This is a genomic window from Porphyromonas crevioricanis (assembly GCF_900476255.1).
Classification (GTDB): Bacteria; Bacteroidota; Bacteroidia; order Bacteroidales; family Porphyromonadaceae; genus Porphyromonas; species Porphyromonas crevioricanis.
Window position 1 is genome coordinate 834044 of record NZ_LS483447.1, and the last position, 115343, is coordinate 949386.

Genomic DNA, 115343 nt, shown 5'->3' on the forward strand with positions numbered 1-115343 from the left:
ACTATGCACACCGCTACGGAGTGATGCCGGAGATTGTCAATGGAGAGATTGTCACCAAACCCGAATACCTGATCATGCCCTCTTCTTTTGGGTTTTGGGTAATGTTTATGCTCCTGTATATTTTCAGTGCTAAGAGTGCTTGTAACTTTTTCAACTGGATACAACGGGCTGTTTTCCGAAATCGAAAGAATATGATCGTAGCCCGGCCGATGACTCGACATACGGCTATCATTACTTTCATGGAGTTGAATATGATGTTATGGTCGAGCTATCTGCTCCTGATGTTCTGCTATGACACTAATTTCTTGGGAGAACGTCACCCTGTGACACTGCTAATAGGCTTGATTTGTCTGGTCGGCTCTGTTTTTATCTTCCGCAAACAGCTTCGGCTGTCTTCCTGGGGAGCCAATATACGCATGGCTATTGCCACTGTAATTGTCTTTTGGACCCCGATAGAGATTATGGGCAGACTCAATCTTTTCAATGAGATATGGACCGATCCTTTGGGACACAAGACGGAAGTGATCGTAATTCTTGTGACTTTCCTTTTGCTGGTCGTTTATCTCTCTTATGCGGCATATAAGGGCAAAAGACATCACTAAAACTTTTTCTCCCCCCCCCCATAAGGTTAGAGGGAGAGACTTCTTGAAAAACAAAGAGGCTGTGTCAAAATCCGATTTTGACACAGCCTCTTTGTTTTGCTACAATAGCCCGAATGTCGAAAGTAATGCGATGAGAGCCATGTTGTGTGACAGTCTCTCAGTGAACATCGAGCCGAATGAACTTATTGCAATGAGCAACTAAAAGCTGCCGAGGGAAAACCTAATCCGACTAAAGTTTTGTAGTCTTTGAGGCCCGTTTCTTGAGGGATGATTTGATAAGCAAAAAGAGAAAATCAATTAAGAACAACCAGCCTGCGAGGATAAGTCCATAAATAAAGTTTATTTCAACGTCATACAAAGAACTCATGATAAACATCCCTACCATAGCCGTTACGAGTGCATATATAAATGCGGCTAATGTGTTCTTGCGCATGCCTTTTTTAAGAAAGAGAACAGATTGTTTCTCCTTCAGTTTGTCTGTTTTTTTATCGGATTTCATTGTTAACTCTTTTTACGCTAAGCATGGATGGTAAGTCTCTCAGCTATTGACAACTCAAAGGTACAATCTTCTTTTCTTTTACTGTGCCGATTATTGACCTCTTTTGTCAGTCTCAATACTATCATGATGACTGCATATCGAAGAGTCCGACAAAAAGTCTGTTCAAACAATCTTGCTACACAACGTTTCTCCGACAAGGGATGAGAAAACAGAGAGGGAGCTACCAAATGGTAACCCCCTCTCTATTTCTATTCTGCTCTGACATCTCTTGTGATTATGGAACGATCAGTTTTCCGCTCCATGATTTTTGCATTTCTCCGGAGATTTGCCAGAAATATACCCCACTTTCGAGCGAAGAGGCGATGGATACTTGTTGCTCATTGTTGTCGAGATCATAGCTCCGCAGTATTTCTCCGGCTGCGTTGTAGAGGGTGATCCTTTGTTTGCTAAAGCCCGCAAGCGATGAGGTTTGTGCATAAAGGGTCGATCCGTTGTGCCAGATGCTGTATGGAGCGACATCTCTATCGGGTGATGCCGGATTGTCAATGCCCGTATTGATAAACTTCTTCTCTCCGTAAGTCCGCCCCTCCTGATCCTCTGCATAGATCAGCAGGTCGGGACCGCCACCGCTAAGGCCGATAGCATACGGCCAGAAGCCTTGGTCCCAGCCGACACCTTCGATCCAGGAAAAAGAGGACTCATATTTAGAATGGGTATACTTGTACACACGTCTGCCCTTACTGTCTTTTCCAGACTCGTTTTGGAAAGGAAGAGATGTTCCACTCAGAGGTAGACCCCCTTTCCGTTGGGATTTTAGAAAAGACCATCCAGCTATCTTTTTGTAGTCGTAGAGAGGCCTTTCTCCGTAACCCGGTTTGCCATCCGTGCTTCTTCCAGAAAAATATTCTATACCCTGCTCTGCATCATAACGGAGGTAGAAAAAGTTTTTGTGTGGAGTGTCGGGGCCATCGAGGGAGAAGTATCTCTCTATTACATGGTATTGTTTACCTTCCTGCTCTATGACTTGCCCAGTGAGGTGATAGATATCTGTCCGAAATTGCGCATTACTGCCACATCCCCCTATCTCGTGTCTTATATACCATAGCCGTCCCTTTGTCAAAGGATGATCCGTAAAGGCTGTCGATTCATCCACGATAGCATCGCGAGGGGCAGCTCCGCTGGGAGCATGGGATATTCCTCCTCCTTGGTAGTAGCGCAGGCCTCCGCCTTGCATTGCAACAAAGATCTCATGCTCAACAGAACCCAGAGCCTCCAGACGGGACATCCCTATATGCTGAGTGACGGTATAAGAGCGTATTGTATCCGTCCCATACACCAGGAGGGAGAGAGGCTGGTACTCTTGAGTGACATACGATTTTCCGGAAATCTCTATTTCCTGCCGTGATAGCACCTTTGTTTTGATGGGTGACGCTTCTTCTGCACTCTTAGAGAAGGCGCATAACTCCAGCTCATCACCACTTGTGGCAGAGAGGTCGTATAGCAAATGCAGGGAGCCGTCTTTCCTTTGCAGGTAGGCCTTAGGTCCCTCGTAGTAGATATAGAAAGGAGGCTCCGTTGCGCTGCCGAATTTAGTGACATGGGTTGCCTGGTACTCCACAACGTTTTTCCCCTGACGCTCACTCTTGCCTATGGTTTTGATCTTTGTGTAGCCATATGTTTGTGGCAGGCTCTCGTCTCCTGTGGATCCGTATTTATAGTCGTAGTACCACTCGCTGTCTATGGGTGGCTCTGCCATAACTGTTTGGGCAGCCATGCGACTACTAACTATTGAGCACAACGCCAATAAGGCGAATACGATTGTTAGTCTGTAATGTTTCATGGTTTATTTATTTTGGATTTATTATTTGTTGTTGAGCCCTTATAAAGCCTCCGGATTTGATAATCAACTCAGCTCCTCGGTCAATTTTTACCTTACCTTTTTGGCTCGTAGCCTCTCGTTTAAGTTAAGCATCAAGAAGGGGCGAGAGAGCCTCTTTGTATTATATTAAGAATTGGGTAACTCTAATCTTCAACAGCGAAGTTATAAAAAAGAATAAGTAAAAACAAATAAAATAGAATTGTATGCCCTAATTGCAAATGTGTTCTTTGAGAGAGGAATACCTAATTGAGACTACCGCATGATATGCTACCCACTTTGTTCTTTTTGACATTTAGTTTGGCTTACATACTTGAGTGTATAACTCAAGCCCCAGCCTCAGAGCCTTGTGGATTCTTTGTTTTTAACAATAATGTGGTATAATTAGGGCGAGAATACCCCTTTATTGGCCTTGTCATGCTTCTCTCTTTTGATGCCGACAATTGCTGTTTGGGTTCGAGATAAAATTTTCTGGGGAGAGAGCGAAAATTCTCTCCTGAGAGAATTTTTGCTAACACAGGAGAAAACAAAATTTCTCTGAGGAGAGAATTTTGACCCTCTCAGAACGCCCTATTCATCGGAGTTTTGATAGAGGTCGAAAAGCCCTCAAAAAGAGCTTTTTCCCCAATCTACCACCACGACCTGCTATTGTGTTTGATAGGACGTATTTGTGCTAATTTGGAAAAATGAGCTTTGTGCCGTTTTGCCATATCGTGAGATCAAGCAGCGATCTCTTTGGGAGGGCTCTTTGATTTTGTCGCTCGAGTCTGCTTAGGTCTGCTATGCAACACTGTTTTTACCTAATCGCAATAGGCTCTGGATACTATTGCATAGCACAGTATTCGCTGTGTTATTTTCGACATTTGGGTTTACTGTGTATTCCCTTTTCTCCCTCTGTCTCAATGCCTTCAAGATTACCATATTCTGCAAAGTCTCCAAAATGCCAAGTTCTAATTGCTACTTTGGAGCTCGTGCAAAGGTCTCCTCTAATTACCAGGGAATAGTCTATCTTTGTATAACGGAAAGTCAAATACAATGAAAAGGGTTTATTTCATCGGGATAGGGGGGATAGGCATGAGTGCCATTGCTCGTTATTTTTCCTTCAAAGGTATGGAGGTGGCAGGCTATGATCTCACTTCTACTCCCTTGACAGACAAGCTCAAAGGGGAGGGTATTGCCGTTCACTTCGAGGATAAACCCGAGCTGATCCCCCCCTCTTTCAGAGATGTGGAGGAGACGCTCGTTGTGTATACGCCGGCAGTGCCACCTTCGCATCAGGAATTGACTTATTTCCGGGAGGGCGGTTACAAAGTGCTCAAACGTGCCGAAGTATTGGGGGAAATTACCCGAATGGGGAAGGCTCTCTGTGTGGCCGGCACCCATGGCAAGACCACGACTTCCACCTTGTTGGCTCACCTGCTGCGCAGCTCGGAGCCGGATTGCAGTGCCTTTTTGGGAGGAATATCCGTTAATTACGGGAGTAATTACCTGCTCTCACCCAAAAGTGATCTTATCGTTGTCGAGGCTGACGAATACGATCGTTCGTTTCATCGATTGAGCCCGTATATGGCTATCGTTACCAGCACCGATCCGGATCATTTGGATATTTATGGTACTCCTGAGAATTACATAGAGAGTTTCAAGCATTTTGTATCGCTCATTGAGTCGGGCGGTGCTCTTGTGATGAAGAAAGGTTTGGACTTGGCTTCTTCTGTCGGCTCCGATGTGCAGGTTTACACGTACTCGGCTCAGGAAGAGGCGGATTATTATGCATCGAACATTCGCTTTCAGGATGGACATCTGCTTTTCGACTGGTATGCCCCCAATGGGTTGGAGCTCCGAAATTTGGATTTGGGAGTACCTCTGCGGATCAATGTTGAGAATGCTGTGGCGGCCTTGGCTGTAGCTTCGCTCAACGGAGCTTCCATGGAAAGACTGAGAGCCGGTATAGCTTCTTTCCGAGGGGCACAAAGACGCTTTGAACGCATCGTAGACAGTTCGCGAGTTGTCTTTATTTCGGATTATGCGCATCATCCAGCCGAGTTGGAAGCCTCTTTGCAGTCTGTAAGGGAATTGTACCGAGGGAAGAGAATTTTGGGTATTTTCCAGCCACACCTCTATTCACGCACTGCCGACTTTTATCGGGAGTTTGCCAAGAGCCTTTCTGCTTTGGACGAAGTTGTCCTTGTCGATATTTATCCGGCACGAGAGGAGCCTTTGCCAGGTGTTAGCTCGCATATGATAGCTGATTTGTTGCCGGGAGAGGTTCCTGTATTGGCTCTCGATGAATTGCTGCCACATGTCCGGCAACGCAATATCCCGGATGTGGTGATTGTCTTAGGGGCCGGAGATATAGATCGGGAAGTACCACATTTGGCCGAATACTTACGCTCTCTGTAAATTCAGATGATGGAAAAGATACTCAAACGCATATTTGCTTTGGCTCTGCTCATCTATATCGGATGGGCAGTGGTGTACTTTTCCTCGAAAGACAACCTGTATCGTAGCGATAGGGATGTTTGTCGGGATCTGAAAATCAAGTTGATCGACGAGGAAGGGGATGTGCGCATGACCGAGCAAGACGTGCTGCGAGAACTCAAACGGCTGAAATGCTATCCGGTGGGGCAGGCTGTGGATTCCATATCGCTACCTGAGATAGAGAGCCGTCTGAAAGGGACGGGGCTGTTCAAGGAAGCGCAGGCATACCTAAGCCCGAGCTTTAGGTTGCATCTGAAACTGGTCTGCAATGAGCCCTATTTCTTTGTTCAACTGTCGGACAATAGGTCTTTTCATGTCACTAAGGAGCGGCAAATTGTGCCTGTATCTATCGACTACTCTTTACCCTTGTTGGTCGTATCGGGTCAGGTGGATAGTTTGGCTGCCGTTACCGGCTTATTCGATTTGGTGAATGAGATCGAACAAAACCAGACATGGAAAAATCTTTTTTCCCAAGTCTATGTCAGGCCGGATGGAGATGTGTGCTTGCTCTCAAGGATTGCAGATATGGAAATAATCCTCGGCAAGACCCCTAATTGGAGAGATAAGCTGGACAAGTTGGAGGTATTTATCAATCAGGTTATCCCCCGCACAGGCTGGGATGCTTATAGCACGATAAACCTTAAGTTTGCCGGACAAATAGTGGCCAAACAACGCCCGGCAGAGTCGCATGTGCAAACGTCGGCCACACCTTCTGTGTAAAAACAGGTATGAGTCAATAGTCCGGGGGGTTGCCTGTGGCTGGTCTTGGTCTATGACATCAATGAAAAGCAACAATATAGCACAATGAATATGCATGATATAATGGCCGTGATAGACCTTGGGTCTGCCTCCTCTGTTGGGATGCTCGGATACAAGGATGCCGACAATGTCGTTCATCCCACAGCTTTCGTAGAGGAGCCGTCATTGGGTAATATCCGGCATGGATATGTCTACAATGTAGACGGTACCGCAGCCCTCATCAAGCGAATTGTAACGGCTTTGGATAAGAATCTGGAGGAGAATTTGACGATCTCACAGGTCTATGTAGGGGTCGGTGCGCAGTCTCTCTCCACTACCGAATATATCGTTTCTCGCTCCTTCCCCGAAGAAATCATCATCTCGGAGGAGTTGATACAGGAGTTTACGGAAGAAGTCGAGCGTGTATACACCGAGGGTCGTGAAACGCTTATGATTACGGCTCCCTTTTTCATCGTTAATGGTATGCAGGCTCTACGGCCACAGGGAATGCCGTGTAGAGAGATTGAGGCTGTCTTTCAGATTGTTTCGGCACGCTCTTCTATCAAGCGCAACGTACAGCTGGCAGTAGAGAAGGCCGGCTTGGGCTTTGCAGGTTTGCTGGTCTCCCCTATTGCTTTGGCTGAGGTTACTCTGTCGGCGGAGGAGCGCATCCTCGGTTGCAGTCAGATAGACTTGGGAGCCGGGTGCACGTCGGTCTGTATTTACAAGAGTGGTACTTTGGCTATGCTTCAGGTTTTACCCATGGGAGGGGCCAACGTTACGATGGACCTCACTTCGCTTCGCTTGGTGGAAGCCGATGCCGAGGCCCTCAAGCTGGATTCTGCCTCGATGAACATAGAGAACGACAAGGAAAAAACCTTGAGCATCAAAGTCCCGGATCGGCAGACCGAACGTGTGATCAAATATTACGACATAGGGAAACTCACTGCTGCCAGAATGAAAGAGATCCTGGCAAACATTGTGAACATCATTAAGATATCGAACTTGCAGAACACGCTGGATGCCGGGATGCAGGTAGGCGGTGGGGGTGCTCAGTTGGACGGCTTCATCGATTACTTGACCAAGGAGTTGCAAGCAGTCAATCCTATACAGCTGCGTCATGATCTCATCAGTTGGGATCTGGACGAAGCATTAAGACCTAAGCTCTACACGGCTATCGGCTTGCTGCGTATGGCCAATATGGCTTGTACCACGAACAAAAGACCTTGGTCTGAATATGTAGACGAAACCCTGCAGAAAAGCGAACGCACAGAGACTGATGAACTCGCTACTGATCCTTGGAGCAGAAAGGGCGAGAATGCCGATGTCATATCATCCGGTATCACTATCGAGCATAACAGCAACGAAAAGAACGAGGAGAAGAAAGGTAGTCTCAAAAAGAAAAAAAGCGAAGAAAAGAAGACAAGCAAGATCGGAGCTATCTTCGGCGATAAGATCAACAGGCTGTTTGATTTTCTTGGAGATGGAGACGAGACAGACAACAACACAAAAAACTAATCCGTAGCAATGCAAGACGAACTTCTCAATTATCAACACGAACAGACCGGCAACCCTATACTGATCAAGGTGATTGGTGTAGGTGGCGGTGGCGGTAATGCGGTAGAGAATATGTTCATGAGCGGCATCAAAGATGTCAGCTTTGTCCTCTGCAATACGGACAAGCAGGTCTTGAACAGTAGTCGTATCCCCAACAAACTGGTACTCGGAGAATCCATCACAAGAGGTTTGGGAGCCGGCAACCGCCCCGAGATAGGGAGGAAAGCAGCAGAGAACAGTGAGCAGGAGATCCGCAAGATGCTCGATGACGGTCAGACTCGTATGGTTTTTGTTACAGCCGGGATGGGAGGAGGAACAGGTACGGGAGCTGCACCCGTAGTAAGCCGGATCGCCCGTGATATGGGCTTGCTCACGGTAGGTATTGTGACGATTCCTTTTATCTTCGAGGGCAAGGTGAAGATTTTGCAAGCTTTGGAAGGAGTAGAAGAGATCCGCAAGAATGTGGATGCTCTGCTGGTGGTGAATAATGAAAGGCTATGTACCATATATCAGGACTACTCCATAGCCAATGCTTTTAAGAAAGCAGATGAGACACTCACCAACGCTGCAAGCGGAATTTCCAACATGATCAATATCAAGGGGCAGATCAATGTGGACTTTGCCGATGTGGAGACTACACTCAAGGATGGAGGAGTTGCGATTATCAGTTCCGGCTATGGAGAAGGAGACAACCGGATGCAGAAGGCCATAGACGATGCCTTGAATTCGCCTTTGCTGAACAACAATGATATTTTCAAGGCACAGAAGGTCCTTATCAATATCTACTACTCCCCGGAGTCGGAGGTTCAGATGGAGGAATTCACTGCTATACACGAATTGACCGCTAAGATCGAAACACGCTATCAGGCCATTTGGGGCTATGCCATAGATGAGTCTCTGGGACAAAAGGTCAAGGTTACGATTTTGGCGTCCGGATTTGACTTCAGCACAACTCGGGCCAGTATCAGTCAGGGGATCCAGGAAAAGCCTGGTTTCCCAACCCTGACGGCAAGTAACAGTCAGGAAATACGCCAGCGCGAGAAAGAATTGATAGACCAGTATTACGGAGCTAAACGCCTGGAGCAGATAACCTTTAAGCCCGTCATATTGAGCTTGGCAGAGTTAGATAACGATGAACTAATCATCGAATTGGATCGAATGCCTACCCTAAGCCGAAACCTCCACAACATAATGGAGATACGTAAGCGATACCAAGCCAAGATAGAGCAGACGCAGAAAGCCGAGGACAATGAGGAGGCAGAAGATTTGCAGCAAAACGAAGAAGCAGCTCCGACTCAGCAGGATACCATCCTTTTTTGATTTGTATTTTTACGAATAATACGTTTCCCTTCTCTTCCGGTCATTTTCGATGAGAATAGTTGCAAATTGGGGCTTTATTACCCGTCGGTTCTCTCTTTGGTTTTGTTGTGCGCTACTCTGTTGTGGTTTCTCTTTGTCGGCCCAGCAAGAAAAGACCGACTCTGTTGTCACGCTTGAAACACTCCATCTCTACTTAGACAGAGAGCCGGCAGAAGCCGAAAGTGCTGCGTTAGAGCTTTTGCGAATGGAGTACAACCCCGACGGACACCCTCTCTTGCGCTACTACTTCTCGGGTGGGGCTATCCCTGCGTCTTTCCACACGGCAGCATCCGTGGTATTTACCAGACTGCTTGTTATCCCTTGGGTGCGGAGCTATCCCAGCTCTCACATAGACCATTTGCCGGTGGAGGCCGGTCTGAATACCCCGAACATAAGGAAGGGAGGTTTGTCTTACTCTCTGCCGGAGGAGATGAGGGCCGAACAGCAAATACGCAAGATTTGGGAGAGACTGTCGTATCGTCGTCCCGAGCTATTCGCTTATAGTCAAGAGGAGTTGAACAAATATCGAATCAATCTCTCCGACATAAAGCCTGAAACGATATATTTGGCCGACTCGATCGCAGCGATGCAGGAGGACAATATACGTTGGTTGGCTGGTCTAAATACCGTCTTGAAGAAGCGAAAGTACTGGAGCCCCAGTTTTGAAAGTACATTGCAGTTTTCGCAAAACTATGTTTCCTCCAACTGGCACAAAGGCGGAGCAAGCAATATCAATCTTTTTTCTCGTGATTTCCTCGCAATAGAATACAAAAGAGGAAAGGTAAAGTGGAATAATGAGTTGGAAGCTAAGCTAAGCGTTTATAATGCACAGGGAGATACATTGCGCAAATATCGTGTTGCCGATGACTTATTGCGTTTGCGCAGCAATTTTGGCTATCAGGCTTATCGTCGTTGGTATTACTCTGCCGACATGGAAACCCGTACCCAGCTTTTTACGGCTCACAAAGAGAATTCCAGAGAGATACAAGCAGCTTTCTTGGCTCCACTTTCTTTGGATTTTGGCTTGGGTATGCAGTATGCACTGGAGAAAAAGAGCCATAAGGTCTATGGTCGGAAATTCAAACTCAAGCTCAATCTTGCTCCTTTTTCCTACAACATGAAATGGAGTCCCCGGAGTGACATCGATTTGCCGAGACATGGCTTTGAGAAAGGAGAGCAATTCTTGCAACGGGTCGGTTCCAGTGTGAAAGCGGAGTTTGCTGTAGACTTTAATCTAAACCTCAGTTGGCAATCCCGACTATACTATATCACTTCGTATCAATCCATTACTGCAGAGTGGGAGAATACTATCAATTTGGCACTTACCAAACACTTCTCCACTCGCCTCTATCTCTATCTCAGATACGACGACTCGGCTCCTATTGCAAATGTTTTGGGGCGTTATTTACAGACAAACGAACTGACCAGCTTTGGCTTCAATTATCGCTTCTAACGGAGCATGAGACGGCCGTGTTGGCTCTGTCCTATCAGTCTACGTACAGGGCCAAGCCTTTGAGGTATTCGCCTTCGGGGTGATAAATGTTGATCGGGTGGTCGGAAGGCTGTGTCATTTGGTGCAGGATGCGCACTTCTCGCTTGGCTGCGGCTGCTGCGGAGAAAACGGCTTGCCTAAATTCTTCTCTACTGACAGCCTGCGAGCAGCTAAAAGTAAACACAACTCCTCCTGAAGCAATTTTCTCGAATGCTATTGTATTGAGACGACGATAGCCTTTCAGTGCGTTGTGCAGTACTTTACGGTGTTTGGCAAAAGCCGGAGGATCCAAGACGATGAGATCATAGGCCCCCTTCTCTATTTGCTCCAAATAGCGGAATGCATCTTCAGCCACAGCTTGATGTCTGGTAGAGTTTGCAAAGTTGAGAGCTACGTTTCGCACAGCCAGATCTATCGCTTTGGATGAGCTATCGACAGAAACGACTTTTTCGGCATTCCCCGCCAATGCAAAGAGAGAAAACCCACCTGTGTAGCAAAACATATTCAGAACCCTGCGCCCATCGGCATAAGCCTTGAGCAAAGCTCTATTGTCTCTTTGATCGAGGAAAAAGCCTGTTTTTTGCCCACGTTTCCAGTCGGGGTAGAACTGTAGACCGTTTTCCCTGGCTACATTCACATTAGAGTTATTGCCGAAGATAAAGCCGTCTTCTACCTCCACATCAGCCATATGGGGTAGAGTGTTGGCACTCTTGTAGTACACAGCCTGCACAGCTCCACCTGTTATTTCGGGAAGCAATTCTGCAATGAGGCCGGCAACATTGTGCATCCCCAGGGTATGTGCTTGCATTACAGCTGTATCGCCATACACATCTATAATCAAACCAGGCAAATTGTCTCCCTCTCCATGTACCAAACGGTAGGAGTTGTTTTCGTTGGAGATAAGCCCGAGGCTTTCCCTCAACTTATAGGCTGCAGAGAGTCTTTTGAGCCAGAAGTCACGATTTATGGTTTCTCCTGTATCGAAAGAGAGCATTCTCACAGCTATGGTAGAGGGGGCAAAATGTCCTATTCCAAGAGGATCTCCGTTAGCGGAATAAACGGCTACAAGATCTCCCTCGTCGATCTCTCTGTCTATTCCGGCAATGGCTCCGGAGAAAATCCACGGATGAAAACGTTTGAGGCTCTCCTCTTTGTGGGCCTTTAGAGTAAGTTTTGCTATATCGTTCATAGAAGTGCAAATTGAGTAGGGGAGGGGACTGGTAGCGACATCAAGTACTCGTATATCTTCAAGCAAGCCCAGGCATCCAAAGCGGCATATCGTTGCTGTGCCGGGCTGAGGGTTGGAGCTTCCCAGTTGCTTAGCTGCTGTGCCTTGCTGATCGCTTTGCCAAAAATGATTGCATAGATTTTTCGTAGACCGCTCTCTTTGATCCCATAGGCAGGGCAAAGGCGTTGGAGCTCTACAAAGCCTTCAGCCTGGAACTCCATTCGTCTGCGTAAGGAAATATAGTCGTCGTGTATACTCAATCCTACCTTGAGTATCTCGGGATTCTCCAGCAATGATTTGATCTCCTCGGTCATATCTGTCTTGTTGAGTCTGATCAAGAAGCAGTCGGTAGGTGTGGAGAGTTGCAATAGAGAGACCAAAGTGCGGCATCCTTTGGTGAAGCAGGGTTTTGTTTCCGTATCGAAGCCGAGCACTCGCTGACGAGAGAGGTACCCGATTGTATCCGGCAAGGCTTCCGGAGTGTCTATCACGTGTATCTGCCCGGGAAAGCTTTCTTGCTCGAAGGTCGATACTATTTCTTTGTCTATGGTAGCCGATAGCATTGAGTGTATAGTTAGGTTTTTGTGTAGAGGGATGTGCAGAGGTAGTTCTTCTTATTGTTCTGGCTCTTCCCGATAGGGCTCTTCGTCTGTTGTGTCATCTCCCAAGAGAGAGCAGTGCAAACGGTGCAAACGGTGCAGAGGTCCCAATGTGGCCAGGAGACGCTCACCCCAATAGTCTATGAAATAGAATTTGGCTCGTCCGATAGCTACAATAGAGGTGTATTCTTCGGCCTCTCTGATATTACCCAAGAGATCAACTACTTGCTGGTACACATCGGCCAAACACTCACCTAAACTTGCACCAATGGGTGTGTCACTATACTGCATATCTTGGTGAAGGGTTGTCAGGAAGCTATTATCTTCCCCCAACAATTGTTCTACACTGTTGCGCACATCGTCATACATCGTCTCTCCCACGAAGACCGGAGCATAGTCAGTCTCTTGATCGTAGTCATAGGCCGGGAGCAGTTGAGTATGCAGATAGAGCAAAGGCAGTATTTTCACTGCACGGTCTACGAAATCTCGCTTGTTGCCGTGCAAACAATTCTCTAAAAGCGACGCAAACTCCACACCTACTCGCGCAAAGTCAATGACTTCTTTACCAAAAATAGATTGATCTGAAGTATCCATGCCCCAAAGATAGTGATTTCGAGCCCTCTCTATTAGGTAGGAAAGCTCTATTTGGCCTTTTTGCATACAGAAGCTGTTGATTCTATGTAATAGCCTATGTGATGGTCTTCCAATTGTGTTGTAAGAGCTCGGTAATAGCTTCAAAATAAGTTCTCCCCTGTTTTTCGGCAGGTGCATATTCTCTCCTTTAGTGAGAGCCGAACTAATACGACATAGGACTATGATGCTTTGTTTTTTTACACTCCATGATCCCTCTTTTTGCTTGCTTCCCTCCTGCCAAGTCAGGCCTAATTTATGAGTTAAAATAACTCTTCTTTTCTCCAATGCTTTTTCTCCTTTTTCTGTAAAAAAGAGAAATCCTCTTTCCTTTCTTTATATCTCCTCTTTTCTCTTGGTATCAGTATTTAATATGCTGTTTTATAAATATTTATGTCATATGTCAAAGGTGTATTAGGATTATTTGATCCTACATTTTGCGTAATTTGTACTAAAAGATGCGCATATACTTCAAGTTAATTGACACAAGAGATAATACATTTGCTCTCAGAGAATGAACCCAATTTTCAGATAGAGAGCTGAGCGAAGTTTTCGAGAAGGTCTGAAGGGTACGAAGCAGTTCTTTATTTTGTAGAGGAAAAGTGCTTTTGTTTAATTCTTAACAGATGGGAGAATATCGAATTAAGAAAGAAACTGTAATATGGACAAGGAGAGAGGCGGCGAGGTCTGACTAAAGTGTTTTTAAAAAAAGCCAAATTACCAAAATTGGAGGAAACGAGGGAAGACTATGAATGAAGAAAAGGAGAGGTACTGAAGACTTCGCAAAAAGCAGCCGGGAGAAACGTGCAACGAAGAGAAAGCGAGTGGCGCAGGACAACCAGTCTTGTGCCACTTTTTTGTTACATTTGCGTTGTTTTTGTCTTCTGAGATTCGTTTCGAAAGAAAGAAAAGATAAAATCCTCTGAATACAGCATACTGTTTCTAAAATCTAAGAGATTTGCAAGTGACAGGAAGATTCTCGAACTGTACTATAAAAAAGGCAATAGCTTTGGGGTTGTTGCTGTTGCTTGCTCTTTTAGGCTGTAAAAAAGAGGAGCAAAGAACACTTACAGCCGAATACCGCTCCAAAAAGAGGCAAACAGAGCAGGAACTCAATGCCTCAAAACTTACAGCGGATTCGTTGCTTGTCCTGCTTGCAGAAAGTAAGGCAGAGGGAGACTTGCTCAAGCAGATGATCCTCTATCGGACATTAGGCAAGGCCATGAGAAATGCTTCTCGCTATACTGAGGCTCTTAATTATCATCAAACAGGTTTGGATGTAGCCATAGAATTGGGTGACTCGGCCGAAATGGCGCGTATACTCAATGATCTGGGGACTGACTTCCGACGCATCGGAGCCTTGGGAGAGGCCTCGGAGTATCACTATAAGGCATTAGAACTTGCCGATATGCACGTGGCAGAGGGCGATCCGGATTGGACGAAGAATCAGGTTGCGGCATTCAACGGAATTGGCAATGTCAATTTGGAGCTAAAGTACTACGATGAGGCCGAAGCCTACTTTGTCAAGGCTTTAGAAGGAGAACAAAGGTTAGGCAGTCATCTGGGAATTGCCATTAACTACGCCAACCTGGGAACAATCAGCCAGAGACGCAAGCATTACGACATGGCTCGCTCCTACTTTTTGCTCTCTCTGGAGCAAAATCGCTTAGCCAATAGCCCTCTGGGAATGGGCTTGTGTTATATCTTTTTGGGATCTATTTTGGAAGAGCAGGAGCAAAATGCCTTAGCTGAACATTATTACCAACAAGCTTACCAGCAAATGTTCGACATCGGGGATAAATGGCATTGGTTGGGAGCTTGTATTCCATTGGCTCGTGTCAGCCTAAAGCAGAAGAATTACTCCGGGTATCAGAAGTACATAGAATCAGCGGAGAAAGAGGCGAAAAACATCAATTCACTGTCTCATCTGGTAGACATCTACAAGCTCCGACAAGATTATGCCAAAGAGACGAAGGACTATCAACAGGCTCTCGACTATTTTGTACAAAGCTCACGCATAAGCGATACAATCAACGCAACCCGAAACATCAACCGTATGTTGGATGTGCGTGTCAATTACGAACGCAATAAGAGTGAGCAAAAAATAGAGGAACTCGAGGAACTTAATATGCAGCAGCAAAAGGAGAATGAGGCTTATATGTATTCTTCCTGGGCTGCCATTGCCGTATTGGCGGTGTTTCTTCTGCTTGTTGGCTATGCCTATCGCGAGGGGGTGAAAAACAATAAGCTCCTCAAGAAGATCGATACGATGCGTTCCGATTTCTTTGCCGGAATAACCCACGAGTTCCGTACCCCTATTACGGTGATGCTGGGTTTGAATGATCAAATGAGTCGATCGAGAGATTTGTCTCCTGAAGATGCGGATAAGTTTCGAGCCTCTATCCGCAGGCAGGGACAGCAGTTGTTGAGCCTGATTAACCAACTGTTGGATATATCCAAACTTCAAAAGGGTGTCACAGTGCCGGATTGGAGACATGGAGATATTGTCATGTTTGTCAACCTATTGATGGAGCCATTTGGCGTAATTGCTTCCGGCAAGGAGATAAGCTTCCGCTTTGAGCATGATGTCCCAAGTTGGGAAATCGATTTTGTACCGTCCTATGTACAGAAGATACTTTCCAATCTGGTTTCCAATGCGATCAAATACAGCCGATCGGGCGACAGTGTCCGTCTGTCTCTATCACATGGGCGAGGTAATAAACTTGTAATCCGAGTGGTCGATACCGGTGTTGGCATTATTTCGGAAGATTTGGATCGGATATTCGAGCCTTTCTACCGAAGTGCGTCTGCCGAATCCGGAGGAGGGAGTGGTATCGGCCTGTCCTTTACTCGGACTTTGGTCGAAAATCTTCGAGGGACAATAGAAGTCCAGAGTCAGTTGGGAAAAGGGAGCACTTTCACGGTAACACTTCCCATCACAAACACCAGTCCTCGCCCTATCAAGCCATGGATTGCCAATCCTTCCGATATGCCTAAGCTCGATGGAGAGGAGTTCTGTACAGATGAGACCGAAGTAGAGGATTCCCCTATGCAGGACGATAGACCAACTATTTTGCTGGTGGAGGACAACAAGGATGTCGGTTTTGTGGTGAAGCTGCTCGTCGAAGATGCATACAATGTAGTACTTGCCGGGAATGGAAAAGAGGGATTGGTTAAGGCACAGGAGTTAGTTCCTGATTTGATAATTACCGATATTCTCATGCCTCAGATGAAAGGTACCGATATGTGCCGAGCGATCAAGGAAAGCAAGTTGCTAAACCATATACCGGTGATTATGATTTCGGCTCTTACATCCGAAGTAGAGCGACTCGAGGGGCTCAAAAGCGGAGCAGATGCCTATTTGGTCAAGCCTTTTTCTACTGATGAATTGAGGCTCCGGATAGATAATATATTGGCAGACCGTAAGCTTCTGAAGAAGCATTATATGAATCTCCTGCAAGAAGACAAAGGTGAAGGAGAGATGCCTCTTCCGGATTGCAATATGATTGGGCAAGCTTTCCTGAAAGAAGTCTCGGATATTGTATATGAAGAGATGACTAACCCTCTTTTCAGTTCTCCGATGTTGGCCGATCGTATGCATGTGAGTCTCTCTCAGCTCAACCGTAAGCTGACAGCTGTATGTGGGATGTCTTCGAGCATCTATGTTTTGCATATCAAGATACGGCATGCCTGCAAGCTCTTGAGAGATACGGACAAGACAATCCTCGAAATCAGCGAATTGACCGGTTTTAGTGAGCAATCCTACTTCTCTCGCGCTTTCAAAAAGCAAATGAATTGTACTCCTTCTCAGTACCGGCAAACCAATCCTCCCACTTCGTCTTAATTAGCTACCAGTTGCATTTTCGTCTATGAGATCTGTTCTTAGTTCTTTCTTCTACTGCTTTATCCTTTTCGTTTTTTCTGTCTTGTCATCTGTTTTTGTCGGTTATGCCCAGCAGGAGAAGACCTTTTTGCCAGAGATAAGAGGGACGGTGCGGGGAAAGTTTGAATATCAGCCTGATATAAATAAAGGGCGATTTGGTGTTCGGAATGCTCGTTTTGGAATTTCCGGGTATGTCACCGAGCATCTGCAATACAAGAGTGAAGTAGATCTGTCTGATGAGGGGCGGATACGGATGCTCGATGCTTATGTGCGACTAAATCCGATACAAAACGGACGTTTCACCATCGGGCAAATGAGAGTGCCTTTTACGATTGATGCTCACCGCTCGCCACACGAACAGTATTTCGCCAACCGATCTTTCATAGCTAAGCAGGTCGGCAATGTCCGAGATGTGGGGGCTGCGGCGTACTACAAGATCCAGACTCGATTGCCCATCATCCTGGAAGCCGGTATTTTTAACGGATCGGGCTTGTATGAGAACAAGAACTTCTGGACAGACAATTTCAATTTTTCCACCAAGCTACAGCTACTCTCTCCCTCCGGATTTAATCTGACACTCAGTATGCAAAAGAGTAAGACTGGCGATGTCTTTACTTACATGTACAACGGAGGAATGTATTACCACGCCGGACCTTGGCACTTGGAAGCGGAGTATATGCTCAAGAAGTATGAGAAGGGTGCTTTCCCCGATGTGAGTGCGGTTGATGCTTTTATTTGTTATGACTTACCTGTCCGTAGGCTTTTCAAGAAGATCTCTTTCCTTTGCCGATATGATTATATGGGAGATCATAGCAATGGCATCTATGGACCAGATCGGAAGTTGCAACTCTCCGATGCAGAGCGACATCGGGCAACTGCTGGGCTCACATTCAGTCTGGCCAAACCTTTTGTGTCGGATATACGGATCAATTATGAGAAGTATTTCTATAGCAAAGAAGCCCCGATCAAGATTTCTGAGCAGGATAAGATTGTTGTAGAGCTGATGACACGCTTTTAATCAAGATCAAGACAATAGCCCCCCCCTTTTTTAAGTTGGGAAAGAAACCTCTCACGAAAGGAAGGCTTGGGAGCTTTTTTAGATTAAGCTGAGGAACGAGCATAGGCTTTCTTCCAGAAGATTCATATCCTTCTTTCTTTTCGTCTCACATTTCTTTGATTTTCTCGCAGAGACCTGCTTGACATCTGATTTTGCTGTACATTTGGGTGTAATCCTGATAAGGCTTGGAAATACCTACTGCCAAGTTGTTTCGAGTGATATTATTTAGACAGACATAGGGCGTGCAGACCTATATGTTTGCGATTAAAAAAAGAAGAACATGATGAAACGATTGACCATCTATTTGTTGCTCCTATTGAGCGTTATTTGTGCCCGACAGTCGGCTGCCCAAAATCCATACGAAGGGCAAGTCCTTTATGAGAATTATCACGTAAATCGTCTGTTGCAGAATGGAGAAATCTCAAAGATCGAAATGAGATACACGGTCGATCTGAGCAAAGTAAAGCTCAAATCTACCCAGCAAATCCGTATCACTCCTATTTTGCGTTCGTCCGACAAACGAGACTCTCTGCTTCTTGACTCCTATTGGGTGGTGGGAGCTAACCGTTACAGAGCCATCCGCAGGGCTGTGGAGCTTGGCAGTGATACAACTTACTGTATGGATCGAGTGCTGAAAAGGAAAAACAAGGAACCTCAAACGATAGAGATAAAGGGAATAATAGACTATCGACCATGGATGCATTCGGCTAATTTCTCTGTTGTGGAAGAAGTGACTGGCTGTGCTGGTTGTAATGACGGAACTTACATATCTCAATTGGTCTCGAAACTTTTCCCCGATCCTTATCAACCTCGTCTCGTGGCCGAATATGTTAAGCCAAAAGTAGAAGCGGTCAAGCATCGGGCTGAGAGCCTTGAGGCTTTCTTCAATTACAAACAAGGCAAGCATGATTTGCTTGTAGACTACAAGGGTAATGCCGGAGAAATAGCTCGAGTGGATAAGTTCGTCAAGAGCATTTTGGGAGATTCTAATTTGCAGGTTTCCGACTTCAAGATAGACGGCTATGCCTCACCGGAAGGACGTTTCGAAAGCAATATCACACTCTCCAAAAATAGAGCCTATACGTTCGCTTCTTTCCTCAAAAACACCTACGGAATTTCGGACAGCAAAATGAAAATAGACTGGCATGGAGAGGATTGGGATGGACTGAAGAATTTGGTTGAGACTTCCTCTCTCGAATACAAAGAGGAGATCCTCAATATCATAGATACCAAAGAGACTGATTTGCAGCGAGAAGCGGCTATCAACAAACTTGACAAGGGGAAGACTTTGAACCATCTGCTTGAGGACTATTACCCCAGATTGCGCCGAAACGTAGCCAGTGTCTCCTACGTGGTAAAGGCTTTCGATCTGCAAGAGGCTAAGGAAGTGTACCATCGCAAGCCGAGTCAGTTGAGTTTGGATGAATTGTTTCAGGTAGCTAATTCTTTTGAGAAAGGGAGTGAGGATTTTGCGCAAGTATTCAGAGTTGCGCACAATCTGTTTCCTGCCGATCCCATTGCTAATCTCAACTGTGGAGCAGCAGAGATCGAAGCAGGAAGGCCAGCCGAAGCACTCAACTATCTGATGAAAGCACAAGACTTGCCCGAAGCTCTCAACAATATCGGTTGTGCTTTGGCGATGCAGAGAAAGTATGATCAGGCGGAGGTCTACTTCGATCGTGCTATCGCTGCCGGCAACAGACAAGCGGTTCTCAACAAAGAGGAAAATAGAAAAGCTGCTGAAACGGCTGTTCGCTGAACAATCCAACAAAGGATCTTACTGGTCCTGATACAGCAAGGCAATCCCCGACCGTATTTATTTCGGCCGGGGATTGTTGTATCCAGACCTATACCTTGGTCACAATAGCCTCATTGGAGTAATACTCGTCACTCTCACATATATAGCGTATTTTTGTGACCACAAACGTTATATAGCTAAGTATGAAGACTGCGAAAGAAATTCGTCAATCATTTTTAGATTTTTTCGCCTCTAAGGGGCACAAGATAGTACCCTCGGCACCCATGGTTATTAAGGGGGACCCGACATTGATGTTTACCAATGCTGGGATGAACCAGTTCAAGGACATTATCCTTGGTAACAGCGAACCGAAATACAAACGAGTGGCCGATTCGCAGAAATGTCTGCGAGTCAGTGGCAAACACAATGATTTGGAAGAAGTCGGTCGCGATACCTATCATCACACTATGTTCGAGATGCTCGGCAACTGGAGCTTTGGTGACTATTTCAAGGCTGAGGCCATCGATTGGGCTTGGGAGTTTCTGGTAGGAACATTGCAAATCGATCCCAATAGGCTCTACGCAACCGTTTTCGAGGGGTGTGCCGAAGAACAGTTAGAGCGTGACGACGAAGCTGCGAGCTACTGGGCTAAACATTTGCCAAAGAATAGGATCATCAACGGAAATCGCAAAGACAATTTCTGGGAAATGGGCGATACCGGGCCTTGTGGGCCTTGTTCGGAGATACATATAGACATACGTAGCGATGCCGAACGTTCTCAAGTTGATGGGCGAGAGTTGGTAAATAAGGATCATCCCCAAGTGATAGAGATATGGAACCTTGTTTTCATGCAATACAACCGCCATTCTGATGGTCATCTCTCTCCTCTTCCTCACAAAGTGATCGATACGGGGATGGGTTTTGAACGACTCTGTATGGCGATGCAGGGTAAGAGCTCGAACTATGATACCGATATTTTCCAGCCACTGATACAAGCAATTGGCAATCTATCTGGCAAAAGCTATGGAGATAATCCGCAGGTTGATATAGCCATGCGTGTAATTGCCGATCATATACGTACTATCGCTTTCGCTATTACGGATGGACAATTGCCTTCCAATGCCAAGGCTGGTTATGTGATACGCCGCATCTTGCGTCGAGCTGTCCGTTACGGTTATACCTTCCTTGATAGACGCTCGGCTTTCATGTACACCCTTCTGCCCACTCTCATCGATGTGATGGGAGAGGCTTACCCCGAACTGCAAGCCCAGCAGCAATTGATAGAGAAAGTGATTAAAGAGGAAGAAGAGAGTTTCTTGCGTACTCTCGAGACCGGTATCAAGATGCTTGATAGACAGATAGCCGAGGCCAAAGCAGCCGGTTCTACCGAGCTGAATGGTCTACATGCTTTCACCCTCTATGATACCTACGGCTTCCCATTGGATCTTACCGAGCTGATCTTGCGTGAAAATAATATGAGCGCAGATATCAAAGGCTTTGAAGCGGAGATGCAAAAGCAGAAAGACCGTGCTCGCAACGCAGCTGCAACAGAAACAGAAGACTGGGTGGAGATCGCAGCAGGGGAGACGACTTTTGTCGGCTATGATCACACCGAAGTGGAGTGTCGCATCCTTCGCTACCGTCTGATCAAGCAGAAAAACAAACAATACTACCAGGTCGTACTCTCGGCTTCTCCTTTCTACGCAGAGATGGGTGGACAAGTAGGAGACAGTGGTTGGCTTATCGATGAGGGCGAAAAAGAATACCCCATATTCGATACGAAGCGGGAAAATAACCTGCCGGTGCACCTGATGGAGAAGTTACCCGGAGATCCCTCTACCGATTTTGTAGCTCGTATCAATGTGGAACGTCGCTTGGCTGCCGAATGCAACCACACGGCCACCCACTTGCTGCACGAAGCCTTGCGAGAAATTCTCGGCACACACGTTGAGCAAAAAGGTTCTTTTGTAAGTCCTGAAGTTCTGCGCTTCGACTTTTCTCACTTCTCTAAATTGAGTGAAGAAGAAATCAGGAAGGTAGAACAGCTGGTCACTCTCCGCATCAGACGAGATTATCCACGCGAAGAGAAACGAAATATCCCGATCAAAGAAGCGATGGATATGGGAGCTATGGCTCTCTTTGGAGAAAAGTATGGCGAGGAAGTGCGTGTGCTTAAGTATGGCTCTTCCATAGAGCTTTGTGGAGGTACTCATGTGCCATCCACCGGGGTGATCGGTACTTTCCGTATCGTGAGTGAAAGCTCTATTGCAGCAGGTATTCGACGTATCGAAGCTGTTACCGCTGCCAACGCTGAGCAGTATTTATACGAACAGGCCGATTTACTTACCCAACTGAAAGATTTGTTGGGCAATAACCCTCAGCCCTTGAAAGCTCTAAGCAAACTTATTGATGAGACAAATAGCCTGAAAAAGCAACGTGCCGAAATGCTCAAGCAGCAAGCTGCAAATATACGTGATCGGCTTTTGCAGTCCACACAAAGCGTTAATGGGCTGCGTCTCTTCCGTCTGGAAGAAGAACTCCCTGCTGACGTTGTGCGTGATATTGCCTTGAGAATAGACAGTGCCATGAAGGAGCCTTACTTCTTTGTTGCCGGCACTGTATTCGAGGACAAACCGACCCTGACTGTTGCTCTGTCTCGCTCCTTGGTCGAGCAAGGCCATGATGCCGGCAAGATCGTTCGTGAGGCTGCCAAGGCTATACGCGGTGGTGGTGGTGGTCAGCCCCACTTTGCTACAGCGGGGGGAAAAGATGCAGCCGGACTGAAAGACGCTGTCCGTTCGATCCTCAAATTGGCCAATTTGGAAGCTTAAATTGCTCTTAGAACACAAATATCTGAGCAGTCGTATCATAGCCGGTCGAGCTTGTCTCGGCCGGCCTATTGCGGATCTGTTGGAGCAAATGCAGCCTGATAAGCTTTTTGCTCTGATAGATGAAGCCGTAATGAGTGCGCATGAGGATTTGTTGCGCCCTTTGTTGGCAAAAATCCCAACCATCAGGCAAAAGATCTGGGTGATAGACGAAAGTCGCAAGAATTTGCAGAGCTGTTTGGAGATTTGGCAATGGTTAGAGGGAGAGAGAGCCTCCCGGCATTCGCTGCTCATCAATATAGGAGGAGGAGTGCTGACCGACCTGGGAGGCTTTGCCGCCTCCGTTTTCAAGAGAGGAATGCGCACGATCAATGTCCCCACCTCTCTAATGGGGATGGTGGATGCGGCAATAGGTGGAAAGACCGGTATCGACTGGTTGGGACTGAAGAATATAATCGGAAGTTTTCATCAAGCAGAAGTTGTGGCTGTCGATCCCGGTTTTCTCTCTTCTTTGCCGCCTCGGGAGGTTCTATCCGGATATGTTGAGCTTGTCAAGCACAGCCTGTTACAAACGAAAGCGGAGTGGGATAATTGCCGAGGCCGTGATCCCTTGTTATTAAACGACTCCCTATACGATCTTATTGAACAATCGGCTCGTTTCAAAGCCAATTTAATAGCGCAGGACCCACAGGAAGGAGGCCTACGCAAAGTATTGAACTTAGGACACACTATCGGACATGCAGTAGAGAGTCTGGCGTTGGAATCCGATTCTCTTCCTTCTCTTACCCATGGGGAAGCGGTACTGATAGGTTTGATTGCCGAGACATATATCAGTCATCGTCGCTATGGTTTTCCCTCTGATGAGTTGCAGTCCCTTGTTTATTTTGCTCGGGAATATTACTCGCCTTTCCCTCTCAGATGCAATATGTACAAGCGAATTGTAGACTTTGCAATGAATGATAAAAAGAATAGAGGCAACGGAATCTCCTTTGTCGCCCTCCGAGCTATCGGAGAGTATGTCATTGATGCTCCGCTTAGCGAATCGGATATACGAGAAGGATTGGACTTCTATCGCGAATCTTCCGGCTTCTAAGTCCTTTTGTCATTTCTTTTCGATAGAGCCCTTTTTTAGCACATAAAAAAAGAAACTTTCTCGTGATGAGGCTTCATCCGGAGCGATGTAGTAAGAGGAGAAACTTACTCCAAGCGGAGTAGATGCAGAGAGAATGGCCCAGAAAGAGTGCTTATGAGCTGTCGCATTTCTTTCAGTTCGATGCAACGGGTAAGTGCTGAAATACCGATACTTGCGTCCGGATCGGCTTGTACAGAAAAGGAGGTGAGAAACGTTCCCTCTTTGCTCTTTTCCTCATTCAGAGGACGAAGCTCGAGTACTCCCGGATAAAAAGCTACACTATGTGTCTCCCGTTCGAACAAATCCAGACTCACATTGCCATTAGGAGAGAGTCCCACCAACGGCCATCGCAGACAATATCCTTTGCAAAGTAAATAGTGAGCAGCGTAACGCATTCCTCTATTGAAGTGATGGGTCCGGAGCAGAGGTCGAGGCAGCAGAATCGAGTCGGGCATGCTGACAGCGAATCAGACTCACACTGTCTATCAGTACGGGTATCGGATGTGTGTACAAGGAATCCGCAGCCGCTTGAGCTAAGAGGTAGGCTCGGACATTAGGAGACGAACTGAGTTGCTTGGGCACAGCTAACCTAAGTCTATGCATACCAGCCCGATAAATGGGTTTTGTCTTATATGCCTTTACCGTGTCCGAATCGATGATCGCGAGACCTATCTGTAAATCAGAATTGAGCTTAGTCGGGATCTCACCCAACAGACGAATATTAAACTCAAAGAAATGAGAGTCATTGCTTCCATAAATGTATTTCCGCTCATACTTCTGATAGTAGAGCTGTTGACCCAAAAATATTGTAGTGGAAGTATCGGGATAGGATAGTAGATTGACCGAATCTTTCACTTCCTCTCTTCGTGCAAGGATATTCAAGCGCATGGCATCATAATGCCTGCTCAAGGAGTCTGCAAGGGCTAAGCGATCCGACAAGGAATCCTGTATAGCCTGCCAAAGCTCCTGCAAAGCCTTCGGCTGATGCAACGAATACCAAAGCATGGAACTATCGTAGTCAATGCGATCCACGCCATGTTTGCGAAAGATGTGAGCATAGGCTCGTGCCAAAATAGAATCCGGAGCATAGCTGCCATATTGTGTCTCCAAAAAACCTTCTGTTTGATACAGATCAATCGTTACTTTCAGCAGTTTTCTCTTGTCTATGCGATCCCAGGAGCTTCTTGTACGGAACAGGCTCTGACCGATCAGGATGAGTAGCAATATGCCCAACAGTACCGCCAAAAAGATTTTGTGTCTGCGGATAAAATTGCCCAGCTTGGAGGCAATCAGTTTGAGAGCAGCCCCGAAAGTCATACTTTATTCTATTGTCTGCGAGTGAGCCAATGAGGCTTCTTCACCATGCCCATTGCTTTGAACAGAGTGCGTGGGTAGCAAACAATGAGGAAGAATCCGCCTACGCAAATACAAGCATCTGCAAAGTTGAATATGGCACTGAAGAAAGTAAACTCTTCACCACCCACTATCGGGAACCATTCAGGGTAAGTGGTTGTGAAAAGAGGGAAATAAAACATGTCCACCACCTTGCCATAGAACCACGATGTATACCCACCTTCGGGAGGGAATAGCGAAGCCACCTGTCCATGGCTATCACCGAAGATAACCCCATAGAATATAGAATCTAAGATATTACCCAGCCCACCTGCTAGCACTGCGGCCAATGAGGCCATAAAGCCCATGGACCAGCGTTGAGCTTTGGATATCTGTACAACAGCATAAGCGGCAATGCTTATAGCTATGATCCTCAGAAGTGTGAGCAGCAGCTTGCTACCTATGGTGATCCCATAGGCCATGCCCGGGTTTTCAATAAAGTAGATGCGAAACCAGTCAGTAATATAAATTTCCTCCTGTAGCATCATATGAGTCTTCACTGCGACCTTGATCACCTGATCAATAAGCAACAGCAACAAGACAAGCAACGCCGTATACCGGCCTTGCCAATGCCTTTTATTTCTCATTTCTTTTCGTTGAGCTTAGCTTCGATACTCAAAGTAGCATGAGGCACAGCTCTGAGCCTTTCCTTGGGAATTAGTTTGCCGGTCTCTCGGCAAATGCCATAAGTGCCATTTTCTATGCGCACCAACGCCGCTTGCAAGTTCTGGATAAACTTCATCAGGCGTTGAGCCAAACGGCCAGCCTCTTCTTTGGATAGGGTGGTGGCTCCTTCTTCCAGTACTTTGAAAGTGGGGGAAGTGTCCGCCACATCATTGCCATCCGCATTGCTCACCCCGGAGCGCAATTGATCAAAGTCCTTTGTTGCCTGAGCAATCTTCTCCAGAATAAGCTCCTTAAACTCGGCCAGTTCCTCTTCTGTGTATTTAGTCTTTTCTGCCATATTGTGAGATTAACATTTTTCGATTTGTACATGTAACCCAAAGTCATCGAAATCCAGTTCTACTCCATCGCTAACCACATCGGTTATTTCTATGCGGTTGGCTTGCACTTCTCGTGCTATATAGTCGTGGTAGAGATCGATTACCTCATCCATTACATCCGAAGAGAGAACCAGCAAATCGATTCGGTCGCTCAAATCGTATCCACTCTGTTTGCGTAGATTTTGGATGCGATTGACAAACTCTCTGGCCAAGCCTTCGGTGCGAAGTTCGTCCGTTACGGTAATATCCAAAGCTACCGTGATAGCCCCTTCATTAGTCACCAGCCAGCCGGGAATATCTTCAGAAATAATTTCTACATCAGCAGTCGTGATGACAGCCGAGGGTTCGTTTGCCGAAAAACTCAGCTCAAAGCTCCCATCACGCTCCAGCGTGCGGATGTCCTCCTGACTCATTTGCTGTACGGCAGCAGCCAAGGCCTTCATCACCTTGCCATAGCGAGGACCGAGTTTCTTAAAGTCGGGTTTGATACGCTTGACCAGAACTCCACTGTTGTCATCCACATAGCGAAGCTCCTTGACATTCACCTCGCTCAAAATTAGTTCTTCAACAGACTCTATCGCACGCTTCTCGCGCCCCTCTGCAATCGGGATCATGAGTGTTTGCAATGGTTGACGAACCTTGATATTCACTCTGCGACGCAGAGACAACACCATGGAGGTGATAAGCTGAGCCAAACTCATACTTCTCTCCAGACGCTTGTCGAAGAAACATTCGTTCACTTTCGGGAATTTGCACAGATGCACCGAGTCTTGGCTCTTTGGGAGGTGGTCTGTGAGATCTCGGTAAAGCCTGTCCGCATAGAACGGAGCTATCGGAGCCATGAGCTTAGAAACGGAGATCAGACAGTAGTAGAGCGTTTGATAGGCTGAGAGTTTATCTCTGGTCATATCTCCAGCCCAGAAGCGGCGACGGGAGAGGCGCACATACCAGTTACTTAGCTGTTCAGTCACAAATTCGCCTATGGCTCTGGCTGCCCGGGTTGGTTCATATTGCTCAAGCTGGGTGTCTACTTCCTCGATCAATGTATTCAGAGAAGAAAGGATCCAGCGGTCTATCTCCGGGCGTTCGGAGACTTCCACCAAAGGCTCCGTCCTATCGAACCCATCGAGATTGGCGTACAGTGCAAAGAATTGGTATGTGTTGTAGAGTGTCCCGAAAAATTTGCGGCGCACTTCCTCTATTCCTTCTATGTCGAATTTGATATTATCCCAGGGGGAAGCATTGGTAATCATGTACCAGCGCAGAGGGTCGGAACCGTATTCTTCTATTGTCTCAAAAGGATCTATTGCATTGCCAAGACGTTTGCTCATCTTGTTGCCGTTCTTGTCCAGCACCAAACCATTGGAAACGACTGTGCGGAAGGCCGTCTTGTCACTGATCATCGTGGCAATAGCGTGCAAGGTGAAGAACCATCCCCGAGTTTGGTCTACACCCTCAGCAATAAAGTCGGCCGGCAACAGTTTGCCGTTCTCCACGTCCTCTTTGTGTTCAAATGGGTAATGGAGCTGTGCGTAGGGCATTGCGCCCGAGTCGAACCACACGTCTATGAGATCCGCCTCTCTGTGCATTGGTTGTCCTTTAGGGGATAGCAGTATAATGTCATCCACATATGGGCGGTGCAGGTCTATCTTGTCGTAGTTGGCACGGCTGTAGTCCCCTACTACGAAACCTTGATAGGGATTCTTAGACATCAGTCCAGCTGCGACAGCCTTGTCTATCTCACGCATCAATTCTTCTGCCGATCCTATGCAGAGTTCTTCGCTACCGTCTTCGCTGCGCCAGATAGGTAGGGGAGTGCCCCAAAAACGACTGCGAGAGAGGTTCCAGTCCTGTAAGTTTTCCAGCCACTTCCCGAAGCGTCCCGTACCGGTGGATTCCGGTTTCCAGTTGATTGTTTTGTTAAGCTCTATCATCCGGTCTTTCACAGCAGTTGTGCGGATAAACCAGCTGTCCAACGGATAATAAAGCACAGGCTTGTCGGTGCGCCAGCAGTGTGGATAGTTGTGTGTGTGACGTTCGATGCGGAAAACTTTCCCTTGCATCTTGAGCATTACGCAGATCGACACGTCCAATGTCTCATCCTCTTCGGTCAGGCGACTGTCATAGGCGTTTTTTACATATCGTCCGGCATATACATCGTAGAGGGGTAAGTCTATATATCTCTCTACAAAATCAGGATCTAAATCCCTCACCTTGTAGAAACGGCCACGCAGATCGACCATGGGGCGGCGGTTGCCGTCTTTGTCAAGCAGCATGAGCGGTGGCACTCCGGCAGCTTTGGCTACACGATCGTCATCGGCACCGAAAGTCGGTGCAATATGTACAATACCGGTACCGTCTTCGGTTGTTACGAAATCCCCACTGATAACTCTGAAGGCCCCTTCTCCGGGATTTACCCAAGGGATCAGCTGTTCGTAGTGCATCCCTACTAATTCTTTTCCTTTGCAGCTGCCTACTACACGATAGGGAACTGCCTTGTCTCCCGGCTTGAAAGTAGACATGGCTTCCTCCCCCTCATGCTTGGGGCTAAAGAGCGTCCCAACAAGGGCTTCGGCCATGACAACCGTAATGGGAACAGAAGAGTAGGGGTTGTATGTTTGGATAATCGAGTAGGTAATTTCAGGGCCCACACAGAGAGCCGTGTTGGAGGGAAGCGTCCAAGGCGTTGTTGTCCAAGCCAAAAAGAAGGGCTCTCCATGCTGTGTCATCTCCGGCTTGGGATCCAGTATCTTGAACTGGGCAACGCAAGTGGTGTCTTTCACATCTCTGTAGCAACCCGGCTGGTTCAGCTCATGCGTGCTGAGTCCGGTGCCGGCAGCCGGTGAGTAAGGCTGTATAGTATAGCCTTTGTAGAGCAAACCCTTGTTATATATCTCTTTGAGCAGATACCACAGGGTCTCAATATAGCGATTGTCGTAAGTGATGTAGGGATGCTCCATATCGACCCAATAGCCCATACGGTCGGTTAGGTTCATCCATTCGGAGGTGTATTTCATCACCTCTTTGCGGCATGCTGCATTATAGTCTGCCACACTGATCGTCTTGCCAATGCTCTCCTTGGTAATGCCGAGTTTCTTCTCCACTCCCAGTTCTACGGGTAACCCGTGAGTGTCCCAGCCGGCTTTGCGGTTGACCAGAAAACCCTTCATTGTCTTATAGCGACAGAATATATCCTTGATAGACCGTGCTATCACGTGATGGATACCCGGCATACCATTGGCCGAAGGAGGACCCTCGTAGAAGACAAAACTCGGTGCTTCGGCTCTCTCTTTCAGGCTACGAGCAAAAATGTCATTCTCTTGCCAGCTCTCCAATACCTCTTTGTTGATCTTCGAGAGGTTGAGCTGATTATATTCTCTAAACTTTCGATCCATAAAAATATGATTGTCGAATTTGCTTATTTGTGCGCAAATGTACTTAAAATCTGCCTATCCGACAGCACCTTGTCCGTGTGTCCTCTCTCTCACAAAGGAGCTTGTCGAAAAGCGATTTGTGAGAGGCTTCTCTGCCATCTTTCAATCTTTTTGCCATAAAAAAAAGGAGTGCCGATTTGTTTACGACACTCCTTGTTCTTTTCAATTATAATTGATCCATCGCCACATCTCCTTGAACGAGGGCTTTTTGCCATACATCAGCACACCTACGCGGTAGATCTTCGAGGCCAGCCAAGTGACACCTACGAAGGTGAGGAATAGCAGACCGATACTCAAAATCTCCTGCCACAGCGGGACTTCATAAGGGAGGCGAACCATCATAACAACCGGAGAGGTAAACGGAAAGAGGGAGCTCCAAAAGGCCAATGGACCGTCGGGGTTGTCACGAGAGCCAAAGGCTGCATAGAAAGAGAAAAGCATCAGTATCGACACTGGTATGACAAACTGATTGGTGTCTTCGTCACTGGATACTGCAGAGCCAATGGCTGCAAAAAGAGCTGCGTAGAGCAAATACCCTCCTATGAAGTAGAGTACGAAAAGAGTAAGGATCTCCGTAAAGTTGATCCCGGCAATAATACTCATCACATCTTGTACCTGACTGAAGTTTTCCATCCCCATTTGAGAGGAGATCCCCAACTGTTCGGGATTTTGTACCGCAGTTAGGGTATTGGCACTGTATATCCCGCCCAACAATGCGAATTGAAGAACGAAGAAGAGTATTCCGGTGAGGACAAACCAAAGGAAGATCTGAGAGAGCCCGACTAACCCCACTCCAAGTATTTTCCCCATCATCATGTCAAATGGTTTTACAGAGCTGACCATTACCTCCATAATACGGCTTTTCTTTTCCTCCAGTACTCCCTGAAGGACCATTCCCCCATACATCATGATGAACATATAGCTTATCCCGGTGAGAACCATCCCTATAATGCCGGCCACATCGCCTGAAGTACGCTCGGTATTACCGGCCTCACCCCATTTGTAGGTGGGAATGGAGAGGTCTACTTTGGATTGCTCAATCATTTCTTTTAGCCCCTCTATTTGGTACGAATCCAGGCGTTTGTTCGTGAGGTAGGTTTCCAGTGTTCGCTCTACTTCTCCTGCCAGTTTACTGGGTAGCTGTTTGTAGGAATAAATTTTGAGCTTGTCGCCTGCCAGATAGAGAGAATCCCCCTCAAGCAAGGGACCAGAAATATCCACTATTGCCGTGACGTGCTCTTCGTCGCTTTTAGAGGAAGCCAAATCTCTGTATTCTTCCAAAGTCCTATCGGCAGGTACATAGCGGAAGTCCTCGTTGTCATGAAAAAGAGGCAGGTATTCTCCCGTAGGATCGATGATTGCGATGGTCTTTTGCTCGTCTTTGGCCCATTGGGCAATGAAGATCGGCAAGACTGTAATGGCTGCAAACAGTATAGGCATGAGGAAGGTCATAATCCAGAAGCTTTTCTTCCTCACCCGTATGGCATACTCACGGCCAATGATTACGCTGATCTTATTGTTGCTCATGTGTATTGTTCTTTACTGTTTTGACGAAAATATCATGCATCGAGGGAAGCTCTTCCTCGAAGAGAAGCAAATTGCAGGAGGAGGGGATGCCGGCTATTACCTCCTGATTGTGCACGCCTGTCGGGCGACGGAAGCGGATCGTATGGCGTCCTCCCCTTGTCTTGTATTCCAAAACACTGAGGCTATCGAGGTAGCTCTGTGGCAGGGTGTCGGAAGACTCCAGAACTATCTTGAGAAGCCCCTCGCTGTGCTGTCTCTTGATTTCCTCCACGGAGCCATTGAGCACGATATGCGCACTGTTTACCAGAGCAATATCATCGCAAACCTCCTCCACAGACTGCATATTGTGTGTCGAAAAGATGACCGTGCGTCCTTTATCTCTCAGGTTCAGGATCTCGGCTTTGAGTAAATCGGCATTCACCGGGTCAAAACCGCTGAATGGCTCATCGAATATCAATAACTCCGGCTCATGTATCACGGTGGAGACGAATTGTATCTTTTGTTGCATCCCTTTGGATAGCTCTTCGACTTTTTTGTTCCACCAGGGCATGATGTCGAACTTATCGAACCATTCCCTCAAACGAGCGGTGGCCGTAGCGGTATCTATCCCTTTGAGACGGGCTAAATAGATGGCCTGCTCGCCGACTTTCATTTTGCGATACAAGCCTCGCTCCTCCGGCAAATATCCTATGCGAGAAACATCCTTGGCTGCCAAGGGCTTTCCCTCTATCAGTACCTCTCCTTTGTCCGGAGCTGTAATGCGGTTGATAATACGGATAAGAGATGTCTTGCCGGCTCCATTCGGGCCCAACAGACCGAACACTTTGCCCTGCTCTACAGAGATGCTTACATCATCGAGAGCAACGTGGTTGGCATAGCGTTTGTGCACATGACGTGCTTCTAAAAACGGCATAAATAATCTGTCTTATTATTGAATAAATTTATTCCGAAAGCTTTGTACTGGAGCCTGAGCTGTCATCTCTCCTCTCCCTCTGCAGCTCGGTGTAGGAGGGAATATGATCCAGCGGCTTTACGCTGTTGGTTGCATAGTCTATGGCAAAAGCAACATGGGCAAGGCCGTTGCTCAATACGATATATGGCACGCGACAGCTGTAGTTATACTGCACTGCCTGACGTACCACTGCTTCTCCTATAGATACTCGAGGAGCTTTGTATTCGACAATCAGCAATGGTTTTAGGCTGGAGTCGAATACGACCGTATCACAGCGTTTCTTTACTCGCCCTACTTCTATCTCAAATTCATTGGCCAACAGCCCGGGAGGATAGCCCATGTCGGTTATCAAGTGCTGCACAAAACGCTGCCGAACCTCTTCCTCCGGGGTGAAGCGTACATATTTGCCACGGAGAGGATCGAATACATAGAGCCGCCCTCCGTCCTCCTCTCGAAGACGAAGATCACAAGGGGGTAGGTTCAGAGTATTCATCTATCTTTGCTCTTGCTCTTTTCGTAGAGGTTCCTTTCCGGTAAAAAAGGCCTCCAAACAGCAGAGACAAAGGTAACAATATGCTCACAAAGCAAGCAATAGTAGAGAATTGGCTCCCCCGCTACACAGGGCGCAAACTGTCCGATTTCGATCCTTATATTTTGATCACCAACTTCGCTCATTATTTGGAGCTATTTGCAGCCAAGTTCGGTGTGGAAGTGGAGGGCTTAGGCTTGCCTATGAGCACGGTATCTGCCGAAGGTATCACCCTTATCAACTTTGGCATGGGGAGCCCCAATGCCGCAACGATAATGGATTTGCTATCTGCCGTATCGCCCAAGGCGGTTGTCTTTCTGGGTAAATGCGGCGGACTCAAACAGGCCAACAAAGTGGGAGACTATGTGCTTCCCATTGCCGGCATACGAGGAGAGGGAACAAGCGATGACTACTTGCTGCATGATGTCCCCTCCTTGCCTTCTTTTTCCGTGTTGCGAGCTATTTCTTCGGCTTTGGCGGACAGGAAAGAAGACTATTGGACAGGCACTATCTATACAACGAATCGTCGAGTTTGGGAGCATGACGGACAATTCAGAGACTTTTTGAAAAAGACACACGCCACAGGTATCGATATGGAGACTGCCACGCTCTTTACCGCCGGCTTTGCCAACAAGATTCCTACCGGAGCATTGCTACTGATCTCCGATATGCCTGTGCAGGCCGATGGGATAAAGACAGAGGCTTCGGATAGGGCTGTTACTCGCAGCTATGCTGCCGATCACTTAGATTTGGGTATCGAAGCCATAAGGGTGCTACAGAGTGACAGAGATACAATCAGGCATATCAAATTCAGTTGGTAGAAAAAAGTTTCTGTGCGCAGACTGATTAGACCATGACTTCCTATTCCTCCATTGTACAGTCGATACGAAAGAAAAAAACGGGCCGAGTCTACCTGCTGTGCGGTGATGAACCGTATTATATAGACAGCCTGACCGCTCTCTTTGAAAGAGAGCTTGTTGCAGAAGAGGACAAAGACTTCGATCAGACGACTTTGTATGGCTCCAAAGAGATCAAAGCCCGGGACATTATCTCAGAATCCATGCGTCTGCCCATGATTGGGCAGAAACTCCTAATCGTGATCAGAGAGGCCCAGTTGGTCTCCGACCTCGAAAAGTTGGAGCCTTACCTCAAAGAGTTGCCCGAGACAACGACATTGGTACTTGCACAAAAGAAGAAAGCAGACAAACGAAAATCACTGTTCAAAACAATAGAACAAGTCGGTGTTGTTTTTGAATCCTTGCGTGTGCCTGATTATCGACTGACGGATGCCATCGCTTCTATGGCATCGGAGCACAACTGCCTTATTGACCCTCGATCTACGGAAATGTTGGCTGACTTTCTCGGCAATGACCTTGCCAAGATCAAACAGGAAATAGACAAGCTCATCCTGATCCTGCAGGCCGAAGGGAAACGAATGCAAATCACGGCAGACCTGATAGAGCGGCATATAGGCATAAGCCGAGAGTTCAACAGTTTTGAGCTCCTCAGGGCGATCATAAAGAGAGACACGGCCAAGGCCTATCGCATAGCTGTTACTTTTGGGCAAAACGAAAAGGCTAATCCTATCCAACCAACATTGGCTGTACTCTTCAATTATTTTTCTCTCCTTATGGCAGCTCACTACCTCCCCGATAAGAGCGAAAACGGACTTATGGAGGGATTGGGTTTCAAACAGAGATTTCAAGCCCGAGACTATATGGTAGGGCTAAGACTTTACTCTCCGATGCAGGTGTATGAGATCATACACCAAATACGTCTGACTGACGCTGCCTCCAAAGGAGTCGAAGCACAGGCCGGTATCTCCAACAAAGAACTTCTGGTAGAGCTTCTCAGCAAGATATTTCAACCCTCAATAAGATCGTGAGCTTCTCCTCTTTCATCGCCCGTCGCCTTTTCAGAAGTAAGCACGGCCGACATCGGCCCGGGCTTAATCCTATCATACGCATATCTATCATAGGGGTGGCTCTTTGTTCTTCTATTATGTTGCTCTCGGTAGCTGTTACCCTGGGCTTCAAGCAGCAAACAGCCGAATATATACGATCTACTACTGGAGATTTGGCTATCAGTCCGCTCGATCGCTCCATTCTTTTTTGGGGAACAGGAGAAAAGTTGCTTGACGAACTCCGGTTCATCCCCGGTATCGTGGAGGCAAACCCTATCATTATCAGCACTGCTATACTCAAAACAGACTCCGCATTTGCCGGACTTCCCGTCATGGGAATTGATTCTTCGTACAGCATGGGAAACTTAAACAGTCTGATTTTGAGTGGCACTCCACCTCCCTGGGATAAGCAACGACTGTCGCAAAATCCGGTTATGCTTACTCGAGAGATAGCAGAGCAACTCGACCTGCAAGTAGGAGATCCGGTGAAGATATACAGCACCAATGAGGGAAATATACGGTTGCGTAAGCTGTCTGTGGCGGCTATCTATGAGGGAACCGGCAAAACCTCCCCGGCTGTTGTGCCGATAGAACTTCTCCGGCGAATGCTCTCTCGGCAAACCGATGAGGTGACGAATATCCGGATTATGACGGAGCGTATCCCTTCTGAACAAATGCAGGAGCGGGTCTTGGAAAGGCTGAGTAAAAGCGATGCCATACCACAGGGACCAGCCTTGGGAGTAAGCCGTGCCGAAGACCTCAACCCGCAAATGTTCGCTTGGCTCGAAATGATTGATTCCAACGTCTATATCTTACTCATTCTGATTGCTCTAGTTGCGGGTTTCACCATGATTGCCGGTCTTACAATACTAGTGCTGGACAAGACCTCTCTGATCGGTATTTTGAAAGCGTTGGGGGCAACCGACAGAGGACTGAGAGCTGTCTTTATTCGCTTGAGCCTTTTCCTTATCCTTAAAGGTCTGTTTTGGGGTAATGCCATTGCACTACTCGTCTGTCTATTGCAGAAACATTTCCAGATTGTCAAGTTAGACAGGGAAATGTACTATATGAGTCATGTGCCGATAGAGATAGATCCTCTGCTGTGGTTGGCAGTCAATCTGGGTGCAACGACCCTTATCATGCTCATGCTACTTGGTCCGTCTCGCATTGTCGGGCGGATCAGTCCGGGACGTGTGATGCACTTCGACTAAGCCTCCCTCCTCCCACAAAACAACGGAGAACCCTCGCCCTGCGGTAGCTTCAGAAGCCCTCTTCTTGTATTGTTAAATGCGACATGTTTTGTAAATTTTTGACTGTGATGAAAATCGGAAAAATAGAGGAGAAAAAGGCCCTAAAGCCAGGAGAAGGTACCCCCTCTTTATGCCTTTTATGACCACCCTTCAGAATGCCGATGAATAGGGCGTTCTGGAGGGGTCGATTTTTTCTCCTGAGAGAATTTTTGCTAACACAGGAGAGAATAAAATTTTTCACAGGAGAGAATTTTGTTTCCTCCCGTGTCAGCAAAAAACGTCTCCTATGGGCATCAAAAAAGAGAGGAAAAACACGATCAAAATAGCTCCAATTTGAGTAGGAAAAGCATGGTAAAAGAAAACATAATAACAAGGAAATGAATAAATATATACGGTCTTGCGCGCCCCTAAGAAAGAACCCCGAGGATTTATATTGAGGAACCATTTGCATAACACGGTGCTTGCTGCATTATTTTCACTATTCTGGATCAAGTCTTATGCGACAAGTATATTACCTGCTGAAACTCGAAGGAATTGGAGAGGGCCACACAAGGTTCGGTCATATGCAACAAGTATGTTGCCTGCTGAAACTCGAAGGAATTGGAGGGGGCCACACAAGGCTCGGTTGTATGCAACAAGTATACTCCCTATGCCCTCAACCTCAATGCTTTCTGGATTACTGCATTCTGCAAAATCAACAAAACGGCAAATAAAATTTGCTATTTGGGAACCCATGCAAAGGGTCTTATCGAGGACTGTGCAATGGTCTCTATTTGTAACTTTGAGGCGATGAAAACAAAACGATCAAATAAAAGTCGCAGATATAGACGCAAACGGACCAAGTCCAAGTCTCGCTTGCTACTTTTTCTCATCCCAGGTATTTTGCTACTGGTCTTTCTGGGTACTTTTTCCTACGCATACCGACAAGTTGCTTTTTTGCCGGCTGTGCAAGGAGCTGATACAACTCATCTTTTCCTTAAACCTGGGCTTACGCTTAGTCGGGCTATTGATTTGCTGGAGCAAAAAACTCCTTTGCGAAAGCCTCGCTTGAGTCACGCATATATTTCTTGGCGAGGAGCCTCGACCAAAGTAGGGCAAGGACGCTATATCTTGTTGCCCGATATGAGTATGCAGGAGATCTGCAATTTACTTTTGTCGGGAGGAGAAACGCCGGTTTCCCTCACATTAAGAGGGCTAAGAACACAGGGGGAACTGGTCTCTTTCTTTTCTTCCTACTTGGCTATGTCTTCTCAAGAGCTATCCGCAGCTCTGTCCGATTCGTCTCTTTGTGACAGTTTGGGTGGATTTGATACCGAGACGATCCGTTGCCTTTTTTTGCCGGGAGACTATAGTTTCCCATGGAATGTAAGCGTGGAAGAATTGCTTGCAAGTATGCAGCTTCGCTATCGTGAATACTGGACGGACAAACGCCGGGCACAAGCTGACAGTTTGAGACTCAGTCCCATAGAGGTATCTATTATCGCCTCTATTGTGGAAGAAGAGTCTGCCAAACGAGATGAACATGGGCGAATAGCTCGGCTTTATCTCAATCGATATCGTCGGGGGATGAGACTACAGGCTGATCCCACGGTAAAGTTTGCAGCCGGGAGATTTGATCTTAGGCGTATCACATTGCCCTATTTGGGAGTAAGATCACCGTACAACACTTATCAGGTAGAGGGTTTGCCTCCCGGACCGATTCGTTTGGCTCGCCCATCTACTATGGACAGTCTACTCTACTCTAAGCCGAGTAATGACCTCTATATGTGTGCGAAGGAGGATTTTTCGGGTTATCACAATTTTGCGTCTACCTATGCTGAGCATTTGAGTAACGCCAGAAGGTATCAGGCGGAATTGAATAAACGTGGTATTAAATGAGTTCGGCTACAATACCTGAGTGGCAATCTCGCACCGCTCTCTTGTTGGGCGAAAAAGGACAACGAGCCCTTTCTGCAGCTCACGTCTTGGTAGTAGGTCTTGGTGGTGTAGGAGGCTGGGCAGCTGAGATGCTGGCCAGAGCCGGAGTAGGACGCATGACAATTGTAGACGCTGACGAAGTGTCTCCCTCTAATATCAACCGCCAGTTGGTAGCTACGCACAGCAGCATAGGCAGGCCTAAGACTGAGGTCTTGGCAGAGCGTTTGCGAGATATCAATCCGGATATTGAGTTGTATGTGCATCATATGTTTGTCAAGGACGAAGCGATGGAGTCTCTACTCGACGAAGCTCCGTACGACTATGTGTTGGATGCGATCGATTCACTCAGTCCCAAGGTATATCTCATTGCTCTATCTCTGCAGCGGGGCTTGCGGATCATCAGCTCCATGGGAGCCGGAGCCAAGCTCGATCCGTCTTGCATACAAGTAGACGATATTAGCCACAGTCACAACTGCACGCTTGCACGCTCTGTGCGCAAAAGACTCCGTCCTTTGGGTATTCGCAAAGGGGTGCCTGTGGTATATTCTACCGAGTTGCCGGATAGCAATGCCGTAATTTCCGTTTCCGATGAATGTTGCAAACGCTCTACAGCGGGGACTTTGAGCTATATGCCAGCTCTTTTTGGTATACGTATGGCAGCAGAGGTTATTCGCACGCTGTCCGGCTGTTAGTATTTCGCAACAAGCGACATCATTCATTCTCATCACAATAGTGTCGTATCTTCGTAGGGTCATGGAGATTCTCAAAGCAGAACAAATACACAAGACTTTCGATAGTCTGGAGGTCCTCAAAGGGATTGATTTGAGTGTACACAAAGCCGAGATTGTGGCTATTGTAGGGCCTTCGGGTGCTGGGAAAACTACTTTGTTGCAGATTTTGGGTTTGCTGGATAAGGCCGATCCGGGTGGGCGAGTATTGATAGAAGGGCGAGATACTTCGGGTCTGAGCGACAATAAGTTGGCCGAGATACGCAATCGTTATTTGGGATTTGTGTTTCAGCAACACCAGTTGTTGCCGGAGTTTACGGCTTTGGAGAATGTAATGATCCCCGGGCTTATTATGAGACGCAAACGGGAGGAGCTGCGAAGAGCGGCTGCCGAATTGCTCGATACGTTGGGTCTATCAGCCAGAAAGGAGCACAAGCCCAGCGAACTGTCTGGTGGAGAGCGGCAGCGTGTGGCTGTGGCCCGAGCTATGATCAATCATCCTGCAATTATTCTGGCAGACGAACCCTCTGGTAGCCTCGACAGCAGACATAAGGAAGAATTGCACTCTTTGTTCTTTGAGTTAAGGCACAATACGGGTCAATCATTCCTGATTGTGACACATGATGAAGGGTTAGCCATGCAGTGCGATAGGCGTATCTGTTTGTCGGATGGGAAAATAGAAGGTATCATAACTCAAAATAGAGTTCGATGAGAAACTGGCTGCATATAGGGAAGTCTGAGCTGATCGTGCTATGTGTCGTTTCGGTTTCGATCTTGCTTCTGGTTTTGCTCATCGAAGTTTTTCCGGCAGGCAGGGCCGATAATCCCTCCCCCACGGAGACAGCTCTACCGCTGGCAGACAGCACAGAAAATACGCAGGCAAAAAGACTCCCTCAGACCACTCGCGATACTTCGATAGAGAGATCAGCTGACTATGCAGGCCCTCCGGAGCATATTCTCTACAAGCCGAAGAAAAAACTAACAGCCGGTAGCCGGGTGGATCTCAATACGGCCGATTCGGCAACTCTCACAACTGTGCCCGGCATAGGCCCAGCTTTTGCCAGACGGATCGTTGCCTATCGAAAGCGTTTGGGTGGGTTCTATACAGTGCTGCAATTACAAGAGGTTTATGGGATGGATCATGAGCGATACTCGCAAATCAAGCCTTACTTCAGCATAGGGCGACTTCCCGAAAAGATCGCCTTGCAGCAACCCTCGGGAGACAGCCTGCCTCGACATCCCTATCTCAATTACAAACAAAAAAATCGGCTGGAGCAGTTGATCCGTCGTAATGGCTGTGTGCAATCCTGGCAGCAGCTCTACGACTGTGGTTTGTTCAATCGAGATGATAGCATCCGGCTGAGTCATTATTTCACCCTATCAATAAGTAGCAAAGACAGTGTCACTCCTTAGAATCTATACCGATGCGCCCGATGAGAGCAGTATTCGGGACTTAGTCTCTCTGATAGAGAGAGGTGAGGTGGTTGTCCTTCCCACATCCACGGGCTATAGCTATGCCTGTCATGCTCTCCAGCCCAAGGCCATAGACAAGCTCTACCGTATCAAGGGCTATACCAATACCAAACGCCCCTTGGCCATTCTCTGTGCCGATCTGGCTGAGGCGGCCAAATATTGCCGTATAAACGATGGGGCTTTCCGTTATATTCGTGAACATGGAGGAAGGTACACTTTTATTCTGCCGGCTGTCGGCATGCTCCCTAAGAGTATCCGACAGCGCAAGGAATTAGGGCTTCGGCTGGCCGAGCATCCCATTGCATTGGCTGTGTTGAGAGAATTGCAGGCTCCTCTGATGTTGGCTTCTATTCCCTGTCCGGAGGATGAGGATCCGCAAGACTTGTGCAACCCTGATTTGATAGCGGAGCTAAATGATGCCCGGCATAAATCCGAGCAGGCAGCCCTTGTCGTAGACGCTGGCATCGTAGAGCGCAGACCCTCTACTATAGTAGACTGTTGTAGTGAAGAATACAATGTGATACGCCAAGGCTGACCCAATCCCGAGACGAATGCTTCCGTATGAGATTCGATGATGTAGCAGCCCACGAAGGCTTGAAAAGAAGTTTGAGGAAGTTGGCAGATGAAGGTCATTTGCCCCACGCATTATTATTTAGTGGAGCGGATGGTAGCGGAGCTTTGGCTCTGGCTTTGGCTCTTGCGCAGTATATCAACTGTTGGGAGCCAACAGGAGGAGAGCCCTGCGGACATTGTCCCTCTTGTGCCAAGTATAATGTTTTGGCACACCCCGACCTGTTCTATCTTTTTCCTATAGTTGGGGGAGATAAATCTTGCACAGAAGACTTTTTGCCTCTATGGCGAGAGTATGCCCCTCGTCCATACCTTAGTGCGACAGACTGGTTGCAGGCAATCAAGGCTGGTAACAGTCGTCCTCTGATTTATAGTCGTGAAAGTGATCTGTTGGATGAGCAATTGAGCTACCGCATAGCTGAAGCTAAATACCGAGTGCTGATCATTTGGCAACCCGAACGAATGCACGAGACGCTCAGCAATAAGCTGTTGAAATTTATAGAGGAGCCTCCGGAGCGAACACTCATATTCATGGCCTCTATCGAGCCGGAACTATTGCTGCCTACGATTTTGAGCCGTACTCAGCGGATCGAATTGCCACTGCTTGGCGAGATGGAGATATACAAGGCCTTGTCAGCTAAGAGCCTTGAAGGTGTTTCGGATGCTGATTGTCGAGAGGCTGCTCATCTTTCCGGAGGGTTGATGCGCAAGGCATTGGATCATTTACAGGGAGATAAGACAAGAGAGGCCCGGTTTGTGGTGTTCTTGAGGTTGTTGGCGTTACTCAATCCTGCACGTCCCTTCGATATGCGTCGTTTGGCCGACGAGTTGGCCGAAAGAAGCCGGGAAGAGCAATTGGAACTCCTTGAAGCTTTCGCCTCCTACTTTCGGGAGTTGTATGTCTATCCTTTGCGATTGGAGCAAATTTCTTATCTCAACGCATCGGAAAAGCGATTGGCCGAACGCATGGCCGGAGCTGTATCGAGTAAAAATGTACGAGGTATTAGTGCCGAATTGGATTTGGCAAGCCTGCATATCAGACGCAACGTGAATAGCCGAATGGTATTCTTTGATCTCTTTCTCCGTTTGGCGGCACAGCTCTCTTCCGGAATGAAACAAACTGGTGTCACAGCTTCGGCCATAGAGAACTTGTGCTGAGGTTTTAGTCCTGTATTAAAAAATGAGAGTAACCTAGTTGTTTAGTTTCTTTTCCGTCTTTTACATCCAGCACCAGCAGGTAATTGCCCGGCTGTAGGCGCATGGCTTTGCCAGGATTGAAAAGGGGATGCTCCAGCAGAGTCGTAAGGCGCATACATTGCTCATGCCCAAATCTGCGTATACTGCGCCCGTCAAGGGTATATACTCGTATTTCCGCGGTAAGGCTCTTATCATCTTTGAGCATCTGCACAAATCTTTTCATCAGGGTTTGAAGTGAGACGGAGCCTTCGGCCCTCTCTTTCTCCCCTTCCTTTTCTCCAATGTCTGGCAAGGGAGTGTTAGGACCTTTCTCTGCTCGGGTATTAGGTAGTCCGGGGCTGGCATAGTGAGGAGGCAAAGCGGATCGCCAAGTCGAAGAAGTCTCTCCATCGAGCAAAGGCGAAACTTTTTCTGCAGCCACCCCTGCCTTGGATTTGAGCTCTTTCTCAAAATAAGCTGTGCTATACTCCGCCTGGTCAATCCCTAAATACTCTTCCCCCATAAGAATGAGAGCGATGCTACATCCTTTGTTGGAGAGTCTGGGCCAATAGGGTAGTGTGTGTATCCGATTTCGTATGGCAAAGGGATAGCTTGCAGCGACCAGATCGGCATCTTCGCTCAATACGATGTAGTCTTGGGGAGGGAGCAATACGCCTTTTGGCAGAGGATAGAGTGTTTTTACCTCTCCGTTGCGAACAATACCGATCGCCAGTCGGTCTCCTTTTATCGCTTTCTCCGATCCATTATACAACTCAATGTATTCGGCACTGCCTTTCAGGGGATTGGCCATAATTTCATTGATACGTATAAGTTCCATGTCTGTCGTATTTCCTGGATCAGTCGGCTCTTGTTCGTCCTCTTTCGATGGATCTACACCGGGAATGTCCATTGGGGAAGAGGATGCCGATACCTTCAATCCATCTATCCACACACTCTCCCGGCTTCGATTGGTGTAGCTTACAGCTATTCCCAGTTGTCCTTGGATGGAAGGCACAGGCGGCAGATAGAGAGACTGCCCTACGGCTATGCCTCCGACCGGCTCACTTTCTGTCTTTATCCATAATTTCCAACCTTGATTGGCAGAGTAGTAGACCTTGAACCAAAATTGCTCACCAGCTTCTACAATATGTCTGCTGTCCGATATGAGTGTGCCTTCTTCTCTTAGTTTGTATTTTTTGTCTCCCATGTCTTCAAGAGACACGGTTACCAGCCTTATCATTCGCTCCGTCCGGCCGAAAGAGAGAGCAACGAATTTCTCTTCCGTATCCTCCATTTCGTGATACGGATAGAGAAGGAAGTAGACATGATGTCGGGCGGATGCTTTTTGTCGCATTTCTAAATTTCCCTCCCAAGACATGTATTTGTCTATTGGAGTTGAGGAGTTGAGGTAGGAAAGTCGAGATCCATTTATTTCGAGGCCCTTGTGAAGTAGTCGACCCTGTTTTATACAAAAATGATCGAGATTACCTTGCCATTGCTCCGGGTAATCCTTGGCTTGGTCGAAGTTGCATTCCCATTTTTTATTATCCCCAGAATTTTCCGCTCGGTCGAGCTGACTGTTTCCTAAAGGGAAAGAGAAGGAAGCTGTGATATGGCTATACTCGCTTCGGATTGTTTCGTTTTGTATGGAGTTGTGTTGGGCAAGACTGTGCAGGGCGAGATGGTGTCGGGCGAGGTTGTGTTGGAGGAGGTGATACTGGGTGAGATTATCCTGAGTGAGGTTGTGTTGGAGGAGGTGATGCTGGGCAAGATTATCCTGAGCAAGATTGTGCTGGGCAGACTGGTATTGGGCAAGTTCATGCTGAACAAGGTGATGCTGGAGAAGCTGTTGTTCGGTGGGGTTGTGTTGGGCAAGAAGAGAGGTGGAACTACAAACTAATAGGCTAATTAGTAAAAACTTATAAAATAGATATTGTCGATTGAAATATTTCATAATGGTATCACACGTTATTTTAATCCTTCTTTACAACGGATTTCCTTAAGCGAGCTACCGCTGCTGAATTTGGATATGAAGGTAAGGATTATCATTTTCTCTCAAAAAGAGGCTCGCAGAGCACCACCGTCCCAAAGCCTCTCGCCCCGTTTCGCCCTCTTGAGCCTCCAACCTTTATTTCCAGCATTAAATAGTAAAATCCTCTCTCTCCTCTGCTCGTAACTTGGTATTATTTAGGTCTAAGTAATTGGCTACTGATAGCCTTATGAGTTATGAATTTAAGCGGGTAATGATTTGGCGACCTATCTTCAGCAATGAACCCACAATAACTAAGCACAATGCAATTTTAATGCGTCAACCCTGACAAAAAGACTAAGAAGGAAGAGATAATAATTTTTTATGCGGAAATTACAGAATACAACTTTCGGAAAAATTGCTCCTAATCTGTGTGGAAAATCCCTACCTTTCGCAGCAAGAACAGTAATAAATACCTCTATAGCCAATGAACTTCGGCAATTCTTATACACATCAGAAGAGCACTTTCCCTCCCTTAAATCCAGTCAAACCTAAAGTTCGCTTCGATGGAGAAGAGTTTCTATTCGAATCTCTGACCCTCGAACAGCCCATGAACTCATGCCACCACTTTGAGGTCGTTCGCGAATACCTCTCACAGGACGAGCTCTGGAAAGAGACTCCCGAAAAGCTCATGAGCCTGATCGGAGCTAGAACGCTGATCCGATTCGAACATCTCACATCCAAAGATTCGTACGAATTCTCCGGATGGGTGACCGATGTACGCATCGATGCATGGGAAAATGACGGGATAGGAAGCAGTTTTTTTCGACATCGATCGAATCGTGTCAGGATCATCGGACGTGGTGACGCCATGAGTCTCGATGGAGCACCGGGTATGCACTCTTTCGTCGATCGACAGTTGACGGATATCGTTTCCGAGGTAACAAAGGAGGCTTACTTTAAGGTCGAATGCAATCCCCGCTACAAAGGAGTATTGCCTTATTCAGTGCAGTACCGGGAGAGTGGCTTCGAGTTTCTTAACCGACTCTCCCGTATATATGGAGAGCCTTTTTTCTACGATGGTCGTACTCTCTTCTTCGGTGCGCCACACACGGCAGACTGCGAAAAACTCTTTTTCGACAGTGATATCGTTAGTCTGCGCACTTGTGCCTCTGCCATTCCTCGAAGATATGCCCATTACGACTACGTTGCGGCCGATGACAAATTCCTGCGCTTCCCTTCCGAGGAGTCTGTTCCCGGAGGTAATCCGTTGATCGAAAACATTGCCCGCCGGTCGGATCGTCTGTTTCCCGAGAAAGGAACTCTACCCTCGAATTCTCCGGTCTATACCGAATTCAACTTGTCGGATCTGGCTGCACAGCGTGAGGCGGATGCCGTGGGGCGGATGCTGCGAATAGAAGGAACGACCAAGACCTGTCGTCTGCGTCTGGGTGGAGTCATAGATGTGTTGTTCCCTGAACGCATGGATGTTCCTGCCCTCGGAAAATACCGCATCACCTCCTTGTGCCACCGGATTGAGAAGAATGGGGACTACACCAATTGGTTCACAGCCTCGCCTGCTCTGATCGACTGTGTACCTGAAGCCTATGCCCCGGAAGTAAAAGCTTATCCGGAGATGGCTACCGTTTCGGACAACAAGGATCCGAATGGACAGGGACGGGTCAGGGTGCAGTTCGACTGGCAAAAACCGAAGGGGTTGTCTACGAACTGGATCCGAGTTCAGACTCCCGATGCAGGTACGAGTGGCACGGTTACAGCAAACAGAGGATTTGTATCGATTCCGGAGGAGGGCGACCAGGTGATGGTCGGCTTCGAATATGGCGATCCCCACCGCCCTTATGTCACGGGCAGTCTCTTTCACGGCAAAAGTGGAAAGGGAGGAGGTACTGACAACAAGGTCAAAAGTTTTTCCTCTCGTAGTGGCAACTACCTTAGGTTGAATGGGGCAAATGGTTCTGTTGTACTTGCCTCTCCTGAGGGAGCTGTCTTTCAGCGATTCGATAAAGATGGAAATGCTATTATCAAGGCCACGAAAACCCACTCCGTCAGTGCCAAGGAAAAAGTGTCTATCGAAATCGTTCCTAAATTGCCAAAGGAAAAGGATACTCCAAACGATAATACGCCTCCACCCCCTCCCTTTGCAACTTTTTCCCTGAATAACGAGGGAGTTATAGACATAGTCGGGAAAAAAACTATAACAATCAATGTAGGAAGCAGCAAGATAACACTCTCTGATGGGAAGATCACAATCGAAGGAGCGAAGATCGATGTAAAAGGAGAAATAGAAATGAATTAAGAGATAGGATATGCAGTTAATCCGATACACAATCAAAAAAGGAGACTCTCTAGAAAAAATCGCATCTGAAAGGAACACGACTCCTATTAGATTGAAAAACTTTCATAACACACATTGCGATTTTCAAGATCTTATCCTTGGGAATGAAATTCCCCGAGGCTTGGAGTTTCTTGTTGTAGAAACAGGACAGAAAGAGCTTTCCGATGAAGACGAAAAGGAAATGCAAATCCTCTTTCTTACAAAGTCAAAAGCTTCTCGAACTTACACAAGTAGTCATTTGACAGAAATCGAGATCAACAACGCTCCGCTCGCCACATTCACACAAAATCAGAAATTTGATTTGAGCATAGAAGAATCCGGTGTTATATATCCATTTTGCACACTACAGATCACCGATAACGACTTCGATGACGGGATAGGCTTGAAAGGAAAATTTGGAGGATTGCTTGAATCCGTTGTCCGCTTAAAAGATTATTTGGAGCTCAGCCTTACACCACACGGCACTATCTACAGAGTAGAAAATCGCAAACAACTAAGAGAAAAATGGGAAAGACTTAAAGAGGGTTTGAAGAATAATCCTCTCTTGTCAGAAATACCCAGCAGTCAAATGCAAGAGATAATCAATAAGGGAGATCAGGAATTTTCAAACTCATACCCCTTAGAAGAAGAGCTGAACAAGTCCGTTTTTCATTCCTATTTGTTTTTTCCGCTGTATGGGCGTATGTTTCTTCCTGAGAAGACATATGAAATGCAGCAAGAGCATCACCTCATATCGATGTTGATTTCAGGGGAAAAAATTCCTCTGCGCACCACGCTGACAATAACGGAAGACAAAGAGACGAACGAATATCTGGTAAAAGTGGAGTCTCAGGCAAACAAGATTTTGCTTGATAGAAATACCTTGCAACGAAGATACAAGGAAGAATATCCCTTTCTCAAAGAAGCTTTCGACAGATACGATGTGATGATCAATGCCATGTATGCCATCGGAAAAGAAGATTCCATTCTCAACTTTGCGGATATTCAGATCGAAGAATTGGTCAATAACAACATGAATGCCTTTCAGCGATTGGAAATAGAGCGAATAGTACCGGAAGAGAAATCAGAAGAGGAGAACAAAAATGAGTAAGGAAGCATACGTTCACGAGGGGGTATCGCTGATTTGCACCAATGGATTCAGACCTGCCAAGCTATTAGTAAAAGACCGGGGGGTACGTATTGCCGGAGGGCAATTGATGGCGACAGAAGAGGACAAGCCTACAAACTTTGCCTGTAAATGGGCAGGTGTATTAGCCGCACTAATTGCGGCGATACTGATTGCAGCTCCCTTCATCGTAGCAGTCCTGGCAGCTTTCTTAATCGGGATGCTCGCAGCCTTGTCACTCGGCCAATTACTTTGTTGGGTGGCATTACAAGGTGGAAAATGGAATATGGTTCATCCTCGAGTGAAGCTGAAAGGGCAGTGCGCGCTGACTGAAAATTCTAGGCTGACCTGTGCCTTAATGGGTGGAGATATTACGATTTTTTACGATGAGGCCACAGCCAGTAGAGCTTTGCATAATAATTGGCTAAGAAACTCGGTAGAGATACTTGGGGCAGCTTTCATGGGAAGAGCTTTGGGTTCTTCTTTGATTACTAATGGATTTCTAAAGGGTGTCCAAAGGGTAACTTTCGAGGTTATCAAGGGGAGTATTCTATCCGTCCCCATATCTATTGCAACAGATTTTTGCACGGATATTATGGTTGGGGAAGAGGGGGCTTTGAAGCAATCTTTCAGTGTCGGAGACCTTTCTTCCGATCCTATTATGGTAGAAGAAGAGAGCAAAATCTTGCAAAAAGAAAAAAATACAGAGGTAAGGGATAGGTTAGATAAATACCAAGAAAACCAAGCAAAAGAGTATAAAGAAAAAAATCCCATTCACAAATACAGAAGAGGAAAGAAAAGTCCACACTACAATAGACAAAAGACTATATCTCAGAAACGAAACAGCAGAGCTAAGAAATATGCGAAAAGTCGTAGGCAAACATTGTCGCGAAGATATCAAAGTAGGGTGTGTAGACAATCTTTAAAAAGCTATACAAGAATTGCTTGGGGACAAACAGCCTTTTTTGCAATAATGACAGGTATTGCTGAGTATTTTGACAAGAAAATGCAAATTGACTTGAGGGATGAGAATAATCCGGAAAACCGCACAAAAAAACAAACTAAGATTTATGCTTGCAAGAAATAGTAAACTGGCCATCACTGTGTTTGTACTTCCCTTTTTACTATTAAAAGGTTGTGCTATACTGTACGGTTCCAAAGATATGTATCTGTACACAGACTCTCATTATTGCATTAGTATCTTCTATGCATTAGCAATATTATGTGTGATAGTTTTGTACAGCTACTGCGTTATCGGGATTAAAACATTAAAAGGGCTGAGAATTCTCGTACGACCAGCGGGTGCATTCGGAGATAAACATGGTATAAGTGTTTGGCATTATTTAGTGATAGCATTTATTACTATTACCGGACATACATCTTTCGATTACGCATATCGAAGAGTAAACACCATATGTCATGGAGTTGTCTTCGAGGGAAAGGCTGTTTTAGACGAAGATGGGAGAGGTAGTGGCAATCGCTTTGTGAGGGTTTCCGTGGAAAGTGGAGGCGAACAATACAGGTTTGAAGGGAAATCTGAACAATTCGGACCGTTACTAAACAAAGAAGTTCATATCATCGTCTACCAAGGGTTATTCTCCAAGTATGCGTTGCTAAGTCAGCCGTGATATTTAATCGCAGAAATCTCTTACATGGGAAAAGCCCGGAAAGCAGAGCAAGAGCGGTCTCTAAAATTTACGCAGCTAATCCTTAGGAGTCTCCTTTTTCTATTAGGATTTACCCTATTTTGGCTTGCCATTTTAACCATATCCAATGTGGCGAAAGAAGAATTGTTCTTATCCGAAATTCCAATTGTTTATACATGGTTAATAAGCTTACTTCTTGTCATCACATTATGGCTTGTCTATTTAATTGCTATAACAAAGGATGCTTCTTTGCGAATGTTATGGAATACAATACGTCCTGTAACATCCCATTCCAATGAAAAATTCACAAAATGGATTGTTTTCCTGATTATGCTAATTACCGTTATATATTTCTCTCAACCAAGCTTGTATTCCAATATAAATGCCCTATATCATAAAGTGGTCTTCGAGGGAAAAGCTGTTTTAAGTAAGGAGGGGAGAGGTAGTGACAACCGCTTTGTGAGGGTTTCGGTAGAAAGCAGAGGCGAACAATACAGATTCGAGGGGAAAGCCGAGCAATTCGGACCATTGCTAAACAAAGAAGTTCATATCACCGTCTACCAAGGGTTATTCTCCAAGTATGCGTCGGTAAGTCTGCCGTGATATTTTATAGTAGAAATCTCTTACATGGGAAAAAGACAGAAAGTAGAGCAGAGAATATCGCCCATGCCGGAATAGGGATATATTACAACAAATAAAAACTATAAATTAGAGAAAGAAAAGATGAGACAAGAGACGGATAGATAAATTGGAAAAAGACTGAGAAATGAAAAAAATATTGTATGCCATTTCCTTTTTTGTATTATTGCTCTCTGCAGTCAGTTGTGCTAATCGAGCGGAAAAGAAACGTTTGTACGAAATTTTCGAGCAATCGAAACGTGCACCCGAATACACCAAAGTTGCAGCATTTGTAAATTCATTGGAGTTTAAACAAATATGTTGTGATGAATTTGCCAATGCAACCTTGGAAGGGCTGTGTCCGAGTTGGCGGAATTCGGTTTCCATTGATTTTCGGACGGCCTATTTTTATCCGACACGTGATACATGTGCGGTGTTCTATACCATGGATTTGAAAATGAAAGATTTGGATGTAGAACCCCAAGCTATCGGTTCTATTATGCTGTGTTTTGGTGAGCTAACACGAAAGGAAGGCGGATGGAGAGTAAAGATTGACACCGTGCAGCCTTTTCCCCTTGAGCAATATTCAGATCTCCTATCGAATCAATCCGATACGGCTTCGATGATTCGTATAAACATCGGAGGAACGGTATATATGCCCGAAGGCATTGCATTTGTATATCACAAAGAAAACCAAAAGAAGAAATATCTTGATTACGATGAAAAAAACATCGTTCCCGAAATGTTCTGTATGGAAAATGCATACCTCCTACCCGGAAGAATGGAGGATTTTCTTTGGCAGCAATTTTGGTTTGACAAGGACAGTCCGCAAAAAGAAAATTATTAGACACATCATGAAAATACGACTTATCTTTTTTTCTTGGTTTAACCTTGTTTCTATGCTTCGGTTGCACGAGTAGTAGGGATGAGGGGAGATTATGCGAAATATTCGAGCAATCCAAGAAAATGCCTGAGTACGATGAAATAGCAACATTTGTCAATTCTCCAAAATTTAAACAGATATGCTGCGACGAATTAGTTGCATAGGATGCTCTGTATCCTGCTTGGCACGATTCAGTTTACATAAAAAGAGGCTCGCAGAGCATCACCGCCCCTGAGCCTCTCGCGATATTTTGCCCCTTAGGGGCTCACACCTTGGTTTTCAGTGTTAAATAGGGAAATCCCCTCGCCCCTCTGCTAGCTTCTTCGTACCTTTGTAGTCGTTAATTAGCAAAGCTATTTTAGTAATTTATGGGGGACAACCAACAGAGAGAAGCCTTGCAAGCCACCATTTGGAAGATAGCCAATAAGGAGAGAGGTGCAGTAGATGGGCGGGACTTTAAGCAATTTGTGCTGGGAACACTCTTCTACCGTTTTATCAGTGAGAACTTTAGCAGCTTTATCAAGGAGCATTTGAAGAAGCGAGGCATAACTCAAACATGGCTTGCAAAGAAGTTGGATAAAAGTTAACTCAGTTAATTCGTATATTTGCAATCGAACTCAAAAAAAATTTGAAACCCTTCTTCAAATATCTCAGACACTTAATATTAACAATAAAATTTTAAAACCATGGTAAAACTCAAAAATCTATTACTTGTTGTAATGTTCATAGTCGGATTTACAACAAATGCTTTTGCAGGAGATCACCCAGAAGCCAATTTTGGTATTTATGGCATTCAACATTTTGCCTCAGTTGCACAATACCAACAAACATATGTTGGTCAAGTTGTTCAGTATCTTCCTGAAAAAGAAGGTGGAGGCTATGTGGACACCAAGTATTTCCAAGATGCAGGTGGTAAATTCAACACAGACTATGTTATTTCAAAGATTAGTGGAAATGACAAGCGAATGACTTGGATACTTCTTGAAAAAGGAACAAAAAACAAGGTTAAGATGATTGTAAACAATCAAGATGAATACTATTCTTTTGACAAGTATTGTTATTGCATCACTGATAGATATTCTATCCCTTTGTTCCTGTCAGAAAAATTTAAAGGTGATAAGTCAAAGTATATTGGCAAAGTTTTTCCTGAAAAAGCAGATAGCCCAACTAAATTAGAAGTTATTGATGTTATTATGCAACCACAACAAGGTTCATCATATAGCGACCACAAATATCCTCAAGCTTATTTTGTCTTGAAAGATAAGGCTGATGGCAAAATCATAAATTATGATGTTGCTAACATTGACGACTTGAATGATCTAGGCAAAACTTTCACTAATCCTAAATTCAAATGCACATATACTGTTGTAAATGTGTTCAAGAAGGAAGATTATAACGCAAGTTATCGTAAAGAACTTATGAAGTTCTACACAGTAAAGAATTCTATTGATGGCACAACTAAGGATATCAACGCAACTTATGCACAATCAGAAGCTTTCAAGTATGATGATTCAGGAAAATTTGTTGCAGCCCTCACAAAGGTTGAAAAGCCTTCTAATCCTGCTGTAAGATATGGCAAAACGACCAATGTAACTGAAAAGGATATTACAAAGTACAGCTATGAAGACAACTTCATTGATATTCTTATTTTTGCTGGTAGTGCACAATTCAACTTTATTCTGAAGAATGTTTCCGATAACACATTGAAGGTTGTGTGGAATGAAGCTGTGTTTGTTGATGTTGATGGTAGCACTTCAAAAGTTATGCACACAGGAATCAAGTACTCACAAAGAGAAGCTGATCAACCTGCATCCACTATTATCAAGGGCGCAAAACTTGAAGATTTAGCAGCACCAACTGATAAAGTTTATTATAATAAAACCTTGAAAGAGTGGACAAGCAAATCTTTGTATGCAAACGCAAGTCAGAAAGTTGAAGGCCAGACAATCAAATTGATGTTGCCTATTCAAGTAAAAGAAGTTGTAAACGAGTATATATTCGAATTTACATTGTCATACGTTTATAATCATCCTGAATACTTGGCTCAATAAGAATTCATCTTTTCAAGATTGACAACGTAACGAATAAGCCCACTGATTTTTAACAGTATGCTAAAGGTCAGTGGGCTTAATGTTCCCAAAATGATCCCGTATAGCCATAGTAGGCGATATACGAAAAGATGAAGTGCTGACTTCTGGCTTATTAAAATGAAAACACCCAACTTTACATTTTTGGGTGTAGAAAAGGGTGCAAATCGCGTAACTCGCTGATTTACACCCTTGTTTGCGGAGAGAGAGGGATTCGAACCCCCGGAGGCTCTCACCTCAACGGTTTTCAAGACCGCCGCAATCGACCACTCTGCCATCTCTCCAGAACCTCCGAAAGAACAGAACACCGTCTGCATCCCCTTGGCACTTTTGCGGTGCAAAGATAACTAAATATTTTATCGATACAACCAGTCTATCGGTTGTGTGCTGAAAAACAACTCTTAAGAAAGGGGGTGCTGAAAATTCCTCTCGGCACACCCTCTTTGTTTTTGAATACAATCGGTGGTACAAGTATAGGAATGAACCGAGACGTCTCTTATAACCCAACCCAAAAGTTCAAGGGCTGACAATGTACTGCGCAAATATAGGAATGAACCGAGACGCCTCTTATAACCCAACCCAAAAGTTCAAGGGTAGACAATGTACTGCACAAATATGGGAATGAATCGAGGTGCCTCTTATAACCCAACCCAAAAGTTCAAGGGCTGACAATGTACTGCGCAAATATAGGAATGAACCGAGACGCCTCTTATAACCCAACCCAAAAGTTCAAGGGTAGACAATGTACTGCACAAATATGGGAATGAATCGAGGTGCCCCCTTTGGCATATCCAGTAAGTGACACGGCCTCCTTCGACTATGTGCAGATACGTATCATTTGATGAATCCTCAGTGTTTAGCTTTCGCAGACGGCTTTATCTCCGACCATGTGTAAATATGCGGGCGAGCTGACCTGATAGCTGCACAAATCTCTTCTGTCCTTATCTTCTACCATGCGTACCATGCGTAAATATGTATCGTTTGATGAATTCTTAATGTCCAACTTTATGTACTGCTTTACCTTCTGTCTCCCACCCATGGCTTCTCGAAGTTTAGTGTATTACAGCCTTATGTTCTTGTCTCCTCTTTGATTTTCGACTTTGCAGGTGCTATGGACACGTTGGAGCGTTGTGTTGCTGCGCCCCTGCTCTGGTACTGTTCCGTTTTATCTGTGTATTCATGCCCTTTGTTTGTCTCTGTTTACTAAGCATGAATGTTGTACCTTAGTGCCTGAATATAAAAGCAATCTGTACCGTATATGCGCAATTTTGAATACTACTGCCCCACCAGACTTGTTTTCGGCGAGGGCCGTATTGCCAAGCTACCTGATTTGATACCCTCCGGTTGTCGTAGCCTTATGATCGTCTTTGGCGGAGGAAGTGTCAGAAAGAATGGTGTGTACGAACAAGTGAAAGCTGCCATTGGCAATATCCCTCATACGGAATTTTGGGGCATAGAGCCTAATCCTTGTGTAGAGACGATACGTAGAGCTGTGGAGCAGGGAAAGCGAGCGTCTGTGGATTTCGTGCTGGCAGTAGGTGGAGGTTCGGTGATCGATGCCACCAAGTTGATTGTGGCTGCTCTTTGTACGGATATGGATGCCTGGGAGATTGTTTTGTCTAAGAAAGCCGAGCAGACAAAGCCTTTTGGCACGGTGCTTACTGTTCCGGCTACCGGCTCCGAGATGAATAGTGGTGCGGTGATTTCTCGTGCCGACACGAAAGAGAAATTTGCGTTCAGTAGCGCACATCCTGTTTTTTCCATTTTAGATCCCAAAGTGACCTATTCTTTGAGTAGTCACCAGGTCGCTTGTGGCTTGGCTGATGCTTTTGTCCATGTCATAGAGCAGTATCTCACGCTCTGTGGTGAGAGTCGGGTGATGGATCGCTTTGCAGAAGGAGTGTTGAGTACGGTGATCGAGATCGCTCCTTCTCTTGTGAAGCGGCATGATGACTATGACCTGATGTGTGACTATATGGTTTCCGCTACGGCAGCCCTCAATGGGATGATAGCCTGGGGGGTAACCCAAGATTGGGCTACACATATGATCGGGCATGAGATTACAGCCCTGAGTGGCCTTACTCATGGAGCATCTTTGGTGATCGTCCTGCCGGCCATGATGCGTGTTCTTCGAGAACAGAAAAGGCAAAAACTCCTGCAATATGCCGAGCGTGTGTGGAACCTTCATGTGGGTACGGAAGATGAACGGATAGACCGGGCTATAGAGCTTACCGAAGACTTTTTCTGTTCCTTGGGATTGCCTACCCGACTGGAGGATGCCGGTATCGGTCGTGAGATAGAGGATGAGGTGGTAAGACGCTTCCGAGATCGCTCTGTCTCTTTCGGAGAGGGACGGAACGTGGATGCCGATTGTTGCAGGGTGATATTCGATTGTTGCCGATCGTCTCGTGCAAAAAAATAAGAGAAAAACCCGGGAGGAGGGGGGAGTCCCCTTTTGCAGCATCAAGACAGAGAAAAAACAAATAGAGCAATGAAGATAGTACTGATAGGCTACGGACGTATGGGGCACGCCATAGAGGCAGAGGCTTTGCGTAGAGGCCATACCATATTGCTAACCATAGATAAGGATGAGGAAGTGAAGTTCCTCTCCCCACTGTTATCTCAAGCCGATGTCGTTGTCGAATTTACCGGCCCGGCAATGGCAGAGGCCAATTGCAAACGTATTTTGGATAAAGGTCTACCACTGGTCTCTGGTAGCACGGGGTTTATGACCAGAGATTTGTTGGAAGAATTTAGATGCTTGTGTGAGGAAAGAGAATGCACATTCTTCTATGCTTCTAATTTCAGCCCAGGAGTGAATATGCTTTTTGCTCTTAACCGCCAGTTGGCCTCTATGATGAGTGCCTACCCGGATTATCAGCCAGCGATACACGAGGTACACCATACTCATAAGCTGGATAAACCAAGTGGTACAGCGGTGAGTTTGGCTAATGACTTGATAGATAACAATCGTTTGTATTCGGATTGGTCTTTAGTCGAGGATGGTCAATCTCCTCTCCTGAGCAATACGATTGGCATATCGGCTGATCGAGAGGGAGAGGTTTGTGGTATTCATGAGGTTTGTTACACCTCACAGATCGATAAGATCTCTATCAGACATGAGGCTTTCTCCAGAGACGGTTTTGCACAGGGAGCTGTGATGGCAGCCGAATATGCGACTACCCATCGGGGGTTCCTCTCTATGGCAGAGCTTCTTGGAATAAAACAAGGATAATAATTAGCGTACATTACGATGACTAAACTCTTCGGAAAAATGCCGCTCAGAAGAGCGATTTGGGGTATTATAGCTCTTGCAGGTTTACTGCTACTCGTTGTTTGGGATAGCCTTTGGTGGCTGCTTTGTTTGCCTTTGTTGATCGACTTCTACTTTACTCGTTTTGTCGATTGGGATTGGTACAAGGGGATCAAGAATAAGACCCTTCGCAGCGTGGTAGTTTGGACGGGGGATATTCTCTTTTGTTTGGTGGGCTTGTATATCATCACTGTTTACCTTTTCCAGAATTTCGTGATCCCTTCCTCTTCTTTGGAAAAGACGATGCTTGTGGGGGACTATGTATTGGTGAGCAAACTTAGCTATGGCCCACGAACACCCAACACGCCTTTGGCATTCCCTCTTACCCACAACACGATGCCACAGTGGCTCGGTGGGGGGAAGTCCTATTCGGATAAGCCTTTCTATCCCTATCGTCGGATCAAAGGTTTGGGGCAGGTGGAGCGTCACGATCTTGTCGTTTTCAATTTCCCTGCTGGAGATACGGTTTGCGTGCATAAGCCTAACCCCGACTATTACACCTGGTGCAAACTGCAAGGCCGGGCCTCCATATGGGCAAATCCCAGTATATATGGCGAGGTGCATTATCGCCCTGTGGATCGCAGAGACCACTATGTCAAACGCTGTGTGGGTATGCCGGGCGATAATCTGGAGGTGCGGGACAATCAGGTTTACATAAACGGCAAACCAGACCAAAATCCCGAGAAGATGCAGCTCAACTATTGGGTGCAGACTCGATCTCCCCTCAATCGGGATTACCTGAAAGATGAATTGGATATCAGCGATGATGATTTTTATTTCCTGCCCAATAATGCCGAAGGCCAAATGCAGGCTTCTCTGCTTGGTTTGGACTCCATAGGAGAGCAAGGATACGGCACTGTGTACCACTTCCCGCTTACAGAAGAGATGAAGCGAAAACTGAATGCCCTGCCCGAGGTTGTATCTATCCGAGTGGAATCTGACGGAGGTGCCGGTCTGCTCTATCCGCTCGATTGGGAGACCGGTTGGAGTCGGGACAATTATGGGCCGATCTATATCCCTAAACGTGGAGATAAGATTGAGCTAACCCCCGAGAATTTGGCTTTGTACTCTCGTTGCATCAAAAACTATGAGGGGCATAAGCTGATTGTCAATGGCAAGGGTGAGATCCTCATAGACGGTAAACCAGCCAAGGAGTACACTTTCGAGATGGATTACTACTTCATGATGGGGGACAACAGACACAACTCAGCCGACAGCCGTTCGTGGGGTTTTGTACCGGAGGATCACATTGTGGGGAAACCGAAGCTGGTATGGCTTTCACTTGACAAAGACAAGAAGAGCCTTTTTGGCGGTAAGATTCGTTGGAGTAGAATGATGCGTTCGGTTTCGAGCAAGTAGAGATAAGCGAAGAACTCTAGATTGATATGGATGCGCAGGCGAAAAGGAACTTGCTACTTCGTTGGATCCTCCCGGCGAGTATTGCGCTGCTCGTATTGTTGCTCATTCGTCTGTTTATCATTTTCCCTATCCGAATAGGAGGAGATACCATGCCTGCACCCTATATTCTGGGGCGTATTGCTTGGGTATCTCGCGTTCATACACCTTTGCCGGGGCGAGTGGTCCTTTTTCACGCACACGGCTATACCGCAGATAGTTCACACCCATTGCAGGTGGTAGGCCGTGTAGTCGCAGCTCCCGGCGACAAGCTCTATGTAGATCCGGCTGGCCTCTATATCAATGGAAGAGAGTTGCCAAACCATATCTCTCAACAAATGCGCTACCATTTGCAACTACCTCACAAGGGAGAAGAGATACTTCTCAATGAAGTCAATTTGGTAGCATATCGGGAGGCTATTCATCAAGAATTGGGGACAAGGGCTTCTTTCTCCTCAGGAGCTTTGTTTGTGGATGGTCACAGGGTATCTTCTTATGTCTTTCTGAGGTCCTACTATTGGATATTGGCAGATAAGGTTTCCAGTGGTCCCGACTCTCGGCACATCGGGATCGTGTCGGACAAAGACGTACAAGGGGTTTTTATTTGGCCTTCAGAGCATTGACCAATCTTTTTTAGAAGATGCTTCTTTCTACAGCTTACGCCCCCCCTGTGCAGTATTTCTGCAAATTGTTTGCTTCTCCGCTTGTGAAGCTGGAAGCGCATGAGCACTATATTAAGCAGACCTATCGGTCGCGTTGTCATATTGCTACAGCCCAAGGGATGCGGCCTTTGAGTATTCCGGTTGCTTCGGGAGCTTCCTCCGCCTGTCCTATACGAGAGGTGCGGATTTCTGATCATGGGCATTGGCAACACAATCATTGGCAGGCCATTCGTACAGCTTATGGGGCTTCGGCCTTTTTCGATTACCTCGCCCCAGAGATAGCTCCTTTCTACGAAAGGTCGTGGACCTTCCTTTTTGACTATAACTTTGAGATGCTGCAAACCTTGCTCAGGCTGTCTGATATTGATGTCTGTTTGGAACTCACTACCGATTTTTGTACTACATTGGACGCCGCCGATCCCATAACTCAGCCCTCTGCCTCTCAATCGTTTGATTATCGGTTTGCCATAAGACCCAAGAATCCCCCGATGGATCCCTATTTTATACCAGCTTGCTACTATCAGACGAATGCTGCCCGAACAGGTTTTATCCCCAATTTGTCCATTTTGGATTTGCTTTTTGAATGTGGCCCCGAGACGCCTCTTGTACTGAAACGTTCGATACATTGTGCTGACTGATTTTGCTCATTCTCTTATTGCCTATGTCGCTGTTGTTGAGGAGAGAGAGTGGGAGGGAGGCCTGTTGTATGATCTCTGATGCGGACGATTTGTTTTATTCGATGATTTTTCTACCTTTGCTCACAGACGAGGGAGTAGAAAAAAGGCCGCATGTCTCGATATTGCGAAACTCATCATTCAATATAATTCCGAGACTTAGTTCATCAGTTGATGGCGGGCCGCACTGCCTTCGGGTGGAGACTGTTTACAGTCCGGCGGATTACAAAGATTGTTTGAACACTCAAACCCTGTCTTCCGGAGTTTAGATTATCCAGACTGCGGCTACTTTATAGGCCGGTGGTGCTTTCGTAAGAAATGCTTCCACCGGCTTTTCTTTTTGTTTGATTTCTCGATTGGGGACCATGGCGTGATCCCTTTTTCTCTACTGTTGATCTGATATATTTTGTAAAAATCCATCTGCGGAAAAAGTCAGGAAAATAGAGAGAAAAGGGACTGTTGCAGACAACCGAATATTCCTCCCTTTATATGCTTTCTATTGCCTCTCCGAAATGCCGATGAATAGGGCGTTCTGGGAGGGCCGATTTTTTCTCCTGAGAAAAATTTTTTTCTCTCCTGTGTTAGTGAAAATTCTCTCAGGAGAAAAATTTCATTCTCTCCCGTGTTAGTAAAAAACGGCTCCCATAGACATCAAAAAAGAGAGGGAAAATACACTCAAAATGCCTCCAATTTGAGCTGAAAAATGCTCTTTTGAAATAAAACTAATAGAACTTAAATAAACAGAAATATGCATTCTAAGGAGGAGGGAATTATCTGAATCTCTGAGTTGTGTAATGCCCCCTGTTGTGTGATATCCCCCCCCCTCAAGCTTTCATCTATGGCAAGCTTGTTTCTATGGCATTATCTTTGACTTTGGATTTGTCTCCATGTGCTGCTATCCTCCATTCTTCTTTTGGGTACCCTTGTATTTCCCTGCATCGGCCCCAGGAGGATTTGCCATAAAAACGAGGCAGGCCGGTCCTCACGGATCAGCCTGCCCCAATTAATTGCGATCGATTTATCACTTCATAATGGCTTTGCGCCACAACAAGCGCAGTGTTTTTTTACTCACTCAATTACAATAGCAAAAGTAGAGGCAGAGGTAGGTGATCACAATACCTATTTGATAGTAAACAAGAAACTTACACTACCTAAGAGAGGTGGAATTTGTCAAAAGACCTTACTTCTGTCCTCTTTTTCGATGTAAAGCGGAGATTTGTAACAAGAACCATTGAGGAAAGAACACTTCTCTTGGCTTGTCTTTTGAGCGTTTCTTCTCCTTGCCAAGTTGTCAGTTCGTTTTTCTCCCTGTGATATTTGGCACGCATCTTGCGAAAGAGCTAAGTGAAAGCCGCGATCCGACTTGGAAACCGAGACTTTCAAACATAGGAATAGAAAAATAAATCAGAATAAAAAGAATAACAGATTATGGGAAAAATCATTGGAATTGACTTGGGTACGACAAACTCTTGCGTATCCGTTCTCGAGGGTAACGAACCCATCGTGATAACCAATAGTGAAGGAAAGCGCACAACACCCTCTATTGTTGCATTTGTAGATGGTGGCGAACGCAAAGTGGGCGATCCGGCCAAGCGTCAGGCTATTACCAATCCGCAAAAAACGATCTTCTCTATCAAACGTTTCATGGGGGAGACTTTCGATCAGGTGAGTCGCGAGATAGATCGAGTTCCTTTTAAGGTTGTAAAGGGGGAGAACAATACTCCTCGTGTAGACATTGATGGTCGCCTTTATACTCCTCAGGAAATATCCGCTATGGTGCTGCAGAAGATGAAAAAAACTGCAGAGGACTATTTGGGACAAGAAGTGACCGAAGCCGTGATCACCGTGCCGGCTTACTTCAACGATGCTCAGCGTCAGGCTACCAAAGAAGCTGGAGAGATCGCAGGGCTTACCGTGAGACGTATCGTGAATGAGCCTACTGCTGCTTCTCTTGCCTATGGGTTGGACAAGTCGGATAAGGATATGAAAATTGCTGTCTTCGACCTTGGTGGCGGTACGTTCGACATCTCTATCCTGGAGTTGGGAGATGGAGTTTTTGAAGTGAAGTCTACCAATGGAGATACACACTTGGGTGGTGATGACTTTGACCACGTGATTATCGATTGGCTGGCCGAGGAGTTCAAGTCGCAGGAAGGAATTGACCTGCGTGAAGATCCTATGGCACTGCAGCGTCTCAAGGAAGCTGCTGAAAAAGCTAAGATAGAGTTGTCTTCTTCGACAAGTACGGAGATCAATCTGCCCTATATCATGCCGGTGAACGGGATTCCTAAGCACTTGGTGACTTCGCTCAGCCGTGCTAAGTTTGAGCAGTTGGCAGACAAGCTCATCAATGCTTGTGTAGCTCCATGCCAGCAGGCTCTTAAGGATGCAGGTCTTTCTCCTAATGAAATAAACGAAGTGATTTTGGTTGGAGGTTCGACACGTATCCCGGCTATTCAGGACAAGGTGCAGCAGATTTTCGGTAAGGCTCCCAGCAAGGGTGTAAATCCGGACGAAGTGGTAGCTGTAGGTGCTGCTATCCAGGGTGGGGTACTTACGGGCGAAGTGAAGGATGTGCTTTTGCTTGATGTGACACCTCTTTCGCTCGGTATTGAAACGATGGGTGGCGTAATGACCAGACTTATCGATGCTAATACGACTATCCCGACCAAGAAAAGCGAAGTCTTCTCTACGGCTGCGGACAACCAGCCCTCTGTTGAGATCCATGTGTTGCAGGGAGAGCGCTCGTTGGCTCGTGACAACAAGAGCATTGGCCGATTCAATCTCGATGGAATTACCCCGGCTCCACGTGGGGTACCTCAGATCGAAGTGACTTTTGATATCGATGCTAATGGTATTCTCAATGTTACGGCTTTGGACAAGGCTACCGGCAAAAAGCAGGATATTCGTATCGAAGCCTCCAGTGGTCTCTCCGATGATGAGATCAAGCGTATGAAAGAGGAGGCTTTGGCAAATGCAGAAGCCGACAAGAAAGAGAAAGAGCGCATTGATAAGATCAATCAGGCCGACTCGATGATCTTCCAGACGGAGAAGCAGCTCAAAGACTTGGGCGATAAGTTGCCGGCTGACAAAAAGGCTCCCATAGAGGCTGCTCTTGAGAAGCTCAAATCAGCTCACAAGGCGCAGGATTTGGATGCTATCGACGCCGCGATGAAGGAGCTGAACGAGCATTTTCATGCAGCAAGCGAGGAGATGTACAAGAATACCGGAGCACAGGGCGGTCCTCAACCGGATCCGAATGCCGCAAATAACGCTGGTGGCTCCGACAAGCAGCCCGACGTCACGGACGTCGACTTCGAAGAAGTGAAGTAATTACGCTCATAAAAGAGCATCAAACAAATAGTAAATAGCAGTAAGATAGCATCTTACTGCTATTTTTATTTTCTGTAGCTTCTCGTATTTCTTCGTTTTCTATCGATTTTAATCGTATATTTGTACCATATTTGTGCCGCGACTTATTAGTGTATAAAGTGCGACTTAAATAAAAACATAATTTGATTATCAGATAGATACGAAAAGCGTATGCCAGCTGCAAAATTTCAGATTGAGCGAAAGTGCGAATGGTGTGGGGAGACCTTTCTTGCCAAGACAATCACATCGAGATATTGTTCTATACAATGCTCAAGGTCTGCGTATTCACAAAAGAAGCGAGAGAAAAAGTTAGAAGAGCTACGGCGAGAGAAGGCCGCAAAGGTTCCCAAGGATCAACCCTACCTCTCTATCTCCGATGCTATTGCTCTATACGACGTTTGCAGAGATACGCTATACCGACTTGTTAGAAGTAAGGCTCTCCGAAGTTATAACTTGGGAAAAAGGATGACTCGCATCTGTAAAGAGGATTTAGAACGCAACTTCAATCTGAGGCCTATTGATGAGCAAAAGCCGAGAACAAGAAATAAGGCTAAACTTTACAACCTTGAGCCAGAGTATTGTTACACGATCGGTGAAATAACAGCCAAGTTTGGTGTTACGGAAGGGACAGTATATAAGCATATCAGGAAATTTTCCATTCCCATAAGGCAGATTGGTAATTATGTCTATGCCCCAAAGTCAGAGATAGACCAACTGTACAAATAACCTTAGATATACATGAGAAAAGAATTACATAATACGAAAGTAACTGTGCGACTTCGCAAGAGTGCATATAGAAATGAGTGGTATCTCTACATTGAGAGTTACCCAGTCTACACTGCGGGTAAATCCGAGCCACAACGTGTCCGTGAGTATCTTAACCGCATAGTAACTACCGTAGTCTGGGATAAAACTCGGACTGCACGCACAACATCTTCGAGCAAATCGTACAAACCCAAGCGAGATTTGAATGGAGTGATACAGTGCAAAAGCGAGGTCGATCAAGAAGCTTGTATTTATGCCGATGAGGTGCGAAAGCTCCGTCAAAGAGAATACGATAATGCCGATTTGTACAGTGATGCAGATACGGCTCAGGCGGAGCAAAAGGAACGTTTGCAACAAAATTTCATTGCTTATTTTCGAGAGGCGATGTATAAACGACACAAAAACAGCTCCACTTCTATTCTTGTCAATTGGAAGAGAGCTCTGGATTTTCTTAAAATGTATGCGGGAGAAAATTTGCCGTTTTTCAAAATCGACAATGCTTTTGCCGAAGAGTACAAACGTTTCCTTTTGACAGCTCCTCGTGGAGGGAATAAATGTGGTACTATTTCTCACAATACGGCATCCACTTATTTTTCTATTTTCAAGGCAGCTCTTAAACAGGCATTTATAGATGGTTACCTAACCGTTGATATATCCGCCAAAATAAAAGGTATTCAGGAACAGGAGTCTCGCCGTGAATACCTTACCGTAGAGGAGTTAAATACGCTTGCTTCAACCCCTTGTGATCGTGAGGTGATGAAACGGGCAGCTCTTTTCTCTGCTCTGACAGGATTACGCCACTGTGATATTCAGAAACTAAAGTGGAAAGAGATCAACATGGATGGAGAACAGCCGAGGTTACATTTCACTCAAAAGAAGACCAAGGGGGTGGAGTATATGCCTATTTCGGAACAAGCCTTACAACTATGTGGAGAACGAAGATTGCCAGAACAATTGGTTTTTGAAGACCTGCCTAATCCGTCATGGATTTCTAAACCTCTAAAGCGTTGGATAGAGGCTGCAGGCATCAAAAAGTCCATAAGCTTCCATTGCTTCCGCCACTCCTACGCGACTCTACAACTTGCCAGCGGTACAGACATTTATACCGTAAGTAAGATGCTGGGACATACGAATGTGAAGACAACGCAAGTCTATGCAAAGGTGGTCGATGAAAAGAAAAATAAGGCGGCACAAGCCATAAAATTGGATACGATAGAGACAAAGAGTCAGGAATAACCCCACACAAAAGAATAAAGATGCAGTCTAAGTACTTTGAATATATAATTGTTTATTTATCCGTCTTGTTGGCGTGTGCCTTAATTGGTATAATTGTGAGATTTGTTTTTGTCTCGGCTGGAGTTGATGAATTTACTGCAACTGTAATTTTCTGGATTGTTACAGGTGTAGGCATCATTCTCTATTCAGCCCTGATGCTTCTGATTGACGGCTTGTTCACAGCTATTGTGAAGAAGTTTTTTCCTCACAAGCATCTGCTTCCATCATCACCCCAAGAAAAGAAAGAAGTTGAGCAGGATTGGGACAAAAAGAGTATAGAGACTGAATTTATTCAGGAGATACGAGTTAACCAACAGCGTAAACAAAGCGATAAATCAAAAGAGAAGTTGGAGATAGCAATCTCCTATACACAGCATGAATTTGCCCCTTATATCTCTGATGACGATTTGATACGACTTTGTCAATACATTACAGCTTATTCAGAAGGAAACGTCTTGCAAAACCCTCAACCTGTCAGGGTCGCAAAACTTACTTCTTTAGACCTGTATCATTTCGGCTGGAATATTTGGAAGCATTTCAGTATCGGCAAACAAGACGAGGTTGCTCTTTTCCTCAAACTTGTTTTTGCCGATGCATTAAAAGACGTTGAGCCCGACACCATCAAAAGCCACCTAAAAGACGATGAACAAAAAGGGCTAATCAAGATTCAGAAATGTCTATCTGAATGATGTAGGTTAACCTTATCTATTACCCCAAATAGAAAGCGTTGTACAAATTCTCACAGAGAAGAGAGTAAAGATTCTTTTTGTGGAGAATTGAGGAACAGATATAGAGCATTGACATTGAGAACGAGAAGAGCACTCCAATGTAATTTCCTCCTTACTATCAATCAATGATCTTTCTCCATTGACCTATGTAATCATAAGAACTCCAATACTTCTCTAATTCTGAAGTGCACCCCAAAAGTTAGACATAAAACTTTTGGGGGCACTTCACTTTTTATGGGGGCACAAAGATTTAACCAAACTTACCCATGGTATTAATTTCCCCTTTGAAATCAACTGTACTATAGTTTAAGAAAGTTAGTAAAACACAGCAACCATAGTGTTTTTGTTGTGTTTTCTCCGTGTTTTGAATCACAGGGAAAACACTTTATTCATTTGTGTCATGTTAAACTCAAAATAGTATAAACATGGACAACAACGAAATTTCTTTTGAGAATCTACCCAAGGCGGTAGCTCACTTAGTGAACGAAGTAGCTGAGATCAAAGCATTGGTCGAGAAAGGGCAAGATGCGGTTATTTCTCCAAAACGTATTCCTATCGGGATAGATGAAGCGTGTAAAATCATCGGGAAGGCCAAACCTACAATTTATACGCTTGTGCGCAAGCGCTTACTCCCTTGCTACAAGAACGGAAAGCAACTCTACTTCTTCGAGGACGAGTTGCTCGAATGGATAGCTAATGGTCGTAGAAAAACTGTGCGAGAACTAGCCGAAGACTCAAAACTCTTTATCTCTGAAAAGAAAGCCAAGCTCTCTCATTTCTAAATCCCTATTCAACGATGAAAGAAGAAATGGATGAACGACCAGAAGGGAAGCAATCCAAGAATGAACGGATAGAGTCCTTTCTTAGAGAGCACTATGACTTTCGATTCAACACCGTAAAAAGTCGCACGGAGTTTCGATGCTCGAATAAAGATGAACCTTTCTATCCTCTCTGCAAATTCGACATCAACTCCATGCGGCGACTATTGGATTCTTCACAAGGTATCAGTACTTCGGCAGAGAATATACGAGCGATATTGGAAAGTGATTTCTGCCCGCGTATCAATCCTGTACAGGAGTATTTCCAAAAACTATCGAAGTGGAACGAGGGAGAGGACTCGGAGATTATTCACTTGGCTTCGTGCGTAACGGTTCGGAATCCTGATAAGTGGCAAACTTATCTGACCAAATGGCTTATTGCAGTGGTGGCGAATGCGATGGATGATTTGTTCTGTCGCAATCACACCTGTCTGGTTTTGACTGGAGAGCAGGGTAAGTTCAAGACAACTTTCTTAGACTTGCTTTGTCCCGTAGAGCTAAAAGCATATTTGTTTACAGGTACTATTGACCCTCAAAACAAGGATACGCAGACCCTTATAGCCGAATACCTGTTTATCAATATCGACGACCAACTCAAAGCCCTCAACAAAAGAGACGAAAATGAGTTGAAGAATCTCATAACAACTCCACGGGTTAAGTATCGCAGACCATACGATACGTACATCGAAGAGTATCCTCACTTAGCCAGTTTTATGGCTTCGGTAAACGGTAATGACTTTCTTACAGATCCGACGGGTAGCCGCCGATTTCTTCCTTTTGAGGTAGAAGCTATTGACATAGAAGCTGCTAAACAGGTTGATATCAATAAGGTTTATTCTGAGGCTTGGTGGTATTGGAAAAGTGGGTATCAGTACTGGTTTGATGATGCTGAGATTGCAGAGTTGCACCGAGAGAGTGAAGGTTTTCATGTGCAGACAGCCGAATACGAAATGTTACTCAAAGGCTTTGAGAAACCAAGTCCTACGGAAGAATCTTATATGACTACTTCGGAAGTCCTGAATTATTTGCGTGGATACACTACGCTGAACCTCTCTGAAAAACGAATGGGAGAAGCTCTGCGCAAAGCAGGATTTGAACGAAAGTCTCGACGGATAGGAGGTAACCCTATGTATGTCTATCATATCAGAAAGGTCTTTCCAAATCCGTTCGTGAGTTCCTTTTGACCTATTGATAAATTACAGTTACTACTTACTACAAGAGATACTAATCCAGTGAAAGAAAAAAGATTGAGCGTGTAGTATGGTTTTATAATCTGTCTTACAACAGAATTACTACTCGCACCGATGATACTACTACAAGAAAACAGGTTACGACTCTTTTTCTTTTCACTGTGAAAGAGTTATCCATCCATATTCATGTAGTAAGGAAAATCTCCAAAACTTAGAAAAACATGGTGAATATTGAATATATAAAATCCTTATCTCTGAAGGATTATTTGGCTAATAAAGGCCATTACCCAGTGAAGGAGTATACGACTTATGGAATGTATAGAAGCCTTTTTCGAGAAGAGAGTAGTCCAAGTTTCAAGGTTGATTACAGAGCAAGTCTCTGGTATGACTTTGGAAGTGGAGAAGGTGGCAGCATAATTGATTTGGTAATGAAACTACATGGCTGCACACTGTCTCAAGCAATTGGACTGTTAGAAAACCGTGTAGAGATTAGCCCTCTTACGCAGAATGACTTTGACCGACAGGCTGAGAGTGGCGAAGAGATGAAAATAATCGAAGCCGTCTCTTTGCATCATCCTAATTTGCTGAGATATCTACAAGACCGTAAGATTGATTGTTCTGTGGCGAAACGATACTGTCGTGAGATTCACTATCAAGTAAAAGGGCGTACTTATTACGCTATCGGAATGCCTAACGACTTGGGAGGTTATGCCATTCGTAATCTCTATTTCAAAGGCTGTTTACCTCCTTCCAGTATCTCCTCCTTTGATCGAAATACGGATACTATCAATCTCTTTGAAGGATTTATAGATTACTTGAGTTTTTGTACCCTTTATCCTGACAGAAATACTGAATCTGCGATTGTACTGAACTCTGTAAACAATCTCCAAAAGGCTCATTCCTTACTCTCGAAATATGCCATTGTTAACGCTTATCTCGATAACGATGCAGCAGGAAAGAAAACGCTTGAAGTGCTTTGGAGAATGAATCTTCGCGTTAATGATTGCTCCATCCTTTATGAGGGACATAAGGACTTGAATGATTTTCTCTGCCGAAAAAATCAAGAACTCATTTCTCCTCCGAGAATGAAAAGTCGGGGACTCAAACGATGAATGGGTATGGAGTCAAGTCTTTTGATTATTAGGGGAGCAAGTCTTTTGATTATTAGGGGAGCAAGTCTTTTGATTATTAGGGGAGCAAGTTTGTGTTTTGGTCAGACCAAAACCTTGCTCTTCGAGGACTGACTCATCCCGTTGGTCTATTCATAAATCAAAAAACAAATACGGCAATGAAAACAATAGAAAATCGCAATACGAATGGTCGCCCACCCAAACGACCAGTAGAAAAGAAGAAATATAAGGTTACACTGAAAATGGCAACCGAGGAGTTCTACTCTCTGAAAGCTAAAGCACGTCTTGCTGGGATTACCCGAAGTGAATACATCCGTCGTTGTATCGCTGCGAGTATCGTCAGGCAGAGACTATCTCCCGAATTGATGAATCACATTCGTCAGCTAAGTGGAATGGCCAATAATGTTAATCAGATTGCTCACAAAGCCAATGCTATGGGATACACACGAGTCTATCAAGATAACCTTGCGATGACTGAGAGATTGGATAACATCATAAAACGAATCGAAGATGATTGCTAAGATTGTTCAGGGGAGAGGATTTCGAGGGGTGATAAACTATGTTTTAGGGAAAGAGCGTGCCCAGCTCTTGCAGGCAGAAGGCATTCGTCTGAAAGATAGAGAAGCTATAATCCGAAGCTTTATTACTCAAAGCAAACTTAATCCCAAGATTACGAAACCTGTAGCCCTCATCTCTTTGGATTTCTCAGCCCAAGATAAAGGGCGTTTAACGGATGCTTTTATGGTCAAGGTGGCACAGGAATATTTACAGAAAATGGGATATTCCAATACACAGTATCTTATTGCTCGTCATCACGATACAGACCATCCACACATACACATAGTAATCAATCGTATTGATAACGATGGTCGAAGAATTTCAGATCAAAATGAAAAGCTACGTAGCACAAAGGTCTGCATGGAACTGACCAAGAAATACGGATTATATATTGCTTCTGGAAAAGAGAATGTCAAGCGTGAACGGCTGAAAGGGAATGACAAAACCAAATATGAGATTTACGATGCTCTCAAAAAAGCTATTCCTCAAAGTTTGACGTGGGGACAGTTGCAAGCAACCCTAACGCAATCAGGTATAGGCTTGGAATTCAAGATAAATGGCAATACGGATAAGATTCAGGGCATCATCTTTGAGAAAGACGGCAATCGGATTTCGGGGTCCCATGTAGATAGAGAATGTAGCTTTTCAAAGATTGACAGGCAGATTAAAGACAATGCCTATCAAGCACTGCAAGTGGCAGAAAAACAAGAGTTCAAAACATCAGAAACTGGAGGTGTGATGGATGCTCTTGATTCTCTTATTGGGCAACTCAGCATTTTCTCACTTTTTGATAGCCCTCATTATGATGCGACACTTGCCGAATACATTCAGGCTCTGAAAGCCCGAAAGTTGGCAGCTAAAAGTAAAATCAGAATACGCAGGGTACTGCACTAATCTTTAATTATAAAAGAAAAAGTATATGTACACAGATAGAATAGATACTTCGGCCGTATATGGTCTGTTTGAGGAATTGAAGCAAAGTCTTACGGAAATGGCTTCCTCCCTAAAGGGAAGATCTGAACAACAAACAATCGACTTGAGTAAAATCGAAGAACTTTTTGAGAGGATGAATACACTTTCAAAGCAAGAGGTATTTTCTCCCGAACAAATCAGGGTCTTGGAAGAAATACTTACCAAGAGCGTAGTGGCAGGACTGGAAATAGCCTTTGAGAAGTTGTATGGATGGGATTCAGAGAAAAAAGAGACTCTACAAGCCATTGAGGCGAAAATTGATGAGATGGGCAAAGAGAGTCGCACTGTCATCCGTAAAGAACATGTTTTTAGTCTTGACTTTAAGAACAGTAAAACGGTTATCACTCTTTGCTGTATGGGACTTGTTCTTTTGTTTTCTCTGGTTGAAAACTTCTGGCAAATGCGACAAAATAGTCAACTGTCGGATAATGACTTGAAGTATCGCCACATCAAAATGTATGGAGAAGCCAATCAGGAAAAGCTAATGGATTTGGAAACGCTCTTTACCTATGAGAGAAACGAAGAGCAGATTGCACTTATCCGAGAACAAGTGGAAACTTACGAGCAATTAGTCAAAGAGCAAGCTGAAAAGACAGAGCGAGCCCGTCTGAACACATCGCAGGCAAATGAACTTCATAAGCAAGCAGAATCCATAAAACAACGGAAATAAATGCTTCTCTTCTACACCCATTAAAAGATTTAAGGGAATGAGAAAATAAATCTTCATTCCCTTTTTCTATGCTATTTCATTTCATATCTTTGCGCTATCAGACAGAGAATGTTGAAAAAAGATGGATAAACCTATGAATCGAATCAAAGAAGTGCTTGAGGAGAAAGGTATTAAGCAAACATGGCTTGCCGAAAAACTCGGCAAAAGCTTCAGCATTGTCAATGCCTATGTCTGCAACAGACGCCAACCAAGCCTTGAAACCCTCTTCCAGATTGCGGAGATATTGGGAGTGGAAGTAGAAGTACTAATCAAAATGAAAAAGTAGCATGAAATACAAGTATCAATTAATCTTATTAGGTTCAATAGAAGATCCTATTGTCAAAGGCATTAAGGATCAAATTATATTTGAAATTACCAATTTAAAATTACCTGAAGGTATTCTAAATATAATTGACCGAGATAATTTAGAAGAAAAGTATGTGGGTAATCAACCTGCATTCTCTATATACTTCGGAGACAAAAAAGGAGATTTTAAGGATTTACCTATTGTCGAAAAGTTAATTAAGGATGGAACAATGATACTTCCAGTTTATTACAATAATTTCTCTAACGAAATACCGAAAAAACTTGAAAAACAAAATGGGATTCCATATAATGATAATCAACGGTGTAGGATTGCAAATGTTGTTTTACAAGCATTCGAACTCTTGAGAAGCACGAGAAAAATATTTATCAGCTATAAAAGATCTGAATCAACCTCCGTTGCTATACAAATGTATGAAGCTCTTGAGTCCCATCACTTCGATGTCTTTTTGGATACGCATTCCATCGAAAAAGGAGAACCTTTCCAAGAAGAATTGTGGCATAGAATGACAGACTGCGATGTCATATTATTACTAAATACTCCAGGGTTTCTAGAGAGCCATTGGTGCAAGGAAGAACTTGCAGAAGCAGGTTCAAAACAAATTGGAATTGTTCAATTAGTTTGGCCTAATCATAATATTGAATCTATTTCTCATCTGACTTTTCCATTAAAGCTGGAAAGTTCTGATTTTGTAGATGGGATTTATGATAATAAGGATAAGTCAAAACTGAATGATGATAAAATTGATGAAATAGTACAACATGTTGAATCTGTTCGGGCTAGAAATTTGGCTTCTAGGCAAGATAATTTGATAACAGAATTTATGAGTATGGCTAAGCAATGTGGTAGAAATATCACGGTTCAACCAGAAAGATTCTTAACAGAAGATTTATTTAACAAAAAAATCATTTACATTCCTACAATAGGAATTCCACAATCTACCAATTGTCAATCCGCTGAAATACGCCACGAATTTGAGAAAAATCCAGATAATACTTGTATTAGATTAATATACGATGATTTAAGAATTAGAGACAAGTGGTTGAAACACTTAGATTGGTTAAATGATAACTTTAAGAAAGACATATTGACTTTAAAAAAACAGGACTTTAAAAAATGGCTGGAAGCAACAAAATGAAAAATATATTCCTCTCTGCAAGTATTCCTTTGCAAGAAAGAAATCCTGAATATATAGAAACTGCCGATATTATAGCAATACGAGATGCTGTAATAGCATTAACGACTGTAGTACTCCCATATCATAGGCTAATTTGGGGTGGACATCCTTCTATCACTCCACTTGTATATTATGTGATGGAAAAATTAAAATTGAATATTCAAGAGCATATGACCTTATATCAATCAAGATTTTTTGAAGAATACTTTCCGGAAGACAATAATAAATTTGAAAATATAGTATTTACTGATGTCATTGATAATGACAGAGAAAAATCTCTATTACATATGAGGCATAGAATGCTTGATGATTCTAAATTTTCTGCTGGAATTTTCATTGGAGGAATGGAAGGTGTAGAAGAGGAATATGATATGTTTATAAAAAAGCATCCAAAAGCGTTGGTTTTACCCATAGCAAGCACAGGAGCCGCTGCAAAAAAGATATATGATGAGCAACTTATAGACAAGGATAAGCGATTAGTAAAAGACTACGCCTACATGTCTCTATTTCAGAAGTATTTAATTAATGAAATATAATTTATTATGAGTAGAAAAGTTTTTTATAGTTTCCATTTTGATAATGATAACTGGCGAGCTGGACAAGTTCGCAATATGGGAGTGGTAGAAGGGAATCAACCCGTTAGTGGAAACAAATGGGAGGAAATCAAACAAAGTGAAGCCTCTATCAAAAGATGGATTGATGACAATCTGAAAGACAAGTCTTGTTTAATCGTTTTAATAGGAGAGAAAACAAGCGAAAGAAAGTGGGTGAAGTATGAAATCAAGCGAGCTTGGGAATTAGGAAAGGCCGTTTGTGGAATTTATATTCATAATCTTAAAAATGTTTATGGAGAACAAAGTAAAAAGGGGAGAAACCCTTTCGCCAGTTTTATTCCTGTCTTTGAGACAAGATATACTTTAAGTGATTATGTCTATAACGATATTAAAAACAATATTGCTAATTTAGTAGAGAACGCTATCGAAGTGAGAAAACAGTATAAGTAGTTATGAAAAGAAAAGTTTTTGTATCCTATAAATATTCTGACAGCAAAGTTTATAGATTAAATGATATTCCTTTATGGGAAACTACAACAGCTCGCCACTATGTCGATAAACTAACCGAAATTCTTGAAAAAGAGCATCATATTTATAAAGGAGAAGATGACGGGGAAAGTTTAGCTGATTTTCAAGATAGTACAATTGGTTCTAAATTAGCTGACAAAATTTTTGATAGTAGTGTAACCATTGTTCTAATATCAAAAGGAATGAAAGAAAGCAAACCAGAAAGAGACCAATGGATACCTTGGGAAATTTCTTACTCACTCAAAGAACAAACCAGAAATTACGGCAGAAGCAAAACGAATGGCATCATAGCAGTGGTTTTACCAGATGAGTTTGGAAGTTATGAATATTACATAACACGAGATGTTATTTGCGATTGCAGAAGTTTAAATACCTCGTTTCTATTTCAGATATTAAGAGAAAATATGTTTAATATAAAAAAGCCTAATAGGAGAATTTGTGAGGGAAGTTGGGTTTATTCTGGAGATTGTTCCTATATCCAATCTGTAAAATGGGAAGATTTTGTGAAAAATCCTTCAAGGTATATAGATAAAGCTATTGAACTTCGAGATAGAAAAGATGAATTTGATGTAATCAAAAATATAAAGTAAAATGAGTTTTATATCTGAATCTCAATTATCAAATTATAGAAGTAGAACAAAATTGTTCTCTGCCGACAATATCGTAAATTTAAATGAGAGCCATTATAGAGATAGAACTCGCCCAATGGTATTTCTTTCTCACAAACACGATGAACAAAACATACTTCAAGATGTAGTAGCTTTTCTTAAAAAAGAGGGTGTTGATATATATGTAGATTGGATGGATCCTTCGATGCCTGCTTATACAAATGCTGAAACTGCGGAAAAACTAAAACAAAAAATAAAAATAGCAGATAAGTTTATTTTGGCAGCAACACCAAATGCTATAAACTCAAAATGGTGTAATTGGGAATTAGGATTAGGAGATGCAGCAAAATATAAAGAACATATAGCTCTATTACCAATTAATAAAACCTATGAAAGTTTTAAAGGAGCAGAATATTTGGCTATTTATCCGAGGATAGAATATCAAGATGGAAGGACGAAATACATAAATGGTAATTATATAGAAAGGGGATACTATGTTATTTATCCATCAGATATTTATGGTAATAGCACGCTTTACCCTTTAAAAGATTGGTTAAGGAGAAAATGATTGTTATTTCTACTTCACATAAGAGCGTAAGAGTCATTCTATACCAGAGCTAAAAAAGAAGTCGACTGGTTTATATTGAATGTAACTAAATGATTTAATTATAGACATGATCGCTAAAGAGGAACTTCTGCAAATGCTTTCAGACACTGAGAGCTATAATATTGAGAGAACAGAATCGACTGGCAATATGGATAAGTTTTGTCAGGCTATATGTGCTTTCTCAAATGATATTTCGGGTAGTGGCAGGAATGGCTATCTCATTATTGGAGCCAAGGACAATGGAGAGTTGTCAGGTTTGCAGGTTGATGATAAACTCTTATTGCAGATTGCCAATATTCGGACGGATGGCAACATTCTCCCTCAGCCCACCATGACCGTGGAGAAGTTCCATTTTGATGAAGGGGATGTATTGGTGGCAGAAGTTCAGCCTTCTGAATTTCCTCCTGTACGTTATCGTGGTCGTGTTTGGGTGCGTGTTGGTCCTCGGAAGAGCACTGCAACAGAGGCAGAAGAAAAGATGCTCACAGAAAGGCGACTTTCCAATGTTCGTACCTTTGACGCAATGCCTTGTTTGGGAACGAGCATTGACGACTTGGATGTAGCTCTCATTCATAAGGAGTTTTTGCCCAAAGCTGTGGCTGAGGATATTCTCGCTGAAGATAAACGAGATATCTCGGATCAACTCGCCTCCCTTGGCTTATATGATTTGCGCTATAACTGTCCGACTAATGGGGCTACTGTCCTGTTTGGAAAGAATCCTGAGCGACACGTACATGGGGCGTATATTCAATATGTACGCTTCAAGGGAAAAGATCGCGCGGGTGATATTCTTAACGAACATAAGTTTAGCGGTAATCTTTGCAAGGTATTGCCTAAGATTGATGCTTTTGTCGAGACAAGTATCTCACAAAAGCGTCCCATTCCCGTAAGTGTACTTCGGGAAGAAACAGTTTCTAAGTACCCATACTGGGCTACTCGAGAGTTGTTGATGAATGCCATTATGCACAGGGATTACGAGGGTAACGCTCCTATTCAGTTTTATGAGTACGACGACCGCATCGAGATTCAAAACCCCGGAGGATTGTACGGCAAGGTCAGTCCCGATAATTTCCCCAATGTGAGTGATTATCGGAATCCCTTTATTGCCGAAGCAATGAAAGTCTTGGGCTATGTAAACCGATTCAGCCGTGGAGTCTATCGAGTTCAGAATGAGTTGGAAGAAAACGGTAATGGGCAAGCCTCTTTTGATTTTTCATTGATTACAGCTTTTCGAGTAGTTGAGAACGTCTCTCAAAAGTATTTTGAAGAAGGCTTTGGAGGAGATACATCCAAGAAACATCCAAGAAAAGCCCAAGAAACTACCCAAGAAACTACCCAAGAAACTACCCAAGAAAGGATTTTAGCAGCTATTCAGGCAAAGCCTGAAATTACTCAAAAGGAGTTGGCTCAATCTATCGGTATTACTCTTGACGGAATTAAATATCATATTAAGAATATGACCAAATTGGGAATCATCAAGCACGAAGGCTCTACAAAGGCTGGAAAGTGGGTAATAATCAAATAGAACGTGAAGAATGTGTTGTACATAATATTGAGCAGTCTTTTGTTGCTTGCATTGGTTGTCGTACTCATAGGAATACTTCTGCCGAGAACCAGAACAGAGACAAAACAGTGCATTTTGAATGCTCCTGTTGATGCCGTTTTTGCTATCGTGACCAACAATCAAGAATGGCATTACAGAAATTCTTTGGATGATTTGGAGATCATCCGTACCCAAGGGGGTATTGAAGAATGGGAAGAGACTGCCAATGGCGCAACTATCCGATTCAAGACACTTGAGAAGAGACCACACTCTTTCTACAGTTTTGAGATGGATAGTAAAATGTTCACAGGAGAATGGCAGGCAACATTCGAACCTATGGAAGGGAGTAAAACTCTCTTCACTGCAACAGAAAAGATAGAATACAAGAATCTGTTCTATCGTTTGGTTGGGTATGCTTTTATGGACTTAAACAAGTTTATGACCACATACCAAGAAGAACTCACAGCTCGAATAGAACTTGAAAAAGCAGAGCAATAAAGACAATATAAGCGATTGTTTGTAATCGATTTCAGAAATCATATTTGTACCATGTAATTGCAATCTGCTGTAAATCAGCATAGATTTGTTTTGAAGAAGTGAAATAGATGAGGAATGAATAGAAAAGCGGCCGCAGAGTGATTTGATCACGCCGCGGCCGCTTTGTCTATGATGTCCGTTGCCTATTTTGGGAGGACACTGACTTTTCGCAGATAAGCTCTCCTAAGGCGTCCCGATTTGGTTCTAATTCCTTACAAAGAGCTTACAGCCTGAGAACTCTCGCTTATCCTCAAATTCTTATTCGCATCTGATTTATTTTCAATAACCGGGCTGGAGTATCCCTTGGCTCTCATTCCCTTACTTTCTTCGTACATATCATTGCTCTTGAATATATTTATGGCAAGAATATCGTTGGGACTTATGTCATCGAATTGTATTTTTCTGGCGACAAGGACTACCTTTTTCTTCTTATTTATGAAAAAGTCTCCATCTGGACATTCTTCGAGCCACTCACAGCCATTTTTCTTGCATAAATCATAGAATTCTCGTGTGGGTATGGTCTTCTTCCGAATATCATCAACATAGTAACCCAAAGATGGATGTTTGTAAAAAAAGAGAATTTCGCAACACAGGCCTAATTTGTCAGGAGCCGTATCTTCTTCCCAGTCAAAGAAGTATCCTCTGTGAGTCATGGGTGCCTCTTCTGCCTTGAGAGAGAAAATAGCATATTTCACTTTTCCCTTGTGCTTTCCACTCTCCTCTTCTATGGTTGCTTTGAGTGTATTACCCAAATTTTTCTCAGCACCCTTGATTCTGCCAAACGAGAAGAATCTGTCCTCTAGAACAATATCGTATTCCTCGCTTGGTAATTTGGGGATTGTGGGCAATGCCGAAGGCTGTTTCCCATACTGATCAAACATGATTTTCATCGTACCTCCTCCTTCTTTTTTATAATGCATTGTAAACAGTGCATCTTTCTCTCTGGCAAGTGCTGAATATCTTTGGGCTAATATGTGATCGTCATTGAATCCTTGTTTGCTGATCAGTGCGAGGCAATTTAATAGGGTCGATTTTTTTGATGGGAATTGCATGATGACTTTCAGAAGGACTCCGGTCTTGGGATGAATCTGGTAGTGTACTTGCCGAATATCCATCTCTCTGTACTCGAATTTGTAAAGGATATAGTTTTTTCCCTCGTCTGGATTTGGTGCAAGTTTCTCCACCAGAGATCCGCTTCTGCTTTTCTCAACTTCGGTAACTTTATCCATATCCGGCTTATTCATGAGCACTGGCATGAAAACCCGGCCCTCGGTCACCGGGGTATAGGGGTCAATCACTATTGGATCATCGGGCTTGTTCGGTTCATCCGACTTTTTGCAGGCAATTGTTCCCAGAGTGAAGATCAGTAACCATCCGAAGAGTTTAATAATCTTAGCGTTCATGTCGTTAATCTTTTTGTTAGTTTTTTCTTTTTCTACTTCACCCCCTATGCTACCAGCAAGGGATGTATGTTTATCTCTCTACATACGTTGCTTCCCAAATGTACTCTTTAATCATCAAAAAAGCCAACATGTCATTTTAATATTCCCTATTTTCCCGATAAGGCTTTCCTCGGGAGGAAAGTTTGTTTTCCACCTTTGGAAAGTAGCTGCCATGTCATGGAAAGCTTTTGCTCGATACGCTCATTAAAGTTGGAAGGGAGTATTCTAAAAAGCGAAATACTTCGGACGAAGAGTGTAAATTCAATATTTATTCGAAGAAAAAGCTTCTGCCACAGCTCGTTCTATTCCGGAGAGGGCATCCGAAACAATCAAATCAATCTTTTTTATGCCTTGCTCCCGAAGTACTAAGTACGCCGGTAATAAAGATTGGTTCGGAGATTGGGAGAAGAAAGCGAGGATTGAGAAGCTGAAGGTCTCGAAGCCTATTGAGCTGACGGGCGAGGAGTATGAGGGTAAGTATGAGCTAAACAATAAGTCCGCTCAATCCTACATCATTGATGAGCTCAGAGGGGATTATACCAATTCAGATACAGGTGATAAGATCCGCATTAGTAGAAAGGGTGCTGAGAAGGTTACACGACATGATGCAGAAAATCACCTGCATCTTAAATCAATAGTCGCTATCCCTCAAATGATAGAGCAAGCCACTTTCATTACGGAGGAAGCCAACGAAAAGCAGAAGAATAGGTTTGTAAGCTATCGTTATTATGTTGTAGGTCTAAATATCGGTGGTATAGATTATACGGCAAAACTCGTTGTAGGTGTAGCTAACAATGGCGAAACATACTATGACCACGCCCTCACGGAAATAGAAAAGGGACGCTTGCTTGAAAGTATTGACCCGATAAAGCGCGGGTTTGCTAACAAGGAAGTATCCCTATCTGAGTACAAAGATAAGCGGTTGGTTTCTATTCTGCAAAATGATTCGTCCAGAGTCGTAGACGAGAACGGAGAACCATTGGTGGTGTATCACGGGACAAACGTTGAGTTTACAGAGTTTAGGATGTCGCCTGATGGGGCATTAGGCAAGGGTGCTTACTTCGCATCCAGTGAAGAAGTGGCCAGAGGATATGGTAGAGGTGGGCGTACTATCCCTGCTTTCTTATCATTGAGATCCCCTCTAATTGCTAGTGGCCCGTTAAGTCCTAAAGAAAAAGAAGAGGTATCTCATGGAAAGTATGATGGAGTATTTGCTACTGGCCTTGGGTTCTATGTCGCCTTTGAGCCCATCCAAATCAAGAGCGCAACAGACAACGTAGGTTCATTTGACGTAGAAAACCCCGATATACGTTTCCGCATTGGAGAGCGCAGGAAGGCTGACATGAAGGCTGGCTTGCTCAATAAGCTGACCAACGCTACAGATGAGCAGGTAGAACGTACTATCAACGAGATAGAGAAGCTTGGAGAAAGCTTCAAAGAAGGAGGAAACCCCAAGTTAGAAAAGGTGGCTTTCCACTGGGCAAAGAAAGGAACTATCATACTTCCCGAGGATAACGACAAGATTATCCAAGCGGTTAGACTGGCGGAGAATGCCAAGGTAGACCCCATGAAGTATGATCGGCCTATGGAGATAATCAATAAGTACAATACAGATGTAGAATATGGGAACCCCATAAATCCAGATGATATACCGGCGTTTACCAACAAGCGAGAGATAGGCAAGTCTGGCGTTTTTGTTTATGATGTAGAGGAGTCCGATGCCGGACAAAAAGCTGTGTGCAAAGTGGCTCATGCGCAATTCGGATATAGCCGTAAAGATGAAATGAGCAGACAACCATGGTGTCTTGCGAGTTTTACGAGGACTGGAGAGCCGACACAGAGTGCTAAGGGTTTTTGGTTCAATACGTGCAATAGTGTAGGTAAAAAAGATAGCTATTCCAGACGGATTGCACAAGTTTGAAGGTGGAGATGTACGTAGACTATATCAGCTTGGCGATTATTCATTCCATGGAGAAGATATATCTGACGAGATAAATGACGAAGAGCTGGAGGGAGTATCTGAGATCGAAGAAATACAGTCTGACAATATACTTGCGAAGGATGTTAGCCTTGAAGAGGCAATAGAGCTCCTTAATCGCATTGATATTGAAGTTGCAGATGGCACAAATGTTGCATTTGATAGTTCAACAAATGACATTCGTTTCCGTCTCCAAGAAGAGAACGACAAGTTTAATAAGGAGTTGGAACGTTATGCGAAAGGGGAGCTTGGCAGCAATGAGTACATATCCATAGGTAAACCATTTGGTGTGTTGGCTTTGTTTATGCCTGACGATCAAATTATTCTTCGCCAGAAAGTACTTTCAAAATCGCTAAAAAAACATGGATTGAATATCTCCTCGATAAGAGATCTCCCAAAAGCAATTTCTAAACCTGTCTTCATATTCAGAAGTAAACGTGGTTCTTTGAGTATCCTAACAGAGCTAACATCTCCTGAAGGGAAGAGTATATTTGTGGCAATAGGCCTTGGTGCGAAAAAGCAATTAGGACACGAATTTTTAGAGGTGAACGATGTACTTACAATACATGGGCGAGAAGAGGAAAATGTGATACTACCTATTATAGAGAATAATAGTCTCATTTGGGTAGATAAAGAAAAAGGACAACGTTGGCTGTCCTCAGCGAAATCAAATTCGCAGGCAATCGCCAACGATGCCCTTTCCTCTGCCACAAAGATAATCAAAGAGTTCGAGAACCCAACAAGTATGGATATAAGGCTGAGGGCCAATAGAGAAGAGACAGCTTATGATATGGCTTTCGGTAGGTCTGTCAAGGAGAGCATGGTGAAGCAAGTAGCGAAGAAGTTCAGCGTACCTATGTCCACCAAGGTTGTATCAAGGCTTAACCTGCCCGAGGAGCAGCAAAAGAAGTCTGTTATCTATGATAATGGGACCTTGTCAATCGTTGCAGAAAACATAAAGGATGGTGACATAGAACTGGCTACATTAGACGAGGTGTTACCTAAATAGGGTCTTTCGGCCTTGGTGGACAGCAACGTACAAGAAGATATTCTAATGGTTCTCGGGAAAGCCTCTGGGGCGTTTATGGGCAATGCGAGCCAAGAATCTGTAAGGAGCTACATATCAGACTTACACACCCAATCGGTCAGCCCAGATATGATAGGGGCAATGGCAGATGTGATGAGGGGAATGCTGGATGCAGCTGGGTTCAATTCAAAATTGTCCGATCCAAATGCTGCATATATGTTGTACAAGGCGATAAGGGGAGATAAAAACGGTAGTACAGCAGCGGAGGACATAGTTTCTAAAATGCAAGAAGCTAATGTAAGGAAAGTCCTTTCTGATTATGATGAGGTCTTTAACAAAATGACCGATGAGCAGATCATGGATGAACTTAACCTAGAGCACAACGAAGATCTGCGGACAAGAATAGAGAACGCACAGCGCAGGATAAATGCAGTGAATGCAATGTTCAGATACGAATCTGACAATACCGGTCGCTCCATGGCCGAAACCATGCACCAAATATACTCCAAGAGGGGTATTGAGTGGCGAAGAAAATGGGTAGATGAAACTGTTGTTTTTGATCAGTACCAAAAAGAAATAGAGAAGCTCACCGGGAAAAAGGTCCCCGACTTCGCTAATCTGCATGAGATATACAACCAGTCGTCCTCTATAGCAACGGCAACAATAGACAGGTTAGAAAAACATTACTACAAACCGGCCATAGAACAAGCTCGCAAGGTTAAAGAGTTGCTTGGGTTTAACGATAGGCAGCTACACGACTATATGATAGCCAAGCACGCACCAGAGAGAAATGCCAAGATGCGATAAGATATAATGGAGGAGAAAGGCATATCCTACGAGGAGACCGGTGTAGAAGGATCTATAGAGGAGGAAACTGGAGATGAGGATCCAAGTGATGATATTATCATAGGGGATAAGATCTCCTATATAGACCAAGATGGAAACATGCAAGAAGGTGTTGTTCAGTCTCAGAATGGAGCTGAATATATCGGGGTGTCAGACGAGCAGGGAAACATCACACCTGTTCATGTAGACAACGTGAGGCCGATAGAGGAGATTGCACAAGAAACGTCTCCACAAGGTCTACAAGATGTTTATGGAAACGAAGCACAGGAGGAGGCTCAGCCACAAAAGACGGCTGTTCCCGTGTCTGTCGATACGCATAGCGAGCAAGATGTAGTTGATGACATACTTTCTCAATCACAAGGAGACATAGAAATAGCCATTGAAGCAGCTAAATTTGAACTCGACCAATCAAAAAAAGAGGTAAAAAGCTGTCTAAAGAAGTGCCACCAGAAGCGAAAACAAGCAGAGAAGCGTTCATCAAGCACAAGTTGCAACAAAAAGCTGTAATAGAAGAGGCTAATGAACGCTTGCAGAAGATGCAGCGAGTGATAGCGAGGTAATACCAGAAGATCAAATCAATAAAAGTTCAACCCATGTAATAAGTGAAGACAATGGAAGACAAGACGATGGAATATATGACCCAGCTTTGGAGAGCGATGGCAATAGTGAACTCACAGAGCAATTGTCAAGAGAAAAAACAACGGCTCAACAGCTACAAGAAATTCCAGAAGTTCAAGAGAGAAAACAACAGATACCCGATGTTCAGCGAAATAGTTCAAGTCCTAAAGGAGGAGAGCAAGCAATAGCGAATAAACAAAGAGATGCTATCAACGTGGAGAGTCAGTCTGAGGTAGAAGTGGCGTCTAACGATAACACCACATCAGACTCATCATTCACAGATGGTGGTGCAGCAGAAGAAAGGGGTGCAAAGAGTTCTACCGAAGTAGATGTTATCACCAATCAAATAAGCAAGGAAAAGGAGAAAAGGCAGAAGAGATACACAAAGCTTATAGATCAGCCCAATAAGAATGGCTTGGCGGTAGAGGTGATTGATTCACAAGAAGCTTATGACAAGAAACTCCAGGAAGTATCCGAAGCTAATGGCTCTCTATTCAAAGACCTCAAGGGTAGAGTTTATGGCTTTACAGCAAATGGTAAGGTGTATATTGATCCCTCTAAAATGGATTTGAATACTCCTATCCATGAGTTCACGCACTTGTGGTATACGGCGATGAAGAGCAAAGACCCTGAACTCGTGAAGAAGGGGATGGGTCTTGTCAAGCGAACAAAGTACTACCGAGAAGTTAAGAATAATTCAGCGTATAAAGGCCTTACGGAGGAGCTATTGTTAGACGAAGCCCTTGCGCACGCATTAGGAGAGATCGGGTCTAAAAAGATAGAAAAGAAGGGTGTCACACGAACCAAATTCGGCTTGTGGGTAAAGGAGTTCTTTGACAAGCTTAAAGAGTTATTCGGGGAAAAGTCGGATATGGATATGTACGACTTTGCAGATATGGTACTTTCCGACTTGCTGAGTGGTAAGTCTATAAGCTCGTCCAAAGAGAGTGGCACCCGATTTAGGCTTTCAGAAGAGCAAGAGCAAATCAAACAAAAGGCTCAAGCTAATGGCTCTTTTATGGAGGCTCCTAATGGAGAGCCAAGTAAATTGAATGAACATCAGTGGACACAAGTTCGTACAACGGCTTTCAAAGATTGGTTTGGAGATTGAGACAGGGAGAAGAAGGCTAACTTTGAAGCACTAAAACAAAGGATACATGGAAGAAAGCAACAACAGCCAATCGAATACACAGATGAGTTTCGAGGAGTTCAAGAAAGAAGTCGAAGACTATCTGAACACGAAATATCCGAATTTCATAGAGGAGAACGAAGAGTTGCTAAAGAGAGTGGATTCGGAATACTACAGTTGGGTCTTAGAAGGCAGCTTCACGCCCAGTCAAATAGCGGAAGGAATGCTCGGAGGTCTCTTGTAGACAAAAACGGGAACCAATTCAACATTATCGAGGATATAAATGGGCAGCTGTTCCATGATATATTCGAGATTGTAAGGAACTATCTTAAGCATGGAGAACTTGTAGACCTACACGATATAAAACTATACCTTTGCAAAGTCACCAATCGAATTAGCGATGGAGATAGGGGTGCTTGGTTGCACTTTGCTCTTGTGGCAAACCAATCCGGCTGAGATGAAACCCTTAGCGACCTGATCCGGGTAATGCCGGCGTAGGAAATCATCTGAGAAGTCTTTGAGCCGAGAGGCTGCGGACATTGCTAAGAGATACATTCTAATTATTCCCCCTTTATTTCTTTCGTCACTCTATTGGTCTATCGTGATAAGAGATGCCCTTTGGTCGATCTTTTGTTGTGAGGCGAATGGTCTTGCCTGGCAAGTCCTTTCGGAAGCTGATGCTGATAATGGAATACAAAACCAATAAGTGTTTGAATATGAAACAGTCTAAATTTTTGCGTCCGTCTCTACTCTCTTTGGGGCTGGCGTTGGGAGTATCTGCTTCGGCACAGAGTGTGCCCGATAGCAGTCGTATCGTGCAGCTCGAAGAAGTGCAGGTAGTAGCTGGTAGAGCCGGCTATCGGACTCCGGTGAGTTTCTCCGAAATGAAAAAGAGTGAGCTCAAGCGTTCGGCTTATGGGCAGGATATGCCCTATCTGCTGTCTCTATTGCCAGGGGTCGTTGCTACAAGTGACGCCGGTACAGGATTAGGGTACACTTCTCTGAAAGTAAGAGGTAGCGATGCTTCACGTATCAATATCACCACCAATGGGGTGCCACTCAACGACTCGGAGAGCCAAGGTGTTTTTTGGGTGAATATGCCGGACTTCTCCTCTTCGCTGCGAGATGTGCAGGTGCAGCGTGGTTTGGGAACTTCCTCCAATGGGGCTGCAGCTTTTGGTGCAACAATCAATATGCGCACCGAGCAATATGGATTGACCCCATACGCACAGGTCGATCTGTCGGGTGGGGCTTTCGGTACTTTCCGTCGCTCGGCTTCGATTGGTTCAGGAGCTTTGAGTAATGGTTGGGCTTTCGATGCCAGAATCTCGAAGATCACTTCGGATGGCTTTGTTAAGCGTGCAGATGTAGATCTCAATTCTTACTTCTTCCAATCGGCTTATCATCACAATGGAACTTTGCTCAAATTGATCACTTTCGGCGGAAAAGAGAAAACTGGTATCGCCTGGAATGGTATTGACCCAAACAAGATGGATAAGCTGGGGCGTGACTACAACTCGGCCGGATTTATGTACAAAGATGCCGAAGGCAAAGAGCATTTCTACCACAATACGGATAACTACAATCAGCGTCATTATCAGGCTATCTTCTCTCAGCAATTGGGTGATCGCTGGTCGCTCAATGCTACTCTGCACGCCACAAGAGGTTTGGGCTACACCGATGAATACCGCACCGGCAGAAAGCTCAAAGAGTATGCTTTGAAACCTTTTGAATTAGAGGGAAATAAAATCAAAAAGACCGATCTCATCCGTCAGAAGCATCTCGACAACTGGTTCTATGGCCTTATTACTTCGGCTCAGTACCGTGCCGAGAGTTATGACCTGACATTCGGGGCTTCGGCCAATGCTTACGATGGCAAGCACTTTGGCTACATCAACTGGATCAAGCAGTATTCCTCTCCTTTGGAGCCCGAATATCGCTACTACGACAATAAGAGTGACAAGAAGGAGGCTTCGGCCTTTGCCAAGATCAACTGGCAACCAGTTTCTGGGCTAAACCTCTTTGCTGACTTGCAATATAGAGGTATCCGCTACAAGATGGAGGGGATAGATGACAAGTATAGCGATACTGACAAGCGTATGGCTACCTTGGATATTGAGCAGTCATTTAACTTCTTCAATCCCAAGGCCGGAGTTTCTTACTCCTTGGTAGACGGTCATGTTGTTTACGCTTCTGTAGCTATGGGTCATCGAGAGCCTAACCGAAAAGCCTATACCGATGCTGGTAGCAAGGGTTTCCCGACAGAGGAGAAAATGATCGACTACGAGTTGGGTTATCGCTGGCAGCTGCCCTCTTTTGCTGCGGCCGTCAATTTCTACTACATGGATTACAAAGATCAGTTGGTGCTCGATGGTCGTTTCAGTGATGTAGGGGAGTTGCTTTTCAGCAATGTACCGAACAGCTACAGAATGGGAGTCGAACTGTCGGCCGGTTGGGAGCCATGCGAATACTTCACATGGAATATAGCTGCTGCATTTAGTCGCAACAAGATAGATAAGTACACTCAGACTTTTGCTGTCTATGGCCCCGGAGATGATGACTTTGAACTTCGCACGGAGGAAATGAAGAATACCGATATCTCTTATTCACCGTCGGTTGTCCTCTCTAATCTCTTTACGACTCGCTACAAGGGGCTGGAGCTTGGTTTGCAAACCCAATATGTAGGCAAACAGTATCTCGATAATACGATGAATGAAGATCGCTCTCTCAAGGCTTATTGTGTATCGGCTCTGCGCTTAGGCTATCGCCTACCTGTGTCTTGGGTAGAGGATTTCTCTTTAGGATTGACTGTAAACAACCTCTTTAATACAGAGTACAGCAGCAATGCCTATGTCTATGATACTGGCTATGTCAAAGGCGAAGACGGCAAGCTCACAGCTTACAACGATTTACGCGTATTCCCTCAAGCTCCTATCCACTTGATGGGGAGCGTTTCGATACGCTTCTGAGATCGTTTTTTGAGAGGTTAGCTGAGAAGCCTAATATGTGGGCAAAAGAAACGGGGGCGCGTTGCAAATAAAGCAACACGCCCCTGTTCTGTAAAGTGTTTTCAATATTAGGTTTAGATTTTCCCTACCAAATCAATTCCCGGTTTGAGGGTTGCTGCCCCTCTTGTCCAGCGAGCTGGACACACTTCGTCTCCATGAGCTGCTACGAATTGCAAGGCTTCGACACGGCGAAGCAGTTCGTCTGCATTGCGACCGATATTGCCAGCTACTACTTCGTAAGCCACAATCTCTCCCTGCGGATTTACTACGAAAGTTCCACGTTCGGATACACCTGCTTTTTCGATATACACATCAAAACCTCTGCTCAGCACGTGGGTAGGGTCGCCCAGCATAGGGTATTTGACACGTTTGATCGTTTCTGAAGCATCTTGCCAAGCCTTGTGCGTAAAGTGAGTATCGCAAGACACGGCATAAATCTCGCAGCCCAATTTCTTAAATTCGTCGTATTTGTCGGCCAGGTCTTCCAATTCTGTCGGGCAAACGAAGGTAAAATCAGCGGGGTAGAAGAAGAATACACTCCACCTACCCATTATATCTTTCTTGCTTATGGGGAAGAATTCACCGTTGGCGTAGGCCTGTACTTCAAAATCAATGATCTGTTTTCCTATTTGAGACATTACTCTTGCTGTGTTAATTATCTATCAACTATTCTATGAAATTCTCTGCTGCAAAGGTTGAGAGATAAGCCATTCGGCACAACAGCCTTTTTCTATGGTTGTATTTATAATCTCTATTGGTAGAGTCTTTATGGCTCGTTCCCTTGCTGGAATAGAGGTTGTTATAAGCCATTTCAGATGCTTTGAATTTGCCGCTTAGTGGTAATCATACTCCTTTTTCTCCTCTTTTCGGATTTTGAATTCGTATCTCTGTTCATCCTTGTTACTCTTCTTTTGTATATCTATTCTGATTGCTCTAAGTTGGTTTTCCGCAGTAGATCTGCGAGGTTATTACCTTTTGTGCATCTCCTTTCTGAGAGATATCTCTATTTGCTCAATTTTATTCTCTCTTGGATTGTAAACAAAGAGAAGCATGGATTAAAGTTGATAGGCTTGTAGTGTGACTGAAAAATGAGACCGGAGGGAGCAAAAATTATCTCCTGAGAGAATTTCTGCTAACACAGGAGCTAGCGTTTGCTCTCACAGGAGATAATTCCGACTCTCTCAAAACTTCCTATTCACAGAGGTTTTGAGAGGAGAAGAAGAGATTGGTGAAAAGCTCTTTCTTGTTGATGTTTTAACCTTTTTTTTGGGGGGGAGAATCTCCCCCTTCTGTTGAAAAGGATCTTTCCCTTATAAAAGGGGCAATAGCCAATTGCAGTCTACATACGGAAGAGTACAGGCAGAGTGAAGCGTACCCGAACAGGTTCCCCTTTATTTTTTCCCGGTATCCATGCCGGCATTTCGGAAACGACTCTCTCGGCTTCTTTGTCGATCAGCGGATCGACTCCCTGCAAAACCTTGATGTTGGACAGCTTCCCGTCTTTCTCTACAATGAACTGGATCAAGACCCGCCCTTGGATATTGCGCTCTGCTGCCTCTTTGGGGTAGTGCATATTTGCAGCCATATACTGCATCATAGCTGATGGGCCACCGGGAAAAGAGGCCGGTTCGTCAACTACTTCGTAGTAAGTGTCCGAGGCTTGCTCTTCCGATGTATTGACCGATGATGCCAAAGGAGAGGCATTGTCCTTTTTCTCTCCATTTAATTTGAAGCGAATCGGGATAACGAGTTGGCTTGGTACATTCTTTTTCCCCTTCTTTGCCGGTTCCCAGCGGGGCATCATGTTTACGACACGCAAAGCCTCCTTGTCGAGAAGAGGGTTGGTCCCTTTGACTATTTCGGAGAGAAAGATCTCGCCATTTGCATTCAATTTGATTTGTACGTGCGTAACTCCTTCTATGTTTTTCTTTATGGCCTCTTCGGGATATTGGATGTGAGAAGTTAGGAAACGCATCATGGCTATTTGTCCTCCGGGGAATTGAGGTGGCTGCTCTTCTCCTTTTTGAGGATTTGCAGTAGCTGCATCCTGTTGCCATATCTCTTCTTTACCTTGTCGTTTGGCTGAGTCCGAATCTTCTTTGCCATGCACGGATGAGGCTCCAAGTAGTGCTATTAACATTACTGGCAAAGCTATCAGATAGCTCCACTTGGATCGCTGTGGTGAGCTGTGTTTGTTCATCATTACAATTCTTCTTTTTAGGTGATTACTATTGAATGTATTGCATAGAGGCACAGAGGCGCCAACTGTGGCCAATTGCAAAAGTTCATATTGGTAGGAATGGATTTCTTTTTCTCCTTCTGTGGCCGACCGGTCTGCCAAAAACTCCAGGTTGCAGCGCAGTTCACGTCGGATCCACCAAGCGGCGGGGTTCCACCATTGCTGTAGCAGGAGCAGGCTCTGCAAGAGTAAGTCGGCAGAATGTAACCCTCGTACATGCGCACATTCGTGCTTGAAAATATGTATCATGGCTCCTGTCTTTTGCAGTTTTTCCGGGAGATAAATTCTTCCGAAGAAACTGAATGGCTTGACTTCTCCGGGTAAGAGACGAACTCGCTTACTTCCATAGCTGGGATGCGATTGTCGGTGCATTCGTAACAGGGTTATAACAGCCGGTACTCGATAGAGAAGTAAAAAGGCCACACCCGATAACCATAGAATTGTGAGCAGTTGGTCAAGAGAGAGAGTCGGAGACTTTGCTGCTGTAATGGCTTCTGTCGAAATCATTTGCAGTTCTCCGATAGCAATTGCTCCGGAATTTAGATTATCCGAAGTTGGCCAGATGGCGATTTGTGGAAGGTAAGGAGCGAAAAATGGTAACCCTATACTTAGCAGGATACCGGCCAGATAGTAGCCTCTTCTCAGGCCGTGGTGAGTGTTCTCTCCGCAGATTAACCGACCGCAAAGGGCAAAAAGTAGCAGGATGAAGCCGGATAATATATGGTATAGCAGAGTCGTCATGGCTGATTGGTCTTGTGAATAGTGATTTTACTTTTTCCCTTCCTCGATCAGGTCGATCAGCTCTTGCAGTTCCTTAGGGCTTAGATATTCCTCTTGAGCAAATTGTTGCACCAGATTGCTGTAGCTCCCTTGAAAATAGTTCTGTACGAGCCTGCGGATGGAGGCTTTCATGTATTGATTGCGACTGATAAGCACCTTGTATTCTCTGGTTTTCCCATTGAGGACGGAAGACAGATAGCCCTTGCTCTCTATGTTTTTCACGATAGAGGCCAAAGTGGTGTAGGGAGGTTGCGGTGTCGGTAATTTCCACAGAACGTCCCGTACAGTGAATGGTTCTTTCACAGACCATACAAGTCGCATAATTTCTTCTTCTTGTTCGGTTAGTTGTATCATATCGTTTTGTTTTTTTCTGTTTGTCAAATCCTCCTTCATGCGGAGGACTCTAATGCTCTGCTACAAATCTACGAAACTTTCGTAGATTGGCAAGCCGAGACTTCCACCAAAGAAAAAGGGACTGTTTGTGCCTTTATTTCCGGATACCTATTCAATAGGCAGAAGGAGAATCGAATGACTATATATAGGTATGGCGCAAGTACATACGATCCGATACTTTTGCCATTGAGTAATCAAAACACTAAAAAAACAGGATATGAAATCTATTGGAATTTATTACGGTTCGTCTACGGACACTACTGCAGACATCGCCAATCGTATCGCAGGAAGCTTGGGCGTAGCTCAGAGTGAAGTACACAATGTGGCTGATGCTGATCCGGCTTCGGTAGCCAAATATGAAGTTCTTTTGCTGGGTAGCTCTACGTGGGGTGCCGGTGATTTGCAGGATGATTGGGAAGATTTCCTCCCTAAGCTCAAAGCACAAGATCTCTCCGGAAAGGTAGTTGGTCTTTTTGGTTGCGGTGATGCTTCTTGCTATGGCGATACCTTCTGCGATGCTTTGGCTACAATCAAAGAAGGCTTGGCTGGCAGTGGTTGTACTTTTGCCGGCAATATGAGCAAAGACGGCTACAGCTTCGATGAGTCTCGTTCTGAAGAAGATGGCGAATTGATCGGCTGTCTCTTGGATGAAGCCAATGAATCCGATATGACAGATGAGCGTATCGATCGTTGGATTGCAGCTCTCAAACCTCAGCTCGGATAACCTCCGAATCGTAATAACCTATCTTCATACTTTCGACAAGGAGGCCGACCGATTTCTCATTTCTCGGCCGGCCTCCATTTATATAAATAGCTTCATCTTATGCGAGAATATAGTGTAGACTACAAAGTCTTTCTTCACCACGTGTATGAGTATCAGAAAGGTGTACGGCGTATGATATTATGTACACTCGCCATAGATGAATTGCACGAGGCGGAGGCTCGGCTCAGTCGCTTGTCTATACCGTACTTCAGTCAGGCTGTTCCCAAAGGGCATCGAGCAAATCTCTTTTTTGGCAGTAGTGAGTGCCTCGAAGCTCTTAGTCTTTTCCTTGGCAATCGCCCGCTCAATACACTCAGTCCTGAAGAAGATTTTATCGTAGGGGCTATGCTGGGGTATGATATTTGTGGGCAGTGCCAGCGTTACTGCAAGCGCAAAAAGACTTCAATTGCCAGTACTTGTCAGGCTTCTGCTTGTTGAGCTGGAGCAGCTTTCCCTCTTTAGAATTTTTCTACCATCGATTTTGAAAGATCTGCGCTCCATCGTGCAGGTCTTTTTCTGTTTCTCTATTCTTCATTTTCCTTTTTTGTCTTCCATCTTCCATTTCCTCTCCTTTGTTTTTCTCTTCTCTCCTCTCCCTCTCCTTTCTCTCCTCTCCTTTACTCCATTCTCTGTTCTTTTTCTTTCTGTTGTTCGTTGTCTTGAGAGCTATGAATGCATTTCTATGAGTTTGTGATATTGGAACGAATAAAAAGGGTCGTAGGTTCGGTTCAAAAGGATTAATGCTTCGCCTTAAAAGGGTCTATCCCTAGCAACAAAAGGGTTAATGCTAAGAAAAGCGGTAGTAGCCCCTCCTACATCTCCTTATTTTTCAAAGGTCTCAATTAAGATAAATAAAATCATCCAACTGAAGAGGCCTCTTTTGTTTTGTATTTGTATTCTTTATAAATTTGCTCTCGGAGAAATGATTAAACTCTGAGCTTATCGCTTTTGGGGAGAGTTCTTGGAAGGAGTGGTAACTACGTTTTTGAGAGCATTAGGGTGTTTGTGTTTAGGCACTCTTCAGCGTGTGGTGGTTTAGTGAGTATTGTAAAAAGGCTTATTGATATTACCAAAGAATAATTATTATGAGAACAACAATTTTACACAAATGGGTACTGGCAGCTTTTGCCCTTATAACCCTTTCTTCCCTTGCCCAAGCGCAAACGATGGGAGGAGGAGATGTCAAGGTATTTGACTACAAAAACAATCCAGCGATAAAGACGAAAATGACTGTGGCAGACAATGGATGGATTTATCTAATGGCTCACGGCAAACACGAATCGGGAGAGACCGAAGTGAGAGTGTTTCGCTCTAAGGATGATGGAGTTACCTTCCAAGAGATAAAGCATTGGACGCGCTCGAGTTATTGGTTCTTTCAAGATTTCGATATCATAGTAACAGGTAAGGACGAATCTGATATCCGGTTCTGGTCGGTAGAGCTTCTAAATGATCCCGCTGGGAATAGGAGTATTCTTAGTGTCTTTAAGCGCAATGCCAATTTAGAGAATGGCAATGCTGTTCGCATGTACGAAAAAGAGTTTACCAACACACAACTGTACGATGTGTCCATAGCCTCCAATTACCGTTCGCCCGCTTCCAATCTGATGGGGGGTGATCCTTTTGCTTTGGCTATCGCTTATACGGGCTTTAACAGCGCGGACAATGAGAGTTTCGTGGGCTATCTCACATCTATGAAGGCGGGAAAGTCATTTGAACTTCACCATCCCATTTTTAGTCAAGACGGAAAGGAAAAAATAGGAGAGGTGGACCTCTCTTTGGGTAGTACCTCTTATTCTATGGCGCACAATCAATGGCCCATAATGGGAGTCGTTTTTGAAATGAATAAAACATCTGGTCATGGGGCTGATATAGGGTTCCTATCCAACTTTATCGACTATGATTCAGATTTTAGGTGGGCAGCCCCCATAAAAGTGAACACTTTCGGAGAGGCTGGCTCCCCCAAAATCCAAATGATGTTGGATAGTGAAAAAGATAATACCCTCGCTGGGAAAACCTGCCATAACTTTATGATTATGTACAATCATTATGATTCGGATGAGCGTAATTGGCAGATTCGGTACGTCTATCCCAAGCCTGAATTTAGATATAAAGAGGGAGATACACCGACCATGGATGATTTGGAAGAGGCTCCGTTTGCAACTACCTCAAGCGATGAGTTTATTGGAGATCTATCGTATGACAAGAGTTATGGTCACTATCTGGTTACTTATGCCAACACTTTTGAATATGAAGGCTCAGACGTGTGGAAATTAAATTACTGCTGGGTGCCCTACGATCTTCTCAACGATCTAAAAAAGTGGAGTGTAAGGTATGTATACAGAGATGATTTCAATGCCACGATAACACCTCAGGTGGACATTCATCCCATCAAAAGAAAAGCTTGCTGGGCTTGGGGAGAATACCATACAGACAAGAGTGTCATTAGGGCAGACACAGAGTGGAGTACGATCACATCTGTGGAAGAAATCCTCTCACAAGGAGAGGGGGTAAAGCTCTGCACAAGTTCTACCGATGGATATATGATGCTCAAGTTGCCAATGGATGCTACGTGGAAGGCTTTTGTTTACGATATGCAGGGGCGTAAGGTAGCCGAAGTTTCTTTCGAAGGCGAAGCGTATAAACTCAACGTACAACACTTGCCCAAGGGTACCTACCTGCTCAAGGTTGCATCCGATACGAGACGATTTGTAGAGAAGTTTATCGTAGAGTAAATGCTATACCATTCTCGGCTTAGTTGGAAGGAAGTGCTCCATGCAACTGCTCCCACTGGCTGAGTGGATAGTAACAGTATAACATTTTAACGAATAAGAGAGGCGGGGACTATGCCCTGTCTCTCTTTTCTTTACCCAAGGGTGCAAGCAAGGATTGCTCAAGTTCAAAGGATAGCGGTAAGTAGGGTGGTAGAAAACGTTTTATTGCTGTCCGCTAAACTTTAGAAGAGGGCAAAATAGTGCTTTCAATCCTAGTGAATAGGTTGTATTCCGTCTGATTTTGTTTGAGTAAGTCCCCCAACCAAAAAGATTTGGTTCTGGTGGGGCTTCTTTGGGTTCAAATATCGCCTCCCAATCGCTCTCAGGATGCTCAAACAAGCTATAAAGAGACCTTTGAAAAATAAGGAGATGTATGAAAGAGGCATTCTTCGGATAAAAGGAGGGAGGAATTTGGGAGGAAGCAAGGGATAAAATGGCTTGTAAATCACCCTTGCGGGGCTACAAGAACGATCTCCGCAAGGGTAGTCTTATCCTACACATGAGGACATAATTATCCCCGGTGTTCTGTATAGGTTAAAGGCGATGCTCTCAAGAATGTTTTGGGGATGGGTCTTTGCAAGCCCCCGGTAGCGACATCGTCCGCCATGAAACCTCCGACGAATATTGCCAAAGGTGTGTTCGATAGTAATCCGTATCGGACTGATGGCTTTGTTTCGCTGTTTCTCTTGCTTGGTCAATGCCCTGTTGCGTTGTGCCTTGTGCATAATGCCATCTTGAAGGTGATGTGTTTGCAGGTACGAACGATTTTTTTGAGAAGCATATCCTTTGTCCGCCAGGATGGCTGTGCCTTGTGAAAGATAAAAAAACTGCCATGTGAGAAAGCTCCCACATGGCAGTCTTATATGTTTGGAGATATTTCCCCTCCAATTCGTTTGTGCTTATTCCACGTTCATGATTACAACACGGTTCCAAGCATTTTCAGCGTAAACCTGTTCGTCCGAGCCTTTCCATTCGATCTTGATGCGACTAGCATCAATACCGTACTTCTTAGTCAAGACTTCAGCCACTGCCTTGGCACGACGCTCAGACAGAGCCTTGTTGTAAGCAGCCGTACCTGTGTCGCGGTCTGCATAACCAACGATGTATACATCTTGATTATTCTTCTTTGCGTATTCAGCAGTATTGTAGATATTTACCATCTGTGGACGATCGATCTGAGCAGAGTTGAGACGGAAGTAAACAACATTGTTTACTACAACTTTCTTCGTTGTGCTTACAGATGCTTCAGGACACTCGGGGCAAGAGACCGGACGCTTGTTCAACTCTTCGTTCTGAGCGCGCAAAGCATTCAGTTGGCTGTTGAGGTCCTTGATCATGTTGTAGTCCATAGGTACTACCTCATCCCAAGTCGTTTTGCCAAGGTTGATGGTCAAACCTGCTGTCAGGTAGCTGTTTACATCAGAGATAGCTTTGTCGTTATCTGTGCCTATGAAACGCATACGTGAGAGCATTGTCTGAGCTTCCAAGTTGAGGTCTATGCAAGAAGACAAACGAAACTTGAGCATCACACCACCATTGAGTGTCGGTGAGAGGCGGCTTTGTCTTCCTTCCTCGTTTTCTTTCCCTTTTTCTGGAGCTTCACGCATGATTTTGTCTTCTTCGTTGGTGCTCTTGATCTTGTAGCCGGCTCCCAATCCAACGAAAGGAATTACGCGGAAGAACTTATCCGGGCGATACACACCAAAGTAGTTCGTGGCATCGAAGAGGAAGTCAAAGTGGGCTGCCCCATAGAGGTTATTGGCTTTCAGACCTGTCATGAGACCTTGAGATCCGCTAACTTCATTGTAGAAGCCTTTCATATTCCAGCCCATTACCTGCAGGCGTGTACCAAAATAAGGTTCGTGCCATTTACCAACAGAGAGAGTAGGGGTTATGGAGTAGCGTTCCATGTACTCTTTTTTGTCTCTGTTGCTGCCGAATAGAGCGATACCCACTCCGCCCTGCAGGTCTACGAACCAGTGGTCGGAGGCTTTGTCTCTGGCAAAAGTGGTGTTTTTGCCTGGCTGATTTTGCGACATGGGTTCCTGTGCATTGGCCGTCAAGAAGATGGTCGATGAAGCTATCGCCAAGAGCAATATACGTGCTTTCATATTCTTGTCTTTTTTATTTTTCTGGTTTGATAATTGAGAAGAACAATGGAGATTACTTCGAGCGAAGGATTACTACACGGTTCCAGTCGCGATTGTCGTATACTTGCTCAGATACGCCCTTCCATTCGATGCTGATTCTGTCGGAAGGTACACCGTACTTGTCGGTGAGAATCTTGGCTACGGCTTTTGCACGAAGTTCAGAGGTGCGATCGCTTTCTTTGCCCTTCTTGTCTGCATAGCCTGTAACGGTGATCTGTGTGCCATTCTTCTTTGCAAACTGAGCTACGTCGAAGATCGTTACCATTTGATCGCTGTCTACAGTTGTCTTGCCGGCACGGAAAAGAACAGACTTGTCCGAAAGCATATTGATACGCTCTACACGAGGCTCAACTTCCGGGCATTCGGGGCAAGAAACGGGACGCTTGCTCAACTCTGCGTTCTTAGCACGCATGGCGTTGATTTGTCCGTTCAGGTCATTTACCAAGCCCCAATCCATTGGTAGGATCTCGCTCCATCCGATATTTCCTATACGGAAGTTCAAACCGGCAGTGAGCATGCCGGAGCAAGCTGTGTAGCGAGGCTCGGGCAGAGCTGTGTTGAGGTTGAAGTCAGAATACATTACCTGGCTTTCCAACACAATGTCCATACGCTCCATCACACGGAAAGCAAACATCAAACCGGCGTTGGCTGTAAGAGCATCCACCTTGAAGTTGCTGTTTTTCTCAAACTTGTGATCGTAACCCAAACCTACCCACGGAATAAGGTGGAATACGCGGTCCTCACTGTAGGGCTTGAAGTAGTTAATCACATCAAACATAAAGTCAAAGTGTGCGTTAGCATAGCGAGCGTGGTTCATCTCCAACTTGGATTTCGCTTCGTTGTTCGAGAAGTCGTGAGATACCCCCAAGCCCATTTGCAATCTGGTCCCGAAGAAAGGAGTGTGCCATTTACCTACGGCAAAAGTGGGAGCAACAGTTTGGCGGTCGAAGAAGTCGGCATCCTCGTTACCTTTCCCAAACTGCATAGCAGCACCTCCTTGCAAAGTCACAAACCAATTGTCACCGGCTTCAGAGCGAGCGTAAGCGGTATTCTTGGCGGGAGTCTGCCCCATTCGTGGCATATTCTCCTGCTGAGCAGAGGCTGAAAGGGCGTAAACCCCGGCCAATGTAAGCATCAAGTACTTTACTTTCATAGCTTTAGTTTTCATTATAGAATTTTATTCTTGCTTCGTTAAGGGCAAATATAAACCTAAACTTTGTATAGACAAAAGATTAGACTGTGTACAATCCGATATTTGTGCAAAACGCAGCTTGTTTTCGGGCTAAATAACTTATTGACAGCATGCAGCTTCCTTCTCAGACAAACGGATGGGTGAGTCGTGTGTGGGGCTGAGTCTTCTCTTGTCGGATGGCAAAATCCAGTGGGTAGACGTTCCTTGGAAATAGTCTTAGCTTTGAGAAGTCATACTTGATACCTCGATTTGGTGTATGGAACAACGGGATTTTTATTTAAGAGAAATTGAGAAGATAGGTCTGCTTTTGACCTCTATCCGACAGCTGTTGTTTGGTGGAAGAAAAGAAAACCTTGCGATTACGGTTGATGCCCAAATCAATAAGACAAAAGACATTTTGCTCAAAAAAGCAGACTTTGATTTGGATTTATTTCTCTCATTGGAGCCGAATAAGATTGAAGAGTACCTGACTAAACGTCAAGGATTTGATGCTAATAATACTTAGTCTAGCAGATATTCTCTTTGAAATTGGCTTGAATGCAGCTCTGCCCCTGTCTAAGATCTGTCTGGAAAGATCTCTCTTGCTCTATGAGTTCAATGTTGTGAGAAGTAAGACTTATTCTTTCGACAGAAACAATAAGATAGAGCGGGTAAAAGAAGTTTTATTTCGGTTCTCTTCACGGTGATAGGGAGGCTATTGCTGCTCTGTCTCTTGCCGGAGTTCGCCAAGCCGTAGCAGTATCGCAGCAGTACTTTCGACCGGAATACTCGGGGAAAACAATAAACCACTTATTAGGCAATAGAAGTCGGGGAGTAGACCATCTTGCCCCCACTGAAGTTCTATGCCCATCAATTCGGTTGTGGTACGGCACAAGTCGAACCCCAAAGCCTCAAGAGATGGGCGCATTTTATGAGGGAAACGGCAGGGTAATCCATTGCTTCGTGTACATCCTCTGTTGGGGCAAAAGTGGCAGTGACCGGCATAGGCAGCCTGCATACCGGGGTACTCCTTTTCTAAATCGAGCAATACGGAATCCAGCTTTGCTCGCTCTAGCCGGATCAATCCGTCGTATAGCTCTTTCATCGAAGACTCCCGGCGGAGAATTCTCTCGTTGAGATTGGGATTGGGGTAAATGCGTGTTGCTAAAATGCCAATCGAATGGTAGGGCGACAAATAGTCCGACGGGGAGAAATCAAAAGGAGGACAACTCCAGGTCCGTCCATAGCGAGAGCATTTTTGACAATAGGAAACGAAGACTTCGGGGTGATGATAGTGTCGGATATATGCAGACAATGGCCACACCACACTCTTGTCTGATACAGAATAGTCATCTGAGAGTAGTGGTATGGCCATTGCAAAAAAAACTTGTTCCGTTTGGAACAGAATAAATCGGTAAAGAGAGTGGATAATTGCCTCTCTTCCTCTTTGGAGTTGCAGGTTTGGGCTTAAAGAATATAGTCCACACAGGCCCTACTTTTGAGGTGAGGCTTCACGAAGTCCTCTATTACTCGTTGGTGTAGTGGGTGATCTTGGTAGGCTTTGAGGCAGTCTTCACAGTTAAACTCTGTTTCCAAAAGGAAGTCGTATTCTTCTTCGTGATTTACGTTGAGTCGTACAGAGAGAGAGTTTAGCACATTTATTTCTTGTGGCAAAACTTCCAAACTGGTTTTGATACGCAACAAATGGCGTTGCTTATCTCCCGGAGTGGGGAACCCATCAAGGGCAAATAATACGATATGTCTTAGCATAATTAGTTGTTGGTTTAGTGGTAATTCTATCTCTCGGATATAACATAGCTATGGCGACGGATGTTCCTCTTTACGAAAAAAAGGCAGAGTATCGCCGGTAAGGAGTAGGCAGTTGAACTCAACGCCCCCACATCCCGCTCACTTCTCCACTGTGGATGTCGATGCCCAGTTTATTCTCATCTATGTGAGAGTCTTTATAGCCGAGGAAGTACAAGATCCCATCCAGACCGACCGTACTGATTGCCTGCGAAGCACTTTCTTTAACTTTCGGCTTGGCATGGAAAGCAATCCCCAGACCGGCAGATGAGAGCATGGGCAAGTCGTTAGCCCCGTCTCCAACGGCAACGGTCTGCATCAGGTCTACATTCTCCACTTGTGCGATCAGGCGGAGCAATTCGGCCTTGCGTCGACCATCCACGACTTCACCCAAGTAGCGACCAGTGAGCTTGCCATCTTTCACTTCCAACTCATTGGCGTATATGTAGTCGATGGGGTATTTATTTTTTAGATAGTTGCCGAAGAAAGTAAATCCTCCCGAAAGGATCGCAATCTTGAAGCCCACCATTTTGAGTGTACGAAGCAGACGGCCGACTCCTTCTGTCATGGGTAGATTTTCAGCAATATCCTGCATTACGGATACATCCAAGCCTTTGAGCAGGGAGACTCTGCGCCGGAAACTCTCGGTAAAATCTATTTCTCCTCTCATGGCACTCTCGGTAATAGCTTTTACTTCATCACCTACTCCGGCGCGTATGGCAAGTTCATCGATCACTTCGGTCTGTATGAGAGTGGAGTCCATATCGAAGCAGATCAGTCTGCGCATACGCCTGAACATTGATTCTCTTTGGAAAGAGATATCTACATTTAGCTTGCCGGAAATATCCATGAAGCTCTTTTGCAGGGCTTCGGTGTCCGAGGGTGTTCCTCGCATGGAGAATTCTACACTGGCCAGTGGCCTGCGCTCTGTCTCTTGCAATGGAATACGCCCGGTGAGTCGTTTGATGGAGTCTATATTCAGGCCTTGTGTAGCACTAAGCGAGGCTATTGCCTGAATCATTTGTGCTGTGATCTGACGAGCTACGATAGTGATAATATAGCGGTTCTTCCCCTGAAGACTGACCCAGGAAGAGTAGTCCTCATCGCTAATGGGAGAGAAGCGAATCTTAACATTAAGTTCATAGCTCTTGAAGAGCAAATCTTTGAGCAGATCTCCGGAATTACGGTCGCTTGTCTGGAAGAGAATACCCAGGTTCAAATGGCTGTGGATATCTGCCTGACCGATGTCCAAAATGAGTGCATTGTGGCGAGCTAAAACCTCCATGAGTTGGGCAGTCACACCGGGGCGGTCTACACCACTGATGTTCGCCAGCATAATCTTGTTATGTTCCTTGTGTGTTGTCATCTGTATTTTCCGTTGTTTAGTGGTTTATCTGTTTTGCCGGAAGGTTTACTGCACTGGCAAAACTGTAACGAAGAGAAACCCTCAAGCGCAAAGTTAGACAAAAGAGGTTTATATGTTTTATGCGTTTTGAGTCATCGTTTACTTACATCCATAAGCAAGTTTTGCAGGTAAGCCTTGCCGAGTAGGATACGTCTTTCTTCGTGGGTTCCTTCGTTGAACAATGTCTGTTTACTGTCACAATCCCAAGTTGTGATCCCTTCTTTGTCTACAAAACCGAAGAGATTGGGTACAGAGAAAAAGGCGTATGGCTCTACTTGGGCAGAGAGAATGTTCTTGGAGTAGGGCATATCGCTATGATCGAAGCCCATTTGTGAAAGTAGAGTAGCTGCCACATCTGTTTGGCTGCAAATAGTCGAGAGACGGCCTTTTTTTTCTAAAGCCCCTCCTGCCCAAAGGTGTAGGATGCGATACTTCTCTGGTCGGTCGGGGGTGGCTTTGTCTTCCGGGTAAGGATACCCATGATCCCCGATGAGGATAAGTAAGGTGTTTTCCCATTCCGAGGAGCGTTTCAGTTGACTGACAAAGTGACCCAAGGCCTCATCGGTGTAAGCAATGGAATTGAGGTAGGGGTTTTCGTTTCTCTTTGTCGGTACATCGAAAGGTTCGTGACTTGAGAGAGTGAGCATTGTATAGAAAACAGGCTTGTTGCTCTGACGGCATTGCTCCAAATAGTCTTTGGCTAAGTATTCGAGAGTGATTTCATCCGGTACACCCCACTTGCTAAGTCGGTGAATGGCATCGAAAGAAGATAAATCTACAATTCGTCGATAGCCGGTAGCTGTGAGATAACTGCGCATACCTGCAAAATTGATGTCTCCGCCATAGAGCATATGGGTCGTATAGCCATTGGCAGAGAGGGAGCGTGCAATTGAGGGTAAACTCTGGCACTTGGCCGGATACTTGATGATTGATGTTTTGGGTTGAGCGGGGAATGCACTCAAGATGGAAGCCATACCTCTATCGGTACGAAAGCTGTTGGCATAGGTTTGCTCGAACAATAAGCCTTCGTTGACCAGGCTGTCTATGTGTGGAGTAAGCCCCAGTGAGTTACCCAGAGCTCCAATCGGATTGGCCGAAAAACTCTCCAGCAGGAGTAATATCACATGTGGACGATTGTTAGTCAACACTTTTTCCGTCTTGTTGGGATCGGTATCGGCTGAGGCTTGCTGAGCCAAAAAATCATAATTCTGAGCAAGGGTTTTTTCATCGAAAAAGAGATAGCCCTTGGTGAAGTCTCGTTCTGTCTTGAGCGAATAAACCAGGCTAAAGGCAGGATTGATGGCAGCGTGATTCAGAAACTGTTTTTCCGAATGGTATACCATCCCTACATTGGCTGTCGCTACAGATAGCCCTCCACGGATAAGCACGAAAATCAATCCGGCCATAAGGAAGTATCCGGGAGTGTAAATGAAAGTATATCGTCTGTGTTTGGGTTGTTCGGGGAGGAATCGCCTATGCCAGCCCCAGAGAATACGGATAAGCAAGGCAGTCGCAACAGCCATCCCTAAGGCAGCTCCTATAATCATCCACGCATTTACGCTGTCAATGGCTCCGGTGGGATGTTGCAGATAAAAGAGAGGGGTGCTATCCAGCCGAAAATGCCAATAGCCGTAGAGAAGAAGATCGGAAGTGAAAATGATAGCCAGGAGGATCCCGATGATAGCATAGTAGACACGCAAAAAGAGGTCTATCCCTCTCCGTGGTAATATGTATATCAGCAGTAGAGAAATGAAAGGGATTGGCAACATATAGGCAGAGACAACACTGTCGAGTTTCAATCCGTGGTAACAAACATCTACAAATTCTTTCCACAGAGGATCCGGCCAATGTTTGTAGTTAAAAAGCAAGAACAGCCCATGCCAAATTAAGAAGTACAAAAGCAAGATCAGATATATACCTGCCAGATACCCCCCTCTGGTAGTAGCCCAGGAGTATATTTTTCGTTTTAAGTCTTTGCTTATCATACGACCTTTGAAAACTATAAACGTCTTAGGCGCAAACTGTTCATTACAACGATCACCGAACTGCAAGCCATGGCTGCTGCTGCCACCCCGGGTTTGAGTACAGTATGCAGCACCGGATACAGCAAGCCGGCAGCAATGGGGATAGAGATGACATTGTATATCATTGCCCAAAAGAGATTTTGCCGAATAATGCGTTTGCTTTGGCCGGAGATTTCCATAGCCCGAACTACTAGATTGAGATCCTGACGCATAAGGGTGATTTGTGCCACTTCTTTGGCTATGTCACTTCCTCCTCCCATGGCAATACCTATATTAGCTCTACTCATGGCTTCAGTATCGTTAATGCCATCCCCTACCATGGCCACCTTTCTGCCTTTTTCTTGCAATTGAGCTATATAGCTTAGCTTGTCTTCAGGTAGCAACTCCCCTTTTACTTCGGAGATAGATAGTAACTGCGCTACACGCTCCGCCTCAGTTTGACGGTCTCCACTAAGCAATACAACCTGTTTGCCCAGCTCTTGGAGTTTGGCTATTGCTTCTATATTGGATTGAGGGATCAGATCTGACAATACAAAAGCGGCAAGCCATTCATTCTCGCGAGCAAAATATATTTGCGAACCTTGCATGGCCATTTCCGGAGCAGGTTGTTCGATCAGTTCACTGCAATAATCCACTGAGCCAATCCGGTAGAGTTTATCCCGGTAGACAAATGAAACTCCTCGCCCCGGCTCTTGTATCGGAGCAGGGAGAGTCCCCAGCTCAGGAAGAAGTTGTCCCATTCGATTGTTCCTCAGATGTTGGGCTAAGGCCGAAGCTAGAGGGTGGGAGCTTCGTTGCTCTATGGCATAGAGCAGAGCCCGCAGTTTGTCACTCTCGGGATCTTCGCTAAACCAACTCTCTTGTCTCACTGTGGGCCGGCCTATGGTGAGTGTACCGGTCTTGTCGAAAACGAAAGTATCGATTTTGTCCAGCTCTTCAAGAGCTTCGGCCGAGCGTAGTAAGATTTGTTCTTCTGCAGCTTTCCCTACAGCTACAGCCACGGCTGTAGGAGTGGCCAAGCCTAGAGCGCAAGGGCAGGCTATTACAAGCACGGCAATGGCTGACAATAGAGCCGAAGACCATATTTGAGTACCTCCAACAAAAATCCAGGCTAAGAAAGTAACTACGGCAATGGCCAATACAACGGGGACAAATACGGCAATTACTTTGTCTGCCAAGCGCATGGAAGGAGCTTTGGAGGCTTCTGCTTCACGTACTGTGCGAATAATCCCGCCAAGTATGGTATCCGAACCCATCAGCTCGGCTCGTATTAGCAAGTCAGCTGTCGGCCCATTAACCGTACCGGCGTATACTCTGGATCCGGCAAGTTTCTCAGCAGGAACAGCCTCTCCGGTAATCATTTGCTCATCTACCGAGCTAATTCCTTCTACGACTTCCCCATCGACCGGTACTTCACTCCCCGGGAGGACACGCAATAAGTCGCCCCGTCTGATCTGTGAAACAGCCACCTCTTGTTCTTCTCCGTTGTCTTGAACGCGTCTGGCTGTACGCGGACGCAGGTTCATTAACGCACGTATAGCTGATCGGCTTTTTCCGGTGGCTCTCGTTTCGAGCCATTTCCCGGTAAGGACAAAGGCTAAAATCATTGTGGAGCCATCCAAATGTATAGCTGCATCGGTGTGCTGCAAACCGGGGAGCCACAGGCGCACCATGGCATAAATGATCGAAGCCGTAGTACTGAAAAAGATAAGTGTATCCATGGAGAATACGGCGTGTCTCAATTGCTTGATTGCCGAGAAAATGTAGCGTCTGCCACTGATTAGGTAGACGAGCAAGCTGATGGCCAAAACAAGTCCGGGAGTTCCCTCATGCCCCTTTATCCACATATACAACATTGAACATAGTAGTCCTACCCAGGCAATCGACAAGTCGATGCCGAGACATATTCGTTCTCGTTTTTGAGCGGCTTCTTGCTTGCGCATAAGCTCCTCATCTTCGTCGGCAATAATCAAGTCGAAACCGATAGCTCGTATTGCTTTGCGTATATCGTTGTCGGTAAGAACACTCTCTTTCTCTAACTGCAAATGCAGCATTGCTGCCGCAAAATCGACCTTCGATTCACAGACACCGGGGAGCTTGGCCACAGTCTGTTCTACATTGTGAGCACATCCAGCACAGTGCATACCCAATACGGGGTAGTGTTTGTAAATGGGATGAGATTTAGTATGTGTATTCATCGTTTCGAATAAGTAAATGGTGAACTAATCTTGTGATGATTGTAAGGCAGACCGTATTTGGTCCGCAGAGGCTTCTTTGGGACACTGTTCAAAGGACATACGCCAAGAGCAACCTTTTTGCCATGCCGAACATCCGTAGGCTGTTCGGCCACGTAGCAGGTGCCCTTCTTGGCAGAGAGGACAGTGGATAGAGAAGAGTTCGGTATCAGAAGCGGGAGAGGAGGCTGGGGCAGGTGTGGCAAAAGCATCTGTAACAACTTGGTGTACCATGCTCTTGAGTTCGTCTATGAAACTTGCAGCCGGGAGTTGTAGCTTTTCTATTTGTCTGAGTTTGCGTTCCCACAGACCTGTGAGCTCTACACTTTTGAGTAGATCGGATTTGACAAGGTCGATCAATCTCACCCCCAGATCTGTGGCAATGAGAGCTTTGCGTTTTTTTTCTACATAACCTCGCTTGAGTAAGGTTTCGATGATACTGGCTCGGGTACTTGGTCGCCCGATTCCATTTTCTTTGAGAGCCGATCGCAATGATTCGTCTTCGGTCAGCTTACCGGCTGTCTCCATTGTCCGCAGTAGAGTTGCCTCGGTATATTGTTTGGGGGGAAGTGTCTGTTTCTCTTGTAGATCGGGTAAATGTTCTCCCTGTTCTCCAACTTCGAAGAGAGGCAGACTGCGCTCTTCCTCTTCCGTTGCGCTCTCTTCTTCTTCTTTTTCTTCTGCCGAAGGTTTGGCGAAAAGGATGCGCCAGCCCTCTTGGGTAATGACTTTCCCTGTGGCTTTGAATGGGATTTGCTCCACCTGTCCCAGAACAGTCGTTGTGTTGAAAAGGCAGTCGGGATAGAATGCTGCTAAGAATCGTCTGACAATCAGATCGTACACTTTCTCCTCTGAGGCAGACAAAGTTGTTGCCGGCTGCCCTGTAGGGATAATAGCGTGATGATCGGTGATCTTACTGTTGTCAAAAACCTTTTTGCTTTTGCGCAACTTGGATTGGAGCAGGGTTTGTACATGGGGTTCATAGCCCTTTAGTCCTTTGAGTATATCAGGAGCTTTGGGGTAAATATCCTCCGGCAGACAGACAGTATCTACTCTCGGATAGGTAGTAAGTTTGCGCTCATATAGTGTCTGCACTGTATGTAAGGTCTCCTCTGCACTAAGGCCGAATTTCTTGTTACACTCTACTTGTAAGCCCGTCAGATCGAAGAGGTAGGGAGGTAAGTCTTTCCCTTTCTTTCCCTCTATGGATGTAATTTCAAAAAGTCCTTCTCTGATTTGTTCGATAGCGGCAAGAGCTTCTTCCCGATCTGTGTAGCGACCTTTGGCTGCGTGGAATAGGACAGACCGGTAAGTCGTTTTCAGCTCCCAATAAGGTTCGGGAATGAAGCTTTCGATCTCTTTGCGACGAGATACCAAGAGGGCTAAAGTAGGGGTCTGCACACGCCCCACCGAAAGAGTTTGTCCGCGACTGCCATATAGTAGGGTATAGAGACGAGTGGCATTGAGCCCGAGCAGCCAGTCTCCTATGGCTCTTGCTAATCCGGCTTCGTAGAGAGCTTGATAAGATTCGGCCGGCTTGAGAGAAGCGAAGCCTTCGGAGATAGCTTCTTTAGTTAGGGATGATATCCAAAGGCGTTTTACCGGGCAATTGCAGCCAACTTGCTGTAATACCCAACGCTGTATCAACTCTCCTTCTTGCCCGGCATCGCCACAGTTGATCACTTCCTCAGCTTCTGCTACAATCCGGGCTATGATATCCAGCTGTTTGCGGTATGATGTGATATCGATTGGTTTGATACCGAATCGGGGAGGAATCATCGGCAAGTTCCTCACAGCCCATACTCGCCAGTCGGGGCGGTAGTCCTGAGGTTCTTTGAGCGTACAGAGATGGCCGAAAGTCCAGGTGACTCGATAGCCATTCCCTTCCAAGTAGCCATCATGTTTCTCTCTGGCTCCCAGGATAGCGGCAATTTCTCGTGCTACACTTGGCTTTTCGGCTATACATACTTTCATCTGTGCGGTCTTTATCTGCTAATGAACCGTTGCTGTAAGCCCAAAGAGGGGACATCACAAACCTCAAAGGAGCTAAAAGGCAACCTATCTGCAGATGTCCTTCCCTGTGCAACAAGCTCGGTATGCGAAGGTACAAAGCCTTTTCTGAAAGTCTAGAGACTTCCTTCCAATAGGGGAGTTGTTGTGCAAAATCTGCTTCCCGAGATAGTCGTACAGTAGGTTTTGCGGGCTATCCGAAGGTATCCTATGACAGGTGCAGTGCAGGCTATTTTTGTATAAGCCGATTATGAATCAGGCGACTATTGTAATTCTGTACGACAGCTGGTAAGAATTTATCCGGCACAACAGAGTTTTCCGTATCCGGCAGTAGAGGAGTTTGCAAGTGTTCGGATTTAAGTTCTCCCGATTCTTTCAGAGAAACAACCCGATCGGCACTCATCAATTTGTAGTCACCGTCGAAACACAATGCATAGTGGGGAGCCTTCGGATCGAACATGTTTTGCCCGAATGCAACAATACGCTCTTCTATGCCAAGCAGGTAGTTGATTGATGGGTAGATATCTGCCTGTTGTACAATAGTGTTTGTGTCGATATGATAGCGAGTAAGAGGTTTCCCGGGGGCAAACCAAAGCATGGGTACGGCGTAGCTGCCGGGGGTATTCTGGTATTCTGGCCTGCAGGATTGTGAGGCATGGTCGGCTGTGAATACGAACAAGGTATTGTAGTACCACTCCTGCTGCTTCGCTTTCTCAAAAAATGCCTTGAATGCGCTGTCGGTATAGCCTACACACTGGTGTTGAGGGAGAGAACCGAGAGGGAAACATCCTTCATCCTCCTTGGGAACCTTGAAGGGAGCATGGTTGGACAGCGTGAAAAGGCAGGCCATCCAAGGAGTGGGCTTGTGCGAGAGTTCATCGGCAGACTGGAGTAGGAAAGGTTTATCCCAGATTCCCCAAGTTCCATCGAAGTCGTTCTTCTCCGGATATTCGTTCATTCCATAGTATTCCCGGAAACCGACTTGTTTGGCAAACGCATCGAACCCCATTGATCCATTCGGTGCTCCATGCATAAATACCGTATGTTGGTAGCCATGCGAAGACAATAACCGTGGCATTCCCAAAACCTCGTTACCTGAATAGTGCGAGGTGACAAAGTTGGTCCCCAATGCTGGGACAGAAGTGAGGATAGAAGGCATCGCATCAATGGACTTTCGTCCATTAGCAAAGGCGTAGGGGAAACTGAGCACGTCTTCGTGCCTGATGAGAGAGTCGATGAAGGGAGAGAAGCCTCGGCCGTCTTCTTGCAGTGCTCCGATATGTTCTTTGGAGAAAGATTCTACAATGAAGATCATTACATTGTAGCCTCGATAGGCTCCGAATAGACTGTCCGAATCTGTTGTCGGAGCTGCTTGGTAGACCCCGTTGAAGAGCTGTTGTGCTTTTTCTTGGGGAATGTATTCCACCTCTTTCAATACTCTTTTCCCCATTGTGCGTATCAGGCAGAATGGAGTGTTGAGCACCAGATCTCTATCCTTGGTATTTTCTACATACAAACTGGCATTGCTCAATGTAATAGGTCGCAAACTATGTGCCCAACCTCCTCTCATAGCTCCCACGAAGAGCAGAGCTATCAGCAGTGAGCCGAGAGAAGCTCCCACGATCCTGCGAATTGCCGAACTCTCCCTTTCTGTCTGGAAGCGGACTCTCCCCGTCATCCACCATAAGAGGAATACCAAACCCACACCCAACAACGTAAGCCCGTAGTACTGTACTAAAAGCCTTCCCATGATCAAGGGGACAGAGTCGTTGGAGAACTCCTGAAAGACGCTCATTGTAGTACGTCTCAATACATAAGGGAAATAGCCGCTGTCTCCCACGTTAAGAATGACTCCCATTGCATTGGGTATGAAGAAAGACCAACGCAAAACTCTGCGTGAGATCTTGTGGGTGTAAACCTTGTTTGGCAAGAATGCCAAAAAGAGAAATACCAGCACGAAGGGGGCGCAGAGGTAGGCCATTGCAGAGGCATCGAATCGCAGCCCACCGAGCCAAGCTGTGGATACTTCTGAGGGGCTTAGATGTTGGTAGTAGTCATGATTGTAGAGGGCAAAAACCAGCCGGCCGATATTGAGGAATACCAGAGACAGTAATAGATTGTAAAGCAGACAGACAGACCTATAGGAGGTTTTGAAGTAGAATTTGTTCATCCGTTGGACCGATTGTAGTACTGAAAATAGAATATGTGGGAGGATTGGTAGAGGTTAGTCTCCCTCGAAGGTCTCAACCAATACGGTTCGATAAGAGTTGAATACTTTCGATTTGGAGATAAATCCCAGATAATGTCCATTTGTATCGATTACGGGTAAATTCCATGCCTGAGTGTCGTCAAAAATACGCATGATGTCCTCCATAGACTGCGTGTTATTGATCTTGGCTGGAGGGGAGACCATGAATTTTTCCACCTTGAAGCGGTCGTACAATTCCGGTCTGAACATGATGTTGCGGATATTGTCCAACAGCACAACCCCGAGCAGTATTCCCTCTTCGTCTACTACAGGAAAGACATTGCGAGTAGATTTGCCTATGACTTGCACCATGTCTCCGAGAGTCATCTGGGGCATTACTGGTTCGAACTCTGTTTCTACAACGCTATCGACAGACATGAGTCGCAATACAGCTTTGTCTTTCTGGTGGGTGAGTAGTTTGCCCTCTTTGGCCAAACGGAGCGAATAGATAGAGTGTGGCATAAATATGCGGATCGTGGCATAGGCACTGATCGATACCATCATGAGAGGGAGGAACAGATCGTATCCACCGGTAAGCTCGGCAATCAGGAAAATCCCCGTGAGTGGAGCGTGCATGACGGCTGCCATTACTCCAGCCATCCCCATGAGGGTGAAGTTTTTGTGTGGCAGGCGGATAAACCCGAAAAAGTTGATCGCATAGGCGAACATAAAGCCAGTAAGTCCGCCTACAAAAAGACTAGGCGCAAACAAACCGCCACAGCCTCCCCCAGAATTGGTAGCAACGGAGGCATATACCTTGAAGAGCACACTAAAGCCCAAGAACACGAAGAGCAGCCAGTACGAGTCGCTCCACCGCTCAAACAGACTCCCCTCCATGAGTGTGGCATAGTTTCCGTTGATGAGCCGTTCTATCGTGATGTAACCCTCTCCATAGAGGGAAGGGAAGAGGAATATCAGGCCCGATAGGATAAGAGCAGAGATGAGGAAACGTTTTGTGTAGGAGCGCATCCCTTTCATCCTCCCCTCCAGCATAAACATCATTTTGGAGAAATAGAGAGAAAGGAGACCACAGAGAATACCCAGCAAAATCGCAAAAGGAATACGATCCAGAGAGAATGGTTCAGTCTGGCTAAAATGGAACATTGCTTCCGTCCCTCCGATGATATAAGATACGGCAGCCGAGGTTACGGAGCTGACCAGCAAAGGCAAAATACTGTTGAGTGTGAAATCCATCAACAAAACTTCAACGACGAATACCAAACCTGTAATCGGAGCTTTGAAGATACCGGCTATGGCACCCGCAGCACCGCAGCCAACCAAAAGCATAAGCATCTTCTGTTCTTGACGGAAAAGCCGCCCTATATTTGACCCGATGGCAGCCCCTGTCAGGACAATAGGAGACTCGGCCCCAACTGATCCTCCAAAGCCAATCGTAATGGAGCTCGCCAACATGGAAGACCACATATTGTGCGGCTTGATCCGGCTTTTCCGTTGAGACAGAGCCAGCAATATCTTGGTGACCCCATGTCCTATATCGTCCCGTATCACGTAGCGCACAAGAAGAGCTGTGATGAGAATCCCGATTACCGGTAGTAGTAGATAGAGGAAGTTGTATGACCTCGATTGGGCTATCCAAAAAGCCTGTATATGGTGTATTGTTTCTTTCAGCAGGGTAGCACAGAGGGCTGTACATAGCCCAATGAGGAAAGCTAACATCAGTACAAAAGCTCTTTGGCTGATGTGCTTTTCGCGCCACAGCAGCAAGCTCTTGAACCATTGAGACATATTGCCCTCACTTGTCTTTTTCATTTTCCACTTCCTTTGATGAGAGTTTTCAGTGTATATACCAGTACTGCCAGATCCAGTTGCAGCGACATGTTCTCATAATAGAGCCAATCGTATTTGAGCCTCTCGTGCATTTCTTCCAGATTTGAAGCATAGCCATAGCGCACCATTCCCCAAGAGGTAATTCCCGGACGAACATTGTGCAGCAGGTAGTAGTAGGGTGCACGTTGGATAAGTAGGCGTATGTAATGTGCTCTTTCCGGCCTTGGCCCCACGAAGCTCATATCGCCTTTGAGTACATTCCAAAATTGTGGCAATTCGTCAAGGCGATACTTCCTCAATCGTTTGCCCAGCTTAGTGATACGATGATCGTTGTCCGAACTGAGCTTAGGTCCATCCATTTCAGCTCCCTGATACATCGATCGGAACTTGTATATCATGAATGGTTTGCCATGCAAGCCGATACGTTCCTGACAGAAGATAACAGGGCCTTCCGAGGAGAGTTTTACACGTATACTCAGATAGAGTAGCAGAGGGGATGTAAGGGCAAGTAGCAAAAGAGAGAATACTTTGTCGAAAAGCCATTTGACATTTTTCTCCCATTCGGCCATATTGGTCTCAGTCATATCCACCATGGGCTCTCCTGTCATAGCCGTCACTTTCACTTTGGCACCCGCAAAGAATAAGCTTTGTATGGGGACTTTGATTGGTAACTTGAAGGGGTAAAGTTTGTAGAGTAGTAGACTGATGAGTTCCGGACGAGTCCCTTCGAGCGAGACGACCAGAGATTCGGGGTTGTGTACGGATATAGCATAACTGATATCTTCAATCTGTCTGTCCAGCTCTCTTTCTCTTTCTTCGGCAGTATTGCCAAGATCCATGCACATTTCTTCGATAATCTCTTTTCCCATCTGTTGTAAGATGGCTCGGCTTCTGTCGAATGCTTCTCGGTCAGTGATGAGTAGGACCTTACTCTTGACTCCTTCCCGCCGATCTTTTCTGATCAACAGGGTGGTCAGTATCAGTCTGGGAGGATAAACGATTGCCAGCATCATCCCTGTCAGATAGAGAAAGAGTGGTAAATAAAGACTCGTATTGTGGAGTATATCATCCACAACCCAAAGTAGGAAAGTGATCACTGAACCTAAGAAAATGCTGATGATCGAGGAGGAAAACTCCACTAAACGGCTCTTATTCTTAGGCTTATTGTAGTACCCCGAAAGGGCAAAGAAACCGATCCAAAACCCTACAAAGGCTAGATATACGGCAATGGATTTGATACTTAGTAGATAGTCCCAAGACAGTAGGCCGACTCCATGTTCCAGCTCGTTGCGTATGCCATTGTAGCCAATGTATACGATGCTTGTGCTTAAAACATCGGTTAGGATGTACTTTCTCCTCAAAGATGACTCCGCATTCATTCTCGAATCACTTTTACCTGACCATCAACTTCCAATTTGATGATTTGGGAGGGCAAGGCTTTGCTTCTATCGTCTTGCCTGTAGCGAACTATATAGTCTACACCTTCCTTTATTTTCTGGCTTATTTCAGCAAAGCAAGCCGGGGAGGGCTCGCCACTGATGTTGGCAGAGGTAGAAACAACAGGTCTGCCGAGCATGCGACACAATTCGTGACTGAAGTTTTCCTTACTGATGCGGATTCCTAAACTGCCGTCTTCTGCAAGCAGTTCAGGGGCGATATTGCGAGCCGCTGGATAGATGATCGTCAGAGGTCTGACAGCCAGATCTATCATATTGTAGGCTAATTCGGGTACCTCTCTCATGAGACCGGGTAGCTTGGCCTCATGGTCGATCAGTACGAGCACAGCTTTGGAATCCGATCTTTGTTTGAGCTTATACACTTTTTGCACTGCGGCCGAATTGGTGGCGTCACAGCCAATTCCCCATACGGTGTCGGTAGGGTAGAGGATCACTCCTCCTTCCCGAAGCGTGCGTACAGCGGTCTGCAAATCGTCTTTGTCGTAAACAGTATTCATTTCAGGTTCTTAAGTGACCTCAGAGGCGAAGTTGTGCAAGTCTCCTCCCTCAGGGCAGGGACTTCGGCAAAATTAAGACAAATGCTGCATTGTAAGACGAGACTGCTGCGCAGATCCTCAAAAGGCCGTTTTCGCATTCTTTTTGGGCGTTTTTTTAGTGTAGCAATCACGAAGATATTGGGAGATTTGGATGTGTAGTCAGAGCTCAAGATCTATGATCGCACAACAAAAACTGTATGATGCAAAGTTTTTATGCAGTATTTCTTACTTAAGATCATTTAAGAGTTGAGAGAGGAGATTGTCTACGTGGGTTCACTTTCGTTTCAGCGGATTTGTCAAGGTAGTTCCCTTTGCTCATCGGCCTTTTTCTGAGGCCTAAGTCTCTGCGGTGTGGCAGAGTACAGAGAGACGAAAGAGAATGTAGTGAGTGTTGAAAATAGGTTTCACAAATAAAACAGAGGAGTTATGAAAACAAAATTGATTTGCCTAGCGTTGTCTTCCGTATTCTTCCTTGTGGGATGTGGTAAGGATAGTCCGAAAGGGGCCGATGTACCCCAGCCGGAAATTCCGATACCGGAGGGAGGGGTGGCAATCCTTTCTCAGCCCGAATTGCCCGAAAAGGGAGCGGATGTTCCATCTATAAAGAATACGGATAATGAGCCGATTACAGAGGCCGACAAGTTGTTGGTGAAGGGTGCCAATGGTTTTGCCTATAAGATGTTTGCCTATGTGGCTTCGAAGAGTCGTAATGAAAATTTGATTCTCTCTCCCCTTTCTTGGGAATATGCCATTGCCATGGTAGCTGCGGGGGCTTCCGATGAGGCTCGAGGGGAGTTGGTAAATGCAATGGGATGGAGTTCGGCAGACAGACAACAGCTCTCCGAATATCATAGACGTTTGACAAAAGACTTGGAAACGACCAGCTCTGAGAGACGCTTGTTTGTGGCTAATGCCCTTTGGGTGGATGAGCAACGGGTGCAGAAACTCAAAGCCGACTATCCACCGGTGATGCTTAAGTATTTCGATGCTGCCATGTCGGTTCTCAACTTATCTAAGGGGGAGGCTATTCGCTACATAAACGAGTGGATAGAGCGTAAGAGTTATGGAAAAATCAAGAATCTACTATCAGAGGATTTGGCTTCGGATGATTTGGCTATGATTCTCACAAATGTATTGTATTTCAATACTCCATGGGACAGGCCTTTCAGTAAGGCAGATACTAAGAAAGGGGAATTTATGGTAGCAACTGGGGCTAAGCAAGAAGTGGAAATGCTTCGAGGATGTAGAACTGAGACTTTGGCCGATTTGCCCGAGGCTCAGATATTGCGTCTGCCAACAGAGAAGAAAGGTTTCTTCCTTGATATCATCCTCCCCAAAAACAAAAAACAAGAACTGACGGCTGAGTTTTTTGCCAAGCATGACCCAATCAAGGTCTTTGCAAAGGAAGAGAATGCCATAATGAGGACGGTGGATATCTACTTGCCCAAATATAAATTTACCACCAAATCGATGCTGTTACTTAATGACGCTGATCAGGAAGGAGCACGACAACTGGGTTTGAGCAAGATTACCCAACCGGGTAACCTCATGGGAATAATGGATAATCCTAACCTTCTGGTAAGTAAGGTGTTGCAGAAGTGTATGGTTGGATGGGACGAAAAGGGCGTAGAAGCGGCAGCTGCCACTGCGGTGATATTTACCGACACTGCTGCCCCGGAAGAGCCGGTCGAATTCAAGGCAGACCATCCATTCTTCTTTACTATCAGCCATGCTGGTAGTGGTAAGTTGATGTTCTTAGGACGGGTAAACAGCATTGATTGACAGTGAATAGATCGTACGACTTTAAGAGTCGAGTAAAAAGAAGCCTCCTTGCAGATTAGCTAATCTGCAAGGAGGCTTCTTTTTTGAGGGTATCCTGCCTTCAGTTACAGGCGAGTATTTTGAGATCGCTATCTGAATTGATCAGTCTATCTCCTCAAAGCGAGCTGTGAAGAATCTAAGCTGCTTAGGCTCATAAACGAAGCGCAAGCCTTTAATGTCTTCTTTGTGACGGTAGAGCTTGATCACAGCATCGGCTACCACATCCATATGCTTGTAGGTGTATACACGTCTGGGGATAGTTAGGCGCACTGTTTCGAGCTTCGGTGCATGGTTTTCCCCTGTTTTAGCATCACGACCAGCCGATACGATACCTCTTTCCATAGATCGCACACCACTTTCCAAAAAGAGGTTGGCAGCCAAACTTTGTGCCGGGAACTGCTCCTGTTTCAAGTGGGGACAGAAACGTCTGGCATCCAAGAACACTGCATGACCACCTACGGGTTGGATGATAGGAATACCGGCTTCGAGTAGCCTCTCCCCAAGGTAACGCACCTGCAATACCCGGTGACGGATATATTCGTATTGCATTGATTCGCGAAGACCGATGGCCATCGCTTCCATATCGCGTCCGGCCATGCCTCCATAAGACGGCATTCCTTCGTACACGACAACCAATTCTTTGGCGGCTTGGAACAAATCCTCGTCATTCATACAAAGGAAGCCTCCGATATTCACCAAGCAGTCTTTCTTGCCACTCATCGTGCAACCATCGGCATAGCTGAACATCTCCAATACGATGTCTTGTATTGATTTGTCGGCATAGCCCTCTTCCTGCTCTTTGATGAAATAGGCATTTTCTACACAGCGTGTGGCATCGAAGAACACCCTAATACCGTACTTGGCCGTCAGCTTGCGTACGGCACGCATATTTTTCATCGATACCGGTTGCCCTCCAGCCAAATTCACTGTTACAGCCAGACAGACATAGGCGACATTCTCGGCCCCTTTTTCATCGATTAGTTTCTGTAGTTTGTCGAGAGATATATCTCCCTTAAAAGGAATATCCAGACCGGCATCGTGTGCCTCATCCCGAATAATATCCACGAAAATACCACCGTTGTGCTCCTGGTGGTAGCGGGTAGTCGTGAAGTACATGTTCCCCGGTACGTATTGTCCCGGTTTGATGGCGATACGGCTCAGTAAGTTTTCCGCCCCACGCCCCTGGTGAGTGGGAACGATATGCTTGAACCCGAAAAGCTCCTGTACCGTTGCTTCCAGATGTTTCCAGTTGCGACTGCCAGCATAAGCCTCATCACCCTGCATCATACCTCCCCATTGACGATCACTCATGGCATTGGTACCACTATCGGTAAGCAAGTCGATGTATACATCTTCTGAATTGAGCAGGAAGGTATTATAACCTGCTTCCTTGATCATACGCTCCCGCTCCTGGCGAGAATTCATTTTCACGGGTTCTACACTCTTGATGCGAAATGGCTCGGCTGGATACTTGTTGATGTCCATTGTTGTTTGTGTTTTGTTGTTGTTTAGAAATAATGTCTTTGTGACTAAGATATCCTCTTATGGCTATCCTTTGGATTAAAACAGACAGCCGATCACAAATATATGATTATTTCAAAAGAAAAAGAATTAGGCTTCAAGCTTGGACCTAAGACTTTGGGATCGACACTTTTGAGGAAGAAGAGGAAACGTTGATAGGGGCAGTGTCGATTGATTTTGGCTGCCTTTTTATTGCAGGAGTTCTCAAAAGAAAAAGAGGGTATTGCAGGTTTATTCTGCAATACCCTCCGAACCGTAAGTGTGACCCTCTCTGGGAGGCACTTTGTTCAAGATCTTGAGGCGAGTCTTTTTAGCGACGGATGCCCAACTCCTTGATTATAGCACGGTAACGCTCGATATCTTTGCGAGTAAGATAGTCCAGCAACTGACGACGACGGCCTACGAGACGCTTGAGCGAACGGGCTGTAGCAAAGTCTTTCTTGTTTTCCTGCAAGTGCTTGGTCAAGTGCTGAATACGATAGGTGAAGAGTGCGATTTGGCTCTCGGGGCTACCCGTATCGGT

Annotated in this window: 96 protein-coding genes, 1 tRNA gene, 1 pseudogene and 1 riboswitch (2 of these 99 running past the window's edge); of the genes and pseudogenes, 64 read left to right on the top strand and 34 right to left on the bottom strand. The window is 45.2% G+C overall.

The annotated features are described in order from the left end of the window. Positions 1 to 602: the 3' portion of a hypothetical protein gene (locus tag DQN70_RS03765; RefSeq protein WP_023937541.1), read on the top strand. Its footprint begins 304 nt before the window's first position; the window shows 602 of its 906 coding nt (coding positions 305-906); its start codon lies beyond the left edge, outside the window; it ends in the stop codon at positions 600 to 602. A gap of 229 nt (positions 603 to 831) precedes the next feature. On the opposite strand, the gene DQN70_RS03770 is transcribed toward DQN70_RS03765, so the two are convergent. Further along, positions 832 to 1101: a hypothetical protein gene (locus DQN70_RS03770; protein ID WP_023941320.1), complete on the bottom strand. Its 270-nt coding sequence runs from the start codon at positions 1099 to 1101 to the stop codon at positions 832 to 834. A 274-nt stretch (positions 1102 to 1375) separates the two neighbouring features. After that, entirely contained in the window at positions 1376 to 2941 is a 1566-nt protein-coding gene (locus DQN70_RS03775; protein ID WP_111759329.1) for a T9SS type A sorting domain-containing protein, read from the bottom strand. Between the two features lie 1071 nt (positions 2942 to 4012). Between DQN70_RS03775 and murC the strand changes: the two genes are divergently transcribed. The 5 genes from murC (at position 4013) to DQN70_RS03805 (ending at position 10562) form a co-directional block, all read left to right on the top strand. Next, positions 4013 to 5377, top strand: a complete 1365-nt coding sequence (gene murC, locus DQN70_RS03785) for a UDP-N-acetylmuramate--L-alanine ligase (RefSeq protein WP_023939912.1) — start codon at positions 4013 to 4015, stop codon at positions 5375 to 5377. 6 nt (positions 5378 to 5383) lie between these two features. Beyond that, positions 5384 to 6175 carry a cell division protein FtsQ/DivIB gene (locus tag DQN70_RS03790; RefSeq protein WP_036887252.1) on the top strand — a complete coding sequence of 264 codons (792 nt, stop codon included), beginning with the start codon at positions 5384 to 5386 and terminating at the stop codon, positions 6173 to 6175. An 84-nt stretch (positions 6176 to 6259) separates the two neighbouring features. Further along, the gene (locus DQN70_RS03795; RefSeq protein ID WP_023939908.1) at positions 6260 to 7711 is read left to right on the top strand and encodes a cell division FtsA domain-containing protein; all 1452 of its coding nucleotides are present in this window, start codon (positions 6260 to 6262) and stop codon (positions 7709 to 7711) included. A 9-nt stretch (positions 7712 to 7720) separates the two neighbouring features. After that, entirely contained in the window at positions 7721 to 9070 is a 1350-nt protein-coding gene (gene ftsZ, locus DQN70_RS03800; RefSeq protein ID WP_023939906.1) for a cell division protein FtsZ, read from the top strand. Between the two features lie 49 nt (positions 9071 to 9119). Continuing rightward, positions 9120 to 10562 carry a DUF3078 domain-containing protein gene (locus DQN70_RS03805; RefSeq protein ID WP_023939904.1) on the top strand — a complete coding sequence of 481 codons (1443 nt, stop codon included), beginning with the start codon at positions 9120 to 9122 and terminating at the stop codon, positions 10560 to 10562. A 34-nt stretch (positions 10563 to 10596) separates the two neighbouring features. Here the strand turns inward: DQN70_RS03805 and DQN70_RS03810 are convergent, their stop codons facing one another. The 3 genes from DQN70_RS03810 to DQN70_RS03820 are packed head-to-tail and all read right to left on the bottom strand — an operon-like array spanning position 10597 to position 13088. Further along, positions 10597 to 11790 carry a class I SAM-dependent rRNA methyltransferase gene (locus tag DQN70_RS03810; RefSeq protein ID WP_023939902.1) on the bottom strand — a complete coding sequence of 398 codons (1194 nt, stop codon included), beginning with the start codon at positions 11788 to 11790 and terminating at the stop codon, positions 10597 to 10599. Then, complete coding sequence (locus tag DQN70_RS03815) at positions 11787 to 12392, bottom strand: 3'-5' exonuclease (RefSeq protein ID WP_023936550.1); 606 nt, start codon at positions 12390 to 12392, stop codon at positions 11787 to 11789. Before DQN70_RS03815 ends, DQN70_RS03810 begins: the two co-directional genes overlap by 4 nt. Before the next feature lie 51 nt (positions 12393 to 12443). Further along, positions 12444 to 13088, bottom strand: a complete 645-nt coding sequence (locus tag DQN70_RS03820; protein WP_231968854.1) for a DUF5063 domain-containing protein — start codon at positions 13086 to 13088, stop codon at positions 12444 to 12446. Between the two features lie 934 nt (positions 13089 to 14022). Between DQN70_RS03820 and DQN70_RS03825 the strand changes: the two genes are divergently transcribed. The 5 genes from DQN70_RS03825 (at position 14023) to DQN70_RS03845 (ending at position 23657) form a co-directional block, all read left to right on the top strand. Next, positions 14023 to 16902: a hybrid sensor histidine kinase/response regulator transcription factor gene (locus DQN70_RS03825; protein WP_023939898.1), complete on the top strand. Its 2880-nt coding sequence runs from the start codon at positions 14023 to 14025 to the stop codon at positions 16900 to 16902. Between the two features lie 25 nt (positions 16903 to 16927). After that, a complete protein-coding gene (locus tag DQN70_RS03830; protein ID WP_023939896.1) occupies positions 16928 to 17959 on the top strand; it encodes a porin in 1032 nt (343 codons plus the stop codon). A 319-nt stretch (positions 17960 to 18278) separates the two neighbouring features. Then, positions 18279 to 19757: a DUF3868 domain-containing protein gene (locus DQN70_RS03835; RefSeq protein ID WP_023939894.1), complete on the top strand. Its 1479-nt coding sequence runs from the start codon at positions 18279 to 18281 to the stop codon at positions 19755 to 19757. 182 nt (positions 19758 to 19939) lie between these two features. After that, complete coding sequence (gene alaS, locus DQN70_RS03840) at positions 19940 to 22567, top strand: alanine--tRNA ligase (protein WP_023936559.1); 2628 nt, start codon at positions 19940 to 19942, stop codon at positions 22565 to 22567. 1 nt (position 22568) lies between these two features. Further along, complete coding sequence (locus tag DQN70_RS03845; RefSeq protein ID WP_023939892.1) at positions 22569 to 23657, top strand: 3-dehydroquinate synthase; 1089 nt, start codon at positions 22569 to 22571, stop codon at positions 23655 to 23657. Positions 23658 to 23761: 104 nt separating this feature from the next. Here the strand turns inward: DQN70_RS03845 and DQN70_RS03850 are convergent, their stop codons facing one another. The 8 genes from DQN70_RS03850 to DQN70_RS03885 all read right to left on the bottom strand — a co-directional run bounded on the left by DQN70_RS03850 (position 23762) and on the right by DQN70_RS03885 (position 32498). Beyond that, a complete protein-coding gene (locus DQN70_RS03850) occupies positions 23762 to 24091 on the bottom strand; it encodes a hypothetical protein (RefSeq protein ID WP_023939890.1) in 330 nt (109 codons plus the stop codon). Between the two features lie 4 nt (positions 24092 to 24095). Continuing rightward, positions 24096 to 25013, bottom strand: coding sequence for a DUF4296 domain-containing protein (locus DQN70_RS03855; RefSeq protein ID WP_023939889.1), 918 nt, complete (start codon positions 25011 to 25013; stop codon positions 24096 to 24098). An 8-nt stretch (positions 25014 to 25021) separates the two neighbouring features. Beyond that, positions 25022 to 25675 carry a lipoprotein signal peptidase gene (locus tag DQN70_RS03860; RefSeq protein WP_036887245.1) on the bottom strand — a complete coding sequence of 218 codons (654 nt, stop codon included), beginning with the start codon at positions 25673 to 25675 and terminating at the stop codon, positions 25022 to 25024. Then, entirely contained in the window at positions 25672 to 26052 is a 381-nt protein-coding gene (locus DQN70_RS03865) for a TraR/DksA family transcriptional regulator (RefSeq protein WP_023939885.1), read from the bottom strand. Before DQN70_RS03865 ends, DQN70_RS03860 begins: the two co-directional genes overlap by 4 nt. A gap of 9 nt (positions 26053 to 26061) precedes the next feature. After that, positions 26062 to 29487, bottom strand: a complete 3426-nt coding sequence (gene ileS / locus DQN70_RS03870) for an isoleucine--tRNA ligase (RefSeq protein ID WP_023936572.1) — start codon at positions 29485 to 29487, stop codon at positions 26062 to 26064. A gap of 201 nt (positions 29488 to 29688) precedes the next feature. Next, entirely contained in the window at positions 29689 to 31053 is a 1365-nt protein-coding gene (locus tag DQN70_RS03875; protein WP_023939882.1) for an ABC transporter permease, read from the bottom strand. After that, positions 31040 to 31966, bottom strand: coding sequence for an ABC transporter ATP-binding protein (locus DQN70_RS03880; protein ID WP_023939880.1), 927 nt, complete (start codon positions 31964 to 31966; stop codon positions 31040 to 31042). The genes DQN70_RS03875 and DQN70_RS03880 overlap by 14 nt, the downstream gene beginning before the upstream one ends. A gap of 28 nt (positions 31967 to 31994) precedes the next feature. Beyond that, complete coding sequence (locus tag DQN70_RS03885; protein WP_023936580.1) at positions 31995 to 32498, bottom strand: type I restriction enzyme HsdR N-terminal domain-containing protein; 504 nt, start codon at positions 32496 to 32498, stop codon at positions 31995 to 31997. 80 nt (positions 32499 to 32578) lie between these two features. Between DQN70_RS03885 and DQN70_RS03890 the strand changes: the two genes are divergently transcribed. The 9 genes from DQN70_RS03890 (at position 32579) to DQN70_RS03935 (ending at position 41533) form a co-directional block, all read left to right on the top strand. Then, on the top strand, positions 32579 to 33355 hold the full coding sequence (locus DQN70_RS03890; protein WP_023936584.1) for an AMP nucleosidase: 777 nt from the start codon (positions 32579 to 32581) through the stop codon (positions 33353 to 33355). A gap of 32 nt (positions 33356 to 33387) precedes the next feature. Next, positions 33388 to 34419: a DNA polymerase III subunit delta gene (gene holA, locus DQN70_RS03895; protein WP_023936586.1), complete on the top strand. Its 1032-nt coding sequence runs from the start codon at positions 33388 to 33390 to the stop codon at positions 34417 to 34419. Continuing rightward, positions 34416 to 35648 carry an ABC transporter permease gene (locus DQN70_RS03900; RefSeq protein WP_023936588.1) on the top strand — a complete coding sequence of 411 codons (1233 nt, stop codon included), beginning with the start codon at positions 34416 to 34418 and terminating at the stop codon, positions 35646 to 35648. Before holA ends, DQN70_RS03900 begins: the two co-directional genes overlap by 4 nt. An 828-nt stretch (positions 35649 to 36476) precedes the next feature. Continuing rightward, the gene (gene mltG, locus DQN70_RS03910) at positions 36477 to 37565 is read left to right on the top strand and encodes an endolytic transglycosylase MltG (RefSeq protein ID WP_036887299.1); all 1089 of its coding nucleotides are present in this window, start codon (positions 36477 to 36479) and stop codon (positions 37563 to 37565) included. Further along, a complete protein-coding gene (locus DQN70_RS03915) occupies positions 37562 to 38296 on the top strand; it encodes a tRNA threonylcarbamoyladenosine dehydratase (protein ID WP_023936592.1) in 735 nt (244 codons plus the stop codon). The genes mltG and DQN70_RS03915 overlap by 4 nt, the downstream gene beginning before the upstream one ends. 67 nt (positions 38297 to 38363) lie before the next feature. Next, positions 38364 to 39044, top strand: a complete 681-nt coding sequence (locus DQN70_RS03920) for an ABC transporter ATP-binding protein (RefSeq protein WP_036887298.1) — start codon at positions 38364 to 38366, stop codon at positions 39042 to 39044. After that, the gene (locus DQN70_RS03925) at positions 39041 to 39745 is read left to right on the top strand and encodes a ComEA family DNA-binding protein (protein WP_023936596.1); all 705 of its coding nucleotides are present in this window, start codon (positions 39041 to 39043) and stop codon (positions 39743 to 39745) included. Before DQN70_RS03920 ends, DQN70_RS03925 begins: the two co-directional genes overlap by 4 nt. Further along, a complete protein-coding gene (locus DQN70_RS03930) occupies positions 39732 to 40340 on the top strand; it encodes an L-threonylcarbamoyladenylate synthase (RefSeq protein WP_036887297.1) in 609 nt (202 codons plus the stop codon). The genes DQN70_RS03925 and DQN70_RS03930 overlap by 14 nt, the downstream gene beginning before the upstream one ends. Before the next feature lie 26 nt (positions 40341 to 40366). Then, positions 40367 to 41533, top strand: coding sequence for a DNA polymerase III subunit (locus tag DQN70_RS03935; RefSeq protein ID WP_023936600.1), 1167 nt, complete (start codon positions 40367 to 40369; stop codon positions 41531 to 41533). 4 nt (positions 41534 to 41537) lie between these two features. On the opposite strand, the gene DQN70_RS03940 is transcribed toward DQN70_RS03935, so the two are convergent. Next, complete coding sequence (locus DQN70_RS03940; protein WP_145980597.1) at positions 41538 to 42905, bottom strand: lamin tail domain-containing protein; 1368 nt, start codon at positions 42903 to 42905, stop codon at positions 41538 to 41540. Positions 42906 to 43163: 258 nt separating this feature from the next. Between DQN70_RS03940 and DQN70_RS03945 the strand changes: the two genes are divergently transcribed. From DQN70_RS03945 to DQN70_RS03985, 9 genes are all read left to right on the top strand, one after another. Next, positions 43164 to 43451 carry a hypothetical protein gene (locus tag DQN70_RS03945; protein ID WP_023939869.1) on the top strand — a complete coding sequence of 96 codons (288 nt, stop codon included), beginning with the start codon at positions 43164 to 43166 and terminating at the stop codon, positions 43449 to 43451. 556 nt (positions 43452 to 44007) lie between these two features. Beyond that, the gene (locus DQN70_RS03950) at positions 44008 to 45837 is read left to right on the top strand and encodes a phage baseplate assembly protein V (protein WP_111759330.1); all 1830 of its coding nucleotides are present in this window, start codon (positions 44008 to 44010) and stop codon (positions 45835 to 45837) included. 91 nt (positions 45838 to 45928) lie between these two features. Further along, a complete protein-coding gene (locus DQN70_RS03955) occupies positions 45929 to 46966 on the top strand; it encodes a hypothetical protein (protein WP_160216330.1) in 1038 nt (345 codons plus the stop codon). Further along, a complete protein-coding gene (locus DQN70_RS03960; protein WP_023940150.1) occupies positions 46959 to 48068 on the top strand; it encodes a PAAR-like protein in 1110 nt (369 codons plus the stop codon). The genes DQN70_RS03955 and DQN70_RS03960 overlap by 8 nt, the downstream gene beginning before the upstream one ends. A gap of 76 nt (positions 48069 to 48144) precedes the next feature. Continuing rightward, positions 48145 to 48609: a hypothetical protein gene (locus DQN70_RS09580; RefSeq protein ID WP_148292443.1), complete on the top strand. Its 465-nt coding sequence runs from the start codon at positions 48145 to 48147 to the stop codon at positions 48607 to 48609. Between the two features lie 348 nt (positions 48610 to 48957). Further along, positions 48958 to 49230, top strand: coding sequence for a hypothetical protein (locus DQN70_RS09450; RefSeq protein WP_145980598.1), 273 nt, complete (start codon positions 48958 to 48960; stop codon positions 49228 to 49230). A 163-nt stretch (positions 49231 to 49393) separates the two neighbouring features. Beyond that, positions 49394 to 50092, top strand: coding sequence for a hypothetical protein (locus DQN70_RS03975; RefSeq protein ID WP_042225856.1), 699 nt, complete (start codon positions 49394 to 49396; stop codon positions 50090 to 50092). Between the two features lie 404 nt (positions 50093 to 50496). Next, positions 50497 to 50715, top strand: a complete 219-nt coding sequence (locus tag DQN70_RS09700; protein WP_023940147.1) for a type I restriction-modification system subunit M N-terminal domain-containing protein — start codon at positions 50497 to 50499, stop codon at positions 50713 to 50715. 99 nt (positions 50716 to 50814) lie between these two features. Next, positions 50815 to 52179 (top strand): hypothetical protein, encoded by a 1365-nt coding sequence (locus DQN70_RS03985; RefSeq protein WP_023940146.1) that lies wholly within the window; start codon positions 50815 to 50817, stop codon positions 52177 to 52179. A gap of 235 nt (positions 52180 to 52414) precedes the next feature. Here DQN70_RS03985 and DQN70_RS03990 read toward each other — a convergent pair. Then, a tRNA-Ser gene (locus DQN70_RS03990) sits at positions 52415 to 52499 on the bottom strand. 974 nt (positions 52500 to 53473) lie between these two features. On the opposite strand from DQN70_RS03990, the gene DQN70_RS03995 reads away from it, so the two are divergent. The 23 genes from DQN70_RS03995 (at position 53474) to DQN70_RS04105 (ending at position 75616) form a co-directional block, all read left to right on the top strand. Further along, positions 53474 to 54637: an iron-containing alcohol dehydrogenase gene (locus tag DQN70_RS03995; RefSeq protein WP_023938057.1), complete on the top strand. Its 1164-nt coding sequence runs from the start codon at positions 53474 to 53476 to the stop codon at positions 54635 to 54637. Positions 54638 to 54706: 69 nt separating this feature from the next. Beyond that, positions 54707 to 55450 carry a 4-hydroxy-tetrahydrodipicolinate reductase gene (dapB, locus tag DQN70_RS04000; protein ID WP_023940138.1) on the top strand — a complete coding sequence of 248 codons (744 nt, stop codon included), beginning with the start codon at positions 54707 to 54709 and terminating at the stop codon, positions 55448 to 55450. Between the two features lie 18 nt (positions 55451 to 55468). Next, positions 55469 to 56887 carry a signal peptidase I gene (gene lepB, locus DQN70_RS04005; RefSeq protein ID WP_023938055.1) on the top strand — a complete coding sequence of 473 codons (1419 nt, stop codon included), beginning with the start codon at positions 55469 to 55471 and terminating at the stop codon, positions 56885 to 56887. Between the two features lie 26 nt (positions 56888 to 56913). Then, positions 56914 to 57546, top strand: coding sequence for a signal peptidase I (lepB, locus tag DQN70_RS04010; RefSeq protein ID WP_023938054.1), 633 nt, complete (start codon positions 56914 to 56916; stop codon positions 57544 to 57546). 17 nt (positions 57547 to 57563) lie between these two features. Then, positions 57564 to 58223: a WbqC family protein gene (locus tag DQN70_RS04015; protein ID WP_023940135.1), complete on the top strand. Its 660-nt coding sequence runs from the start codon at positions 57564 to 57566 to the stop codon at positions 58221 to 58223. A 1464-nt stretch (positions 58224 to 59687) separates the two neighbouring features. Beyond that, complete coding sequence (dnaK, locus tag DQN70_RS04020) at positions 59688 to 61592, top strand: molecular chaperone DnaK (RefSeq protein WP_023938048.1); 1905 nt, start codon at positions 59688 to 59690, stop codon at positions 61590 to 61592. Positions 61593 to 61802: 210 nt separating this feature from the next. Continuing rightward, entirely contained in the window at positions 61803 to 62357 is a 555-nt protein-coding gene (locus DQN70_RS04025) for a helix-turn-helix domain-containing protein (RefSeq protein WP_042225843.1), read from the top strand. A 12-nt stretch (positions 62358 to 62369) separates the two neighbouring features. Continuing rightward, entirely contained in the window at positions 62370 to 63632 is a 1263-nt protein-coding gene (locus DQN70_RS04030; protein WP_042225841.1) for a site-specific integrase, read from the top strand. A gap of 20 nt (positions 63633 to 63652) precedes the next feature. After that, positions 63653 to 64360: a hypothetical protein gene (locus DQN70_RS04035; protein WP_023940122.1), complete on the top strand. Its 708-nt coding sequence runs from the start codon at positions 63653 to 63655 to the stop codon at positions 64358 to 64360. Positions 64361 to 64824: 464 nt separating this feature from the next. Continuing rightward, positions 64825 to 65181, top strand: coding sequence for a helix-turn-helix domain-containing protein (locus DQN70_RS04040; protein ID WP_023940120.1), 357 nt, complete (start codon positions 64825 to 64827; stop codon positions 65179 to 65181). A gap of 14 nt (positions 65182 to 65195) precedes the next feature. Continuing rightward, entirely contained in the window at positions 65196 to 66401 is a 1206-nt protein-coding gene (locus tag DQN70_RS04045; RefSeq protein ID WP_023940119.1) for a VapE domain-containing protein, read from the top strand. A 227-nt stretch (positions 66402 to 66628) separates the two neighbouring features. Next, positions 66629 to 67519 (top strand): toprim domain-containing protein, encoded by an 891-nt coding sequence (locus DQN70_RS04050; protein ID WP_023940117.1) that lies wholly within the window; start codon positions 66629 to 66631, stop codon positions 67517 to 67519. A 176-nt stretch (positions 67520 to 67695) separates the two neighbouring features. Further along, positions 67696 to 68058, top strand: a complete 363-nt coding sequence (locus DQN70_RS04055; RefSeq protein WP_023940116.1) for a MobC family plasmid mobilization relaxosome protein — start codon at positions 67696 to 67698, stop codon at positions 68056 to 68058. Then, positions 68048 to 68989 (top strand): relaxase/mobilization nuclease domain-containing protein, encoded by a 942-nt coding sequence (locus DQN70_RS04060; RefSeq protein ID WP_023940115.1) that lies wholly within the window; start codon positions 68048 to 68050, stop codon positions 68987 to 68989. The genes DQN70_RS04055 and DQN70_RS04060 overlap by 11 nt, the downstream gene beginning before the upstream one ends. Before the next feature lie 25 nt (positions 68990 to 69014). Continuing rightward, entirely contained in the window at positions 69015 to 69737 is a 723-nt protein-coding gene (locus DQN70_RS04065) for a hypothetical protein (protein WP_023940113.1), read from the top strand. Positions 69738 to 69858: 121 nt separating this feature from the next. Beyond that, a complete protein-coding gene (locus DQN70_RS04070; RefSeq protein ID WP_042225838.1) occupies positions 69859 to 70062 on the top strand; it encodes a helix-turn-helix transcriptional regulator in 204 nt (67 codons plus the stop codon). 1 nt (position 70063) lies between these two features. Continuing rightward, positions 70064 to 71239 carry a toll/interleukin-1 receptor domain-containing protein gene (locus DQN70_RS04075; protein ID WP_023940110.1) on the top strand — a complete coding sequence of 392 codons (1176 nt, stop codon included), beginning with the start codon at positions 70064 to 70066 and terminating at the stop codon, positions 71237 to 71239. Next, positions 71218 to 71814, top strand: a complete 597-nt coding sequence (locus DQN70_RS04080; protein WP_023940108.1) for an SLOG domain-containing protein — start codon at positions 71218 to 71220, stop codon at positions 71812 to 71814. The genes DQN70_RS04075 and DQN70_RS04080 overlap by 22 nt, the downstream gene beginning before the upstream one ends. Before the next feature lie 6 nt (positions 71815 to 71820). After that, positions 71821 to 72282: a TIR domain-containing protein gene (locus tag DQN70_RS04085; RefSeq protein ID WP_023940106.1), complete on the top strand. Its 462-nt coding sequence runs from the start codon at positions 71821 to 71823 to the stop codon at positions 72280 to 72282. Positions 72283 to 72284: 2 nt separating this feature from the next. Beyond that, complete coding sequence (locus DQN70_RS04090; RefSeq protein ID WP_023940105.1) at positions 72285 to 72950, top strand: TIR domain-containing protein; 666 nt, start codon at positions 72285 to 72287, stop codon at positions 72948 to 72950. A 1-nt stretch (position 72951) separates the two neighbouring features. After that, positions 72952 to 73536, top strand: coding sequence for a toll/interleukin-1 receptor domain-containing protein (locus DQN70_RS04095; protein WP_042225835.1), 585 nt, complete (start codon positions 72952 to 72954; stop codon positions 73534 to 73536). A 106-nt stretch (positions 73537 to 73642) separates the two neighbouring features. Beyond that, positions 73643 to 75100 (top strand): RNA-binding domain-containing protein, encoded by a 1458-nt coding sequence (locus DQN70_RS04100; RefSeq protein WP_023940100.1) that lies wholly within the window; start codon positions 73643 to 73645, stop codon positions 75098 to 75100. 114 nt (positions 75101 to 75214) lie between these two features. Further along, positions 75215 to 75616, top strand: a complete 402-nt coding sequence (locus tag DQN70_RS04105) for an SRPBCC family protein (RefSeq protein ID WP_042225848.1) — start codon at positions 75215 to 75217, stop codon at positions 75614 to 75616. 251 nt (positions 75617 to 75867) lie between these two features. Here the strand turns inward: DQN70_RS04105 and DQN70_RS04110 are convergent, their stop codons facing one another. Beyond that, complete coding sequence (locus DQN70_RS04110; RefSeq protein WP_023940097.1) at positions 75868 to 77058, bottom strand: hypothetical protein; 1191 nt, start codon at positions 77056 to 77058, stop codon at positions 75868 to 75870. Positions 77059 to 77443: 385 nt separating this feature from the next. Here DQN70_RS04110 and DQN70_RS04120 point away from each other — a divergent pair, with 385 nt between their 5' ends. The 7 genes from DQN70_RS04120 to DQN70_RS04155 all read left to right on the top strand — a co-directional run bounded on the left by DQN70_RS04120 (position 77444) and on the right by DQN70_RS04155 (position 85664). Then, positions 77444 to 79018, top strand: a complete 1575-nt coding sequence (locus DQN70_RS04120; RefSeq protein WP_023940092.1) for an ADP-ribosyltransferase-containing protein — start codon at positions 77444 to 77446, stop codon at positions 79016 to 79018. Further along, positions 79005 to 80084: a MuF-C-terminal domain-containing protein gene (locus DQN70_RS04125; RefSeq protein WP_023940090.1), complete on the top strand. Its 1080-nt coding sequence runs from the start codon at positions 79005 to 79007 to the stop codon at positions 80082 to 80084. Before DQN70_RS04120 ends, DQN70_RS04125 begins: the two co-directional genes overlap by 14 nt. A 45-nt stretch (positions 80085 to 80129) precedes the next feature. Continuing rightward, positions 80130 to 80909 carry a hypothetical protein gene (locus tag DQN70_RS04130; RefSeq protein ID WP_023940088.1) on the top strand — a complete coding sequence of 260 codons (780 nt, stop codon included), beginning with the start codon at positions 80130 to 80132 and terminating at the stop codon, positions 80907 to 80909. A 6-nt stretch (positions 80910 to 80915) separates the two neighbouring features. Next, positions 80916 to 81455, top strand: coding sequence for a hypothetical protein (locus tag DQN70_RS04135; protein ID WP_023940087.1), 540 nt, complete (start codon positions 80916 to 80918; stop codon positions 81453 to 81455). A 175-nt stretch (positions 81456 to 81630) separates the two neighbouring features. Further along, positions 81631 to 82677, top strand: a complete 1047-nt coding sequence (locus DQN70_RS04145; RefSeq protein WP_145980600.1) for a hypothetical protein — start codon at positions 81631 to 81633, stop codon at positions 82675 to 82677. Between the two features lie 46 nt (positions 82678 to 82723). Continuing rightward, positions 82724 to 82939 (top strand): hypothetical protein, encoded by a 216-nt coding sequence (locus DQN70_RS04150; RefSeq protein ID WP_023940083.1) that lies wholly within the window; start codon positions 82724 to 82726, stop codon positions 82937 to 82939. A 154-nt stretch (positions 82940 to 83093) separates the two neighbouring features. Further along, a riboswitch (TPP riboswitch) is annotated at positions 83094 to 83213 on the top strand. A 198-nt stretch (positions 83214 to 83411) separates the two neighbouring features. After that, on the top strand, positions 83412 to 85664 hold the full coding sequence (locus DQN70_RS04155) for a TonB-dependent receptor (RefSeq protein WP_042225846.1): 2253 nt from the start codon (positions 83412 to 83414) through the stop codon (positions 85662 to 85664). A gap of 113 nt (positions 85665 to 85777) precedes the next feature. On the opposite strand, the gene ahpC is transcribed toward DQN70_RS04155, so the two are convergent. From ahpC to DQN70_RS04175, 3 genes are all read right to left on the bottom strand, one after another. Further along, positions 85778 to 86341 (bottom strand): alkyl hydroperoxide reductase subunit C, encoded by a 564-nt coding sequence (ahpC, locus tag DQN70_RS04160; protein ID WP_023937986.1) that lies wholly within the window; start codon positions 86339 to 86341, stop codon positions 85778 to 85780. A gap of 701 nt (positions 86342 to 87042) precedes the next feature. Next, positions 87043 to 88683: a M56 family metallopeptidase gene (locus DQN70_RS04170; RefSeq protein WP_023940073.1), complete on the bottom strand. Its 1641-nt coding sequence runs from the start codon at positions 88681 to 88683 to the stop codon at positions 87043 to 87045. Between the two features lie 27 nt (positions 88684 to 88710). Next, positions 88711 to 89076 carry a BlaI/MecI/CopY family transcriptional regulator gene (locus tag DQN70_RS04175; RefSeq protein WP_036887289.1) on the bottom strand — a complete coding sequence of 122 codons (366 nt, stop codon included), beginning with the start codon at positions 89074 to 89076 and terminating at the stop codon, positions 88711 to 88713. Between the two features lie 256 nt (positions 89077 to 89332). Here DQN70_RS04175 and DQN70_RS04180 point away from each other — a divergent pair, with 256 nt between their 5' ends. The 3 genes from DQN70_RS04180 (at position 89333) to DQN70_RS04190 (ending at position 92610) form a co-directional block, all read left to right on the top strand. Beyond that, a complete protein-coding gene (locus tag DQN70_RS04180; RefSeq protein WP_023937991.1) occupies positions 89333 to 89839 on the top strand; it encodes a flavodoxin in 507 nt (168 codons plus the stop codon). A 99-nt stretch (positions 89840 to 89938) separates the two neighbouring features. Beyond that, positions 89939 to 90316 (top strand): DUF2023 family protein, encoded by a 378-nt coding sequence (locus tag DQN70_RS04185; RefSeq protein ID WP_023937992.1) that lies wholly within the window; start codon positions 89939 to 89941, stop codon positions 90314 to 90316. Positions 90317 to 90963: 647 nt separating this feature from the next. Beyond that, the gene (locus DQN70_RS04190) at positions 90964 to 92610 is read left to right on the top strand and encodes a TapA/TapC family T9SS-dependent outer membrane protein (protein ID WP_023940068.1); all 1647 of its coding nucleotides are present in this window, start codon (positions 90964 to 90966) and stop codon (positions 92608 to 92610) included. Between the two features lie 527 nt (positions 92611 to 93137). On the opposite strand, the pseudogene DQN70_RS04200 reads toward DQN70_RS04190, so the two are convergent. The 3 genes and pseudogenes from DQN70_RS04200 to DQN70_RS04210 form a co-directional block, all read right to left on the bottom strand. Further along, positions 93138 to 93542: pseudogene (locus DQN70_RS04200) on the bottom strand (transposase); the annotation flags it as partial. Positions 93543 to 93548: 6 nt separating this feature from the next. Further along, complete coding sequence (locus tag DQN70_RS04205) at positions 93549 to 94760, bottom strand: OmpA family protein (RefSeq protein WP_023937528.1); 1212 nt, start codon at positions 94758 to 94760, stop codon at positions 93549 to 93551. Between the two features lie 52 nt (positions 94761 to 94812). Then, positions 94813 to 95967 carry an OmpA family protein gene (locus DQN70_RS04210; RefSeq protein ID WP_231968865.1) on the bottom strand — a complete coding sequence of 385 codons (1155 nt, stop codon included), beginning with the start codon at positions 95965 to 95967 and terminating at the stop codon, positions 94813 to 94815. 280 nt (positions 95968 to 96247) lie between these two features. On the opposite strand from DQN70_RS04210, the gene DQN70_RS04215 reads away from it, so the two are divergent. Then, positions 96248 to 96496: a hypothetical protein gene (locus DQN70_RS04215; protein WP_023940990.1), complete on the top strand. Its 249-nt coding sequence runs from the start codon at positions 96248 to 96250 to the stop codon at positions 96494 to 96496. Positions 96497 to 96685: 189 nt separating this feature from the next. On the opposite strand, the gene DQN70_RS04225 is transcribed toward DQN70_RS04215, so the two are convergent. The 10 genes from DQN70_RS04225 to DQN70_RS04270 all read right to left on the bottom strand — a co-directional run bounded on the left by DQN70_RS04225 (position 96686) and on the right by DQN70_RS04270 (position 111439). After that, positions 96686 to 97345 (bottom strand): DUF2284 domain-containing protein, encoded by a 660-nt coding sequence (locus tag DQN70_RS04225; RefSeq protein ID WP_023940991.1) that lies wholly within the window; start codon positions 97343 to 97345, stop codon positions 96686 to 96688. Positions 97346 to 97437: 92 nt separating this feature from the next. Continuing rightward, on the bottom strand, positions 97438 to 97740 hold the full coding sequence (locus DQN70_RS04230; protein WP_023940992.1) for a Dabb family protein: 303 nt from the start codon (positions 97738 to 97740) through the stop codon (positions 97438 to 97440). Positions 97741 to 97858: 118 nt separating this feature from the next. Beyond that, positions 97859 to 99142 carry a phosphoserine phosphatase SerB gene (serB, locus tag DQN70_RS04235; RefSeq protein ID WP_023937518.1) on the bottom strand — a complete coding sequence of 428 codons (1284 nt, stop codon included), beginning with the start codon at positions 99140 to 99142 and terminating at the stop codon, positions 97859 to 97861. Positions 99143 to 99273: 131 nt separating this feature from the next. Then, the gene (locus DQN70_RS04240) at positions 99274 to 101166 is read right to left on the bottom strand and encodes an LTA synthase family protein (protein ID WP_023940993.1); all 1893 of its coding nucleotides are present in this window, start codon (positions 101164 to 101166) and stop codon (positions 99274 to 99276) included. 14 nt (positions 101167 to 101180) lie between these two features. Further along, positions 101181 to 103403 carry a heavy metal translocating P-type ATPase gene (locus DQN70_RS04245; RefSeq protein WP_023937516.1) on the bottom strand — a complete coding sequence of 741 codons (2223 nt, stop codon included), beginning with the start codon at positions 103401 to 103403 and terminating at the stop codon, positions 101181 to 101183. A 24-nt stretch (positions 103404 to 103427) separates the two neighbouring features. Continuing rightward, positions 103428 to 105413, bottom strand: a complete 1986-nt coding sequence (locus DQN70_RS04250; RefSeq protein WP_023940994.1) for a DNA topoisomerase 3 — start codon at positions 105411 to 105413, stop codon at positions 103428 to 103430. A 265-nt stretch (positions 105414 to 105678) separates the two neighbouring features. Continuing rightward, entirely contained in the window at positions 105679 to 107619 is a 1941-nt protein-coding gene (locus tag DQN70_RS04255; RefSeq protein WP_023940996.1) for an LTA synthase family protein, read from the bottom strand. Between the two features lie 54 nt (positions 107620 to 107673). After that, complete coding sequence (locus tag DQN70_RS04260) at positions 107674 to 109467, bottom strand: chloride channel protein (RefSeq protein WP_231968868.1); 1794 nt, start codon at positions 109465 to 109467, stop codon at positions 107674 to 107676. After that, positions 109464 to 110864: an exopolysaccharide biosynthesis polyprenyl glycosylphosphotransferase gene (locus DQN70_RS04265; RefSeq protein ID WP_023941005.1), complete on the bottom strand. Its 1401-nt coding sequence runs from the start codon at positions 110862 to 110864 to the stop codon at positions 109464 to 109466. The genes DQN70_RS04260 and DQN70_RS04265 overlap by 4 nt, the downstream gene beginning before the upstream one ends. Beyond that, positions 110861 to 111439, bottom strand: a complete 579-nt coding sequence (locus DQN70_RS04270) for an L-threonylcarbamoyladenylate synthase (protein WP_023941006.1) — start codon at positions 111437 to 111439, stop codon at positions 110861 to 110863. The genes DQN70_RS04265 and DQN70_RS04270 overlap by 4 nt, the downstream gene beginning before the upstream one ends. A 465-nt stretch (positions 111440 to 111904) precedes the next feature. On the opposite strand from DQN70_RS04270, the gene DQN70_RS04275 reads away from it, so the two are divergent. Continuing rightward, positions 111905 to 113260 carry a serpin family protein gene (locus DQN70_RS04275; RefSeq protein ID WP_023941009.1) on the top strand — a complete coding sequence of 452 codons (1356 nt, stop codon included), beginning with the start codon at positions 111905 to 111907 and terminating at the stop codon, positions 113258 to 113260. Positions 113261 to 113401: 141 nt separating this feature from the next. Here the strand turns inward: DQN70_RS04275 and DQN70_RS04280 are convergent, their stop codons facing one another. After that, positions 113402 to 114784: a tyrosine phenol-lyase gene (locus tag DQN70_RS04280; protein ID WP_023937196.1), complete on the bottom strand. Its 1383-nt coding sequence runs from the start codon at positions 114782 to 114784 to the stop codon at positions 113402 to 113404. Positions 114785 to 115130: 346 nt separating this feature from the next. Continuing rightward, positions 115131 to 115343: the 3' portion of a 30S ribosomal protein S15 gene (gene rpsO / locus DQN70_RS04285; protein WP_023937190.1), read on the bottom strand. 57 nt of this gene lie beyond the right edge of the window; 213 of the gene's 270 nt are visible here — the last part of the coding sequence; the start codon falls outside the window, past its right edge — the gene reads right to left on this strand; it ends in the stop codon at positions 115131 to 115133.

Coding starts and splice junctions, on each gene's coding strand:
- DQN70_RS03770 (WP_023941320.1), bottom strand. CDS start 1,101: ATGAAATCCGATAAAAAAACAGACAAACTGAAGGAGAAACAATCTGTT.
- DQN70_RS03775 (WP_111759329.1), bottom strand. CDS start 2,941: ATGAAACATTACAGACTAACAATCGTATTCGCCTTATTGGCGTTGTGC.
- murC (WP_023939912.1), top strand. CDS start 4,013: ATGAAAAGGGTTTATTTCATCGGGATAGGGGGGATAGGCATGAGTGCC.
- DQN70_RS03790 (WP_036887252.1), top strand. CDS start 5,384: ATGATGGAAAAGATACTCAAACGCATATTTGCTTTGGCTCTGCTCATC.
- DQN70_RS03795 (WP_023939908.1), top strand. CDS start 6,260: ATGAATATGCATGATATAATGGCCGTGATAGACCTTGGGTCTGCCTCC.
- ftsZ (WP_023939906.1), top strand. CDS start 7,721: ATGCAAGACGAACTTCTCAATTATCAACACGAACAGACCGGCAACCCT.
- DQN70_RS03805 (WP_023939904.1), top strand. CDS start 9,120: ATGAGAATAGTTGCAAATTGGGGCTTTATTACCCGTCGGTTCTCTCTT.
- DQN70_RS03810 (WP_023939902.1), bottom strand. CDS start 11,790: ATGAACGATATAGCAAAACTTACTCTAAAGGCCCACAAAGAGGAGAGC.
- DQN70_RS03815 (WP_023936550.1), bottom strand. CDS start 12,392: ATGCTATCGGCTACCATAGACAAAGAAATAGTATCGACCTTCGAGCAA.
- DQN70_RS03820 (WP_231968854.1), bottom strand. CDS start 13,088: ATGCAAAAAGGCCAAATAGAGCTTTCCTACCTAATAGAGAGGGCTCGA.
- DQN70_RS03830 (WP_023939896.1), top strand. CDS start 16,928: ATGAGATCTGTTCTTAGTTCTTTCTTCTACTGCTTTATCCTTTTCGTT.
- DQN70_RS03835 (WP_023939894.1), top strand. CDS start 18,279: ATGATGAAACGATTGACCATCTATTTGTTGCTCCTATTGAGCGTTATT.
- alaS (WP_023936559.1), top strand. CDS start 19,940: ATGAAGACTGCGAAAGAAATTCGTCAATCATTTTTAGATTTTTTCGCC.
- DQN70_RS03850 (WP_023939890.1), bottom strand. CDS start 24,091: ATGCGTTACGCTGCTCACTATTTACTTTGCAAAGGATATTGTCTGCGA.
- DQN70_RS03855 (WP_023939889.1), bottom strand. CDS start 25,013: ATGACTTTCGGGGCTGCTCTCAAACTGATTGCCTCCAAGCTGGGCAAT.
- DQN70_RS03860 (WP_036887245.1), bottom strand. CDS start 25,675: ATGAGAAATAAAAGGCATTGGCAAGGCCGGTATACGGCGTTGCTTGTC.
- DQN70_RS03865 (WP_023939885.1), bottom strand. CDS start 26,052: ATGGCAGAAAAGACTAAATACACAGAAGAGGAACTGGCCGAGTTTAAG.
- ileS (WP_023936572.1), bottom strand. CDS start 29,487: ATGGATCGAAAGTTTAGAGAATATAATCAGCTCAACCTCTCGAAGATC.
- DQN70_RS03875 (WP_023939882.1), bottom strand. CDS start 31,053: ATGAGCAACAATAAGATCAGCGTAATCATTGGCCGTGAGTATGCCATA.
- DQN70_RS03880 (WP_023939880.1), bottom strand. CDS start 31,966: ATGCCGTTTTTAGAAGCACGTCATGTGCACAAACGCTATGCCAACCAC.
- DQN70_RS03885 (WP_023936580.1), bottom strand. CDS start 32,498: ATGAATACTCTGAACCTACCCCCTTGTGATCTTCGTCTTCGAGAGGAG.
- DQN70_RS03890 (WP_023936584.1), top strand. CDS start 32,579: ATGCTCACAAAGCAAGCAATAGTAGAGAATTGGCTCCCCCGCTACACA.
- holA (WP_023936586.1), top strand. CDS start 33,388: ATGACTTCCTATTCCTCCATTGTACAGTCGATACGAAAGAAAAAAACG.
- mltG (WP_036887299.1), top strand. CDS start 36,477: ATGAAAACAAAACGATCAAATAAAAGTCGCAGATATAGACGCAAACGG.
- DQN70_RS03915 (WP_023936592.1), top strand. CDS start 37,562: ATGAGTTCGGCTACAATACCTGAGTGGCAATCTCGCACCGCTCTCTTG.
- DQN70_RS03925 (WP_023936596.1), top strand. CDS start 39,041: ATGAGAAACTGGCTGCATATAGGGAAGTCTGAGCTGATCGTGCTATGT.
- DQN70_RS03935 (WP_023936600.1), top strand. CDS start 40,367: ATGAGATTCGATGATGTAGCAGCCCACGAAGGCTTGAAAAGAAGTTTG.
- DQN70_RS03940 (WP_145980597.1), bottom strand. CDS start 42,905: ATGCGACAAAAAGCATCCGCCCGACATCATGTCTACTTCCTTCTCTAT.
- DQN70_RS03945 (WP_023939869.1), top strand. CDS start 43,164: ATGGCTATACTCGCTTCGGATTGTTTCGTTTTGTATGGAGTTGTGTTG.
- DQN70_RS03950 (WP_111759330.1), top strand. CDS start 44,008: ATGAACTTCGGCAATTCTTATACACATCAGAAGAGCACTTTCCCTCCC.
- DQN70_RS03960 (WP_023940150.1), top strand. CDS start 46,959: ATGAGTAAGGAAGCATACGTTCACGAGGGGGTATCGCTGATTTGCACC.
- DQN70_RS09580 (WP_148292443.1), top strand. CDS start 48,145: ATGTATCTGTACACAGACTCTCATTATTGCATTAGTATCTTCTATGCA.
- DQN70_RS09450 (WP_145980598.1), top strand. CDS start 48,958: ATGCTAATTACCGTTATATATTTCTCTCAACCAAGCTTGTATTCCAAT.
- DQN70_RS03975 (WP_042225856.1), top strand. CDS start 49,394: ATGAAAAAAATATTGTATGCCATTTCCTTTTTTGTATTATTGCTCTCT.
- DQN70_RS09700 (WP_023940147.1), top strand. CDS start 50,497: ATGGGGGACAACCAACAGAGAGAAGCCTTGCAAGCCACCATTTGGAAG.
- DQN70_RS03985 (WP_023940146.1), top strand. CDS start 50,815: ATGGTAAAACTCAAAAATCTATTACTTGTTGTAATGTTCATAGTCGGA.
- DQN70_RS03995 (WP_023938057.1), top strand. CDS start 53,474: ATGCGCAATTTTGAATACTACTGCCCCACCAGACTTGTTTTCGGCGAG.
- dapB (WP_023940138.1), top strand. CDS start 54,707: ATGAAGATAGTACTGATAGGCTACGGACGTATGGGGCACGCCATAGAG.
- lepB (WP_023938055.1), top strand. CDS start 55,469: ATGACTAAACTCTTCGGAAAAATGCCGCTCAGAAGAGCGATTTGGGGT.
- lepB (WP_023938054.1), top strand. CDS start 56,914: ATGGATGCGCAGGCGAAAAGGAACTTGCTACTTCGTTGGATCCTCCCG.
- DQN70_RS04015 (WP_023940135.1), top strand. CDS start 57,564: ATGCTTCTTTCTACAGCTTACGCCCCCCCTGTGCAGTATTTCTGCAAA.
- dnaK (WP_023938048.1), top strand. CDS start 59,688: ATGGGAAAAATCATTGGAATTGACTTGGGTACGACAAACTCTTGCGTA.
- DQN70_RS04025 (WP_042225843.1), top strand. CDS start 61,803: ATGCCAGCTGCAAAATTTCAGATTGAGCGAAAGTGCGAATGGTGTGGG.
- DQN70_RS04030 (WP_042225841.1), top strand. CDS start 62,370: ATGAGAAAAGAATTACATAATACGAAAGTAACTGTGCGACTTCGCAAG.
- DQN70_RS04035 (WP_023940122.1), top strand. CDS start 63,653: ATGCAGTCTAAGTACTTTGAATATATAATTGTTTATTTATCCGTCTTG.
- DQN70_RS04040 (WP_023940120.1), top strand. CDS start 64,825: ATGGACAACAACGAAATTTCTTTTGAGAATCTACCCAAGGCGGTAGCT.
- DQN70_RS04045 (WP_023940119.1), top strand. CDS start 65,196: ATGAAAGAAGAAATGGATGAACGACCAGAAGGGAAGCAATCCAAGAAT.
- DQN70_RS04050 (WP_023940117.1), top strand. CDS start 66,629: ATGGTGAATATTGAATATATAAAATCCTTATCTCTGAAGGATTATTTG.
- DQN70_RS04055 (WP_023940116.1), top strand. CDS start 67,696: ATGAAAACAATAGAAAATCGCAATACGAATGGTCGCCCACCCAAACGA.
- DQN70_RS04060 (WP_023940115.1), top strand. CDS start 68,048: ATGATTGCTAAGATTGTTCAGGGGAGAGGATTTCGAGGGGTGATAAAC.
- DQN70_RS04065 (WP_023940113.1), top strand. CDS start 69,015: ATGTACACAGATAGAATAGATACTTCGGCCGTATATGGTCTGTTTGAG.
- DQN70_RS04070 (WP_042225838.1), top strand. CDS start 69,859: ATGGATAAACCTATGAATCGAATCAAAGAAGTGCTTGAGGAGAAAGGT.
- DQN70_RS04075 (WP_023940110.1), top strand. CDS start 70,064: ATGAAATACAAGTATCAATTAATCTTATTAGGTTCAATAGAAGATCCT.
- DQN70_RS04080 (WP_023940108.1), top strand. CDS start 71,218: ATGGCTGGAAGCAACAAAATGAAAAATATATTCCTCTCTGCAAGTATT.
- DQN70_RS04085 (WP_023940106.1), top strand. CDS start 71,821: ATGAGTAGAAAAGTTTTTTATAGTTTCCATTTTGATAATGATAACTGG.
- DQN70_RS04090 (WP_023940105.1), top strand. CDS start 72,285: ATGAAAAGAAAAGTTTTTGTATCCTATAAATATTCTGACAGCAAAGTT.
- DQN70_RS04095 (WP_042225835.1), top strand. CDS start 72,952: ATGAGTTTTATATCTGAATCTCAATTATCAAATTATAGAAGTAGAACA.
- DQN70_RS04100 (WP_023940100.1), top strand. CDS start 73,643: ATGATCGCTAAAGAGGAACTTCTGCAAATGCTTTCAGACACTGAGAGC.
- DQN70_RS04110 (WP_023940097.1), bottom strand. CDS start 77,058: ATGAACGCTAAGATTATTAAACTCTTCGGATGGTTACTGATCTTCACT.
- DQN70_RS04120 (WP_023940092.1), top strand. CDS start 77,444: ATGCCTTGCTCCCGAAGTACTAAGTACGCCGGTAATAAAGATTGGTTC.
- DQN70_RS04130 (WP_023940088.1), top strand. CDS start 80,130: ATGGTTCTCGGGAAAGCCTCTGGGGCGTTTATGGGCAATGCGAGCCAA.
- DQN70_RS04135 (WP_023940087.1), top strand. CDS start 80,916: ATGGAGGAGAAAGGCATATCCTACGAGGAGACCGGTGTAGAAGGATCT.
- DQN70_RS04150 (WP_023940083.1), top strand. CDS start 82,724: ATGGAAGAAAGCAACAACAGCCAATCGAATACACAGATGAGTTTCGAG.
- DQN70_RS04155 (WP_042225846.1), top strand. CDS start 83,412: ATGAAACAGTCTAAATTTTTGCGTCCGTCTCTACTCTCTTTGGGGCTG.
- ahpC (WP_023937986.1), bottom strand. CDS start 86,341: ATGTCTCAAATAGGAAAACAGATCATTGATTTTGAAGTACAGGCCTAC.
- DQN70_RS04170 (WP_023940073.1), bottom strand. CDS start 88,683: ATGACGACTCTGCTATACCATATATTATCCGGCTTCATCCTGCTACTT.
- DQN70_RS04175 (WP_036887289.1), bottom strand. CDS start 89,076: ATGATACAACTAACCGAACAAGAAGAAGAAATTATGCGACTTGTATGG.
- DQN70_RS04180 (WP_023937991.1), top strand. CDS start 89,333: ATGAAATCTATTGGAATTTATTACGGTTCGTCTACGGACACTACTGCA.
- DQN70_RS04185 (WP_023937992.1), top strand. CDS start 89,939: ATGCGAGAATATAGTGTAGACTACAAAGTCTTTCTTCACCACGTGTAT.
- DQN70_RS04190 (WP_023940068.1), top strand. CDS start 90,964: ATGAGAACAACAATTTTACACAAATGGGTACTGGCAGCTTTTGCCCTT.
- DQN70_RS04205 (WP_023937528.1), bottom strand. CDS start 94,760: ATGAAAGCACGTATATTGCTCTTGGCGATAGCTTCATCGACCATCTTC.
- DQN70_RS04210 (WP_231968865.1), bottom strand. CDS start 95,967: ATGAAAACTAAAGCTATGAAAGTAAAGTACTTGATGCTTACATTGGCC.
- DQN70_RS04215 (WP_023940990.1), top strand. CDS start 96,248: ATGGAACAACGGGATTTTTATTTAAGAGAAATTGAGAAGATAGGTCTG.
- DQN70_RS04225 (WP_023940991.1), bottom strand. CDS start 97,345: ATGGCCATACCACTACTCTCAGATGACTATTCTGTATCAGACAAGAGT.
- DQN70_RS04230 (WP_023940992.1), bottom strand. CDS start 97,740: ATGCTAAGACATATCGTATTATTTGCCCTTGATGGGTTCCCCACTCCG.
- serB (WP_023937518.1), bottom strand. CDS start 99,142: ATGACAACACACAAGGAACATAACAAGATTATGCTGGCGAACATCAGT.
- DQN70_RS04240 (WP_023940993.1), bottom strand. CDS start 101,166: ATGATAAGCAAAGACTTAAAACGAAAAATATACTCCTGGGCTACTACC.
- DQN70_RS04245 (WP_023937516.1), bottom strand. CDS start 103,403: ATGAATACACATACTAAATCTCATCCCATTTACAAACACTACCCCGTA.
- DQN70_RS04250 (WP_023940994.1), bottom strand. CDS start 105,413: ATGAAAGTATGTATAGCCGAAAAGCCAAGTGTAGCACGAGAAATTGCC.
- DQN70_RS04255 (WP_023940996.1), bottom strand. CDS start 107,619: ATGAACAAATTCTACTTCAAAACCTCCTATAGGTCTGTCTGTCTGCTT.
- DQN70_RS04260 (WP_231968868.1), bottom strand. CDS start 109,467: ATGAAAAAGACAAGTGAGGGCAATATGTCTCAATGGTTCAAGAGCTTG.
- DQN70_RS04265 (WP_023941005.1), bottom strand. CDS start 110,864: ATGAATGCGGAGTCATCTTTGAGGAGAAAGTACATCCTAACCGATGTT.
- DQN70_RS04270 (WP_023941006.1), bottom strand. CDS start 111,439: ATGAATACTGTTTACGACAAAGACGATTTGCAGACCGCTGTACGCACG.
- DQN70_RS04275 (WP_023941009.1), top strand. CDS start 111,905: ATGAAAACAAAATTGATTTGCCTAGCGTTGTCTTCCGTATTCTTCCTT.
- DQN70_RS04280 (WP_023937196.1), bottom strand. CDS start 114,784: ATGGACATCAACAAGTATCCAGCCGAGCCATTTCGCATCAAGAGTGTA.